Source organism: Pseudomonas sp. Xaverov 83, from assembly GCF_019352905.1.
GTDB classification, from domain to species: domain Bacteria; phylum Pseudomonadota; class Gammaproteobacteria; order Pseudomonadales; family Pseudomonadaceae; genus Aquipseudomonas; species Aquipseudomonas yamanorum.
Window position 1 is genome coordinate 1 of sequence record NZ_JAAAFU010000015.1, and the last position, 94,870, is coordinate 94,870.

At 61.0% G+C, this 94,870-nt stretch carries 98 protein-coding genes, 2 tRNA genes, 1 pseudogene and 1 riboswitch; of the genes and pseudogenes, 54 read left to right on the forward strand and 47 right to left on the reverse strand.

The features are described from left to right. Positions 1-104: 104 nt before the first annotated feature. The gene (locus tag K0H47_RS06570; protein ID WP_219272229.1) at positions 105-1,121 is read right to left on the reverse strand and encodes a DUF4917 family protein; all 1,017 of its coding nucleotides are present in this window, start codon (positions 1,119-1,121) and stop codon (positions 105-107) included. A gap of 127 nt (positions 1,122-1,248) precedes the next feature. Here K0H47_RS06570 and yiaY point away from each other — a divergent pair, with 127 nt between their 5' ends. Beyond that, positions 1,249-2,397, forward strand: a complete 1,149-nt coding sequence (gene yiaY, locus K0H47_RS06575) for an L-threonine dehydrogenase (protein WP_093200850.1) — start codon at positions 1,249-1,251, stop codon at positions 2,395-2,397. Here the strand turns inward: yiaY and K0H47_RS06580 are convergent. Next, positions 2,364-3,551, reverse strand: coding sequence for an MFS transporter (locus K0H47_RS06580; RefSeq protein ID WP_177027177.1), 1,188 nt, complete (start codon positions 3,549-3,551; stop codon positions 2,364-2,366). The two genes, yiaY and K0H47_RS06580, sit on opposite strands and share 34 nt — an antisense overlap. A 115-nt stretch (positions 3,552-3,666) precedes the next feature. Between K0H47_RS06580 and K0H47_RS06585 the strand changes: the two genes are divergently transcribed. The 6 genes from K0H47_RS06585 (at position 3,667) to K0H47_RS06610 (ending at position 9,748) form a co-directional block, all read left to right on the forward strand. After that, on the forward strand, positions 3,667-4,341 hold the full coding sequence (locus K0H47_RS06585; protein WP_177070750.1) for an NAD(P)H-binding protein: 675 nt from the start codon (positions 3,667-3,669) through the stop codon (positions 4,339-4,341). After that, entirely contained in the window at positions 4,342-5,253 is a 912-nt protein-coding gene (locus K0H47_RS06590; RefSeq protein WP_219272231.1) for a LysR substrate-binding domain-containing protein, read from the forward strand. It abuts the gene before it with no gap. Between the two features lie 235 nt (positions 5,254-5,488). After that, positions 5,489-6,682, forward strand: a complete 1,194-nt coding sequence (locus tag K0H47_RS06595) for a CaiB/BaiF CoA-transferase family protein (RefSeq protein WP_201141194.1) — start codon at positions 5,489-5,491, stop codon at positions 6,680-6,682. After that, complete coding sequence (locus K0H47_RS06600; RefSeq protein ID WP_177070748.1) at positions 6,679-7,617, forward strand: hydroxymethylglutaryl-CoA lyase; 939 nt, start codon at positions 6,679-6,681, stop codon at positions 7,615-7,617. The genes K0H47_RS06595 and K0H47_RS06600 overlap by 4 nt, the downstream gene beginning before the upstream one ends. A 59-nt stretch (positions 7,618-7,676) precedes the next feature. After that, positions 7,677-9,008 (forward strand): MFS transporter, encoded by a 1,332-nt coding sequence (locus tag K0H47_RS06605; RefSeq protein WP_219272232.1) that lies wholly within the window; start codon positions 7,677-7,679, stop codon positions 9,006-9,008. A 212-nt stretch (positions 9,009-9,220) separates the two neighbouring features. Next, the gene (locus tag K0H47_RS06610; RefSeq protein ID WP_177027174.1) at positions 9,221-9,748 is read left to right on the forward strand and encodes a DUF4142 domain-containing protein; all 528 of its coding nucleotides are present in this window, start codon (positions 9,221-9,223) and stop codon (positions 9,746-9,748) included. A gap of 55 nt (positions 9,749-9,803) precedes the next feature. Here the strand turns inward: K0H47_RS06610 and K0H47_RS06615 are convergent, their stop codons facing one another. From K0H47_RS06615 to K0H47_RS06630, 4 genes are all read right to left on the reverse strand, one after another. After that, positions 9,804-10,229 carry a low affinity iron permease family protein gene (locus K0H47_RS06615; protein WP_201141219.1) on the reverse strand — a complete coding sequence of 142 codons (426 nt, stop codon included), beginning with the start codon at positions 10,227-10,229 and terminating at the stop codon, positions 9,804-9,806. 109 nt (positions 10,230-10,338) lie between these two features. Further along, the gene (locus tag K0H47_RS06620; RefSeq protein WP_093200822.1) at positions 10,339-10,821 is read right to left on the reverse strand and encodes a methylated-DNA--[protein]-cysteine S-methyltransferase; all 483 of its coding nucleotides are present in this window, start codon (positions 10,819-10,821) and stop codon (positions 10,339-10,341) included. 89 nt (positions 10,822-10,910) lie between these two features. Beyond that, positions 10,911-11,243 carry a hypothetical protein gene (locus tag K0H47_RS06625; protein ID WP_063032687.1) on the reverse strand — a complete coding sequence of 111 codons (333 nt, stop codon included), beginning with the start codon at positions 11,241-11,243 and terminating at the stop codon, positions 10,911-10,913. Positions 11,244-11,331: 88 nt separating this feature from the next. Beyond that, entirely contained in the window at positions 11,332-12,231 is a 900-nt protein-coding gene (locus tag K0H47_RS06630) for a LysR family transcriptional regulator (protein WP_063032685.1), read from the reverse strand. Between the two features lie 95 nt (positions 12,232-12,326). Here K0H47_RS06630 and K0H47_RS06635 point away from each other — a divergent pair, with 95 nt between their 5' ends. The 4 genes from K0H47_RS06635 (at position 12,327) to K0H47_RS06650 (ending at position 16,057) form a co-directional block, all read left to right on the forward strand. After that, positions 12,327-13,490 (forward strand): MFS transporter, encoded by a 1,164-nt coding sequence (locus tag K0H47_RS06635; RefSeq protein WP_093200812.1) that lies wholly within the window; start codon positions 12,327-12,329, stop codon positions 13,488-13,490. Further along, positions 13,487-14,680: an MFS transporter gene (locus K0H47_RS06640; RefSeq protein ID WP_219272234.1), complete on the forward strand. Its 1,194-nt coding sequence runs from the start codon at positions 13,487-13,489 to the stop codon at positions 14,678-14,680. The genes K0H47_RS06635 and K0H47_RS06640 overlap by 4 nt, the downstream gene beginning before the upstream one ends. 607 nt (positions 14,681-15,287) lie before the next feature. Then, positions 15,288-15,527, forward strand: coding sequence for a DUF6124 family protein (locus K0H47_RS06645; RefSeq protein WP_177027170.1), 240 nt, complete (start codon positions 15,288-15,290; stop codon positions 15,525-15,527). An 80-nt stretch (positions 15,528-15,607) separates the two neighbouring features. Further along, a complete protein-coding gene (locus tag K0H47_RS06650) occupies positions 15,608-16,057 on the forward strand; it encodes a GNAT family N-acetyltransferase (protein ID WP_177070743.1) in 450 nt (149 codons plus the stop codon). Between the two features lie 105 nt (positions 16,058-16,162). Here the strand turns inward: K0H47_RS06650 and K0H47_RS06655 are convergent. The 10 genes from K0H47_RS06655 to K0H47_RS06700 all read right to left on the reverse strand — a co-directional run bounded on the left by K0H47_RS06655 (position 16,163) and on the right by K0H47_RS06700 (position 26,616). Further along, positions 16,163-16,236, reverse strand: a tRNA-Gly gene (locus tag K0H47_RS06655). A gap of 138 nt (positions 16,237-16,374) precedes the next feature. Further along, the gene (locus tag K0H47_RS06660; RefSeq protein WP_063032674.1) at positions 16,375-17,259 is read right to left on the reverse strand and encodes an alpha/beta fold hydrolase; all 885 of its coding nucleotides are present in this window, start codon (positions 17,257-17,259) and stop codon (positions 16,375-16,377) included. A 305-nt stretch (positions 17,260-17,564) separates the two neighbouring features. After that, positions 17,565-18,257, reverse strand: a complete 693-nt coding sequence (locus K0H47_RS06665) for a pseudouridine synthase (RefSeq protein ID WP_063032672.1) — start codon at positions 18,255-18,257, stop codon at positions 17,565-17,567. Further along, a complete protein-coding gene (locus tag K0H47_RS06670; RefSeq protein ID WP_063032670.1) occupies positions 18,257-18,469 on the reverse strand; it encodes a cysteine-rich CWC family protein in 213 nt (70 codons plus the stop codon). The genes K0H47_RS06665 and K0H47_RS06670 overlap by 1 nt, the downstream gene beginning before the upstream one ends. Before the next feature lie 73 nt (positions 18,470-18,542). Continuing rightward, the gene (locus tag K0H47_RS06675; protein WP_219272235.1) at positions 18,543-22,304 is read right to left on the reverse strand and encodes a 5-oxoprolinase/urea amidolyase family protein; all 3,762 of its coding nucleotides are present in this window, start codon (positions 22,302-22,304) and stop codon (positions 18,543-18,545) included. Between the two features lie 291 nt (positions 22,305-22,595). Then, a complete protein-coding gene (locus K0H47_RS06680) occupies positions 22,596-23,228 on the reverse strand; it encodes an urea amidolyase associated protein UAAP2 (RefSeq protein ID WP_093200786.1) in 633 nt (210 codons plus the stop codon). A 9-nt stretch (positions 23,229-23,237) separates the two neighbouring features. Next, on the reverse strand, positions 23,238-23,963 hold the full coding sequence (locus K0H47_RS06685) for an urea amidolyase associated protein UAAP1 (protein WP_219272237.1): 726 nt from the start codon (positions 23,961-23,963) through the stop codon (positions 23,238-23,240). Next, positions 23,960-24,724 carry an ABC transporter ATP-binding protein gene (locus tag K0H47_RS06690; RefSeq protein WP_063032664.1) on the reverse strand — a complete coding sequence of 255 codons (765 nt, stop codon included), beginning with the start codon at positions 24,722-24,724 and terminating at the stop codon, positions 23,960-23,962. The genes K0H47_RS06685 and K0H47_RS06690 overlap by 4 nt, the downstream gene beginning before the upstream one ends. Further along, positions 24,721-25,536, reverse strand: coding sequence for an ABC transporter permease (locus K0H47_RS06695; protein WP_219272238.1), 816 nt, complete (start codon positions 25,534-25,536; stop codon positions 24,721-24,723). Before K0H47_RS06695 ends, K0H47_RS06690 begins: the two co-directional genes overlap by 4 nt. A 12-nt stretch (positions 25,537-25,548) precedes the next feature. Next, on the reverse strand, positions 25,549-26,616 hold the full coding sequence (locus K0H47_RS06700; protein WP_063032660.1) for a putative urea ABC transporter substrate-binding protein: 1,068 nt from the start codon (positions 26,614-26,616) through the stop codon (positions 25,549-25,551). A 61-nt stretch (positions 26,617-26,677) separates the two neighbouring features. Beyond that, positions 26,678-26,778: riboswitch (guanidine-I (ykkC/yxkD leader) on the reverse strand. A 302-nt stretch (positions 26,779-27,080) separates the two neighbouring features. On the opposite strand from K0H47_RS06700, the gene K0H47_RS06705 reads away from it, so the two are divergent. Together K0H47_RS06705 and K0H47_RS06710 are read left to right on the forward strand one after the other, a co-directional pair. Further along, complete coding sequence (locus K0H47_RS06705; RefSeq protein ID WP_177027163.1) at positions 27,081-27,440, forward strand: hypothetical protein; 360 nt, start codon at positions 27,081-27,083, stop codon at positions 27,438-27,440. 159 nt (positions 27,441-27,599) lie between these two features. Next, positions 27,600-28,034, forward strand: a complete 435-nt coding sequence (locus tag K0H47_RS06710; RefSeq protein ID WP_177070738.1) for a DUF3757 domain-containing protein — start codon at positions 27,600-27,602, stop codon at positions 28,032-28,034. A gap of 7 nt (positions 28,035-28,041) precedes the next feature. Here the strand turns inward: K0H47_RS06710 and K0H47_RS06715 are convergent, their stop codons facing one another. Beyond that, complete coding sequence (locus K0H47_RS06715) at positions 28,042-29,154, reverse strand: enoyl-CoA hydratase/isomerase family protein (protein WP_177070737.1); 1,113 nt, start codon at positions 29,152-29,154, stop codon at positions 28,042-28,044. A 132-nt stretch (positions 29,155-29,286) separates the two neighbouring features. On the opposite strand from K0H47_RS06715, the gene ung reads away from it, so the two are divergent. Further along, positions 29,287-29,979 carry a uracil-DNA glycosylase gene (ung, locus tag K0H47_RS06720; protein WP_017479266.1) on the forward strand — a complete coding sequence of 231 codons (693 nt, stop codon included), beginning with the start codon at positions 29,287-29,289 and terminating at the stop codon, positions 29,977-29,979. Positions 29,980-30,118: 139 nt separating this feature from the next. Here the strand turns inward: ung and K0H47_RS06725 are convergent, their stop codons facing one another. From K0H47_RS06725 to K0H47_RS06745, 5 genes are all read right to left on the reverse strand, one after another. Next, positions 30,119-31,156, reverse strand: a complete 1,038-nt coding sequence (locus K0H47_RS06725) for an AbrB family transcriptional regulator (RefSeq protein WP_177027161.1) — start codon at positions 31,154-31,156, stop codon at positions 30,119-30,121. Next, the gene (locus K0H47_RS06730; RefSeq protein WP_063032650.1) at positions 31,149-32,663 is read right to left on the reverse strand and encodes a tripartite tricarboxylate transporter permease; all 1,515 of its coding nucleotides are present in this window, start codon (positions 32,661-32,663) and stop codon (positions 31,149-31,151) included. The genes K0H47_RS06725 and K0H47_RS06730 overlap by 8 nt, the downstream gene beginning before the upstream one ends. A gap of 1 nt (position 32,664) precedes the next feature. After that, complete coding sequence (locus K0H47_RS06735; RefSeq protein ID WP_093200767.1) at positions 32,665-33,123, reverse strand: tripartite tricarboxylate transporter TctB family protein; 459 nt, start codon at positions 33,121-33,123, stop codon at positions 32,665-32,667. Between the two features lie 130 nt (positions 33,124-33,253). Continuing rightward, on the reverse strand, positions 33,254-34,240 hold the full coding sequence (locus tag K0H47_RS06740; RefSeq protein ID WP_166742143.1) for a tripartite tricarboxylate transporter substrate binding protein: 987 nt from the start codon (positions 34,238-34,240) through the stop codon (positions 33,254-33,256). Between the two features lie 28 nt (positions 34,241-34,268). Further along, positions 34,269-35,549, reverse strand: coding sequence for an OprD family porin (locus K0H47_RS06745; protein WP_093200760.1), 1,281 nt, complete (start codon positions 35,547-35,549; stop codon positions 34,269-34,271). 237 nt (positions 35,550-35,786) lie between these two features. Here K0H47_RS06745 and K0H47_RS06750 point away from each other — a divergent pair, with 237 nt between their 5' ends. Together K0H47_RS06750 and K0H47_RS06755 are read left to right on the forward strand one after the other, a co-directional pair. Continuing rightward, positions 35,787-36,458, forward strand: a complete 672-nt coding sequence (locus K0H47_RS06750; RefSeq protein WP_003212008.1) for a response regulator — start codon at positions 35,787-35,789, stop codon at positions 36,456-36,458. Further along, positions 36,451-37,836 (forward strand): sensor histidine kinase, encoded by a 1,386-nt coding sequence (locus K0H47_RS06755; RefSeq protein ID WP_063032642.1) that lies wholly within the window; start codon positions 36,451-36,453, stop codon positions 37,834-37,836. Before K0H47_RS06750 ends, K0H47_RS06755 begins: the two co-directional genes overlap by 8 nt. Here the strand turns inward: K0H47_RS06755 and K0H47_RS06760 are convergent, their stop codons facing one another. After that, on the reverse strand, positions 37,837-38,658 hold the full coding sequence (locus K0H47_RS06760) for an HDOD domain-containing protein (protein WP_219272240.1): 822 nt from the start codon (positions 38,656-38,658) through the stop codon (positions 37,837-37,839). Between the two features lie 36 nt (positions 38,659-38,694). Next, positions 38,695-39,636 (reverse strand): folate-binding protein YgfZ, encoded by a 942-nt coding sequence (locus K0H47_RS06765; protein ID WP_177027160.1) that lies wholly within the window; start codon positions 39,634-39,636, stop codon positions 38,695-38,697. A gap of 139 nt (positions 39,637-39,775) precedes the next feature. Here K0H47_RS06765 and K0H47_RS06770 point away from each other — a divergent pair, with 139 nt between their 5' ends. After that, entirely contained in the window at positions 39,776-40,030 is a 255-nt protein-coding gene (locus K0H47_RS06770; protein ID WP_003212000.1) for a succinate dehydrogenase assembly factor 2, read from the forward strand. Continuing rightward, on the forward strand, positions 40,014-40,466 hold the full coding sequence (locus tag K0H47_RS06775; protein ID WP_177070732.1) for a protein YgfX: 453 nt from the start codon (positions 40,014-40,016) through the stop codon (positions 40,464-40,466). The genes K0H47_RS06770 and K0H47_RS06775 overlap by 17 nt, the downstream gene beginning before the upstream one ends. On the opposite strand, the gene nadB is transcribed toward K0H47_RS06775, so the two are convergent. Continuing rightward, positions 40,435-42,051 carry an L-aspartate oxidase gene (gene nadB / locus K0H47_RS06780; protein ID WP_063032633.1) on the reverse strand — a complete coding sequence of 539 codons (1,617 nt, stop codon included), beginning with the start codon at positions 42,049-42,051 and terminating at the stop codon, positions 40,435-40,437. The genes K0H47_RS06775 and nadB overlap by 32 nt on opposite strands. Positions 42,052-42,518: 467 nt before the next feature. Here nadB and rpoE point away from each other — a divergent pair, with 467 nt between their 5' ends. The 4 genes from rpoE to K0H47_RS06800 all read left to right on the forward strand — a co-directional run bounded on the left by rpoE (position 42,519) and on the right by K0H47_RS06800 (position 46,375). Further along, positions 42,519-43,100, forward strand: coding sequence for an RNA polymerase sigma factor RpoE (gene rpoE, locus K0H47_RS06785; RefSeq protein ID WP_003172477.1), 582 nt, complete (start codon positions 42,519-42,521; stop codon positions 43,098-43,100). A 31-nt stretch (positions 43,101-43,131) separates the two neighbouring features. Next, positions 43,132-43,719, forward strand: coding sequence for a sigma-E factor negative regulatory protein (locus K0H47_RS06790; protein WP_003172479.1), 588 nt, complete (start codon positions 43,132-43,134; stop codon positions 43,717-43,719). Positions 43,720-43,735: 16 nt separating this feature from the next. After that, the gene (locus K0H47_RS06795) at positions 43,736-44,692 is read left to right on the forward strand and encodes a MucB/RseB C-terminal domain-containing protein (protein ID WP_093200750.1); all 957 of its coding nucleotides are present in this window, start codon (positions 43,736-43,738) and stop codon (positions 44,690-44,692) included. 246 nt (positions 44,693-44,938) lie between these two features. Further along, the gene (locus tag K0H47_RS06800) at positions 44,939-46,375 is read left to right on the forward strand and encodes a DegQ family serine endoprotease (RefSeq protein WP_026078208.1); all 1,437 of its coding nucleotides are present in this window, start codon (positions 44,939-44,941) and stop codon (positions 46,373-46,375) included. A 67-nt stretch (positions 46,376-46,442) separates the two neighbouring features. Here the strand turns inward: K0H47_RS06800 and K0H47_RS06805 are convergent, their stop codons facing one another. Beyond that, a complete protein-coding gene (locus K0H47_RS06805) occupies positions 46,443-47,876 on the reverse strand; it encodes a M48 family metalloprotease (RefSeq protein ID WP_218263672.1) in 1,434 nt (477 codons plus the stop codon). A 95-nt stretch (positions 47,877-47,971) separates the two neighbouring features. On the opposite strand from K0H47_RS06805, the gene K0H47_RS06810 reads away from it, so the two are divergent. Continuing rightward, positions 47,972-48,211 (forward strand): sulfurtransferase TusA family protein, encoded by a 240-nt coding sequence (locus tag K0H47_RS06810; protein WP_003211989.1) that lies wholly within the window; start codon positions 47,972-47,974, stop codon positions 48,209-48,211. 40 nt (positions 48,212-48,251) lie between these two features. Further along, on the forward strand, positions 48,252-49,322 hold the full coding sequence (locus K0H47_RS06815; RefSeq protein WP_003211986.1) for an AI-2E family transporter: 1,071 nt from the start codon (positions 48,252-48,254) through the stop codon (positions 49,320-49,322). Positions 49,323-49,454: 132 nt separating this feature from the next. On the opposite strand, the gene K0H47_RS06820 is transcribed toward K0H47_RS06815, so the two are convergent. Next, complete coding sequence (locus tag K0H47_RS06820) at positions 49,455-49,928, reverse strand: peroxiredoxin (protein WP_219272241.1); 474 nt, start codon at positions 49,926-49,928, stop codon at positions 49,455-49,457. Positions 49,929-49,938: 10 nt separating this feature from the next. Beyond that, positions 49,939-50,499 carry a glycine cleavage system protein R gene (locus tag K0H47_RS06825; protein ID WP_003172487.1) on the reverse strand — a complete coding sequence of 187 codons (561 nt, stop codon included), beginning with the start codon at positions 50,497-50,499 and terminating at the stop codon, positions 49,939-49,941. Between the two features lie 261 nt (positions 50,500-50,760). Here K0H47_RS06825 and dapA point away from each other — a divergent pair, with 261 nt between their 5' ends. The 5 genes from dapA to K0H47_RS06850 all read left to right on the forward strand — a co-directional run bounded on the left by dapA (position 50,761) and on the right by K0H47_RS06850 (position 54,450). After that, positions 50,761-51,639, forward strand: coding sequence for a 4-hydroxy-tetrahydrodipicolinate synthase (dapA, locus tag K0H47_RS06830; protein WP_063032623.1), 879 nt, complete (start codon positions 50,761-50,763; stop codon positions 51,637-51,639). A gap of 17 nt (positions 51,640-51,656) precedes the next feature. Then, positions 51,657-52,772, forward strand: a complete 1,116-nt coding sequence (gene bamC, locus K0H47_RS06835; protein WP_017479250.1) for an outer membrane protein assembly factor BamC — start codon at positions 51,657-51,659, stop codon at positions 52,770-52,772. Positions 52,773-52,776: 4 nt separating this feature from the next. After that, positions 52,777-53,535: an MBL fold metallo-hydrolase gene (locus tag K0H47_RS06840; RefSeq protein WP_201142870.1), complete on the forward strand. Its 759-nt coding sequence runs from the start codon at positions 52,777-52,779 to the stop codon at positions 53,533-53,535. 28 nt (positions 53,536-53,563) lie between these two features. Continuing rightward, on the forward strand, positions 53,564-54,277 hold the full coding sequence (purC, locus tag K0H47_RS06845; protein ID WP_003211975.1) for a phosphoribosylaminoimidazolesuccinocarboxamide synthase: 714 nt from the start codon (positions 53,564-53,566) through the stop codon (positions 54,275-54,277). Between the two features lie 83 nt (positions 54,278-54,360). Then, positions 54,361-54,450: transfer RNA gene (locus tag K0H47_RS06850), tRNA-Ser, on the forward strand. A gap of 56 nt (positions 54,451-54,506) precedes the next feature. Here K0H47_RS06850 and K0H47_RS06855 read toward each other — a convergent pair. Both K0H47_RS06855 and K0H47_RS06860 read right to left on the reverse strand, forming a co-directional pair. Continuing rightward, complete coding sequence (locus K0H47_RS06855) at positions 54,507-54,878, reverse strand: type II toxin-antitoxin system HigA family antitoxin (RefSeq protein ID WP_063032619.1); 372 nt, start codon at positions 54,876-54,878, stop codon at positions 54,507-54,509. A 3-nt stretch (positions 54,879-54,881) separates the two neighbouring features. Further along, complete coding sequence (locus tag K0H47_RS06860; RefSeq protein WP_063032617.1) at positions 54,882-55,184, reverse strand: type II toxin-antitoxin system HigB family toxin; 303 nt, start codon at positions 55,182-55,184, stop codon at positions 54,882-54,884. A gap of 237 nt (positions 55,185-55,421) precedes the next feature. Between K0H47_RS06860 and K0H47_RS06865 the strand changes: the two genes are divergently transcribed. The 4 genes from K0H47_RS06865 to K0H47_RS06880 are packed head-to-tail and all read left to right on the forward strand — an operon-like array spanning position 55,422 to position 57,895. Next, positions 55,422-55,979 (forward strand): cytochrome b, encoded by a 558-nt coding sequence (locus K0H47_RS06865; protein ID WP_063032615.1) that lies wholly within the window; start codon positions 55,422-55,424, stop codon positions 55,977-55,979. A gap of 43 nt (positions 55,980-56,022) precedes the next feature. Continuing rightward, a complete protein-coding gene (locus K0H47_RS06870) occupies positions 56,023-56,574 on the forward strand; it encodes a tetratricopeptide repeat protein (RefSeq protein WP_017479232.1) in 552 nt (183 codons plus the stop codon). A 59-nt stretch (positions 56,575-56,633) separates the two neighbouring features. Next, entirely contained in the window at positions 56,634-57,131 is a 498-nt protein-coding gene (locus K0H47_RS06875) for an RNA polymerase sigma factor (RefSeq protein WP_050555085.1), read from the forward strand. After that, on the forward strand, positions 57,128-57,895 hold the full coding sequence (locus tag K0H47_RS06880) for an anti-sigma factor (RefSeq protein ID WP_219272243.1): 768 nt from the start codon (positions 57,128-57,130) through the stop codon (positions 57,893-57,895). Before K0H47_RS06875 ends, K0H47_RS06880 begins: the two co-directional genes overlap by 4 nt. Before the next feature lie 2 nt (positions 57,896-57,897). Here the strand turns inward: K0H47_RS06880 and K0H47_RS06885 are convergent, their stop codons facing one another. The 3 genes from K0H47_RS06885 to K0H47_RS06895 form a co-directional block, all read right to left on the reverse strand. Then, on the reverse strand, positions 57,898-58,926 hold the full coding sequence (locus tag K0H47_RS06885; RefSeq protein WP_219272244.1) for an AraC family transcriptional regulator: 1,029 nt from the start codon (positions 58,924-58,926) through the stop codon (positions 57,898-57,900). 26 nt (positions 58,927-58,952) lie between these two features. After that, a complete protein-coding gene (locus K0H47_RS06890) occupies positions 58,953-59,774 on the reverse strand; it encodes an SDR family NAD(P)-dependent oxidoreductase (RefSeq protein WP_063032609.1) in 822 nt (273 codons plus the stop codon). Between the two features lie 112 nt (positions 59,775-59,886). Then, positions 59,887-60,828: a LysR family transcriptional regulator gene (locus K0H47_RS06895; protein ID WP_063032607.1), complete on the reverse strand. Its 942-nt coding sequence runs from the start codon at positions 60,826-60,828 to the stop codon at positions 59,887-59,889. A 159-nt stretch (positions 60,829-60,987) separates the two neighbouring features. On the opposite strand from K0H47_RS06895, the gene K0H47_RS06900 reads away from it, so the two are divergent. The 5 genes and pseudogenes from K0H47_RS06900 to K0H47_RS31375 all read left to right on the forward strand — a co-directional run bounded on the left by K0H47_RS06900 (position 60,988) and on the right by K0H47_RS31375 (position 66,392). Then, a complete protein-coding gene (locus K0H47_RS06900) occupies positions 60,988-62,298 on the forward strand; it encodes an MFS transporter (protein ID WP_201142866.1) in 1,311 nt (436 codons plus the stop codon). 22 nt (positions 62,299-62,320) lie between these two features. Next, on the forward strand, positions 62,321-63,550 hold the full coding sequence (locus K0H47_RS06905; protein ID WP_219272246.1) for a Zn-dependent hydrolase: 1,230 nt from the start codon (positions 62,321-62,323) through the stop codon (positions 63,548-63,550). Between the two features lie 11 nt (positions 63,551-63,561). Continuing rightward, positions 63,562-64,587: a histone deacetylase family protein gene (locus tag K0H47_RS06910; protein WP_219272248.1), complete on the forward strand. Its 1,026-nt coding sequence runs from the start codon at positions 63,562-63,564 to the stop codon at positions 64,585-64,587. Positions 64,588-64,766: 179 nt separating this feature from the next. Then, positions 64,767-65,534 (forward strand): annotated as a pseudogene (locus K0H47_RS31370) (MCP four helix bundle domain-containing protein); the annotation flags it as partial. Between the two features lie 48 nt (positions 65,535-65,582). Then, complete coding sequence (locus K0H47_RS31375) at positions 65,583-66,392, forward strand: methyl-accepting chemotaxis protein (protein ID WP_374106749.1); 810 nt, start codon at positions 65,583-65,585, stop codon at positions 66,390-66,392. On the opposite strand, the gene K0H47_RS06920 is transcribed toward K0H47_RS31375, so the two are convergent. From K0H47_RS06920 to K0H47_RS06930, 3 genes are all read right to left on the reverse strand, one after another. Next, the gene (locus K0H47_RS06920) at positions 66,361-67,212 is read right to left on the reverse strand and encodes a hypothetical protein (RefSeq protein ID WP_219272251.1); all 852 of its coding nucleotides are present in this window, start codon (positions 67,210-67,212) and stop codon (positions 66,361-66,363) included. The two genes, K0H47_RS31375 and K0H47_RS06920, sit on opposite strands and share 32 nt — an antisense overlap. A 127-nt stretch (positions 67,213-67,339) precedes the next feature. Further along, complete coding sequence (locus K0H47_RS06925) at positions 67,340-67,660, reverse strand: type II toxin-antitoxin system RelE/ParE family toxin (protein ID WP_177027148.1); 321 nt, start codon at positions 67,658-67,660, stop codon at positions 67,340-67,342. Further along, a complete protein-coding gene (locus tag K0H47_RS06930; RefSeq protein WP_219272252.1) occupies positions 67,657-67,938 on the reverse strand; it encodes a type II toxin-antitoxin system ParD family antitoxin in 282 nt (93 codons plus the stop codon). The genes K0H47_RS06925 and K0H47_RS06930 overlap by 4 nt, the downstream gene beginning before the upstream one ends. Before the next feature lie 382 nt (positions 67,939-68,320). Here K0H47_RS06930 and K0H47_RS06935 point away from each other — a divergent pair, with 382 nt between their 5' ends. Next, positions 68,321-69,223, forward strand: a complete 903-nt coding sequence (locus K0H47_RS06935; RefSeq protein WP_177027147.1) for a LysR family transcriptional regulator — start codon at positions 68,321-68,323, stop codon at positions 69,221-69,223. Here K0H47_RS06935 and K0H47_RS06940 read toward each other — a convergent pair. Then, positions 69,215-69,973, reverse strand: a complete 759-nt coding sequence (locus K0H47_RS06940) for a substrate-binding domain-containing protein (RefSeq protein WP_177027146.1) — start codon at positions 69,971-69,973, stop codon at positions 69,215-69,217. The two genes, K0H47_RS06935 and K0H47_RS06940, sit on opposite strands and share 9 nt — an antisense overlap. A 12-nt stretch (positions 69,974-69,985) precedes the next feature. Then, positions 69,986-71,278: an MFS transporter gene (locus tag K0H47_RS06945; protein WP_010176562.1), complete on the reverse strand. Its 1,293-nt coding sequence runs from the start codon at positions 71,276-71,278 to the stop codon at positions 69,986-69,988. A gap of 198 nt (positions 71,279-71,476) precedes the next feature. Here K0H47_RS06945 and K0H47_RS06950 point away from each other — a divergent pair, with 198 nt between their 5' ends. Continuing rightward, entirely contained in the window at positions 71,477-71,623 is a 147-nt protein-coding gene (locus tag K0H47_RS06950) for a hypothetical protein (RefSeq protein WP_003211914.1), read from the forward strand. Positions 71,624-71,738: 115 nt separating this feature from the next. Here K0H47_RS06950 and K0H47_RS06955 read toward each other — a convergent pair whose 3' ends face one another. Further along, positions 71,739-72,128, reverse strand: coding sequence for a VOC family protein (locus K0H47_RS06955; protein ID WP_093200734.1), 390 nt, complete (start codon positions 72,126-72,128; stop codon positions 71,739-71,741). A gap of 134 nt (positions 72,129-72,262) precedes the next feature. On the opposite strand from K0H47_RS06955, the gene K0H47_RS06960 reads away from it, so the two are divergent. From K0H47_RS06960 to K0H47_RS06985, 6 genes are all read left to right on the forward strand, one after another. After that, complete coding sequence (locus K0H47_RS06960) at positions 72,263-72,985, forward strand: GntR family transcriptional regulator (RefSeq protein WP_177027145.1); 723 nt, start codon at positions 72,263-72,265, stop codon at positions 72,983-72,985. Continuing rightward, complete coding sequence (locus tag K0H47_RS06965; RefSeq protein WP_010176559.1) at positions 72,982-73,770, forward strand: SDR family oxidoreductase; 789 nt, start codon at positions 72,982-72,984, stop codon at positions 73,768-73,770. Before K0H47_RS06960 ends, K0H47_RS06965 begins: the two co-directional genes overlap by 4 nt. Positions 73,771-73,852: 82 nt before the next feature. After that, positions 73,853-74,785 carry a 3-keto-5-aminohexanoate cleavage protein gene (locus K0H47_RS06970; RefSeq protein WP_010176558.1) on the forward strand — a complete coding sequence of 311 codons (933 nt, stop codon included), beginning with the start codon at positions 73,853-73,855 and terminating at the stop codon, positions 74,783-74,785. A 69-nt stretch (positions 74,786-74,854) separates the two neighbouring features. Further along, positions 74,855-75,733 carry an SMP-30/gluconolactonase/LRE family protein gene (locus K0H47_RS06975; protein ID WP_219272262.1) on the forward strand — a complete coding sequence of 293 codons (879 nt, stop codon included), beginning with the start codon at positions 74,855-74,857 and terminating at the stop codon, positions 75,731-75,733. 74 nt (positions 75,734-75,807) lie between these two features. Next, the gene (locus K0H47_RS06980) at positions 75,808-77,130 is read left to right on the forward strand and encodes an MFS transporter (protein WP_063032588.1); all 1,323 of its coding nucleotides are present in this window, start codon (positions 75,808-75,810) and stop codon (positions 77,128-77,130) included. A gap of 59 nt (positions 77,131-77,189) precedes the next feature. Next, positions 77,190-78,515: an MFS transporter gene (locus tag K0H47_RS06985; RefSeq protein ID WP_063032586.1), complete on the forward strand. Its 1,326-nt coding sequence runs from the start codon at positions 77,190-77,192 to the stop codon at positions 78,513-78,515. Here the strand turns inward: K0H47_RS06985 and K0H47_RS06990 are convergent. Next, on the reverse strand, positions 78,470-78,715 hold the full coding sequence (locus K0H47_RS06990) for a hypothetical protein (protein WP_177027135.1): 246 nt from the start codon (positions 78,713-78,715) through the stop codon (positions 78,470-78,472). The two genes, K0H47_RS06985 and K0H47_RS06990, sit on opposite strands and share 46 nt — an antisense overlap. A gap of 61 nt (positions 78,716-78,776) precedes the next feature. On the opposite strand from K0H47_RS06990, the gene K0H47_RS06995 reads away from it, so the two are divergent. The 3 genes from K0H47_RS06995 (at position 78,777) to K0H47_RS07005 (ending at position 81,359) form a co-directional block, all read left to right on the forward strand. Continuing rightward, entirely contained in the window at positions 78,777-79,712 is a 936-nt protein-coding gene (locus K0H47_RS06995; protein ID WP_063032584.1) for a LysR substrate-binding domain-containing protein, read from the forward strand. A 26-nt stretch (positions 79,713-79,738) separates the two neighbouring features. Beyond that, positions 79,739-80,926 (forward strand): low temperature requirement protein A, encoded by a 1,188-nt coding sequence (locus K0H47_RS07000; RefSeq protein WP_201142858.1) that lies wholly within the window; start codon positions 79,739-79,741, stop codon positions 80,924-80,926. Positions 80,927-80,996: 70 nt separating this feature from the next. Further along, on the forward strand, positions 80,997-81,359 hold the full coding sequence (locus K0H47_RS07005) for a 5-carboxymethyl-2-hydroxymuconate Delta-isomerase (RefSeq protein ID WP_063032580.1): 363 nt from the start codon (positions 80,997-80,999) through the stop codon (positions 81,357-81,359). A gap of 47 nt (positions 81,360-81,406) precedes the next feature. Here K0H47_RS07005 and K0H47_RS07010 read toward each other — a convergent pair whose 3' ends face one another. The 4 genes from K0H47_RS07010 to K0H47_RS07025 all read right to left on the reverse strand — a co-directional run bounded on the left by K0H47_RS07010 (position 81,407) and on the right by K0H47_RS07025 (position 86,960). Next, positions 81,407-82,342: a LysR family transcriptional regulator gene (locus K0H47_RS07010; RefSeq protein ID WP_063032578.1), complete on the reverse strand. Its 936-nt coding sequence runs from the start codon at positions 82,340-82,342 to the stop codon at positions 81,407-81,409. Positions 82,343-82,479: 137 nt separating this feature from the next. Then, positions 82,480-83,667 (reverse strand): cyanate transporter, encoded by a 1,188-nt coding sequence (locus K0H47_RS07015; RefSeq protein WP_177027143.1) that lies wholly within the window; start codon positions 83,665-83,667, stop codon positions 82,480-82,482. Between the two features lie 228 nt (positions 83,668-83,895). Beyond that, entirely contained in the window at positions 83,896-85,338 is a 1,443-nt protein-coding gene (locus K0H47_RS07020; RefSeq protein WP_219272254.1) for an aldehyde dehydrogenase family protein, read from the reverse strand. Then, positions 85,335-86,960 carry a 5-guanidino-2-oxopentanoate decarboxylase gene (locus K0H47_RS07025; RefSeq protein ID WP_219272256.1) on the reverse strand — a complete coding sequence of 542 codons (1,626 nt, stop codon included), beginning with the start codon at positions 86,958-86,960 and terminating at the stop codon, positions 85,335-85,337. The genes K0H47_RS07020 and K0H47_RS07025 overlap by 4 nt, the downstream gene beginning before the upstream one ends. A gap of 111 nt (positions 86,961-87,071) precedes the next feature. Here K0H47_RS07025 and K0H47_RS07030 point away from each other — a divergent pair, with 111 nt between their 5' ends. After that, positions 87,072-87,950 (forward strand): LysR substrate-binding domain-containing protein, encoded by an 879-nt coding sequence (locus K0H47_RS07030; RefSeq protein ID WP_218263658.1) that lies wholly within the window; start codon positions 87,072-87,074, stop codon positions 87,948-87,950. A gap of 117 nt (positions 87,951-88,067) precedes the next feature. Here the strand turns inward: K0H47_RS07030 and K0H47_RS07035 are convergent, their stop codons facing one another. Further along, on the reverse strand, positions 88,068-88,682 hold the full coding sequence (locus K0H47_RS07035) for an NAD(P)-dependent oxidoreductase (RefSeq protein WP_219272258.1): 615 nt from the start codon (positions 88,680-88,682) through the stop codon (positions 88,068-88,070). Positions 88,683-88,716: 34 nt separating this feature from the next. Then, entirely contained in the window at positions 88,717-89,589 is an 873-nt protein-coding gene (locus K0H47_RS07040; RefSeq protein ID WP_093200707.1) for an MBL fold metallo-hydrolase, read from the reverse strand. Between the two features lie 104 nt (positions 89,590-89,693). Here K0H47_RS07040 and K0H47_RS07045 point away from each other — a divergent pair, with 104 nt between their 5' ends. Together K0H47_RS07045 and K0H47_RS07050 are read left to right on the forward strand one after the other, a co-directional pair. Then, positions 89,694-90,599: a LysR family transcriptional regulator gene (locus K0H47_RS07045; protein WP_219272260.1), complete on the forward strand. Its 906-nt coding sequence runs from the start codon at positions 89,694-89,696 to the stop codon at positions 90,597-90,599. 19 nt (positions 90,600-90,618) lie between these two features. After that, positions 90,619-90,876, forward strand: a complete 258-nt coding sequence (locus K0H47_RS07050; RefSeq protein ID WP_063032562.1) for a hypothetical protein — start codon at positions 90,619-90,621, stop codon at positions 90,874-90,876. Here K0H47_RS07050 and K0H47_RS07055 read toward each other — a convergent pair. Then, on the reverse strand, positions 90,860-91,756 hold the full coding sequence (locus K0H47_RS07055) for a helix-turn-helix domain-containing protein (RefSeq protein WP_063032560.1): 897 nt from the start codon (positions 91,754-91,756) through the stop codon (positions 90,860-90,862). The two genes, K0H47_RS07050 and K0H47_RS07055, sit on opposite strands and share 17 nt — an antisense overlap. 189 nt (positions 91,757-91,945) lie before the next feature. On the opposite strand from K0H47_RS07055, the gene pobA reads away from it, so the two are divergent. Both pobA and K0H47_RS07065 read left to right on the forward strand, forming a co-directional pair. Next, complete coding sequence (gene pobA, locus K0H47_RS07060) at positions 91,946-93,130, forward strand: 4-hydroxybenzoate 3-monooxygenase (RefSeq protein ID WP_219272263.1); 1,185 nt, start codon at positions 91,946-91,948, stop codon at positions 93,128-93,130. A gap of 73 nt (positions 93,131-93,203) precedes the next feature. Further along, positions 93,204-94,715: an MDR family MFS transporter gene (locus K0H47_RS07065; protein WP_063032556.1), complete on the forward strand. Its 1,512-nt coding sequence runs from the start codon at positions 93,204-93,206 to the stop codon at positions 94,713-94,715. Positions 94,716-94,870: the final 155 nt, after the last annotated feature.

The following is a 94,870-nucleotide window of genomic DNA, read 5'->3' on the forward strand; positions in this document are numbered from 1 at the left end:
TTTGGTTACTTTTGGGGCGTTTGCCAAAAGTGACCCGCTGTAAGAGCGGAACCATAAGCCGCCGTTACCGCAGCAACGGATATGTACACCCCACCCCACCCCCATCACCGCTCCACGGGCACCGAAAGCCCCGAATTCCCAAGCGCATGACTACGCGCATCAAAAAACCGCAACTCCACATCCACCCCCTCAAACAACGCCGCAAAACGTCGCTTCTGCTGCTGAATAAACCCCGCACTGCGCCCAAACACCGAAATCGCCAACATCGTGACCTTCGCCTGCCGAATCGCCTGCACCAGATGCACATCCTGCGCCCCGAGGTGATGCCCGAAAATGCAAAGCGCGCCCTCATGACTCAACAACTGCTCATAACAGAACGACAAATAGTCAGAACTGCGAATGGTCTTCAGCTTCTCCTCAACCTTCCCCTCGCTGACAAACAACGGCACATCATCCAACGTCTTGATCGTGTTGTTGATCGCAAAACTGCTAAGCAACGTACTGTCAGTGGTCGGCAATTTACGCGCCGTACCGTCAAGGTTACGCACCAGGTGCAAACCACCATGCAAATACAAAATGCGCGTGCCGTCGGTGACGGTATTGCGCAGGTCAAAGCTCGCATCCGCACTGCGAAACAGATCATCGATGCCCGGCGCCTGCAGGATCGCCCAGTAGTTGAGCAAGTCGTAATTGCTGGTGAATACCGTCGGATAACTCGCCAACTCCTGATGAATCGTCGCCAGCGTCGAAGGCTTCACCAGGCGCCACGGAATGTGCACGCTGTGGATCGTATTGATCAGCGCTTCCTTGATCGCGTAGTAGCGATTACGCGGCGCCGCCGAGCTGACCGCCAAGGCCTTGTTGACCCGGCTGGTGGTTTTCAGCGCGCCCAGCACCTGTTCGAAACTGCGGGTCTGCATCGCGTCAAACACGCTGAGCTCGGACTGGCTCAGGGGTTTTTCTTCCACGGTGCGGGCGTTTTCGAACAGTGAGTCGTAGGCAAAGTCTTCCCACACTGCGCGGCTGGCGCCGTTGCCGATCAGGATCCCGCTGAAGGCGGTACTGCTGCGCAAGGCGTTCCAGTCTTCAAGGTGGGCGTCAAAATCCTGGGAATCCTTCATTGCGGCGGGTCTACTCAAAATCGGCTGGGCGGTGACTTTATCACGAGCGGGCGTTGATCCTGGTCAAGATGCCGCAGGCAATCGAGGTCGATGCTGTAGGCATAACGACTTTCGAGGATTTGCCACCATGAGCAGCACCTTCTTCATTCCATCCGTCAACATCATGGGCATCGACTGCCTCGACGAAGCCATGACTGCGATTCGCAACTACGGTTTTCGCAAGGCGCTGATCGTCACTGACGCCGGGATGGCCAAGGCAGGTGTCGCCAGCATGATCGCCGAGAAACTCGCGATGCAGGACATCGACTCGGTGATCTACGACGGCGCCAAGCCCAACCCGAACGTCGAGAACGTCGAAAAAGGCCTGGCGTTGTTGAAACAGAGCGCTTGCGATTTCGTGGTGTCCCTCGGCGGCGGCTCACCCCATGACTGCGCCAAGGGCATTGCCCTGTGTGCGACCAACGGCGGGCACATCGGCGATTACGAAGGTGTCGACCAGTCGGCCAAACCGCAACTGCCGCTGGTGGCCATCAACACTACCGCTGGCACTGCCAGCGAAATGACCCGCTTCTGCATCATCACCGACGAAACCCGTCACGTGAAAATGGCCATCGTCGACCGCAACGTCACGCCGCTGCTGTCGGTCAACGACCCGGCGCTGATGGTCGGCATGCCCAAGGGCCTGACTGCCGCCACCGGCATGGACGCACTCACCCACGCGATCGAAGCCTACGTGTCCACCGCCGCCAACCCGATCACCGATGCCTGTGCGATCAAGGCCATCGAACTGATCAGCGCCAACCTGCGGATTGCGGTGCGCGACGGCCAAGACATGGCGGCCCGGGAGAACATGGCGTATGCGCAGTTCCTTGCCGGCATGGCCTTCAACAATGCGTCCCTGGGGTTCGTACACGCCATGGCGCACCAGTTGGGCGGGCTCTATGACCTGCCCCACGGCGTGTGCAATGCGGTGCTGTTGCCCCATGTGCAAAGTTTCAACGCCAGCGTCAGCGCCGAACGCCTGAGCCATGTGGCACGGGCCCTTGGCGCAGACATCAAAGGGACGTCGGTTGAAGAGGGCGCTCAGGCGGCCATCGCGGCGATTCGCAGCCTGTCCCAGGATGTGGAAATTCCTGCCGGGCTGCGGGAGCTGGGCGCCAAGTTGCAGGACATCCCGCTGCTGGCGTCCAACGCCCTGAAGGACGCCTGCGGCCTGACCAACCCACGGCGCGCGGATCAGCGTCAGATTGAAGAGATCTTTCGCAGCGCGTTCTGATCAGCCCTGGCCATGGCGACGCACAGCAGTGCGCCGCCCGCCAGCGCCACGCATAACACCGCCAACGGCCAGGCCTGCTGACTCGCCAACAGGCTGGCCACCCCGCCGATCGCCGCCGCCATCAACTGATGCATGAAACCGCTCAAGGCCATGGCGTAGGAGCCGCTCACCGGCGACTCATCATTGGCCAGCGACAGGCTGATGGGATAACTCATCGACTGCCCGAACACCGCCAGGCAATACGGCAGCCACAACAGGATCGCCAGCCCGTTGGCAAACAGGCTGCCCAGCAACATCGTCGCGCTGCCGCACATCACCAACGCTACGCCCCAACTCATCATCGATAGGCGCCCGGTACGGGCGACCAGGCGATTGACCATCAATGCGCCCGCCAGATACGCCCCGCTGATCGGCCAGCCGAGCCAGCCATATTGCGCGGCGCTCCACTGGAAATGGCCCTGCAAGATCAACGGTGCGCAGGTGTTGAAGGCGATGATCACCCCATAACCCAAACCGCCCGCCAGCGCAGGCCGCAGGAACGCCGGATGGCGCAGGATCGTGGCGTAGATGTGCCAGGCCGAGACGTGCCCGGCGGCTTTTTCCAAAGTCGGAAACACCACCCGTTGCAGCGTAATCATCAAACCGACAGCCGCCATCGACAGCCCGTAAAAGATCGCCTCCCAGCCAAATGCCACTTGCAACAGCGAGCCCACAAACTGCCCGATGCCCAGGGCGATCACGAATGTCATCCCCAGCCACGACAAGCCTTTAGCCAACAGGGCACCGCTGAAACTGTCGCGAACCAACACCCGCGCCATCACCGACACACCGCCCGCGCCGAGGCCTTGAACCAGCCGCAGGCCGAGGAACGATTCGAGGCTGTAGGCGGACGGAATCGCCGCACTGGCCAGCGCGTACAGCGTCAACGCGGCCAGGAGCACCGGCTTTCTGCCCAGGCGCTCACCGAGGCTGCCCCAGAGCAGCATCGGCAACGCCATACCGATCAAATACACCGCCAGGGCCAGGGCCACCTGATCCTCGGCGGCTGGCAATGCGTGGGCAATTGCCGGTACGGCGGGTAGGTAACTGCTGATGCCAACCTGGGACAGAAAGGCCGCGCTGCAGGCGATGGCGAGGGTCGTGGTGCTTTTCAAGGGGCAAAAGATCCTGTTGGGCAGTAAGCTGCAAGCCGCAAGCTACAAGCTGCTAATGTGTTTGTCTCTACCTGGCAGCTTGAAGCTAACCGCTTGTCGCTTAGGAACCAACCTTATGAGAGTTCTATTATTCGGCGCCACCGGCATGGTCGGCCAGGGCGTGTTGCGCGAGTGCCTGCTGGCCAGTGACGTGCAGGAAGTGGTCGCCGTCGGCCGTACCGCACTGGCCCAGGAACACGGCAAGCTGCACCAGGTGCTGCATGCCGATATGTTCGATTTCCAGCCCCTGGAGCATCTGCTGCAAGGCTTCGATGCCTGCTTCTTTTGCCTGGGCGTTTCCTCGGTGGGCATGGACGAAGTCAAGTACACCCACCTGACCTACGACCTGACCCTGGTGGCCGCCAGCACCCTGGCGCGGCTCAACCCACAGATGACCTTTATCTACGTTTCCGGCGCCGGGACTGACAGCAGCGAAACCGGCAAAACCATGTGGGCGAGGATCAAGGGCAAGACCGAGAACGCGTTGCTGCGCCTGCCGTTCAAAGCGGTGTACCTGTTCCGTCCCGGGGTGATTCAGCCGTTGCACGGCGTGCGCTCGAAAACCCCGCTCTACCAGTCCATCTACACCGTGGTCGGCCCGTTGTTGTCGCTGCTGCGCCATGTGCGGCCGGCCTGGGTAGTGAGCACTGAAACCGTTGGCCGCGCGATGCTCTCGGCCGTCCGGCACGGCGCACCTCTGCCGGTGGTGGAGCAGGCCGATATCAATCGCTTGGCCACCGAGCGCGCCTAGATGCTGCACAAAAGCCTGGTCCGTCGCCTTGACCTGATCACCCTGCAATTGTTTGTGGCGGTGCATGAAGAAGGCACGCTGACCCGCGCCGCCGCCCGCGAAGCCATTGCGGTCTCGGCCGCCAGCAAGCGTTTGATGGAGCTGGAACAGGTGCTGGGCGTGAGCCTGTTTGTGCGCCAGGCCAAGGGCATGCAGCTCACGGCCGCCGGCGAGACCTTGCTGCACCATGCGCGGCAGATGCTGTTCAACGTCGAGAAGATGGGCCTGGAGCTGGGCGAACACAGCCACGGCGTGCGCGGTTATGTGCGGATGCTGGCGAACCTCTCGGCGATCATTCAGTTCCTTCCGGAAGACTTGCGCGACTTTTCCGCGCTGCACCCACAGGTGAAGGCCGATCTGGAAGAGCGGCCCAGTAATGGTGTGGTCCAGGGTGTGATTGACGGCGTTGCGGACCTGGGCATCTGCTCCAGCGACACCGATACCAAAGGCCTGCCCGGCGTGACCTATCGCCGGGACAAACTGGTGGTGCTGATGCCGGCAGATCACCCGTTGGCGTCGCGCAAGACCCTGGCGTTCGTCGAGACGCTGGACAGCGACTACGTGGGGCTGCATTCCGCCAGTTCGATCAATATGCGCACCCATGCGGCGGCGCGGGAGGCGGGCAAGGTGTTGCGCCTGCGGATCCATGTGCCGGGCTTTGATGCCATGTGCCGAATGGTCCAGGCCAACATGGGCATCGGCATCCTGCCGCAAAAGGCCTACGAGTTGTTTGGCCGGGCACTTGGGCTGCACGCGGTACCGCTGACGGATGCCTGGTCGGATCGCAGCCTGATCCTGGTGGTGCGTGACGAGGCGCAGCTGTCGCCGGTGAGCCGGCTGTTGTTCGATTATTTGCGTCGGGAGCAGGGCTGAGCGAAACACTGCAGGCCTCATCGCGGGCAAGCCCGGCTCCCACAGTTGACCGAGTTGTTTGGGGAAAAATCGATCCCCTGTGGGAGCCGGGCTTGCCCGCGATAGCGATTTAAAGAGCGCCCAAAATCCCCGACCCTTCGCATTTCGCGAACGCTCGTTGCCAACTGACGGTTGGATTTCTACTGCCTGCGTCCTCTAGCCTTGGACCACATTCCAAGAACAAGAGGTACACCCCATGACGGCTCCCCTGAGCGGTATCAAGGTGATCGAGATCGGCACCCTGATTGCCGCGCCCTTCGCCGCCCGGCTGATGGCCGAGTTTGGCGCCGAGGTGATCAAGATCGAAGCCATGGGGCAGGGCGATCCGCTTCGCAAATGGCGAAAGCTGCATGAAGGCACGTCGCTGTGGTGGTACCTGCAATCGCGCAACAAGAAGTCCCTGGCCCTGGACCTTAAGTCGGCAGAAGGCCTGGACCTGGTCAAACAATTGCTGGGCGACGCCGACGTGCTGATCGAAAACCTGCGCCCCGGCGGCCTGGAAAAACTCGGCCTGGGCTGGGACGTGCTGCATGCCCTCAATCCCAAGCTGACCTTGGTACGTATCTCTGGCTACGGCCAGACCGGCCCTTACCGCGACCGCCCGGGCTTCGGGGCCATCGGCGAGGCGATGGGCGGGATTCGCTACACCACCGGCAACCCGGATTCTCCACCGGCGCGGGTGGGCGTGAGCCTCGGTGATTCCCTGGCGTCACTGCACGGCGTGATCGGCGCGCTGATGTCGCTGCTGCGGGTCAAAACCGGCCAGGGCGACGGCCAGATTGTCGACGTGTCCCTGGCCGAAAGTGTGTTCAACCTGATGGAAAGCCTGGTACCGGAATACGACATGCTCGGCCATGTGCGCGAACGCAGCGGCGGCGCCTTGCCCGGCATCGCACCCTCCAACACTTACCTGACCGCCGACGGCGCCTACGTGGTGATCGCCGGCAACAGCGACCCGATCTACAAGCGCCTGATGCTCGCCATCGGCCGCGCCGACCTGGCCGAAGCGCCGGAGTTTGCCCACAACGATGGCCGCGCCGCCAAGAGCGGCCTGCTCGACGCCGCCATCACCCACTGGACCAGCAGCCTGCCCATCGACCAGGTGCTCAGCGCCCTGGAAGCCGCCGAAGTACCGGCAGGGCGCATCTATTCAGTGGCCGATATCGTCGCCGACCCACACTACCAGGCCCGCGATATGTTGCTTAGCGCCGACCTGCCCGGCGGCCTCACGGTGAAGATGCCCGGCATTGTGCCCAAGCTGTCGGAAACCCCCGGCGCGGTGAACTGGCAGGGCCCAAGCCTTGGCCAGCACACCGATGCAATCCTCGGCGACCTGGGCTTGAGCGGGGCCGATATTCAACGTCTGAAAACCTCGGGAGTGGTGCAATGAAAAGCTATTCCGATGCCCTGATCGTGCAGGAAGTCTCGCCCCGGGATGGGCTGCAAATCGAGCCGACCTGGGTCGAGACCGTCGATAAGATCGCGTTGATCGACCAACTGTCCCTGGCGGGTTTTTCCCGGATCGAAGCCGGTTCGTTTGTTTCACCCAAGGCCATTCCCGCGTTGCGCGATGGCGAGCAAGTGTTCCAGGGCATCACCCGTCGCCCCGGGATTATCTACGTGGCCTTGATCCCCAATCTCAAGGGCGCCCAGCGCGCCGTCGAGTCCCGGGCTGATGAGTTGAACCTGGTGATGTCTGCCAGCCAGACCCACAACCTGGCGAATATGCGCATGCGTTGCGAAGCCTCGTTGGCGGCGTTCGGCGACATCGTGAGTTTTGCTGCCGACTATCCGGTGCGCCTCAACGGCAGCATCGCCACCACTTTCGGCTGCCCGTTCGAGGGCAAGATTGATGAAGACCGTGTGCTGCAATGGGTCGACGCCTACCGCGAGTTGGGCATCCAGGGCATCAGCCTGGCGGACACCACCGGCATGGCCAACCCGCGTCAGGTCGAACGCCTGGTCACGCGTGTGCTGGAGCGTATTCCGGCGAGCGACCTGACCCTGCATTTCCACAACACCCGCGGCCTGGGTTTGTGCAACGTGCTGGCCGCCTACGAGGCCGGAGCGCGAAGGTTTGATGCGGCGTTGGGCGGTCTCGGCGGCTGCCCGTTTGCACCGGGCGCGTCGGGCAATATCTGCACCGAAGACCTGGTCAACCTGTGCGACGAAGTCGGGATTCACACCGGCATCGATCTGCCGCACTTGCTGAAAATGTCGCGACAACTGCCGGCCCTGCTCGGCCATGAACTCCCGGGCCAGGTGGCCAAGGCCGGGCGCAATTGCGACCTGCATCCGCCACCGGCCTACATCGCCACCTTGTAAGCCGCCACCAGACAACAAAAACAATCGGACGCCTGCGAGCAGTCCGCTGGAGAGAAACAATGAGCCTTAATACGTTGGAGGCCGGCGTGCGCCCGGCCGCTGAACACGATGCGGAAAAAGCCCTGGTCAGCAAGGTCGCCTGGCGCCTGATGCCGCTGATCATGGTCTGCTACCTGTTTGCGTTTTTTGACCGCATCAACATCAGCTTCGCCAAGTTCCAGCTGCAGACCGACCTGAGTTTGAGCGACACCGCCTACGGCCTCGGCGCCGGGCTGTTTGTGGTCGGCTATGTGATCTTCGAAGTGCCGAGCAACATGATGCTGTACAAGGTCGGCGCTCGCCGCTGGATCGCGCGCATCATGATGTCGTGGGGGCTGGCGACGGCCGCCATGGTGTTCGTCACGGCCGAATGGCAGTTCTACGGCCTACGTTTCATCATCGGTGCGATGGAGGCAGGGTTCGCGCCGGGCGTGTTGTATTACCTGACCTTGTGGTTCCCGCAGCACTACCGTGGGCGCATCACGTCGATGCTGTTCCTGGCGTCGGCGTTTGCCGGGCTGGTGGGCGCGCCGTTCTCCGGGCTGGTGCTGGAACACCTCGATGGCGTGCTGCAAATGCGCGGCTGGCATTGGTTGTTCTTGCTCGGTGGTTTGCCTTGCGTTGGCCTGGGTTTCCTGGTGCTCAAGTTGCTCAAGGACCGCATCGAGGATGCCCACTGGTTGACCTCGGCGGAGAAGACGTTGCTGGCCAGCCGCATTGCCGTGCATGAACCCCACAAGAGTGGCGGCTCATTGCTGGCAGCACTCAGGATTCCCGGCTTCCTGATGCTGGGCTTTATCTACTTCCTGATCCAGGTGGCGTCCTACGGCCTGAACTTCTGGGCGCCGCAATTGATCCGCAGCGCCGGCACCCAGAGCCCGGTGATGATCGGCCTGCTGACGGCGATTCCCTACGTCTGCGGCGCTATCAGCATGGTGGTGATCGGACGCTTGTCGGACGCTACCGGCGAACGCCGCAAGTTCGTCAGCGGCCTGGTGGCGCTGGGGGCGGTGGGGTTCTTTTGTGCGGGGATCTTTGCGGATCACACCACGTTCCTGATCGTCGCCCTGAGCTTGCTGGGCGCGGGCATCATCGCCTCGATCCCGACCTTCTGGACCTTGCCGCCTAAGCTGTTGGCCGGTGCTGGCGCGGGCGCGGCAGGCGGGATTGCGGTGATCAACACCCTGGGCCAGTTCGGCGGCATCGTCAGCCCGGTGATGGTCGGCCGGATCAAGGACCTGACCGGCAGCACTACGCCGGCGCTGTATGTCATCGGCGTGTGTGCGTTGTTGGCGGCGGCGCTGTTGCTGTGGGGCTTGCCGCAGAAGCTGCGCACCCTCGACAAGCGCTGATCAGCCGGCAGTGAGCCACGCCGGGTGGAGACCCGGCGTTGAAGTGGCTGAATGGGCAGGTGCAGGGAGTATTGTCGGGCCTGTTTGGCAGCAGGATTTGACGACCGTTCGTCGCACTGGCAAGTTTTTTCTAAACCTTTACCGCCCTGAAAATTCAGATTCAGAGCGGGGCTCATTTCCCTGCACCTGTTTATTACCTGGAGGAACCCATCATGAGCCGCATGGCTATCCGGTTACGCACCGCCAGTTTCGCGATGCTGCTGGGCCTCGGCGCCAGCAGTGCTTTCGCCCAGTCGCCTGCCGATTTCATCGAGCAGGCTTCGGCCAAGGGCATGGCCGATATCGAGACCAGCCGCATGGCACACGCCAAGACGTCGTCCCAGGAAATCAAGGACTACACCATCGAAGTCATCAATGAACGCACCCTGGCCAATCAGCACCTGGCGGCCATTGCCAAGAAGCTCGACTTGCCGGTGGCCCCACGGGACAAGATCGTCGACAAGGCCGAATCGCTGATGCCCGAGCTCAAGGACGGCGATTCGTTTGACGCCGCCTACACCGCCGAGCAGGTCAAGGCCAATGAAGACGCGATCGCGCTGTTCAAGCAGGAAGGTGCCGAGTCTGACATTCCTGAAATAAAGGCCCTGGTGGATGAGACCCTGCCCAAGTTGGAAGAACGCCTGGAGAAAGCCCGGGCGTTGGCGTCGACTTACGGTAAAGGTCACCAAGGCGACGGTTGATTGCGTTGAGTACTTCATAAAAAACGGCGGCTGGATCACTCCAGCCGCCGTTTTTTTATGCCTGGTTAAAGTCCGTCTTGGGGCGGTCACCGTCAGTCGGTGTTTCGGTCACCAGTGTGGTGACGGTGATGGTTTCGCTATCCCCAATGGTCTTGTATTCCTTGCGTAATTTCTCCAGTTCCTTGCGGTCCATGCCGTCCAGGCTCAACACGGCGTTTTGTGCGTCCTTGGTGGCGCGTAGCAACTCGTCGATCTTGATATGCAAAATATCGTTGTCGCGGTTTTGCGTGTTCTGGATCAGGAACACCATCAGAAAGGTGATGATGGTGGTGGAGGTGTTGATGATCAGCTGCCACGTGTCGTTGTAGTGGAAATAAGGCCCGCTCAAACTCCACAGGAGGATCAACCCCACCGCCGCGTAGAACGTGCGGGCGCTGCCTGCCCAGCGGGACAGGGATTGAGAGATGGCGGAGAATTTCATAACCGTTTTCCTTAAAGGGTGGGTGATGAAAATACTGACCGCAGGCGTGCGCTGAAATTTCTTTTTACAATTGAGGGATTGAACAAAGTTATACAGTTTTTGCCGGGATTCAGGCGTGCTCCTCCAGCTCCAGCAGATACTGCTTGGCCTCAAGCCCACCGGCGAACCCGGTCAGCCCGCCCGAGGCACCAATCACCCGATGGCACGGTGCGACAATCGAAATCGGATTGCGCCCGTTGGCTGCGCCGACGGCACGCACTGCCTTGGGGTTACCGATCTGTGCGGCAATCTGGCTGTAGCTGCGGGTTTCCCCGAACGGGATGGTCAACAGCGCCTGCCAGACTTTCTTCTGGAAGTCGGTGCCGGCAAAGTCCAGTTCCAGCTCGAAACGGTTGCGGGTACCGGCGAAATATTCCTTCAACTGCCGCTCGGTTTCCTGCAACACCGGGCTGTTATTGGCCTCTTGCAGGGCACCCAGGCGAACACGGTTGGGGCGTTCTTTTTCCCAGAGGATGGCGGTGAGTTTTCCGCCACGGGCCACGAGGGTCAGTTGGCCGACGGGGGAGGGCATGTATTTGTATTCATAGGACATGGTCGGGCTCCTTGAGTGGGTATGGCTCTACTGTAGATAGGCCGGCCCATGGTGGAACTACGTTTCTTGCGGTCGAATTCGCGAACGACTTAGAGGTTCCAGTAAACCCAATCGGCGTAATACGGATACCCGTAAAGCCACGAGAACCAGTACAGCGCCTTGAGTACCGATGCCGTACCAATGACAAAAAATGAAGCGATGTTGAACAGCGTGATGATCACGGCAAATACGGTTACACGTCGGCTGGCATGCAGTTGGGCAAAACGGGCGCCATAAACGGAGGCCGTGATGGACGCCAGCACCAACACAAGTCCCAGCGGAAAGGGCAGCCTGAGAAACGAGAGCAGCAGAGGCGCGATCAGCACCCAGCCCAGTACTTTGCGCAGTACGGGTTTTGGAGTGCGTTGTGCGGGAGGGAGCATGCCGGTTCCTGATTCAGAGGTGACGGGTGAGCATCATCGTGGCCTTGGTTCGGTGTGGCATTCGGAGTTTGCTTAATCGTGAAAGTGCCTATCGGATATACAAAAGTTCATCAATCACCTTCATGAATGCTTCAACCATCAAGCTTCGCCCTTCGGCTCGGGTGAGAACCAACAGCTGCGCATACGCATCCAGATCCACCAACGGCCGATACGTCACGCCCTTATTCATCAAACTCTGAGTACATTCCGGTACCAGCGCCACACCTTGTCCCGCCGCCACCAGTGCAATGATCGAGGTAATTTGCCGCCCCGACGGCCCGGCCCGCAGTGGCAAACCCTTATGCCGATATAGCTGTTCAATGGACTGGTTAAGCCCCGAGCCATAATCGGCTGGAAACAGAATCAACGGATACCCACTCAACTGCGCCAGGCTGACCTCGGCCTGGTTGGCCAACGGGCTGTCGCTGGACACCGCCGCCACCAGCCGCTCCTCACCCAACGACAACGCTTGCACCTCAGTCTGACCTTCCTGGGGCAGTAACCGGCTCAAGCCGATATCCAGGCGCCCATCAGCCACCTGTGCGCCCAGGCTGCCGGAGGCGCATTCCACCAGCGTCAATTGCACATCGGGAAAGCGTTGGGCGAAGGCTTGAATCGCCTGGCTGAACAAGTCCGACAGGGCAATCGAACTGACGTAACCCAGCGCCAACTGCCCGGCGGCGCCTGCGGCCAGTTTGTCGGCGATGACCTCGGCGAGGTCGACCTGCTCCAGCACCGCCCGTGCGTAGGGCAGGAACGAGCGGCCCTGAGGCGTGAGCGAAACCGTGCGACTGGTGCGGTCGAACAGGCGAAACCCCAGCTCAGCCTCCAGCGCGGAAATCTGCCGGGTCAACGGCGGCTGGGCCAGGTGCAGGCGCAGGGCGGCGCGGCCGAAGTGCAATTCTTCGGCGACGGTCAGAAAGTAACGCAGCTTGCGTAGGTCGAGCATCCTGGCCCCAGGGTATTGATCGGTTCGAAATCGGTATTGGTCTCGGGTGTGCGGGTCATTCTATAAAGGCCGCAGATAATAAAACGAGAGGTTTCATGAAACCGCGCCTGCATTGTGCCCGTCTTGCCCTGTTCCTGTGTGGCTGCGCGGCGTTTCTCAACCTCTACGCCACCCAGAGCATTTTGCAGACGCTTGCCGCCAACTTTGAGGTGAGCGCCAAGGCTGCCGGTTGGAGCATTACCGTCACCACCTTGGCGGTGGCGCTGACCGCGCCGTTTGTCAGCCGCCTGACCGGGCGGTTTGAGCAACGCACCGTGATCTCGGTGGCCGCGCTGTTGCTGGCGGTGCCGGCGCTGATGACTGCCTATGCCAGCAGCTTTGCCGAACTGCTGGTGTGGCGCTTTATCGAAGGGATGCTGATTCCGGTAGTGTTTGCCACCAGCGTGGCTTATATCGGTGATCGTTGGCGCGGCGGCACCGTGACCGAGGTCACCAGCCTCTACGTGGCCGGCACCGTGCTCGGCGGGTTTGCCGGGCGCTTCGTCACCGGGGTGATGACCGAGTATGTCGGCTGGCGTGAAGCCTTTGAGCTGTTGGCGGTGTTGAGCCTGATGGTGGGCGGGTTTATCCAGTTCCTGCTGCCGGGCAATCCACCCCGAGCTGCGCGACCGTCAACCACCTGGGCTGACGTGCTCGGCACGCCGCTGCTGGCTGCCTACGCTGTAGGGTTTTGCGTGCTGTTCTCCCAAGTGGCGACGTTTACCTACGCTGGCCTTTACCTCAGCCAAGCCCCGTTCGACCTTGGTCCGGCGGCGCTGGGCACGATCTACATGGTGTTCCTGCTGGCCCTCGTAGTCATTCCCGTTGCCGGGCGCCTGAGCAAATCCCGCCCGCAATCCGAACTGCTGACCGCCGCTGCGGCACTTGGCGTCTGCGGCTCGGCCCTGACCTTAGTGCCGTCCCTGTGGTGCATCGTACTGGGCCTGGCCCTCAGTTCCACCGGCGTATTCCTCGCCCAGGCCGCCGCCAGCGCCTTCACCACCGCCACCGCCCGCCACAACAAGGCCGGCGCCGTGGGCCTGTACCTCACCTGCTATTACCTCGGCGGCAGCTTTGGCGCCATCGTCCCGGCGCTGATCTGGGGGCGCTGGGGCTGGACGGGATGCGTAGCGCTGATCATCGGTTTCCAGTTGCTGTCACTGCTGATCGCCCTGACGGGCTGGAAGCCCCTCCAACCTGAACTGAGCAAGACCTCATGAGCGACGCCGTTGCCGTGCCCGTACCCGAGACTTCCGCCCGTCGCCGCTCGTTGATCGCCGGCTGCAGCGCCCATGCGATTCACGATGGCCTGACGGATGTGATCTACGTGCTGCTGCCGATCTGGCAAGCGCAGTTCGGCATGACCTACGCCCAGATCGGCCTGCTGCGTGGCGCTTACTCCGGGATGATGGCGGTGTTCCAACTGATGGCCAGTCGCGCCGCCAAACGTTGGGGGCGTATGCCAATGCTGGTGGGCGGCACGGCGCTTGCCGGTGTTGCCTATCTGTTGGCGGGGCAGGCGACCGGGTTGGGCATGTTGTTGCTGGCGCTGTTGTTGGGCGGGCTGGGGGCGAGTACCCAGCATCCGCTGGCTTCTTCGATGATCACCGATACCTACGAGAACGGTGGTGGGGTCAAGGAAGCGCTGTCTCAATACAACTTCTCCGGAGACATTGGCAAAACCCTGGTTCCCGGGTTGGTGGGGCTGTTGCTGACGGTCATCAGCTGGCGCTCCAGCGTCACGTTGTTGGGCCTGCTGGGATTGGCGGCAGCGGGGTTGCTGTGGTGGCTAATACCCACGCAGGCGGCGTCATTGACTTCCGGAAAGTCCGCCAAGACTTTGATCGGAAGTGGCTCGGTCAGCGGTCTGCGTGCGCTGATCGTCACGGGCACACTCGACAGTGCTGTGCGCATGGGCTTTCTCACGTTTTTGCCCTTTCTTCTGCAAGCTAAAGGCGCTGGTACTGCGGGCATCGGTCTCGCGCTGACCATGCTGTTTATCGGCGGCGCCTTCGGCAAGTTGCTTTGCGGCTACCTCGGCGCACGCATCGGCATGATGAAAACCGTGTGGCTGACGGAGACCAGCACCGCGCTGTTGATCGTTGCGGCGGTGTACCTGCCGTTGACCGGTTTGATGGTGATGTTGCCGGTGTTGGGGCTGGCGCTGAACGGCACGTCGTCGGTGCTGTACGGCGCCGTGCCGGACCTGGCGGGCGCGGGGAAACGGGAACAGGCATTTGCGGTGTTCTACACCGGCACCATCGGCGGTGGCGCGTTGGCGCCGGTGCTGTTTGGCGGGCTGGGGGACTCGATGGGCGTGCCGATGGCGGTGATGGTGTTGGCGGGGATGTTGCTGCTGACATTGCCGTTGGCGTGGGTGGTGCAGCGGGGTGTGGTGCTCGAGAGATAGCCGTCTTTTCTGATGGTGAATTCAGTTCGTTGTGGGAGCTGTCGAGCCCTGGCGAGGCTGCGATGGGATCGCTGCGGTGTACCTGACAGACCGCGCCGCCTGCATCGCGGGCAAGCCCGGCTCCCACAGGGAGTGCATTCCAGATTTGGGAGCGACACCGCTCTAATGTGGGAGTTGTCGAGCTTTGGCGAGGCTGCTATGGCCTTGCCTGAGTGCCACGAAAAATCACTGCCCATCCAGAGGAATAAGCGGTTCATGATCAATCTTGTTGCCAGAGATTGCCGGCTTATTTGGGCGAGCAAGCAGTGATGAATCTTGCGGCTTTGCCCACACAACCATCAGAATCGTCCCGGTTGTGCGCCTTAGGCGACCTCTTTAAGGTTCGTCAGCCGCTGCCCATCAGCGGTCGGGTTTAGTAGCCCGATTTGATCAACGGCGTATCGCTGTGCCATTTCTCAGATGTTTCGGTGTCTGGTCTTGATGGTGGCTGTACGCGGGGCGCCCTTGGGCGCGCCGGTTTCGTTGATCAACCGGTCTACTAACCCGCGTATAGCCGCCACCCTTTGTTTAGTAGCTCTGGAAGGTGGTCCTAACCGAGGATCAACAGATGTGTACTGACTCGTATAACTCAGCCGTAAGAATCTTCAGCGTACGTCCCGAAATCGGCACCGATGCATTACTCGCCAACGCCTACGAAACCATTGCCGGCGCTGGAGCAATGACCAACGAATTTGCAGATAACCTGCCAGATGAGCATCGCTGTCTGGCATTGGCAATTCAGCAAATGATTGAGCTGGGGCTTTTACTGGTAGAAACCGTGCAGGACCGAGTGGATCGGGTTTCTTGATTCTATAAAACGCTTTCCCTTCCAGGCCGCACATACCAAGGGAAGGGCAGCCGATTTTGACGTGTTGGGAGTCAGTACCGATGACCCGGAACAGCGAGACAAGCACAGCCCCGTCGGCCCGAGAGGCAACATTTGAAGACGTGAGTGCAATGGTTGAACTCGACGCTTACGCGAAATCGAATGTCAGCCGCGGCGAGCTTATTCGCGAGGCCGTTGAGAGGCGTCAATGCCTGGTTGCAGTAGAGTCCGGCAGCGTCGTCGGCTATCTCGTACTTACCCATGATTTTTTCGGGAATGGCTTTGTTTCACTGGTGGTTGTCTCTCCTGAACACCAGCGCAAAGGCATCGCACTTCTGCTGCTTGTTGCCGCCGAATCCCTATGTAAGACGGATAAGCTCTTCACCTCCACGAACAGCTCAAACGTTGCTTCACAGCAACTCATATCCAAGGCTGGATTCTTGCGCAGTGGCGTTATTGAGAATCTGGATGAGGGTGATCCGGAGCTTGTCTATTTCAAGTTTGTTCGGTGATTGGCAGCCTTCTCAAATTTCGAGCATAAAAAAACCGGTCACCAAGGACCGGTTTTTTTACACATCCCCCGTCAAAACCATCCTGACGCAGGACCAAAATCTGAGTGGAGCGGGTAGAGGGAATCGAACCCTCATCTAAAGCTTGGGAAGCTTTCGTTCTACCACTAAACTATACCCGCTCAGAGCGGCTGACTTTGTACCAGATGTGCTCGCGGATTTGAAGTTTTTCTTCGAAAATTCTGTGTTTTACGTGCCAACGGTCGGTCGTGGGCAGGCGGACCCCCTATGGAAATCCAGCCCACCCACAATTCCACCGCTCATACGGCAAACGCATGCTGTGGCTGGGACGCGTGGTATCGCAGCCGACTTGGCTGCTGCTCCGGCCTCAGAAACCCCATCAACGCCTCTCGGCTATCCCGGCACGCGGCCTTGTGCTCCATATCCAGAAAATGCCCGGTCGCCTGAATCGTGCCGAAGCTGCTTTTCGCAATATGCTGCCCAAACAGCTTCGCATCCTGGGCACTGGTGTACTCGTCCCATTCGCCGTTCAAGAACAACACCGGTATATCAATCTGCTTCGCCGCCTTGAGGTAGCACAGCCGGTCGCTGTTGAGCACGTGGCTGATGTGAAAGTGCATCTGCCCATACTCATGCTCGGCCAGGCTGCTCACGTGTTTGTAGTTGAAGCGTTTGAACAGCGACGGCAGGTGTTTGCCGATGGTGCTGTTGACCAGGTGGCCCACGCGGTCACGGTCGAGGTTGCCGAGGTAGTCGACGCCGCGCTCCAGGTAGTCGCGCATCGGGGCGTTGATCACCGGGGAGAACGAGCTGATCACGGCCTTTTCCACACGACGCGGGCGGTGGGCGAGGGCGACGAGGGTCGCGGCGCCGCCCCAGGAAAAGGACAGCACGTGTTCGGCGGCGAAGTGGTCGATGAGTTCCAGAAGGATCTGGCCCTCGACTTCTTTCGTCAGCATATGCTCGTGGCGGTTATGGATTTTTGAGCGACCGGCGTAGGGCTGGTCGTACAAAACCACGTTGAACGTCGGGTGCAGGCTTTTCACGGTCTGGGCGAAAGACGCAGTGGTGGCCATTGAGCCGTTGACCAGGATGATGGTCTTGGCAGCTGCGTCCGCGCGATAGAACTCCGTGTAAACCCGATACTGACCCTGTATATCCAGCACAGCGATTTCTGGCCTCATGTCGTAAGACTCCTGGCAAGCGGGTAATGCGCGCAGATCACTCTGCACGAGCTTTGTGACAGGTAGGCATACGCCTGGAAGTGAGGGCCCATGTCGATCCGGTACTGGCTGGCCGACGGGTGTTGTTATGGCGGGCAATTTGCCGTGAGGTGCCCGCAGATCAAGCGTGCGGACGGGCAAAGTGTTTCTTGTAGGTAGGGGTGACTCGCCAGTCAGATTGCGGCTGGCTGGGTTGATTCAAGCATCAGGGATGCCAGTTCGCCAGTCGAAGGCGTGGGTTTTTGCCATCATCGGCTGAACGGTCATCAGACCTGTTGGATTTCAGCGTCTGTAAGCGCCCGGTACTGGCCTGGCGCAAGGGCTGAGTCCAATTCCAGCGGCCCCATGCGCTCACGGTGCAGGCGGGTCACTTTGTTGTCGAAGTGCCCGAACATGCGCTTCACCTGGTGATAACGCCCTTCAATGATGCTCAGGCGCGCCGTTCTGGGGCTCAATAGCTCCAGTTCTGCCGGTTGCGTGGTGAGGTCTTCAAACGCGAAGTACAGGCCGGCGGCAAAGGTGGCGGCGTACTCCGGGCCGATGTCCTGCTCGGTCTCAACGTAGTACACCTTGGGCAGTTTGGTTTGCGGCTGGGTCAGGCGGCGCGACCACTGGCCGTCGTTGGTGATCAGCATCAGGCCGGTGGTGTTGAAATCCAGACGACCGGCGATATGCAGCTCGTGCTTGTCCGGTTCATCCAGCAGGTCGAGCACAGTGGGGTGTTGCGGGTCGGACGTGGCGCTGACGCAGCCCTGGGGTTTGTGCAGCATGAAGTAGCGCGCGGGTTTGCCGGCTTGCAGCACTTCGTCATCCAGTAGCACACGGCTGAACTCGCTCACCGGGTGATGCGGATCGCTGACGAATTGGCCATCGACGGTAATCCGCCGTTCCACCAGCAACAGGCGCACTTGCTTGCGGTTGAATCGGGGCAGGTTGCTGAGGAAACGGTCTACACGCATTACGACCGCTCGTTCCCGCGCAGTTGCTCGTCCACCTGGGCGCAGCGTGGGCACAGGCAGGCTTTGTTGCGCAGTTCCGGCGGCAAGGCTTCAAGCACGGCAGGGTCGATGCTGACGCTGTAGCACCAGCACGCCTGGTCGGCAGTGCGCGGGTCGGCCAAGGCGCAATCGTTGCGGGCGCCGCAGGCGGGGCAGAGGGTTGGCGTGGTCATCGGTCGGTTCAGGCTGTATCGGACAAGGTCCCGGTGAAACCCGGTGTGCCTTGCACGATACAGCCCCGAGGCGTTATTGCAAATCACGCTCCAGCACGACCACCCGTTGCCCGGCGCCAATGCCGCTGCCTGGTTGCACGGGAATTTCCCGCACGGTGCCGGCGAACGGCGCGAGTACCGGGATTTCCATTTTCATCGACTCCAGGATCACCAGTACATCACCCGCCGCCACGCGTTCACCCGCGCTCACCTGCACTTGCCAGAGATTGCCCGCGATGTGGCTGTCGATGCTGTATTCGTTGGCCTGCAACGGCGTGTCTTCGCCCAATGGCGCCGCGAGTTCCTCACTGTCGAAATGCGCCTGGCCGCTGGCGATCCAGCGTTCGCGTTCGGCGTTGAACGCACGCTGTTGTTGCCCGCGAAACGCGCCAATGCTCTCGGCTTCCTGCGCGAGAAAGGCCTGGTAGTCCGTCAGGTTCAACTGGCTGTGTTCGATGCCCAGTTCAAACCGCCCAAGGGGAAAATCCCGGCGTATCTGCACCAGCTCATCGGCGCTCACCGGGTAAAAGCGGATCTGGTCGAAGAAGCGCAGCAACCACGGTTTGCCATCGAACGCCGCGACTTCCCGGTAGCGGTTCCACATCTGCAAGGTGCGCCCGACGAACTGATAACCGCCGGGGCCTTCCATGCCGTACACGCACAGGTAGGCGCCACCGATGCCCACGGAGTTTTCGGCGGTCCAGGTGCGTGCCGGGTTGTACTTGGTGGTGACCAGGCGGTGGCGCGGGTCCAGCGGCGTGGCCACGGGCGCGCCGAGGTAGACGTCGCCCAGGCCCATCACCAGGTAGCTCGCGTCGAATACGGTGTGGCGCACTTCGTCGAGGTTGGCCAGGTCGTTGATGCGGCGGATGAACTCCAGATTGCTCGGGCACCACGGGGCATCCTTGCGCACGGTGGTCATGTATTTTTCGATGGCCAGTTGGCAGGCAGGATCGTCCCAGGAGAGTGGCAGGTGGACGATGCGCGACGGCACTTGCAGGTTTTGGCTGGCGCAGACGGCGTGCCATTCGCGGGTGATCAACGCCAGGAGGTCGGCGAGGGGCAGTTGTTCGGGCTGGTAGTGGATTTGCAGGGAACGGATGCCGGGTGTCAGGTCGATGACGCCGTGCAGGGCTCGGGTTTCGAAGGCTTGCATCAGGGCGTGGGCGCGAAAGCGCAGCACCAGGTCGAGTTCAGGGGCGCCGATTTCCAGGAGCAGGTGGGTGTCGCCGGCGAGGCGGGCGACCAGGCGCGTGTCGGCCTGGCCGATGTCCAGAACAACAGGCGAACTGATCGTTCCCACGCTCTGCGTGGGAATGCATCCTGTGACGCTCTGCGTCATTGCGTCGACAGCGGGACGCGGAGCGTCCCAGGCGGCATTCCCACGCAGAGCGTGGGAACGATCACACACCACAGGCGACTCAATCGAATGTGGGAGCGGGCTTGCTCGCGAAAGCATCGCCTCGGTTTGCCTGTCGGACCGAGTTGCCTGCATCGCGGGCAAGCCCGGCTCCCACACCTGATCCCATTCCAAGGCGAGTGTGCGGGCGGTCTTTAGGTCGACTGGAGTGAACTGAATCTTGTCGCCAGCCTTGAGCTGGCCCAACTGCCACAAGTCCGCCTCGATCACCGTCACCGGGCATACAAAACCGCCCAGGCTCGGGCCGTCGGGGCCGAGGATCACCGGCATGTCTCCGGTAAAATCCACCGCACCGATGGCATAAGGATTGTCGTGAATGTTGGACGGATGCAGTCCCGCCTCACCCCCATCGGTACGCGCCCATAATGGCTTCGGCCCGATCAACCTCACACCGGTGCGGCTGGAGTTGAAATGCACTTCCCATTGGGTGGCAAAGAACGTCTCGATGTACTCAGGCTTGAAGTATTCCGGCGCGCCGTGAGGGCCGTAGATCACCCGCAATGTTCGCACTTCGGCAAGCGGTTCAGGCACTAACGTGTTGCCGCAACTGACGTCTACCAACGGCAGCAAGTGCAACACGTCACCCGCCCGCAGAGCCCGTCCGCCATGCCCACCAAACTGCCCTAACGTGAAGGTACTTTTGCTACCCAGATAATCCGGAACCTGCAGCCCGCCGCGCAGGCAAAGGTAGCTGCGCGCACCGGCCCCGGCGATGGTGCCCAGGCTCAATGTCGCACCTGCCGGCACCAGCAGGGCGGTGTTCATCGGCACCGCTTCATCATTCAACCGTAGTGCAATGTCCGCCCCGGTCACCGCCACCACTGCCGCACAGTTGAAGCGCAGCATTGGCCCGCTCATGGTGATTTCCAGTGCGGCAGTACCCTCGGCATTGCCCAGCAGGCGGTTACCCAGACGCAATGCGCGGCTGTCCATCGGCCCCGACGGCGGCACGCCAACGGCCCAGTAACCGAGGCGCCCCGGATAGTCCTGGACACTGGTTTGGGTCCCGGCGCTCAGCACTTCGAACGTGTCGGCGTGGTACACCAAACCTTCAAGGCAGCGTGTCCACGGCTGGCCGCTGGCGAACGGTGCGGCCATCAGAATCTGCCGCAGGTAATCGCGGTTGGTTTCCACGCCGTACAGATGGCTCCTGGTCAGGGCTTGATGCAGATCCAGCCGCGCCTGTTCGCGGGTCGGTGCCCAAGCGATGAGCTTGGCGATCATCGGGTCGAAGTAGGGCGGGATCTCGCAACCGGCCTCCACCCAGGTGTCGACGCGCAGGCCTTCAGCGACCGGGAAATCCACATATGTCAAAAGCCCCGGGCTTGGCTGAAAATCCCGGCCCGGATCTTCGGCGTACAGGCGCGCCTGAATCGCGTGGCCGTTTGGCTTCAGGTCCAGTTCCCGCAGCGGCGGCATTTCTCCGGCGGCCAATTGAACCATCCAGCGCACCAGGTCCACGCCCCACACTTGCTCGGTGACGCCATGTTCCACCTGCAACCGGGTGTTCACTTCCAGAAAATAGAAGCGGCCGTCGGCGCTATCAAAGATAAATTCCACGGTACCGGCGCTGCGGTAATTCACGGCCTTGGCCAGGGTGATTGCGGCGTGGCACAGCTCATCCGCCATCCCGTCGGGCAGGTTCGGCGCCGGGGTTTCCTCGAGCACTTTTTGGTTGCGCCGCTGCACTGAACAGTCGCGCACACCGAGGGCAATCACCTCGCCACACCCATCACCAAATACCTGCACTTCCAGGTGGCGGGCGTGCTGGATGTATTTTTCGATAAACACACCGGCGTCGCTGAAATTATTCTGGCCGAGGCGTTTGACTGCCTCGAAACAGTCGCGCAATTCATCGGCGCTGTTGCACACGCGCATGCCGATACCGCCGCCGCCCGCTGTGCTTTTGAGCATGATCGGATAGCCCACGCTTTCGCCGGCCAGCAGCGCGGCGTCAAGGCTATTGAGCAACTCGGTGCCTTCCAGCAATGGGATGTTGTGCTGCTTGGCCAACGCCCGCGCGGTGTGCTTGAGGCCGAACACCCGCAGCTGTTCCGGCGTCGGGCCGACGAAGGCGATACCGGCTGCTTCGCAGGCTTCGGCGAACGCGGCGTTTTCCGAGAGAAAGCCATAGCCCGGATGAATCGCCGTGGCGCCACAGGCTTTGGCCGTGGCGAGTATTTTCTCCACCGACAAATAGGTGCCGGCCGCCGCGCCTTCGCCCAGGCTGCAGGCTTCGTCGGCCTGCTGGATATGCAGGCTGGCGGCATCGGCTTCGGAATACACCGCCACGCCCTTGACCGAAAGCTCGCGCAAGGTGCGCAGGATGCGGCAGGCGATGGCGCCACGGTTGGCGATCAACAGTTTTTCGAACATGGCAAAACCCCGCAGGCCGATGCATGTCCGGCCTTGTCCTGGGATGCGGGCCGTCCCGCAAATGTGGATGGCGCTGCGGTCGTCCGGAGCGCAAATTTCAACACCAATGGAGATCAACTGTGGGAGCCGGGCTTGCCCGCGATAGCGGTGGGTCAGCCATCCTATAGGCCGATTGATCCACCGCTATCGCAGGCAAGCCAGCTCCCACATTTGATCTTCAGCGTTTTCGGAGGCACTGCCCGGCTCGAGCCTGGCACAGGGCGAACAACCACTGACGCAACCGCTTCATTTTCAGTTCCATACCAGTAACTCCGCCGGGGTGGGGTTGTAGCCGTTGCACGGGTTGTTCAGTTGCGGGCAGTTGGAGATCAGCACGATCACGTCCATCTCGGCCCGCAGGTCGACGTATTTGCCGGGGGCGGAAATGCCGTCTTCAAACGTCAGTCCGCCATCGGCGGTCACCGGCACGTTCATGAAGAAATTGATGTTCGGCCCGATGTCGCTTTTACCCAGCCTTCCATCGTGGGCGCAGGCCCGCAGATAGTTGTCGCGGCAGCTGTGCATGTAGCGTTTTTCCAGGGCGTAGCGCACGGTGTTGCTCTCTTGGGCGCAGGCGCCGCCGAGGGTGTCATGGCGCCCGCAGGTGTCGTCGACGATGGTCAGCATCGGCTGGCCAAGGTTGGAATACAGCACGCTGCCGATGCTCAGGTACACCCTGTTTTGCCGGCGCAACGTGCGCTGCACGTCGTAGCGTTCCTTGGGGTTTTTCAGGCTGTAGAACAGCGTGTCGACGGCCTGGTTGCCCTCAAGGTCGAGGATGCGCAGCGTCTGGCCGGCCTTGACTTCCATCAGCCAGGGTTCGCCGGCGGGGATGGTCGCGCGGTACACGGCCGCGTCCGGTTGGTTGGCGAGTGCGATAGACATGGCAGGTCCTCAGGCGAACAGACGGTCAGTGTTGATAAAGCCGCGCTCGTTTTCCGGGCGCGAGGTGCGGCAGTGTTCGGCGACGCTTGGGTCGGCGTTCATCCAGCTGAGTTTCAGCGGCTGCGGCGCGTATTCGGGGTTAGGGTCCATCGGGTGTTGCAGGGCGGTGAGCACCACCAGCGTGTCCATCGGTGCGTAGAGTTCGATGTAGTCGCCGGCCTTGGAATGGCCTTCGGCGAAGTGCAGCGTGCCGGCGTCATCCACGGTGATTTTGCTGAACAGGTTGAGGGTCATCAGCAGGTCGGACAGCCCCAGGCCCCACTTGCCCAACTCCACCAGCAGGTTGTCGGTGCCGTTGCGGTAGAAGCCGTTGCGCAGCTCTTGATAGCGGCCCTTGCCGTATTTTTCCGCGACTTCGGAGGCGCATAACACGCCGCCGATGCTGTCACTCCAGCCGCAGGTGTCGGCGGTGATGGCGGCCAATACGCGGCCCATGTCCGAGTACAGGCAATGGCCACTGGTGAGCTTGGCGGTGTGTTGGCATTTGAGGCTGTCGGGCAGGTTAAGGCGCTCGGTTTTTTCATTGGCATTGAGCAGGGTCAGGCTGACGTTGGCGCCGCCGCGAATGTCGGTGAGGCGCAGCAGTTGGCCGCGCTTGAGCACGAAGGAGCGGTGGCCGCCGCCGGGGAGCATTTCCTCGGCGAAGGGTGGGAACAATTGAGTCGAGTCGGTCATTTGGAAGTGGCTCCAAGTTCGGCGGCGATCGCCTTGCGGCGTTCGCTGTTCAAAGGGATGTCGTAGGTGATGCGGGCGCCATAAGCGCCGGGGGCGTGCGGGTCGAGGCGCACCTTGTCGAATACCAGCAGGCGGGTGCCGAGGCTGAAGCCTTCGCTCAGGTCGTGGGTGACCATGAACACCGTCAGCCTGGTTTCGCGCCACAGCTCCAGCAACAGCAGGTGCATGTCTTTGCGAATGCCCGGGTCGAGAGCGCCGAAGGGTTCGTCCAGCAGCAGCACGCGGGGCTTCATGATCAGCGCCTGGGCGATGGCCAGCCGCTGTTGCATGCCGCCGGAAAGCTGTGCCGGGTACTTGTCCAGGGCGTGGCCCAAACCGACTTTATGCAGCAGTGCTGCTGCCTGTTCCCGTGCCTGTTTTTTCGCGTTGCCGAACAGGCGACCGAGCAACGGCGAGCGCGGCAATTCAAGGCCGAGTGCAACGTTGTTCAGCACCGTCAGGTGCGGGAACACCGAGTAGCGCTGGAACACCACGCCACGGCTGGCGTCGGGTTCGGCGGCCAGAGGTTTACCGTCCAGCAGGATCTCGCCATGGCTGGCGCTTTCCTGCCCCAGCAACAGGCGCAGGAAGGTCGATTTGCCGCAACCCGAGGTGCCGACCAACGTGCAGAATTCGCCTTCGGCCACGTGCAGGTTCAGGCGCTCCAACACCACCTGATCGCCATAGCGCTGCCACACATTGTTGACGATGATAAAGCTCATGCCCGCGCTCCTTCGTACCAGGGGAACGCACGCCGGGTCAGGGCATTTAGGCCCCAGTCCATCAGCCAGGCGAGGAGGGTGATCCACACCACGTAGGGCAGGATCACGTCCATCGCCAGGTAGCGGCGCACCAGGAAGATCCGGTAACCCAAACCGTCGGTGGAGGCGATGGCTTCGGCCGCAATCAGGAACAGCCACGCCGAGCCCAGCATCAAGCGCAGGGAGATCAGCAAGCGTGGCAGCAATTGCGGCAGCACCACCCGCAGCATCAGGGTCCATGTGGAGGCGCCGAGGGTCTGCGCCTTCACCAGCAACTCGACGGGAATTTCCCGCGCCCGCTGTTCCAGGTCCCGCGCCAGGGCCGGGGTGATGCCGATCACGATCAGCATCACTTTCGACAATTCTCCCAGCCCGAACACGATGAACAGGATCGGCAGGATCGCCAGCGGCGGCACCATCGACAGCACCGTCAGTAACGGCGACAACGGTGCGCCAAACAGCGGCAAGGTCCCGGCAGCGATGCCCAGGCACAGGCCGGCGAGGGCGCTGATGCCGAGACCGATCGCCAGGCGACGCAGGCTCGATGCGCTGTCTTGCCACAGCACATATTCACCGGTGCGAGCGTCCGCGTTGAAGGCCAGGCGTTTCACCGCGTCGCCCATTTGTGCGGCGCTGGGCAGCAGCTTGTCGTTGGGGTTGTCTGCCAGGCGCTCGGCCGAGCCCACGAAGTAGGCGAACAGCAGCAGGGCGAAGGGCAGCAGCACCAACAGCAGGCGACTGGAGCGTTCCGGGTGACGGTTGATCAGGCGCATGGCCGGGTCCTCTTACAGCGTGCCGTCGGCGGCCATCTGCACGTAGCTGGGGTCGAAATGCAGCTTGAGGTTGGCGGTGTCGCCGCGGGTCACGCCGTTGGCGAAGCTCATGCCCACGGCGTTGGTGTCCTTGGCACCTTCACCCAGCAGGCCGTGTTTAAACGAGAACTCGGCGACCTTGCCCATGGTGGCGGGCAACTGCGCGCTGGTGGCGAAGGCCAGGGCTTCCTTGGGCGTGGCGAACAGCTTGGTGGTGTCCAGTTGCGACTGGAAGCCCTTGAGGTCGGTGCCGGAGGCCTTGGCCATGTGTTCCAGGGCGTCAGTGCTGGCGGCGTTTTTTGCGTTCATCAAGGCGACCACTTCAAACCAGGCACCGGTCAGCGCCTTGCCCAGCTTGGGGTTGTCTTTGAGGGTCTGGGTGTTGACCACCATCATGTCCATGATTTCGCCGGGCACTTTGCTGGAGTCGAACACTTCGGTGACGCCGGGCTTGGCCTTGATCTCCGAGAGCATCGGGTTCCAGGTGGTGACGGCCTTGACCTGGTCGGTGTTGAAGGCGGCGGCGATGTCGGCGTCGGAGGTGTTGACCACTTTCAGGTCTTTTTCGGTGAGGCCGGCTGACTCCAGGGCGCGGGCCAGCAGGTAGTGGGACACCGAGAGTTCCACCAGGTTGACGTTCATGCCCTTGAGGTCGGCGACGGTCTTACCGATGCCCTTGATGACCACGCCATCGTTGCCGTTGGAGAAGTCGCTGACCACCAGCGCGGTGCTGTCCACGCCACCGGCGGCGGGGATGGTCAGGGCGTCCATGTTGGTCATGGTGCAGCCGTCGAACTGGCCGGCGGTGTACTGGTTGATGGATTCGACGTAGTCGTTGAGCTGCACCATGTCGATCTTGATGCCGTACTTCTTGGCCCACTTGTCGAGGATGCCTTGGCTGCCGGCGTACTCCCACGGCATCCAGCCGGCATAAATCGTCCAGCACACGCTGAAATGGTCTTTGGGGGCGGCCTGGGCGGAAAAACTCACCACGGCGGCAAAGGCGGCGGCGAGCAGGGCGGGTAGACGTATCGAGGGCATGGATGCTTCTCCAGTTGATCAAGGGCGAGCAGGAGCAACGCGGCACCGTGAACGGTGGCTTGTCTCCCGGGCTTTTATCCCGCCGTGTAACCTCAACTGGAGGTCGCCAACTCTCGGACCAGCCACTCGCCTTAGCGAGCCGGAACCCTAGTCAGCCATTGCAAATTGTGGTGCCGCGAACCTGTGATGACTCTTGCACGGGAGAGGTAAAGCGAGAGTCGTGCCAAGTGGCATGGGCGCAGTAACGGCGTGGGTTGGCGCGAGGTGGAGGGCGAAACGTGCAGTGAATATGCGTTGTGGTGGTGCGGGGTTGCACTGCAATGAGGCGACCAGCAGATGTATCAATCTATGTCTAAATCGCACCAGATTCCGTTTTTGATGTCAGATATTTCGTCAGGCAGTGAAAGCTGTTTGCCGCCCCCCAGCGTCGCTGGGTGTGCTCTTCCGCGGTCCAGGAGGCCGCCATGTATCGTCGACTGCTTCTCATCGCTTTGCTCGGTTTGACCCTGTCTGCGTGTGCGCCCTATTACGATGGCGGCGGGGCCTACTACGGTTCCGAGGTCTACACGGCGCCCGCGCCGGCGTACTACTACGGCGGCGGTCCTTATTATCATTACCGCCAGGGTTACTACCCGCCACCGCAGCGTTACTACCCGTCGCCGCGTTATTACCAGCCGGCGCCTCGCTATTACCCTGCAGGGCCGCGAGCCGGTTACCGGCCTTACCCCAACCAGGGTTGGGGCAACGGTCATTGGGGCAATGGCGGCGGGCGTGGTCAGGGCGGCCAAGGTGGCCACGGGGGAGGCCGTGGCGGGCATCGCTGATCGTACTAATTGGAAAAACGGCGCTTAGGCGCCGTTTTTGCTGACCGCTGGTCGGTACTGTCATATTTGACAGCTATTCTATGGGCTACGACTGTAGTTAATTGGGTGCGGACGCTAGCTGGCGTGTCGTTTCCTGTATCGACTGACGGAGCCCGTACCATGCGAGTCAGCCCGCTTTACTTATTCTTTTTTATTCTTTCAGGCTTCAGCACATTGGCGGCGGCGCAAGGCTGCCCTTACCCGAGTACCGTGCGCTATGTTGATGGCCATTTTCAGGGAGCTGATAAAGAGTCCCCCTGGATAAGCCAGACAATGAGCGGCCAGGACCTCGTGGAGACCTTTGTGGGGGCGATTTTTATCCCGCGGGAGTCGGGTGAGCGCAAGCGTGGCTACCTGGAAAAGTGCATCTATAAAACCGTCCGAGGTAACACGGTTGCCTTGAGGTTCGGCCCGGCCCGGGGCGGGGGCACGATGTCGCTGGCAGAGACCACGCACTGGCAACCGGGTACCGATGTTTTCGGGCAACCCACATTCCAGTGCGAAGACCGTCAACCCGATAATTGTGCCTTCACGTTCGAGGCGGCAAAGCGCTGACGGGCGCTCAATAGTCCGACAAGTCCGCCAGCGGATGCCGCCCTTCCCACACCTTGTGGAAGTGTGCCTGCACCACGGCCTCAGGGATCAAATTGATATCCGGCCAATGCCAGTGGGGCCGTTGGTCCTTGTCGATCAACCGCGCCCGCACCCCTTCGCTGAATTCCGGGTGACGGCAGCAGTTCAGGCTCAAGGTGTATTCCATCTGGAACACCTGGGCCAGGGAGAGGTGCCGCGCCCGCTGAATCTGCTCCCAGACCAGGTGCGCGGTCAGCGGGCAGCCTTCGCTCAAGGTCTTGCCGGCGCGGCTGAACAGCGGGTCGGTGTGGTCGCGCAACAGGCTCAAGGCGCGCCACGCGCAGCGCACATCGCCTACATCCAGCCACTCGTCGATCTGCCCGCGGCGCGGCAGCCATTGGGCTTCGGGCAACTGACCGATGGCTTCCTGGGCCAGGGCCTTGAGCAGGCTGTTGAGTTGCATGTCGGTCTGTTCCTGCCAGTTCAGTTGCAGCAGGCCTTCGAGCAGCTCGTCTTGTTGTTCATCCAGCAGAAAGCGGTCGGCCAGGCCCAGGTCCAGGGCGTCCCGGCCATTCATGTGGGCGCCGGTCAGGCCGAGGAACAAACCCAACTTGCCGGGCAGGCGTGACAGGAACCAACTGGCGCCCACGTCCGGGTACAGACCGATGCTGATTTCCGGCATGGCCAAGCGGCTGCTCGGGGTGACGATGCGCACAGCGGCACTTTGCAGCAAGCCCATGCCGCCGCCCAGCACATAGCCGTGGCCCCAGCAGATCAGCGGTTTTGGATAGGTGTGCAGGCGGTAGTCGAGACGGTATTCAGCGGCGAAAAATTGCGCGGCCAGTGCCGGGACTTCGCCGGGATGCTCACGGCAGGCCTGGGCCAGGCTACGTACTTCGCCACCGGCGCAAAAGGCCTTGGGGCCATTGCCGCGCAGCAGCACGCAGACGATTTGCGGGTCCTTGGCCCAGGCGTCCAGGCGTTCGCTCAGGGCCAGGATCATCGGCAAGGACAGGGCGTTGAGGGATTTTTCCGCGTCCAGGCTGGCGATGCCAATGCGGGCGCCGCCGGTGCCAATCAGCTCTTCGAAGTGCAGGTTCATCATGACCTCAATCGAGAAAGTGAAGGTTCAGTATGATCGCTTCACAGGAAAGTGCCGGTTCTGCGTCAGATCAATTGACAAGCAGGGTGGGCTTTCCTAGGGTTCGCACCATTGTTTTTTCTGGATGCAACCATGACCTCCGACGACCGTATCAAACTCGAACCCAGCTGGAAACACGCCCTGCGTGACGAGTTCGACCAGCCGTACATGGCCCAGTTGCGGGAATTCCTGCGCCAGGAGCACGCGGCCGGCAAGGAAATCTACCCGCCGGGGCCGATGATCTTCAACGCGCTCAACTCGACGCCGTTGGACAAGGTCAAGGTGGTGATCCTCGGCCAGGACCCGTATCACGGCCCGGGCCAGGCCCACGGCTTGTGCTTCTCGGTACAGCCGGGCGTGCCGGCGCCGCCGTCGCTGGTCAATATCTATAAAGAACTCAAGCGCGACCTGAACATCGACATCCCCAACCACGGCTACCTGCAAAGCTGGGCTGACCAGGGCGTGCTGATGATCAACACCACCATGACCGTGGAGCGTGCGAATGCCAACGCCCATGCGGGCAAGGGCTGGCAGTTCTTTACCGATCGGATTATTGAAGTGGTGAGCGAGCATCAGCCGCACCTGGTGTTCTTGCTCTGGGGTGCCCATGCGCAGGGCAAGCAGAAGTTGATCGACGCCACCAAGCATCTGGTGCTGACGTCGGTGCATCCGTCGCCGCTGTCGGCGTATCGAGGGTTTATTGGCTGCGGGCATTTCAGCCGCGCCAACAAGTTTCTTGAGCAGAATGGCGAGACGCCGATTGAGTGGCGATTGCCGCCGGTTTGACGTAGATCCAATGTAGGAGCTGTCGAGCTTTAGCGAGGCTGCGAAGGCGGCGGCACAGTCAGCATCAATGCTGCCTGACCCACCGCTATCGCAGCCTCGCTGGGGCTCGACAGCTCCCACAATTGAACGTCGCGAGGCGTTAGATTTTGTCTGGCTGTCGGTTCCAGTGCCGAAACAACGGCTCCGCCAGAAACAACACAAACAACAAGCGCATCACCTGCATCGCCGTTACCAACGGCACCGACAGTTGCAGGGTTTCTGCCGTCAGGCTCATCTCGGCAATCCCCCCGGGCATCATGCCCAGTGTCAGTGAACGCAGATCCAGATGCGTCAGCGCGCTCAAACCTACCGCCGCCAGTGTCGCGATCAACATGGTCAACACTGTACCGATCAAGGTACGCCCCATGAACAATGGCGCGCGCCGGAAGAACTGCCGGTTGAAGTGGCAACCCAGGCCGCTGCCAATCAGCCACTGGCCGATCTGGCTGCCACCGTCTGGCAGGCCGATGTGCAAGTCCCAGGTGATACTGACGATGGCGCTGACCAGTAGCGGCCCGAACAGCCAAGGATTCGGCTGACGCAAGCGCTGCCAACCCCAGGCTACCAACGCGCCGACGGGGAACAGCACCGCTAGCCATGCCCAATCGACGGTCGCCGGATGAAACTGCGGAGCACCTTCCCCCAGCAAATACTTGAACGCCGCCGGTACACACAGCACCACCACCAACACCCGCAAACTCTGGCCTGCGGCAACGCGGCTGAGTACCGCGCCATTGCGTGCACCGAGGTTGACCATCTCCCCCGACCCGCCCGGCATGCTCGAGAAAAACGCCGTGGCGCGGTCTTCACCGCTACGGCGCATCAACCACACGCCCACAATGCTGGAGAGGCTGGTGACCAGCGCGCCAAAGAAGATCAGGCCGAAGTGGCTCATCACCTGTTCCATCACCACCGGGGTGAAGTGCAGGCCGATACCGATGCCTACCACCCATTGGCCGCATTTGCGGCCGCCGGGAATTTCCGCCAGCTGCCAGGGTGTGAGGCAGCGCACGAGGATGATCGCCAACAACGAGCCGACCATGTACGGCAGTGGCCAGCCGATCTGGCTGGCGAGGTACCCGCCCAGCAGACCGACCAGCGGTGTTGCCCACCAGTTTTTAAACGTGGCCTCAGACATCGGCCACGGCACGGCGCTGCAGGGAACGCTTGCGCCAGATGCGCACCAGCGGGAACAACAACATCAAGGCCGTCAGTACCCATACGCCAAAGGTGATCGGGCTCGACCAGAGGATCTGCAGTTCACCGTTGGAAATCGACAGCGCACGACGCAGGTTCTGTTCCATCAAACCACCGAGGATAAAGCCCAGCAGCACCGGCGACAGCGGGAAATCCAGCTTGCGCAGGATGTAGCCGAAGATGCCGATGCCGACCATCAGGAACAGGTCGAAGGTGGTGGCGTGAACCGCGTACACACCGATCGCGGTGATGATGGCGATCACCGGCACCAGCGCCCAGTTCGGCACGGCAAGGATGCGGGTGAAGATGCGGATCATCGGGATGTTGAGGATCACCAGCATGATGTTGGCGATAAACAACGAGGCGATCAGGCCCCAGACGATGTCGGGCTGCTGTTGGAACAGCAGCGGGCCGGGGGTGATGTTGTACAGCGACAGCGCGCCGATCATCACGGCGGTGGTACCCGAGCCGGGTACACCGAGGGTCAGCATCGGCACCAGGGCGCCGCAGGCGGAAGCACCGATCGCAGTTTCCGGCGCCGCCAGGCCGCGCATGTCGCCCTGGCCGAATTTACCGCTGGCTCCGGCCAGACGCTTTTCGGTCATGTAGGCCACGGCGGAGGCGAGTGTTGCACCCGCGCCCGGCAGCACGCCCATGATGAAACCCAACAGGCCGCAGCGAATATTTACGACGAATACTGCGGAAGCTTCCTTCAGGTTAAACATCATCCGTCCGGTGGCTTTCACGGCCTCCTGGCCACGGTGGGTTTTTTCCAGCAGCAACAGGATTTCGCTGATGGAGAACAGGCCCAGCACCAGCACCACGAATTGGATGCCGTCGGTCAGGTGGATGTTATCGCCGGTGAAGCGGTACACACCGCTGTTGGCATCGATACCCACCGCTGACAGAAACAGGCCGATCAACGCCGCGACAAAGGTCTTCAGCGGTTTGTCACCGGCCATGCCGCCCAGGCAGACGATGGCAAACACCATCAGTACGAAATATTCCGCCGGTCCGAAGGCAATCGCCCATTTGGCCAGCAGCGGGGCGAACAGCACCATGCCGCAGGTGGCGATAAACGCACCGATGAACGAACTCCATGCCGACAGCGACAATGCCACGCCCGCTAGGCCTTTGCGGGCCATTGGGTAGCCATCGAGGGTGGTCATCACGGTGGAGGCTTCACCCGGGATGTTCAACAGGATCGAGCTGATACGCCCGCCGTATTCGCAGCCCAGGTACACGGCGGCCAACAGGATCAATGCCGACTCAGGCGGCAGCCCGAGGGCGAACGCGATGGGGATCAACAGCGCTACGCCGTTGATCGGCCCAAGGCCCGGCAACAGGCCGACGACGGTGCCGATCAAGGTCCCGCACAGCGCGGTGATCAGGTTGTAAGGGGTCAGTGCAACGCCGAAGCCCTGGCCCAAATAGCTGAACGTATCCATATCAGTTCTCCAGAACTTCAAGCAGGCCGAGCGGCAGCGGTACATCCATGGCTTTGTCGAACAGCAGGTAAAGACCGATGCTCATCAAGGTCACGATTACCACGCTGGGCATCCATCGGCCGCCATACAGGCGGGCCATCGGAATGCCGATCAGCATGCTGCTGAGGATGAAACCCAGGGGTTCGAAGGTGCCGGCGAAAATGATCAACAGCGTCACGCAGGCAGCGATCTTGACCAGTGTCTCGCGGTCCAGCGCGGGCTCTTCTTCAGTGTGCTTGGTGGGTTGTGGGCGAAACAGCATGTAGAGCAAACCCAGGCCCATCAGCCCGAGCATCAGCAGCGGGTAGGCCCGAGGTCCTACCGGCTCATAGGAAAACGAAGCCTGATACGGCCAGGCCATCAGTGCGAGGCCGGCGCAGACCAACAACATCACTGAGGCGAAAATGCGTTGTAAGAGCATGGGAAACTCCTTGGAGACTCTTGTAGGCGCGAGCTTGCTCACGAAGAACGCCAGGACGTCGCGTTTATACAGGCAGCACGCGTCATCGTTGAAGTTTTTCGCGAGCAAGCCCGCTCCCACAGAGGGGCGATTACTGGATCAGGCCGAACTCTTTGGCCAGCACTTTGTAGTCAGCCACCTGTTTCTTCACATAGGTGTCCAGTTCCGGGCCGGTCATGGCGAACGGGAACAGCTCGCGCTGGTCACGCAGCTTGGCGAACTCTTCGGAAGCCAGCAGTTTGTCGAAGGCGTCTTTCCACCAGGCGTAGTCTTCGTCGCTGACTTTTGGCCCGAGGTAGAAGCCGCGTACTACCGGCCAGACGATGTCGTAGCCTTGTTCCTTGGCGGTCGGAATGTTCTTCATTTCCGGCTCATCCAGGCGCTCGTCGGAGAACACCGCCAGCAGGCGCATGTCGCCGCTGAGGATGTGCGGCATGGAGTCGGAGATGTCGGTGCTGCCCACCTGGATGTGGCCGCCGAGCAGGGCGGTGGCGATTTCGCCGCCGCCTTCCAGTGCCACGTAGCGCAGGTCACGCGGATTGATCCCGGCGGCCTTGGCGATCAATGCGGTTTGCATCCAGTCCTGGCTGCCGACGGTGCCGCCGGAACCGATGACCACGCTGCCCGGATCTTTCTTCAGGGCCTTGACCAGATCGTCGAGGTTTTTGTAGGGCGAATCGTTTTTCACCGCGATGGCACCGTAGCTGGTACCGACGGCCGCGAGCCAGCGCACGGCGCTTTCATCGAAGCGGCCAAACTTGCCTTGGGCCAGGTTCAGCAGCGAGCCGCTGGACCACGCCACCAGCGTGCCGGCGTCTGCCGGACGCTGCGCCACGACGGCGTTGTAGGCCACCGCACCCACGCCGCCGGGCATGTAGGTCACGCGCATCGGCTTGCTCAGCAGCTTCTCGTTGACCAACGCGCTCTGCGCCAGTTTGCAGGTCAGGTCAAAACCACCGCCCGGGGACGCCGGGGCGATGCATTCCGGGCGCTTGGGCTCGGCGGCCAGCAATTGGCTGGCGAACAGCATGCAGCTGGCCGTCAGGGCAAATTTACGCAGTGAAAGGGTCATGTTCATCTCCATCATTGTTGTTATGAGGTTGCTGTTACCAGAGTGCGACGCTGTAGCTCACCAGCAGGCGCACTTCATCCGCATCACGGGCCGAATAGTTGGAACGGTAAGTGGCATTACGCAGGCGCACGGCCACGTCCTTGAAGGTGCCGCTTTGCACCACGTACTTGATCTCGCTGTTGCGTTCCCACTCCTTGCCGGTCTCGCCGTTCTTGAGCTTGATGTTGTCACCCGACAGGTAACGGCTCATGAAACTCAGGCCGGGAATCCCCAGCTTGGCGAAGTCGTAGTCGTAGCGTGCCTGCCAGGAGCGTTCTTCGGCGCCGGCAAAGTCGTTGATCTGCACGAAGTTGACAAGGTAAGGATCGCTACCGTCCACGTAGGGAAAGGCGCTATCGCCCGACATGTGTTGATAGCCGGCGCTGAGCTTATGGCCATTGAGGGCATAGCTGAAGAGACCGTTGAGGGAGGTGTTGTCGATCTTGCCGCCGCGGGCGGCCCCGGTGTCATCACTGACGGCCAGGCGCAGGTCGGCGCCGAAGGTGCCGGGGCCCATCGGCCGTGAGGCGACCAGGCCGAGGAAATGCTGGCGGTACACGTCGTCGAGTTGGGCAAAGTGGTAGCTGCCGGTGATCTTGTCGGCGAACTTGTAGTCCACGCCGCCGAAATCGAAATGCTTGCCGGTGGCACCGCTGAGGAAGCGGCTGTTCTTGTTATTGAGGCCGATGTCTTCGTAGTTAGTGTCGTCGCGGTCTTTGGCCTTGTTCAGGCGGCCGCCGGTGAACACCAGGTTCTTGAACTCCTTGGAACTCAACAGGCCGCCTTCAAACGTCTGCGGCAGGATGCGCCCGTCGTTGGGCTTGAGGATCGGCAGCTCGGGGATCAGCGCGCCGATCTTCAGCTCGGTGGCGGAGATCTTCACTTTGCCGGTCAGGCCGAGTTTGGAATATTCGTTGGCGGCGCGACCGTCATCGTGGGTGGGCAGCAGGCCGGTGCCGGTGCGGTCGGGGCTGGAGTCGAGCTTGACCCCGAGCATGCCCAGGGCATCCACGCCAAAGCCGACGGTGCCGTCGGTGTAGCCCGATTGCAGGTTGAGCATGAAGCCCTGGGCCCACTCGTCGCGCTTGGATTGTTGTGCGCTGGTGCCATCGCGAAAGTCGCGATTGAAGTACATGTTGCGGGTTTCGAGGGTGGCGGTGCTGTCCTCGAAAAAGGCGGCTTGGCCTACAGGCGAAAAGCCGGCAAAGGCGGCAGCACTGGCAAGGGCGGTCTGGGTGAAACGAGAAGAACGAGCAGGCGGCTGTGTGCGCAGCATCGTGGGTGTACTCCGTTTATTGTTCTTATTTTGGCGAAAACGCTTCGAGGCGTTTTTCGGGCGCTATGGGTGAAATAGCTCGGCAGGCGAAATCCACCGTGGCTGGATGCTAAAGGGCGAAGCTTTCACTAACCTTTCAGTCGTCTTTCAATGTTTTCGGGCTTCACAGCACAGGTTGCGCCTGTAAACTCCCCGGCAAAGCGTGGCGCCGACCACCCCCGAACGAGGTAAAAACCCATGCGTGTCCTTCTGGTCGAAGACCATTTGCAGCTAGCCGAAAGTGTCGCCCAAGCGCTCAAGAGCACGGGTTTGACCGTCGACGTGTTGCACGATGGGGTGGCGGCGGACCTGGCCTTGAGCAGCGAGGAATACGCGGTGGCGATCCTTGATGTGGGCCTGCCGCGCATGGACGGTTTTGAGGTGTTGGCGCGGTTGCGGGCCCGCGGTAAAAATCTGCCGGTGCTGATGTTGACCGCTCGCAGTGATGTGAAAGACCGGGTGCACGGCCTCAACCTGGGGGCGGATGACTACCTGGCCAAGCCGTTCGAACTGACGGAACTGGAAGCCCGAGTCAAAGCCCTGCTGCGCCGTAGCGTGTTGGGCGGTGAGCGGCAGCAGGCGTGTGGCGTGCTGATTTACGACCTGGATACGCGGCGCTTCACCCTGGGTGGCGAACTGCTGACCCTGACCTCCCGCGAGCAGGCGGTGCTTGAGGCGCTGATTGCGCGTCCAGGCCGGGTGATGAGCAAGGAGCAACTGGCCTCCCAGGTGTTCGGCCTGGATGAAGAGGCCAGCCCCGACGCCATCGAAATCTACGTGCATCGCCTGCGCAAGAAACTCGATGGCCAGCCGGTGGCCATCGTCACCTTCCGTGGCCTGGGGTACTTGCTGGAAGCTCGCGATGCATAAGCCCAGCAGCCTGCGCTGGCGCCTGCTGTGGAACCTGGCGCTGTTGCTGGTGGTGTTGATGCTCGCCAGCGGCTTGAGCGCTTACTGGAATGGGCGCGAGGCGGCCGACACGGCTTACGACCGCACGCTGCTGGCCTCGGCACGGACCATTGCGGCCGGCCTGTCCCATCGCGACGGGACCTTGAGTGCCGACGTGCCGTACGTGGCCCTGGATACGTTCGCCTACGACAGCGCCGGACGGATTTACTACCAGGTCAACGATATTCACCAGAAGCTGATTTCCGGCTACGAGAACCTGCCGGGCCCGCCGCCGGGCACGCCGCGCACCGATGACTATCCGGCGCTGGCGCGCTTTTATAACGCCAAGTATCAGGGCCAGAACGTGCGAGTGGTCAGCCTGCTCAAGGCCGTCTCCGAACCGAACATGAATGGCATGGCGGAGATACGTGTGGCCGAAACCGATGAGGCGCGGGTCGCCATGGCTCGCAGCCTGATGGCCGATACTTTGCTGCGCCTGGGGATGTTGGCTGTCGGCGCGTTGTTGTTGGTGTGGTTTGCCGTGAGTGCAGCGTTGCGGCCATTGGAGCGTTTGCGCACGGCCGTGGAAGAGCGCCAGCCCGATGACCTTCGGCCATTGCCGCTGGTGGAAGTGCAGCATGAGTTGGGTCCGCTGGTTCGGGCGCTCAACCATTTCACTGAACGCCTGCGCGGGCAGTTCGAGCGCCAGGCACAGTTTATTGCCGACGCCGCCCATGAGCTGCGCACACCCCTGGCGGCGCTCAAGGCGCGCCTGGAGCTCGGCCTGCGGGCCGAAGACCCGGCCACCTGGCGCACCACCCTGGAAACCGCCGCCCAGGGCACTGATCGGCTGACTCACCTGGCCAATCAATTACTGTCGCTGGCTCGCATCGAAAACGGTGCCCGGGCGATTGCCGAAGGCGGGGCCCAGTTGCTGGACTTGAGCCAGCTGGCTCGCGAACTGGGCATGGCCATGGCGCCGCTGGCCCATGCACGTGGCGTAGCCCTGGCCCTGGAAGCCGATGAGCCAGTGTGGCTGCGAGGCGAGCCGACCTTGTTGAACGAGTTGTTGAGCAACCTGGTGGACAACGCCTTGGCCCACACGCCGCCGGGTGGCAACGTGATCCTGCGGGTGACGGCGCCGGCGGTGCTTGAGGTGGAAGACGACGGCCCGGGAATCCCGCTGGATGAGCGGGATCGGGTATTCGAGCGGTTCTATCGGCGCAGTCAGCAGGGCTTGGGTTCGGGCTTGGGGCTGGCGATTGTCGGTGAGATCTGTCGGGCACATCTGGCGCAGATCAGCTTGCATGATGGTGAGTTGGCGGGGTTGAAGGTGCGGGTAAGTTTTATTGCGGGGTAATCAGTAAAACATCGACCGCGCTTCATCCAGATCGGCACGCAAGGCGTCGCTGTGCGGGTCGAGGCGCAGTTTCTTGATTGCAGGCAGCGTCGATAGCGGCACGCTGGCGAGCGGATGGTCGGTGTTGCGGTGGCAATACAGCACGGCGACCTGCACCAGGTCGATATAGTCCAGGCGCTCGGAGTCGCGCTCCAGGTCGAGGTATTGCCCTGGCAGGTTCACCAGCATTTCCGGGAAGTCCCAACGTCGCAGCAGTTTGTCCCCCAGCAGCGGGTGGATGCTTTCAATCACGTGGTTGAGGCTGACGGGGTCAGCCAGCAGCTCATAGTGATCTTCGGCGTAGGTCAGGATCGGCAGCACGCCAATCTGGTGCACCAAGCCGCCGAGGGCTGCCTGGTCAGGCTTCAACTGGCTGTGGTTGCGGCACAGCGCGTAGCTCACGCCGGCCACTTCCAGGCTGCGTCGCCACACGTCGCGCATCTTCTGTTCGACCACGTCGGAACGGGCGTGGAAGATCTGTTCCATCACCAGCCCGATCGACAGGTTACTGCTGTAGTTGGTGCCCAACCGGGTGATGGCGGTGTGCAGGTCAGTGACTTCCTGGGTCGCGCGCAACAGCGGGCTGTTGACCACTTTGATCAGCCGCGCCGACAAGGCGGTATCGCGGCTGATCACTTTGCTTAGATGGCTGATACTGATGTCCGGGTCTTCGGCGGCCTGACGAATCTTCAGGGCTACTTCCGGCAACGTTGGCAGAACCAGGTCATCGTTATCGATGGCCACAACCAACGCCTGTTGGACTTTTTCCGCCAGCATGTTCATTCATGATCTCAAGGGTGTTGCAAAAAGGTACGACGATCAGCGCTGGATCTCGCGATCACGGTCCAGTTGGTAGGGCAGGTCGAGCAACTGAAGGCCCGGGCCTTCCAGCGTGCCTACATGCACATCGCCACTCTCTGCTGCTTCGGCTTGCAGCACCGCTAGAAGTTCAATCCCTTGGTCGGCACGGGCGGCAATGACCACCTCGCCGATGGCACTGTTGTGAGTCGGGGAAAACAGTGGGGTGCCTGGCTCCGGCAGTTCACTGGCAGCCAGGCTCAGGCGGTACAGGCGGCGCTTGAGTTTGCCCAGGTACTGCATGCGCGCGACGATTTCCTGGCCGGTGTAGCAGCCTTTCTTGAAGCTGACGCCGCCGATGGCTTGCAGGTTGAGCATTTGCGGGATGAACAGTTCGCGGGTCTGAGGCATGACCTGGCCGATGCCGGCCCGGATCTGGCCCAGCAACCACTGGTTCAGTTCACCTTCGTTCAATTGCCCGGCGAGTTGGCTGTGCAGCGTTTCAGCCTGGGCGGCGGGGGCCCAGAGTTCGGCGCGGCCCGGCGATACGCGGATGGCGATCAAGTCGTCACTGCGCACCACGCTGTCGGTCTCGGCGGGTAGCTCGAGGCCGAGGCTGGCCAGTACCTGATCCGCATCCGATACACCGAAGCGCACCCAGGCGGCGCTTTCGTCGGTAAGTTTGGATTTGGAGAACACGGCGTACTTTTTCAGGTCCGCCAGTTGCGGCTCCAGCAGTTCGGTCGCCATGGCCAGCAGCACGCCATCGCCTTGCAGCAGAATGCGGAAGCTCGACTGCATGCGCCCCTTTTGGGTGCAGCGTGCGCCCAGGCTGGCCTGGGTGTCACTCAGGTAGTTGAGGTTGCAGGTCAGTTGTCCCTGGAGGAACTTGGCAGCGTCGGAGCCGCGGACGGCAAGAACGCCTTCGTGGGACAGGGGACAGAAGAAAGCAGAGTCAGCCATGGGTCATCGCAGGTTAAAAAGTCATGAGTGCATCATAGAGGGGCGCCCGGCAAATGGATAGTTTCCGTATGGCCGACCAAAGCCGACTGTTCCAGGCAGCGTCGGCCTGTATACTTGCGCTCTATTTGAGGAGCGCTCCATGGTCGAAGATGTAGAACTCAATCGCCTCTACTGGCACAGCCGCCGCGGCATGCTTGAGCTGGATGTGTTGCTGGTACCGTTCGTCAGGGAGGTCTATCCGCACCTCAACGACGTCGACCGCGACTGCTACCGCAAGCTGCTGGAATGCGAAGATCAGGACATGTTCGGCTGGTTCATGGAACGCGCCGAATCGGAAGACCCGGAGCTGCAGCGCATGGTTCGGATGATTCTGGATCGTGTCCAGCCCAAGTAATACGTTCGAATGCCGCTGGCATGCCTCCGGGCAGTTGCTGGCGGTTTATCTTTTCGCCCAGGCGTTCGCATTGGGTGCGTTGTGGTTTCTCGATGTATCCCCGTGGGTTGCTGCCTTTGGCGCCTCGTTGTGCCTGGCCCATGCCGGTTGGGTGGTGCCGCGTCATCTCCTGCTGACTCACCGTTCGTCGATTTGTGGCCTGCGTCGCGATGAGGAGGGCTGGCAGCTGTGGAGCGCCGCACGTGGCTGGCACCGCGTGCAATTGCGCCCCGACAGCCTGGCGTTGCCGTTGATCGTGGTACTGCGCTTTCGGGTGCAGGGTGACTGGCAGGTACGTTCGATCTGCGTGCCGCGGGATTCGCAGGCCACCGATGTGCATCGGCGCCTGCGGGTGCGCTTGAAGTTCAGCCGCCGTAGGTGGTTGGCACCAGAATAGTGTCGCGCGCTTCGGGCAGCATTTGCGGGTAGTCGAGGGTGTAATGCAGGCCCCGGCTCTCCTTGCGTTCCATGGCCGAGCGGATCATCAGTTCCGCCACCTGGGCCAGGTTGCGCAGCTCGATCAGGTCGCGGCTGACTTTATAGTTGCTGTAGAATTCGTCGATCTCATCTAGCAGCAGCCGAACCCGGTGTTGCGCCCGCGCCAGGCGTTTGTTGGTGCGCACGATCCCCACGTAGTCCCACATGAAGCGCCGCAGCTCGTCCCAGTTGTGAGCGATGATCACGTCTTCGTCCGAATCGGTGACCTGGCTGGCGTCCCAGCGGGGCAGGGCAGCCGGCACCGGGATGCGCGGCAGTTGTTCAAGGATGTCGGCAGCGGCGGAGCGGGCGTATACGAAACATTCCAGCAGCGAGTTGCTGGCCATGCGGTTGGCACCGTGCAGGCCGGTGAAGCTGGTTTCGCCGATGGCATACAGGCCGGGCACGTCGGTGCGCCCGTGCTGGTCGACCATCACGCCGCCGCAGGTGTAGTGCGCCGCCGGGACGACCGGGATCGGGCCTTTGGTGATGTCGATGTTGAACGCCAGGCAGCGCTCGTAGACCGTCGGGAAGTGAGTCTTGATGAACGCTTCGGGCTTGTGGCTGATGTCCAGGTAGACGCAGTCGATGCCCAGGCGCTTCATTTCATGGTCGATGGCCCGGGCGACGATGTCTCGTGGGGCCAGCTCGGCTCGTGGGTCGAAGCGCTGCATGAAGCGTTCGCCGTTGGGCAGTTTCAGGTGCGCGCCTTCGCCGCGCAGGGCTTCGGTGATCAGGAAACTCTTGGCTTGCGGGTGATACAGGCAGGTGGGGTGGAACTGGTTGAATTCCAGGTTCGCCACCCGGCAGCCGGAACGCCAGGCCATGGCAATGCCATCACCGCAGGCGCCGTCGGGGTTGCTGGTGTAGAGGTAAACCTTTGCTGCGCCGCCCGAGGCGAGAATCGTGAAGCGGGCGCCGTAGGTGTCGACTTCGCCGCTGGCGCGGTTGAGCACGTAGGCGCCGAGGCAGCGTTCGCCCGACAGGCCCAGGCGTTTTTCGGTAATCAGGTCGACGGCGACTCGCTGCTCCAGCAATTCGATGTTGGGGCGTTGGCGCGCTTGGTCGAGCAGGGTCTTGAAGATTGCGGCGCCGGTGGCGTCGGCGGCATGGATGATGCGCCGATGGCTGTGGCCGCCCTCGCGGGTCAGGTGGAACTCGAAGCCGCCGTCGTCGGTGCCTGAATGTTCATCACGGGTGAAGGGCACGCCTTGGTCGATCAGCCATTGGATGGCTTCGCGGCTGTGCTCGACGGTAAAGCGCACGGCTTCTTCATTGCACAGGCCTCCGCCGGCATTCAGGGTGTCTTCGACATGGGATTGCACGGTGTCGGTGTCATCCAGCACCGCGGCGACACCGCCTTGGGCCCAGAATGTCGAGCCATTGGCCAGGTCGCCCTTGCTCAGAACGGCTATGCGCAGGTGGCTCGGCAGCGTCAGTGCAAGGCTCAAGCCCGCGGCGCCGCTGCCAATCACCAGGACATCGTGTTGAAACTGTTGGCTCATTTGAAGGATTCCGCAAAAAGCGATCCGAAGGGGGCGCAAACAGGACGCCTGGATCGGCGAATCAAAGGGTCACACGGCCCACTAGTATATAGAGGGGGGGAGCGGCACAATAGCCGGGCATTCGTGGCATTGTGAGACTACGGTCGACGAACTGCACGGCTTTCGTGAAACTGACAGCGATTGGGATGGGAACTTTTTGCATAAGCCCCGACTCAATAGCAGGATGCCCGAAAGCTGGGAACACGCTGGATTTGCTGATCGACGCCTGTGTCAGGCGCGTCAGGAAGCTGGCGACAGATTATTCGCGCAGCCGGCATAGCCCGCGCTGCGTTTTTCGTGTGTGCCAAATCAGTGCGTACCGGAAACTTGCTTGGAGGGGGAGAACTTTTGCGAAAAGCCCGAGTCTATGTTTGCAAGCCTGATCGATTAGTTATGCAAGCCTCCTTCAAGTACAACGAGGAGTGTTCATGCTAACCCAGGAAGAGGATCAGCAGCTGGTCGAGCGCGTTCAACGCGGTGACAAGCGGGCATTTGATCTGCTAGTGCTGAAATACCAGCACAAAATTCTCGGGTTGATCGTGCGGTTTGTGCACGACACCCATGAAGCGCAGGACGTTGCACAGGAAGCCTTTATCAAGGCGTACCGTGCACTCGGTAATTTTCGCGGTGATAGTGCGTTTTACACGTGGCTCTACCGCATCGCCATTAACACGGCGAAGAACTATCTGGTTTCTCGCGGTCGCCGCCCGCCGGATAGTGATGTTAGTTCGGAAGATGCTGAATTTTATGATGGTGATCACGGCCTCAAAGATCTCGAGTCGCCGGAGCGTGCATTGCTGCGCGACGAGATCGAAGGAACCGTCCATCGCACTATTCAACAACTGCCAGAAGATTTGCGTACCGCGTTAACTTTACGTGAATTCGATGGTCTGAGTTACGAAGACATTGCGAGCGTCATGCAATGTCCGGTGGGTACCGTACGTTCCCGGATTTTCCGGGCTCGGGAAGCCATCGATAAAGCCCTGCAGCCGTTGTTGCAGGAAAACTGAGACAGCGGCGACAGCCAAGAGAGGAACCGCCATGAGTCGTGATGCCCTGCAGGAATCGCTGTCCGCAGTGATGGATAACGAAGCGGATGAACTGGAACTTCGTCGAGTGCTTAATGCATTTGATGATGCCGAAACCCGTGATACCTGGTCTCGTTACCAAGTCGCTCGGGCGGTGATGCACAAGGATCTTCTAATCCCTCGTCTGGATATTGCTGCGGCCGTTTCTGCTGCGTTGGCTGATGAAGCCGTTCCGGCAAAAGCTGCTCGCGGTCCTTGGCGTAGCCTTGGCCGTCTGGCAGTCGCTGCTTCGGTGACCGTCGCTGTTCTGGCAGGTGTTCGCCTGTACAACCAGGACGAAATCGCCGGTGCCGAACTGGCCCAGCAGACCCAGCAACCGGTCATGGCCGGTCCGCAGGTCAAGGGTCCAGCCGTACTGGCCGGCTACAAGGAAAGCTCCGATACCACCGGGCCTATGGCCAACGGTGTACTTCAAGGGCAATCCGGCTGGCAAGATCAGCGTCTTCCTGGCTACCTGCGCCAACACGCACAGGAATCGGCCTTGAAAGGCACTGAAAGCGCTCTGCCATACGCTCGTGCTGCAAGCCTGGAAAACCGCTAGTCCGCCAAGGAGCTTTATGCGCGCCATACCGCTCCTTGCGCTTTTGCTCAGTGGCTGGTTTGTAGTCCCCGCCTATGCCGACGAAGCCCAAGACTGGCTGACGCGGCTTGGGCGGGCGGAGCAGCAACAAAGCTTTCAAGGCACCTTCATCTACGAGCGTAACGGTAGTTTTTCTACCCATGACATCTGGCACCGTGTCCAGGATGGTCAGGTCCGTGAGCGGCTTCTGCAGCTCGATGGTTCTGCCCAGGAAGTTCTGCGCGTTGATGGCCGTACCCAATGCGTGAGCGGCACGCTGGTTGCCGGGCTCGGGGGCTCCCCCAACGCCACAGCACGCACCCTTGATCCGCAAAAACTCAAAGCGTTCTACGACCTTGCCGTCATCGGCAAATCGCGTGTGGCCGGTCGAAATGCGGTGATCGTCTCAGTGACTCCTCGCGATCAATACCGCTATGGTTTTGAGCTGCATCTGGATCGCGAAACCGCGCTGCCACTGAAGTCATTGTTGCTTAATGATCAGGGCCAGCTGCTGGAGCGATTCCAGTTCACCCGGCTCAATACATCGGTGCCTGACGATCGTGAATTGCTGCCCAGCGGCGAATGTACGCCGGTCGCTGTGACCAGCGCCAAGGCCCCGGAGGTCGAGATTCCTCAGGATTGGCGCCTCGATTGGTTGCCGCCAGGCTTTCAGTTAGTCAACAGCAGCGCTCATAAAGACTCCCACACCAAGGTCACTGTCAGCAGCTTGATGTATGACGATGGCCTCGCGCGTTTTTCGGTATTCCTGGAGCCGCTTAACGGCGCAACCGTGACCGAGACGCGCACCCAGTTGGGCCCGACAGTTGCCGTATCACGGCGTCTGAATACCCTGGAAGGCGAGGTGATGGTGACCGTCGTCGGCGAAATCCCGATTGGCACCGCCGAGCGAATTGCGCTGTCTTTACGCAGCGGCACCACGCCCGCCAAGCCGTGAGTTGTTAATCCTATGTTCATCCTGATATTTCAATGTTGCGCAGGAGAGCGTCGATGTCTGCCTCTACCGAGAGACATGAAATGTCTGGATCATTTTTTTCACTTGCTAAAATCTCCTATGTTTTTTATAGGTCAGGGCTTCTCGGCCCTGGCCTTGTTTTGTTCGCGGAACAAAAATGTCGGTCGCAGTTATTTCGGCGTTTATTGAACCCTGTCGCTCAACCCTGCTCGTCGTAACGGGAGCTGTATGTCGATACCACGTTTGAAGTCTTACCTATCCATAGTCGCCACGGTGCTGGTGCTGGGTCAGGCCGTTACCGCGCAAGCGGCCGAGCTGCCTGATTTCACCCAACTGGTGGAGCAGGCGTCGCCTGCCGTGGTGAACATCAGTACTACGCAAAAGCTGCCGGATCGCAAAGTCTCCAATCAGCAGATGCCTGACCTTGAAGGCCTGCCGCCGATGCTGCGGGAGTTCTTCGAACGCGGTATGCCCCAGCCGCGCACGCCGCGTGGTGGCGGCGGCCAGCGCGAAGCCCAGTCCCTGGGCTCGGGCTTCATCATCTCGCCTGACGGTTACATCCTCACTAATAACCATGTGATTGCCGATGCCGACGAGATTCTGGTGCGCCTGGCTGACCGTAGTGAGCTGAAAGCCAAGCTGGTAGGCACAGACCCACGTTCCGACGTGGCCCTGCTGAAAATCGATGGCAAGGACCTGCCGGTGCTCAAGCTGGGCAAATCCCAGGACCTGAAAGCCGGGCAATGGGTCGTCGCCATCGGTTCGCCGTTTGGTTTTGACCACACCGTGACCCAAGGCATCGTCAGTGCCATCGGTCGCAGCCTGCCGAACGAAAACTACGTGCCGTTCATCCAGACCGACGTGCCGATCAACCCGGGCAACTCCGGCGGTCCGCTGTTCAACCTGGCGGGCGAAGTGGTCGGCATCAACTCGCAGATCTACACCCGCTCCGGTGGTTTCATGGGCGTGTCGTTCGCGATTCCGATCGACGTGGCCATGGACGTTTCCAACCAACTGAAAACCGGTGGCAAAGTCAGCCGCGGCTGGTTGGGTGTTGTGATCCAGGAAGTGAACAAAGACTTGGCTGAATCCTTCGGTCTGGACAAGCCAGCGGGTGCCTTGGTCGCGCAGATCCAGGACGATGGCCCAGCAGCCAAAGGCGGCCTGCAAGTCGGTGACGTGATCCTGAGCATGAACGGCCAGCCGATCGTCATGTCTGCGGACTTGCCACACCTGGTGGGCGCACTTAAGGCCGGCAGCAAGGCCAAGCTGGAAGTGATCCGCGACGGCAAACGCCAGAACGTTGAGCTGACCGTCGGCGCGATTCCGGAAGAAGGCGCGGCGCTTGATGCGTTGGGCAACAGCAAACCGGGTGCCGAACGTAGCAGCAACCGCCTGGGCATTGCCGTCGTCGAGTTGACCGACGAGCAGAAGAAGAGCTTCGACCTCAAGAGCGGTGTAGTGATCAAGGAAGTGCAGGACGGCCCTGCCTCCCTGATCGGCCTGCAACCAGGTGATGTGATTACCCACCTGAACAACCAGGCCATCAACTCCACCAAAGAGTTCACCGACATCGCCAAGGCGCTGCCGAAGAACCGCTCGGTGTCGATGCGCGTCCTGCGTCAGGGTCGTGCCAGCTTCATTACCTTCAAGCTGGCCGAGTAATCCGCTAGTCCAATAAAAAGCCCCGCTCTCGATATACGAGAGCGGGGCTTTTTTGTGGCTGTAAGGTTTAGCCCATCATGTCTTTGATCATGCGTTCCTGGTCGATCAGTTCACGCTGTCGTGCATCGATGCGTGATGAGAGCGGGAAGTTGCTGCCGGCGCGACGCTTGGCGAAGTCCAGTTGCTGGATGGCCTGCTTGAAATCTCCCACCAGGGCGAAGTACTCGGCGCGGGCCTGGTGCAGGCCGATGATATTGCCCGACAAGCCACGGGTTTCTGCGACCTGGTACCAGACATCCGGATCGTCTGTGCGTGATTTAAGCAGGCCTTCCAGGGCTTTTTCCGCGTCAGCGGTACGGTTCTGCTTGAGCAGCAGGTCCACCCGCACTTGGTTCAGTGGGTAGTTGCCTGGATATTGCGTCAACATCCGGTCCGTGCGCTGCTGGGCATCCGAAAGACGATTGTTGGTCATGTCCAACTCGATCTGCGCCAGGTTGTAGGTGATGTCGTTGGGTGCCTTGGCCAGCAGCGGCTTGAGGTTTTCCCGGGCCAGGTTGAACTGCGCGCCTTTGATCTGGGCGATGGCCAAGCCATAGCGCGCCACATCATTTTTCGGGTTTTCATCCAGCTGAGCCTGGAAGCGCTTGGCTGCCAGGCCTGGAGTGTCTTCGTAATACAACTGCACGCGCGCGCGGATCAGTTGGTAGCGCAGGCTGTCTTCAATGCCGCCCGGCTTGGCTTGCTCCGCGCGGTTGCGGGTATCGGCGATCCGCGATTCGGTGACCGGGTGAGTCAGGAGGAATTCTGGTGGCTTGGCGTCAAAGCGGTACTGGCGCATCAAGCGCTCGAACATGGTCGGCATGGAGCGCGGGTCGTAACCAGCCTTCTCCAGGTTGAGAATGCCGATACGGTCAGCCTCTTGCTCGTTTTGCCGGGAAAAGCGGCGTTGCTCCTGGATGGCGGCGGCCTGGCTGCCGGCAATTGCGGCAATGCCCGCATCACCTGCACCCGCGGCGGCGGCGATGATGCCGCCGAGCAGCGCTGCCATCATCGGGATCTGCATGCGCTGCTGCGCTTCCACGCCTCGGGCGAAGTGGCGTTGGGACAAGTGAGCCAATTCGTGGGCCAGCACCGAGGCATATTCGCCTTCGGTCTGGGCATTGAGGAACAAGCCGCCATTGACCCCGACGATGCCGCCAGGTGCGGCAAAGGCGTTCAACTGCGGGCTGTTGATCAGAATGAATTCCAGGCGCCGGTCATTGACCTGGCTGGTCTCCACCAGTTTGTACACGCTGGTTTCGACGTAGTCCTTGAGTTGCGGGTCGTTGAGCTGCGAGACCTGGCCACGCAGGTAGGCCAGCCATGCCCGGCCCAAATCGTATTCCTGTTTTGGCGAGACAATGGCAGAACTGGCGTCGCCAAGTGACGGCAGGTCGTCAGCGAAGCCTGGAGAGGCCAGCAGGCAAGCCAGCGTCAGCAGGGTAGGGCGCAAAAAAGTCATGCACAAAGCCTTTCGACAAAGACCTTACTGTAGCCGGACACTGAGCTTCGGACCAGATATTCTAAGCGCCCCCGATGCCCACCCGGAGCAAAACCATGACCGACGCTGTAGCCTTCGATGCCGAACTGGATGCCAGTGGCCTTAACTGCCCGCTGCCATTGCTCAAGGCCAAGCTGGAACTCAATCGGCTGGCAAGTGGCGCGGTGCTCAAGGTGATCGCCACGGACGCGGGTTCCCAGCGGGATTTCCGTACGTTTGCCAAGTTGGCCGGTCACACCCTGTTGCATGAAGAAGACGAAGCGGGCGTCTATCGTTATTGGTTGCGCAAGGCCTGAATCGCTTGAATATGCTGTCCTTATCGCCTGAGGTTTATTGATGTTCAAAGTGTTACGTGACTGGATTCAGCGCTACTTTTCCGATGAAGAAGCCGTGGTGCTGGCCGTCCTGCTGTTTCTTGCCTTTACGGCCGTGCTCACCTTGGGCGGCATGCTGGCGCCGGTATTGGCAGGGATGGTGCTGGCGTACCTGATGCAAGGCCTGGTCTCCATCCTGGAGCGTTTGCGATTGCCGGGCGGGGCTGCGGTGGGCTTGGTGTTTGCCTTGTTCATGGGGCTGTTGCTGGTGTTTATCGTGATCGTGGTGCCCTTGTTGTGGCATCAGTTGATTACCTTGTTCAACGAGCTACCGGGCATGCTCGCCAAGTGGCAGTCATTGCTGCTGCTGTTGCCCGAGCGTTATCCGCATCTGGTGTCGGACGAGCAGGTATTGCAGGCCATTGAAGTGGCCCGCGGTGAAATCGGAAAGTTCGGACAATGGGCGCTGACCTTTTCTCTTTCGAGCTTGCCGTTGCTGGTCAACATCATGATCTACCTGGTACTGGTGCCGATCCTGGTGTTTTTCTTCCTCAAGGACCGCGAGATGATCGGTCGTTGGGTGCGAGGCTACCTGCCCCGTGAGCGCGCGCTGATTACCCGGGTCGCCGAAGAAATGAATCGGCAGATAGCCAACTACATCCGTGGCAAGGTCATCGAAATCTTTATCTGCGGTGGCGTCACCTACATCGGCTTTGTCGCACTGGGGCTGAACTATGCTGCCCTGTTGGCGCTGCTGGTAGGTGTTTCAGTGGTGGTGCCATACGTCGGTGCGGTGGTGGTGACAGTGCCGGTGATGTTGATCGCGCTGTTCCAGTGGGGCTGGAGTGATCAGTTCATCTACCTGATGGCGGTGTACGGCATTATCCAGGTGCTGGACGGCAACGTGCTGGTGCCGCTGCTGTTCTCCGAGGCGGTGAACCTGCATCCGGTGGCGATCATCTGTGCGGTGTTGTTGTTTGGCGGGTTGTGGGGCTTCTGGGGGGTGTTCTTTGCGATCCCCCTGGCGACATTGTTCAAGGCGGTGCTGGATGCCTGGCCTCGGCAGGAGCCTGTTGTAGCGCCGTTACTCTGATATTCGTGGTGCCGGTGCAGGCCTCATCGCGGGCAAGCCCGGCTCCCACATTGACTGAGTTGTCCTGTTGAACAACGATCACATGTGGGAGCTGGCTTGCCTGCGATAGCTATTTCAAAGCCGGCAAGTGAATCAAGCCTTGTTCAGCGCCTGCACCGCTGCCAGCACAGCATCCACATGGCCTGGCACTTTCACACCACGCCATTCCTGACGCAGCACGCCATTCTTGTCGATCAGGAAGGTGCTGCGATCAACACCCAGGTATTCCTTGCCATACAGCTTCTTCAGCTTGATCACATCAAACAGCTGGCAAACCGCTTCGTCCTTGTCGCTGATCAGCTCAAAGGGGAATTCCTGCTTGGCCTTGAAGTTCTCGTGGGACTTCACGCTGTCCCGGGACACGCCAAACACTTCGGTGTTGGCCGCCCTGAACGCTGCGTGCTGGTCACGAAAGCCCTGGCCTTCAGTGGTGCAGCCCGGAGTGCTGTCTTTCGGGTAAAAGTAGATCACCACTTGCTTGCCCTTGAGCCCGGCAAGGCTGAAGGTCTGCCCGCTGGTGGCCTGGGCTTCGAAGTCGGCTACCGGTTTGTCGATGACTACTGCCATGAAAACTTCCTTACATTGGGTTCTGTGGGCGCCAAGGCTCGATCAGTGCGTCGAGGTTCAGGGCATCGGCGAAATCCAGGAACTGGTCGCGCAGCCAGCTGATCTGCACGCCGGCCGGCAAGGTCACGGTAAAGGTGGCGTTGAGCATGGTGCCGCCGGTCTGTGGAGCCTGATAGGTGTCGCAGGTCAGGTTTTCCAGTTCGACGTTATGGTCGATAAAGAACTGGCACAGCTCGTTGACGATGTCCGAGCGGTAGGCCGAACTGACATAGGCAACATAAGGCAGGGCCTGGGGACGGTTTTCCAGGGCGGCGCTACGCACCACGTTGACGGTGAAATCATGCTTCTTGGCCAGGCCCGGCAGGCCGGTTTCAAGGCGAGCCAGGGCATCCCAGGTCCCGGAAATCTGCAGGACCAGCGCGCTGCACTCGCCATGGCGGGTCAGGCGGGAGGTCACGACGGCGCAGCGGTTTTCATGGCTGGCGCGGCACAGGACGTTAGTCAGCTCCATGGGGTTGGCGCCAAGGGCACTGATGACAAGGAATTGTTCGCGGACTGTGGGGGTGGACATGCAGCCTTCCTAAAGCGATGAGCGGTCGATACGATGAAAGCGGTATCAATCAAAGGATGAAGGGTAGCGAAAACCATCGCCAAGGGCTAGGAGGTGGCGTTTTCATTACGTAATCAGCTTCATCAAACCCCGCTTTGGCCGAATGATGGCGTTGCTGCGAACTAAGTTGATCCAGAACGCATCCTCAGGCGGTACTTCGCTTGTACAAGCATCTTGGCGCCAGTACCATTACCGCTCTCTTTTTCCGGCAGGAGCGGTTGCATGATTGCGGGCAGTATGGTGGCACTGGTCACACCCATGGATGCACAAGGTAATCTCGACTGGGACAGCCTGGGCAAACTGGTGGACTTCCACCTGCAAGAGGGCACCAACGCCATCGTGGCGGTCGGCACCACGGGTGAGTCGGCCACACTGGATGTGGAAGAACACATCGAAGTGATCGAATTCGTGGTCAAGCGTGTTGCAGGGCGTATTGCCGTCATCGCCGGCACGGGCGCCAATTCGACCCGCGAAGCGATCGAATTGACCAGCAACGCCAAGAAAGCCGGCGCCGATGCCTGCCTGCTGGTGACCCCGTACTACAACAAGCCGACCCAGGAAGGCCTGTACCTGCACTTCCGCGCTATCGCCGAAGCGGTCGACATCCCGCAGATCCTCTACAACGTGCCAGGTCGCACCGCCTGCGACATGAAGGCCGAGACCGTGATCCGCCTGTCCACCGTACCGAACATCATTGGTATCAAGGAAGCCACCGGTGACCTGCAACGCGCCAAGGACATCCTGGCCGGCGTCAGCAGTGACTTCCTGGTGTATTCCGGTGACGACGCCACTGCCGTCGAACTGATCCTGCTGGGCGGCAAAGGCAACATCTCGGTGACTGCCAACGTCGCACCGCGCGCCATGAGCGAGCTGTGTGCCGCAGCCATTGCCGGTGATGCGGTCAAGGCCCGGGCGATCCACGAACAACTGGCACCGCTCAACAAAACCCTGTTTATCGAATCCAACCCTATCCCCGTGAAATGGGCGCTGCATGAGATGGGCCTGATGCCGGACGGTATCCGTCTGCCGCTCACCTGGCTCAGCGAAGCCTGTCACGAACCGCTGCGACAGGCCCTGCGCCAGTCCGGCGTCCTGGTTTAATTGAGGAAGCACTACGCATGAAGCGATTGGCCGGACTTTCCGCACTTGCCTTGATTATCTCCAGCACCAGTGGCTGCGGTTGGATCTGGGGCCCGGAAGGCTACTTCCGCGACCGCGGTAGCGATTACCTGGAAGCCCAACAAACCGCCCCGATGAAATTGCCGCCGGACGTCAATGTCGCCAAGCGCCTTGACCCGTTGCTGCCGATTCCGCGCAACGTGGCCGACGACACCTTCAAGGGTGAATACGAAGTGCCGCGTCCACAGCCGCTGTCGGCCGTGGCCGAGGCCAGCGACTACAGCCTGCAGAAGAGCGGCGACACCCGTTGGGTCATGGCCCAGCGCCCACCTGCCGAAGTCTGGCCGGTGGCCGTGCAGTTCTTCCAGGACAACGGTTTCCGCATTGACGAACAACGCCCGCAGACCGGTGAGTTCACCACCGCGTGGCAGCACACCAGCGAGCTGTCGGCGTCCATGGCCAAGCGCCTGCAGGCCGGCGGCGTAGCCAATGACAGCGAAGCCCGCATCCGCGTGCGTATCGAGCCAGGCGTGCAACGCAACACCAGTGAAGTCTATGTGGTGAGCGCCGAGCGTCCTGCCGGTAGCACCGCCAACGTCGACTTCACTCCACGTTCGGTCAACACCGGCGTGGACGCTGCACTGGTCGACGAAATGCTCGCCAGCATGAGCCGTATCTCCGAGAAGGGCGGTTCCGTCTCCCTGCTCGCCGCCGGTAGCTTTGACACACCTAGCCGCGTCAGCCTCAGCGAAGACGGCAGCGGTAACGTTGTGCTCAACCTGGGTGAAGACCTGGATCGCGCCTGGTCGAGTGTCGGCCGCGCGCTGGAGCACGGTGAATGGCGCGTTGAAGACATCAACCGCAGTCTGGGCCTGTACTACATCAACTTGGCCGAAAAAGCCGAGAAGAAAGACGACGAGCCAGGTTTCTTCGGCAAGCTGTTCGGCAGCAAGCCGACCAAGGAAGAGGTCGAGACTCGCGCCGAGCGTTATCAGGTTCGTTTGAGCAAGGTAGGCGAAAGCGTGCAAGTCACCGTCGAGAAGAACATCAACACCGTGGCGCCGGCAGAAGTGGCGCGCAAAGTGTTGGGCGTGATTCAGGACAACCTGGGCTGATCCGATGCGTTTTGCCGTTCTCGGCAGCGGTAGCCAAGGGAACGGCACGCTTGTAGCCCACGACGACACGTACGTCCTGGTGGATTGTGGTTTCTCCCTGCGGGAAACCGAGCGGCGCCTGCTGCGCCTGGGGGTTCACCCCGCGCAGCTGAGCGCGATTCTGGTGACCCACGAACATGCCGACCACGTGCATGGCGTGGGTTTGCTGTCTCGGCGCTACAATCTTCCGGTGTACCTGAGTCGCGGTACCTTGCGCGGGATGCGCAAACCGATCGAACCCGCAGGTTTGCTGGCCGGTGGTGAGCAATTGCAGATCGGTGCCTTGAGCATCGATGTGATTGAAGTGGCCCACGATGCCCAGGAACCGACGCAATACGTATTCAGTGACGGTGAACGGCGCTTCGGCCTGCTCACCGACCTGGGTTCCTACTGCGCCAAGGTGCTGGACGGTTATCGCGACCTCGACGCATTGATGATCGAGTCAAACCACTGCCGTGACCTGCTTGCACGGGGTCACTACCCGGCCTTTCTCAAGCAGCGGGTCGGCGGGCAGTTTGGACATTTGAACAACCACCAGGCGGCGTACCTGGTGTATGAGTTGGGCTGGCAAGACCTGCAACACCTGGTCCTGGCCCACCTGAGCAGCAAGAACAACCTGCCGCAGCTGGCCCGGCAATGTTTTGTCGATACCCTTGGGTGCGACCTGGACTGGCTGCAACTGGCCGATCAAGATTCAGGGCTCGACTGGCGACACATCGCCTAGCCCACCTACTTAGCAAGCGGAGCCCATCATGGAAAAACGTGAAGAACTCTACCGCGGCAAAGCCAAATCGGTTTACAAGACCGACGACGCCAACCGCTTGATCCTGCTGTTTCGTAACGACACCTCGGCGTTCGACGGCAAGCGCATCGAACAGCTCGACCGCAAAGGCATGGTGAACAACAAGTTCAACGCCTTCATCATGCAGAAACTCGAAGCGGCCGGCATTCCGACCCAATTCGACAAACTGCTGGGCGACAACGAATGCCTGGTGAAAAAACTCGACATGATCCCGGTCGAGTGCGTCGTGCGTAACTACGCGGCCGGTAGCCTGGTGAAGCGTTTGGGCGTGGAAGAGGGCCTCAAGCTCAATCCTTACACCTTCGAACTGTTCCTGAAAGACGACGCCAAGGGCGACCCGTTCATCAACGAATCCCACGTCGTGGCATTCGGTTGGGGCACCGCTGAACAACTGGCGCGCATGAAAGAACTGTCGCTGAAGGTCAACGACGTCCTGAGCAAACTGTTCGACGACGCCGGCCTGCTGCTGGTGGACTTCAAACTGGAATTCGGTGTGTTCCACGACGGCTCCATCGTCCTGGGCGATGAATTCAGCCCGGACGGCTGCCGCCTGTGGGACAAAGACACTCGCAAGAAGATGGACAAAGACCGCTTCCGCCAGGGCCTCGGTGACGTCATCGAAGCTTACGAAGAAGTCGCCAACCGTCTCGGCGTACCGCTGTAATCGACGCAAGCATCTGATAGCACGGAAAAAAATCGCTTTGGCGCTTTGCTTCCAGGAAACAGGCTGTTATGATGCGCGCCGTTGGAGAGATGCCAGAGTGGCCGAATGGGACGGATTCGAAATCCGTTGTACCTTCACCGGTACCTAGGGTTCGAATCCCTATCTCTCCGCCATTACATAGATAAAGCCCCGCAGTTGAATAAACTACGGGGCTTTTTCGTTTCTGATCTCAGGCAATCTTTACCGGTTTTATCAGGCTTTCTGCCGGAATCCCAAACATCTGATGCAGCTTCCAAATCATCGGCAGCGTAAGCGCCCGCTTTCCATTCAGTACCTCATAAACCCGATTCTGTCGGCCAATAGCAGGGACCAGATCAGCCGCTGATAGCCCCGACTGCTCCATTCTGAAACGAATGGCATCCACCGGGTTGGGTAAGTCCACCGGGAAGTGCTTCGCTTCGTACACTTCAATGAGTGTAATCATCACATCCAGATAGTCGCCTTCAGGCGTCCCGGGTTCCGGCTCGTTGTCGAACAATGGCGATACAGCCTTCAGCGCGTCCCGGTAGTCTTGCTCGGTGTGTATAGGGCGAATATTCATGGCTTACTCCATTTCAACGGTATCGGCATCAATGACGTCGTACTGCTTATGCGTACCGACGAATTTGATATAGAGGGCGCCGTAGCGATAAGCCACGGCGACCACGAGCCGATAGTCGTTACCTCTGATGTTGAACACGACCCTGCGGCTTTTGAGAACGCTGGCGTGACGAAACTGAGCCTTGATATCAGCTGGAGTTTTCCAGTCTGCTTTTTTGACCTCATCAATCCAGGCGAGGAATGATTGCTCTGCATCCGGGTGTCTTTGCCAAAAGGTCTTTAGGTGGCTGACAGCTACGATTCTCATTAAAGATCCTAGTCCCATGGTGGGACTTTTTCAAGTGCGGTTCATCCGATGGGTGATGTTCAGATAAGCCGTAAGTCTCATAAAACGCGAAGTGGTAGGCGAGGCATTTGGTTTCTGGGTGTTTTCCTCCCAGCCTCAAAAGCGTTTTATCCGGTGGTACTCACATAAACTTTCACTCACGACTGAATAACTCCCCCCACTGCGGTGTTCACCACACAGACCACCCAGGAAACGCCCATGAACATCCCCGCCGACCGCTACGACCGCTTGACCCGCACCTTCCACTGGCTGACCGCCGCGTTGGTGATCTTCATGTTCGCCAGCGCCCATATCTGGGAAAACCTGGAAAAAGGCACTCCTTTGCGCAAGGGCCTGCAATCCGTCCATATCTCCCTGGGCATCGCCATGGCAGTGCTGATCGCTGCACGTATCCTCTGGCGGCTGTTCGGTGGTAATCATCCAAAGGCCGATAACCACCCTGCGCTTAACCTGGCCGCCAAGATCGCCCACGGCTGTCTATACCTGTTACTACTGACGCAGGTGATTCTGGGCTTCCTGTTCCGCTGGGCCCAGGGCGAGCCCTTCAACTTTTTCGGACTGTTCCCGATGCCAGCGCCTTTTGTGATTGATCACGAATTGCGCGGCACCCTGGGTGGCCTGCACAACAACGTCGCGTGGGCGATCATCGTGCTGGCGGGCCTGCATGCGTGCGCCGCGCTGTGGCATCACTACATCCAGCGCGACAGCACGCTACGCCGCATGCTGCCCGGCCCTCGGGGCGATCTTCAACACTGAGTTTGCTGCTGTACTTTCCCTATCGTTACGGAGCATGAATGCCATGAAGAATCGTCCCGAACACGCCGTTGGTTACCGCACCGCTTTGTTCTTCGGCGCCTGTATGGCCGCCGCGCTCTTGGCCGGCCAGGCCCATGCCTCCGGTGACGAATCGGCGCCGCCCAAGCCCAACTGCCCCAAAGGCCAGGTCTGGGATACCAAGACCGGTAAATGCGTGCTGCAAACCAGCAAGGCCACGTCGGACGCCGACCGCACCGACTACGCCTATCGCCTGGCCAAAGATGGGCGTTACGAAGAAGCCCTGTCACTGCTCGACACCCTGCAAAACCCGAACACCGCCAAGGCCCTGAACTACCGCGGCTACGCCACCCGCAAACTGGGGCGCACCGATGAAGGCATCAGCTACTACCTGAAGTCCGTGGCACTGGATCCCAACTACGCACAAGTCCGTGAGTACCTGGGGGAGGCCTACGTCATCAAGGGCCGTGTGGACCTGGCCCAGGAGCAACTGGTGAAGATCAAGGCGTTGTGCAGCACCACCTGCGAAGAGTACGAAGACCTGGCAGAAGCCATCGCCGCCGCGCCTCAGGCTTGAAGCTGTGAGCGAACAGTCGGGAGATCACCATCACCACAGACGCTGAGTTGCGCCGTGAGTTGAGCCAGCTATTGCCACGTTTATGGCGATACGGGTTGGTGCTGTCGCGACAAAAGCATGTGGCGGATGACCTGGTGCAAGCCACTTGCGTGCGGGCACTGGAGCGTGCAGGCCAGTTCATGGTCGGCACGCGACTGGACCGCTGGTTGCTGACGATCATGCATTCGATCTGGCTCAACGAATTGCGCTCGCAACGGGTACGGCAAGGGCAGGGGTTTGTCGATGCCGAGCAGGAGTTGTCATTCGACGGCGAAACCCTGGCTCAGGATCAAGTGCTGGCCGCGCAGGTGATCAGGCGCGTTAACGCATTACCTGAGGCCCAGCGGGAGACGGTGTTTTTGGCCTACGTTGAAGGGCTTTCATACAAGGAAATTGCCGAAGTCCTGCATATTCCCGTGGGTACGGTGATGAGCCGGCTGGCCGCTGCGCGCTTGAAACTGGCTGAAACGGCGCACTCAAGCGGCTTGTTGGATAAATCGAGCGGAGAACGACGATGACTCAAAATACACCACCGTCGGATGAACTGCTGGTGGCTTATCTGGACGGCGAGTTGGACCCTCAGCAGCGCCAGCTTATCGATAACCTGCTGGGCATCGATCCCATCGTGACCGCCCGCTTGGAGCAGCTCAAGCGTGGCGAGTTACCGTTCAAATCCGCCTTTGATTCGGTTCTCGATCAAGCCCCTGCCGAACGTTTGCAGGCGATGCTCGATGCCTTGCCGCCAGCACAAACACCCACCCTGAGTCGGCGCAGGTTTCTCGCGGTTGCGGCAAGCTTTGCGGTGGCCGGCGTGGTCGCTGATCGACTGTTCATGACCTGGCCCCGACCAGAGCCCGGTTCGGGCTGGCGTGCCTCGGTCGCTGAATACATGGCGCTCTACACGCCCCAGACCCTGGAAAACCTCAGCACTGACGCCGACTCCCATATCGCCCAACTCAGTTCGGTCGGGAGCCAACTCGGCCTGCCGTTGAGCCCGGATGCAGTGCACCTGCCCGGCGCCGAATTTCGCCGCGCACAAATCCTTAATTATGACGGCGTACTGATCGGCCAACTGACTTATCTCGACGCGCGGCACGGCCCGTTGGCGCTGTGCATTACGGCGGCGAAAAAAGGTGCGGTGGCCATGGCCACCGAACAGCGCCGGGGCATGAACGTGGTGTTTTGGTCCAGCCCGTCTCACGCGTTCATGTTGATTGGCAGAAACCCGTTCGAGGATTTGCAGATCATGGCGCGCAGTGCCGAGAAGGCTTTGTCGGCATAGCTTCAATGAGACGATGAGGGCGTCTGCAACGCCCGCCACCGAGCCGGCGTCGTCCCCTCCCACGAACGAAACGCACGATAAAACGAGTTGGTATCTTCATAGCCCACCAGGCACGCGATCTCGTCTATCTCAATCGATGGCTCGGTGAGCAGATGCCGCACCACTTCCTGGCGGGTTTCCAGCATCAGTTGCCGAAAACTGGTGCCGGCCTCGGTAATGCGCCGTTGCAACGTGCGTTCGCTCATGCCCAGCTCCCGCGCTACCTCGACCATCTCGGGGCGGCCACTGGCCAGGAAGCGCTTGAGGGTGATCTTGACCTGATGGCTGATGCTGGCCGGTGTCGCTGCTTCGGCCAGTGCCGCCACCAGGCCGGGGTTCAGCATTTCCAGCATTTCGGGGTTGTACCCCGGAAAAGGCCGGTCCAGATCCGCGGCATCCAGCACCAGTGCATTACGCTCGGCACCAAACCGCACCGGGCAACCAAAAAACTCGGCCAATACGTTGCTGCCGTCCCCTGCGCGTGCCAGTTCGACCTTCAGAGGAACAATCGGCGTACGGGAACCCCGACGACCCAACTCGACAAACGTGGCAAACGCCGCATCCACCAGCAACGCAGGCGGCGCCTCTGGTGTGTGCAACCAGTCGATGGTCACCGTGCAGGTACGCCCATCCTCGGCAACCAGCAGGCGCTCAGGCGTGCACAGTTGTTTGAAACGGGCGAGGCGGTGCAGGCCATCGCGGTAATCCCGGGCGATAAACGCGGCAAAGCTGGAGGGCGGGAGTGCGGCGATATCCAGCCCCGTCACCAGCAAGATTCCGACCGCCGGATCAGGGTTAAGCGTGCGCACTGCCTCCCAAAGGCGAAAGAACTCCAGCGTCGTCACCTGCCGCCGGTCTCGGCGCTCGCGCAGATGCAGGGTCATGGGCAAGCGTGCCTGACGCAACACCGCCGAAGGCTCCAGGCCGAGGCTTTTCAGCGCCTGCCAAAACACGTCGGGTATGTTGAAACGGGGTTGGGTCGCGTCAGGCATTGAGCACCTTTTTCCAAACTGTGAGATTAATCCGAGGCCGACACGCTGAGGTCATGCCACTTCTTATCCGACTCGGCCAAATCTGCGGCTGCACGGGCGGCGTACTGCACGGCATCGCTGCCGATCAGCAAGCGTAGTGGGGCGTCTTTATTCAGCGCCAGCTCCAGCACGATTTCGGCAACCCGGTCCGGACCGGTGGGCAGGATGCCCGGGGAGTTGAGCAACTCAACCAGGGCGCCGACCGTTTGCTGGTAGGGCTCACTGATGGCGGGAATGGTCATGGAGCTGCCCGACCAATCCGTGCGCATGCCGCCCGGCTCCAGCACGGTGACCTGGATGCCCAGCGGGGTGACTTCCTGTGCCAGCACCGTGGAAAAACCACCGACGGCCCATTTTGCGCTTTGGTACGCGGCCAGGCCTGCCATGCCGATACGTCCACCCAGCGACGACACCTGAAAGATATGCCCATTGCCTTGGGCCCGCAGCACCGGCACCACCGCCTTGCTCACGTGCACCACACCGTAGAAGTTGGTGTCGATCTGCGCCGAAAAATCCTTCAGGGTCACGTCCTCCACCGAAGCCAGATCACCGTAGCCGGCGTTATTGACCACCACATCCAGGCGGCCAAAATGTTTCACCGCAGCGTCTACCGCTTCCAGCACCTGCTGGTTGTGGGTGACATCCAGCGCGACGGGATAAACCGCATCACCGTATTCGGCCACCAGGTCATCCAGTTGCTTGGGATTGCGCGCGGTGGCAACCACACGATCACCGGCGCGCAGCGCGGCGACGGTAATCGAGCGGCCGAGGCCGCGGGAACTGCCGGTGATAAACCATATTCTGGACATTCGGACACCTCTTCGTTTGAGACTGTGGGAGCAACCTGTGAACGAATGATGGTGGACGGGCGCTTCTCATACACTAGCAAGAGGGCGCCAAGTGACTTGCGAATCACGCCATTTATTCGGCAGCCAATCGCGCCGACAGACTCTCAATAAACACCGCCTCCGCCCGGCTCATTTTCTGCTCACGGTTCCACAGCAGGTGGATATCCACGTCGGTAATCCCTTCGTCCGGCGGCAAGCGCCAGAGCAGTCCATTCTTCACATCCTCGGCCACCACATGAATCGGCAGGCAGCCCAGGCCAAACCCGGCAATCACCAACCGCCGAACTTCCTCCAGGCTGGAGGAGGACGCCACGATGCGCCCGCTGAAGCCCTGCTGGTCACGAAAGATCGTCAACGGCGAGAGCATCCCGCCGATCTGGTCGCTGGTGAAACTCACGAAGTTCTCCGACTGCAAATCTCCCTCCGCCAGCCCGGTGCGTCCGAACAACGGGTGATGCCGCCCGCAAAAAAACGCATAACGCTGACGAAGGAACAGATGCTGCTCCAGCCGTGGCTGCGGCCGTCGATTAAGGCTTAGGCCCAACGTCGCGGTTTTCTCCAGCAGGGCAGCAACGATGTCAGAGCTGCGCATCACCTCAACGTCCAGGTCGACCCTGGGATGCTGGCGATGGAAGTCCGCCAGAAACTCATCAAAGGTGTCCGAGTTGATCCGGCTGATCATCAGCAATCGCACTTTGCCGAGCACCTCGTCGCCAGGCTTTTGCAGGGCGTTGCTCATCTGTGAGACCTGGCCATACATCTCGCCGGCGATCGCGAAGATTTGCTCGCCAGCTTCGGTCAGCACGAAACGTGGCCCGCGACGAGCGATCAGTTGGCAGTCGAGCTGCTCTTCCAGACGCTTGAGCGCCTGGCTGATGGCCGGTTGGGTCAGGTGCAGGCGCGCGGCGGCGCGGCTGATGCTCAATTCCTGGCCGATCACCCGGAAGGTGCGCAGCAGGTTCCAGTCCAGGCGGTCATTGAGCAGCGGGTGAATATCGCGGCGGTTTTCTGACATGGCGACAGCTCGATAATAAGCAGGATTTATAATCGGAATAATAAATAGAAAATTGACTAATCATAGCGCCGAGACGAAAAATCCCCCTCAACCAGCGCCATCAGAGCGCGAGCGCCAGACCTTTCTCCTGCCAAAAAAATAACCAAAGGAGCCAGCCCCATGAAGCCATCCGCTTCGCCGCAGCCTCGCCGTGCCGCGGCCGCCGCTTTCATCGGCACCATGATCGAGTGGTACGACTTTTACATCTACGCCACCGCCGCCGCGCTGGTGTTCGGTCAACTATTTTTTCCTTCCGACGACAAACTGTTCAGCACCATGGCCGCGTTCGGCACGTTTGCCGTGGGCTTCTTCGCCCGGCCGTTGGGCGGCATTGTGTTTGGGCATATCGGCGACCGTATCGGCCGCAAGAAATCCCTGGTGATCACCTTGGTGATGATGGGCGTGGTCACCGTATGCATCGGCCTGTTGCCGACCTATGCGCAGATCGGCGTCGCGGCGCCGGTGTTGCTGGTGCTGCTGCGCATCGTGCAGGGCATCGCCGTTGGCGGCGAGTGGGGCGGGGCGGTGCTGATGGCCGGTGAACATGCACCCAAAGGCCGTCGCAACTTCTTTGCCTCCTTTGCCCAGTTGGGCAGCCCGGCGGGGTTGATCCTGTCGTTGCTGGCCTTCAGTGCGGTAACCCGTTTGCCGGAAGCCGACCTGCTCAGTTGGGGCTGGCGCGTGCCGTTTCTGGCCAGTGCCTTGTTGTTGATCGTCGGCCTGGCGATCCGCCTGGGCGTCAACGAATCCCCCGAGTTCCTCGAAGACAAAGCCAAGGCCGAAAAAGCCCGGGCCATCACCCAGGATCAGGCGCCGGTGATCGAAGTGCTGAAGACGGCCTGGCGCCCGCTGCTGCTGTGCATCGGCGCCAACACCTTGGGGATTGCCGGGGTGTATTTCACCAACACCTTCATGATTGCCTACACCACCCAGCAACTTAACCTGCCGCGCTCGTTGATTCTGGAGTGCCTGTTTGTCGTGGCCATCATCCAGTTCTGCGTCCAGCCGCTAGCGGCCTGGGTGGCGGAGAAGGTCGGTGCCACACGCTTTCTGTGTGCAATGACGGTGCTCGCGATGGCCTCGCCTTATCCGATGTTTGTGCTCGTCAGCAGCGGCCAGGCGCCGTTGATCATCCTTGGCATCGCCTTGGCCGTGGTGTGCATGGCCTCGTTTTATGCCGTGATCGCCGGCTTCGTCAGCGGCCTGTTCGAAACCCGCGTGCGCTACACCGCCATCTCCCTGGCCTACCAAGTGTGTGGCGCGCTGGCCGGTGGCCTAACGCCGTTGATCGGCACCTGGCTGGCCCATGAATACCAAGGCCAGTGGTGGCCGATGGCAGTGTTCTACAGCGCGATCGCGGCGGTTTCGCTGGTGTGCGTACTCGCGTTGTCCCGCCGTCACGCCACCGCCCACCGCCTTGAAATGGCTTGAAGCGTTTGATTGGAGAGTGTCTATGTTGAAGATTAATGGCGAGCGTCTGTGGGCCAGCCTGATGGCCATGGCCGAGATCGGCGCCACGGCCCGTGGTGGCAGCTGCCGCCTGGCGTTGAGCGCCGAAGACCATGCCGGCCGGGCGCTGTTCAGCCGCTGGTGTGAAGACGCCGGGCTGACCTTGAGCGTCGACGCCATCGGCAACCTGTTTGCCCGCCGGGCTGGCACCGACCCTGAAGCTGCGCCGGTGATGATGGGCAGCCATCTCGACACCCAGCCGGAAGGCGGGCGCTTTGATGGTGTCTATGGTGTGCTGGCCGGACTGGAAGTGATCCGCAGCCTCGACGACCACGGCATCAAGACCCGCAAACCACTGGAAATCGCGGTGTGGACCAACGAGGAGGGCGCCCGTTTTACTCCGGCGATGCTCGGCTCGGCGGTGTTCACCGGCACCTTGGCGTTGGACAAGGCGCTGGCCACTCAGGATGTCGACGGTATCAGCGTCGCGGATGCGTTGCGCAACACCGGCTACAACGGCGAGCGCCCTCTGGGTGGTGCGGTGGATGCGTATTTTGAAGCGCACATCGAGCAAGGTCCTATCCTGGAAGACAACGCCAAGAGCATCGGTGTGGTCACTGGTGGCCAGGCGATTCGCTGGCTGGACGTGCGTGTAGAAGGCATGGCTGCCCATGCCGGCACCACACCGATGCCGCTGCGCAAGGACGCCTTGTACGGCGCCGCGCAGATGATTCAAGCGCTGGAAAACCTGTCGGCTGATTTTGCGCCTGAAGGCCTGACCACCGTGGGCGAATTGAGCATCGCCAAGTCGTCGCGCAACACCATTCCCGGCTTGCTGAATTTTACCGTCGACCTGCGCCATCACCGCGACACCGACATCGAAGCCATGGAGCAACAGGTGCGCACCCGCTTGCAGGATATCGCTGCCCAACGTGGTCTGAGCGTCACCGTCAGCCCGCACTGGATCAGCCCGGCGACACCGTTTGACGCCGAGTGTGTCGCCTGTGTGCAGTCTGCTGTGGATGCGTTGGGTTATGCCCAGCAATCGATAGTCAGCGGTGCTGGCCACGACGCCATCCACCTGGCGCGGTTCTGCCCGACGGCGATGGTCTTTATCCCGTGTGTGGGCGGCTTGAGTCATAACGAAGCGGAAGACGTGCTGCCCGAGGACGTTCGCCAAGGCACCGATGTATTGCTCAATGCCGTGTTGAAACGTGCCGGCCAGGTTCAGTAAGGAGAAATCCCATGCGTACTTTTTTCCACCCCGAACAACTCCTGCACCATCCTCGCAGCTACTACTCCCGAGGCCAGATGCGTACCCCGCAGGAAGTACCGGAGCGCGCCCGCAATCTGCTGCTGGCTGCCCAAACCCTGGGCTTAGAGATCCAGCAACCGCACGACCATGGCCTCGATCCACTGTTGGCTGTACACGGCGCCGCCTACCTGACCTTCCTCCAGGAAGCCCACCAGCGCTGGAAAGAAATCCCTGGAGACTGGGGCGACGAAGTCATGTCCAACATCTTCGTGCGCGAGCCCAACGCCCTGCGCGGCATCCTCGCCCAGGCGGCGCGCTATCTTGCCGATGGCAGTTGCCCGATTGGCGAACTGACCTGGCGTTCAGCCTATTGGTCCGCTCAAAGCGCCGTCGCTGCCGCTAAAGACATCCTCGATGGCGCGCCGGCAGCCTATGCGTTGTGCCGCCCGCCAGGTCATCACGCCCGCTTCGATGCTGCCGGCGGGTTCTGCTACATCAACAATGCGGCGGTGGCGGCGCAGGCGTTGCGCGATGGCTTCGAGCGCGTCGCCGTACTCGATACCGACATGCACCACGGGCAGGGCATCCAGGAGATTTTCTACGACCGCGATGATGTGCTGTACGTGTCGATTCATGGCGACCCGACCAACTTCTATCCGGGGGTTGCAGGCTTTGCTGAAGAGCGCGGCGCAGCCAAGGGGGAAGGCTTCAATCTCAACCTGCCGATGGCGCATGGTGCCAGTGAAGCGGTGTTCTTTGAAAAGCTGGAGCTGGCCTTAAAGGCGGTGAAGGACTTCTCGGCGGACGTGCTGGTGTTGTCGCTGGGGTTCGATATTTACGAGCTGGACCCACAGAGCAAAGTGGCAGTGACGCGGGAAGGGTTTGCGCGGTTGGGTGAGTGTATTCGTGGGTTGGGGCTGCCGTGCGTAATCGTGCAAGAAGGCGGCTATCACCTGGAAACGCTGGACAGTAATGCGCAGGCGTTTTTTGAAAGTGCGCAGGCGTGGTCTATCTGACCTGCTGAATAAAGAGTCTCGGACTGCCTTGGAAATACCTCCGAGGCGTGTCTGTTCCGTAGGGCTTTCAGGTAGGTAATTTATATCCGCTAACTTCTGGTCAATACCCCTCAAGTCCTATCCTGGCTGGCCGAAACTCTGTCATACGATGTCGTATGCCAATAATGAGAACAATCGCCATGTCGCTTCGCAGCCTGTCCATCGCCCGCCGCGCGGGTCTCGGTTTTGCCTTGATTGCCTTGCTCGTGGCGCTGCTCGGGTTCTTTGCGCTCTCGAACATGGCGAGTATCCGTGAAAGTGCCGTGCAGGTTGAAAGTGGCCTGGTGCCGAAGATGCGCCTGGTCTCGGACATTCGCGAAATCATGCTGCGCATCCGCACCATTTCCCTGCGCATGGCCCTTGATCCCAACCCGGCGAGCCTCTCGCAATACCGTAGCCAGATGGACACCCGCAGCCAGGATCTGACGAAGAAACTGGCCGACCTGAATACGGTGATTGATACCCCCGAGGTACGCAATCTTTATGATCAGTTCCAGGTCTCCCTGCGTCAGTATCAGCAAGGTCTCACTCAGTCATTCATCCTCGCCGACAAGCAGCAGACCACCGAGCTGAACAAGTTGCTGCTGGTGGACATGAAAACCGTGGTCGACGGTTCCGGCAATCAGCTCAATGCCCTGGCCGACTACTACAACGCCCAGATAAACCTGCAGGGCCAGACGGCGCAGGCGCAGTACAGCCGCTCGCGTACGATGGTCTTCGGCTTCGTGCTGCTGGCGGCGTTGAGCACGGTGGCCTTGGCGTGGTTGCTGACGCGTAGCATTGTGGGGCCCCTGAGCCACGCGGTGCGTGCCGCGGAAAACGTCGCTCGGGGCGACCTGACCCAGACCGTTGAAGTCACCGGCGACGACGAAGTGACGCGCCTGCTCGTGGCACTGCAGAGTATGCAAGGCAACCTGCGCGGTACCTTGCAGTTGATTCGCCAGTCGGCCGGGCAGATGGCGGCCTCGGCCACCGACCTCAACGGCATCACCGACCAGAGCAGCCGCAGCCTGCAAAAGCAGACCGCTGAAATCGAGCAAGCCGCCACCGCGGTCAATGAGATGACTTCGGCCGCCGATGAGGTGGCACGCAATGCCGTTTCCACCTCCGAATCCACCCGACTCTCCAATGAAACGGCCCGCGACGGCCAGCAGCGCGTCGGTGAAACGGTCAGCGCGATTCAGGCGCTGAGCACCAACATCGGCGAAACCTCGAGCCTGGTGCAAAACCTCGCCGATCAGTCGCGGGACATCGGCAAGGTGCTGGACGTGATTCGCTCTATTGCCGAGCAGACCAATTTGCTGGCGCTGAACGCCGCCATCGAGGCGGCGCGTGCCGGTGAGTCCGGGCGTGGCTTTGCAGTGGTGGCCGACGAAGTGCGTGCGCTGGCCCATCGCACCCAGCAATCGACCCTGGAAATCGACCAGATGGTGACCGCGATGCGCAGTGGCTCCAGCGAGGCACTGACCTCAATGCAATCGAGCACCCAGCGGGCCAGTGAAACCTTGATCCTGGCCGAAGGCGCCGGTGGCGCACTGAGCCAGATCACCGACTCCATCGACCAGATTCACCAGCGCAACCTGGTCATCGCCAGCGCCGCCGAGGAGCAGGCCCAGGTGGCGAAGGAAGTGGACCGCAACATCGTCAATATTCGTGACCTGTCTGCGCAGTCGTCCTCGGGCGCGGGACAGATCAATGGGTCGAGCCATGAGCTGGCGCGGTTGGCGGTGTCGCTCAATGAGGCGGTGGCGCGGTTTCAGCTGTAACGGGGTCTACCCGTGCCACGGACGGCACCAATTCCAGGATACGGTCACGGCCACCTTCGGCCACCAGGTACGTTCCCTTCGTCGTACGCACAATCGACTGTGGCGCCTTCAGGAAAGACAGAATCGTCTGCTGGCGTCCTTGCTTGTTGATCAACAACAAACGCGCGCGGTGTGTGGAATCCTCGTTGATCCATAACCCGCGTTCATCGCACATCAGGAAGGTGGGTTTGTTCAGTTGGCTCAGTACCACCGGGTCGCTACCATGGTTGGTCAGCTCTCGGACCACGCCCTTCTTCTTTTCCGTATAGAGCATGCGCCCATCCGTGCAGCGAACAATCGACTCGCCTTCGCTGAGTTGGTCACGCACGACGCTCAGTGTCTTGTCGCTCCAGCGATAGCGCAGGATACGGGCAGCTACCTTGCGGTCTTCGATGGCGTAGAGGTACTCACCGTCGTCCCACAGCCCTTGCACGCTGTCTCCTCTGAACAGCTCAGTGACGACGCCGTCCTTGAGGAAACTGACTGGCGCGCCATCCACTTCCTGGCTGAACACCCAGCCGCCCTGAGTGGCGACCATGCCATCGGGCTTGGATAGTTTTCCTACAACCAGCTCGCGTTTTCCGTCGGGCAAGATGCGTACGATACTGCCAAGCCCATCGCTCAATTCCTGGCTCACCATCAGCGAACCGTCGGGCATCGGCATCAGTGATGCGGCCTTTGCTACGTCGCGGTGGACGACATGAACACTCCAGTCTTCGGCTGCGCTGACCGGGTAGAAGCTTTGCCAGGCGAAGAAGCCCAAAGCTGCAAGGCAGAGCAAACCCAGGAGCCACAAACCCGGTCGAAGCGCGCGATAGAGAGGCGCAGGGCTGGAAGTCCTTTTTATTGTTTCATCCATTGATTGCGTTCCCGGTAGCTATTCGTGAATAGAACGATTGGAGCCGAAGTTAACCGTTGTCCTCGTCCTGCAAGAGGGCTGCGTAATCTTGCCCTCCGTAGAACACCCCTAGAATCGATACCGTTTCAGTGTCGGCATCTACTGTAAAAGCGATGATGGTGGTGTGCCGATAGTGAGTGGTACGTAGAGTGGGTAACACGTCTTCACGGCTGATGCCGCGCAGAGGAAACAGAGACAGGTTTTCGCAGTAAGTGATGATGGCATCTACATAGCGCGCAGCGATGACGGGTGAGCCGGCCTGGGTGATGTAGTCTTCAAGTTCTTCGAGTTGCGTTACTGCCTTGGGTGAAAAAGCTACCGTGTAGGTCACGACTTACGGTTGCCTTTCTGTTGGCGTTTGGCTGCCATGTGTTCGCGGACCTGAGCGGCAGACAGCGCGCTGTCTGGATCGGCCTTGAGGGCGATGGCTGCTGGAATCACTTGATCTTGAAGCCAGTTTTCCATTGCTCGGTCACGTGCCAGCAAGATTCGCAGCCCGTCGCGTATGACTTCACTTTCACTGGCATATTCGCCAGTGCTCACTTTGGCTTTGACGAGTGCGGCCATCTCAATCGGCAAGGTGATGCTCATTTGCTGGGTTGAGCGCATGGTAGCGTCCGCTTTTGCTGGGTAGGATTTAATCCTACTCAACGCTGGGCGTGTTGCAAGCGGTAACTGACCAGTGTGAGTCGCTAGAGTCTCCTGAAGTGACCAGCGTGCTGTCTGTTTCGTGCAGATACTGATGGGGTAATCCATCGTCAAAGACTTTTCCATAGTGGGCCTAAAAGTGAGAGCTGGATTTGAGGCTGTCAGTATTGACGCTTTTCAGAAGTCTCGTTTCCAACCCACGCAAATTCCCTGCTGATATGTATGACCGCATATTTTCCGTAGGGTTATTGGCTGATCCTGAGTATGTGGCCCGCGCCAATAGCATCCCGCCAGCCCCCATACGATAATGCCCGCCACATCTGCTCAACCAATGGCTGCCCCCGTGATCATCAACTTCGACCTAAACGACCTCCAAGCCTTCCGCGCCGTCGTAGACAAGGGCAGTTTCCGTGCGGCGGCCGAAGCTATCCGTATCTCCCAGCCGGCCCTCAGCCGGCGCATCGAAAAGCTCGAATCCGCCCTCGACGTCAAACTCTTTGAACGCACCACGCGCCGGGTCAGCCTGACCATGGTTGGCCGTGCCTTCCTGCCGCAGGTCGAGCGCATGCTCGATGACCTGGACATCGCCCTGATGGGCATCAGTAACGTGGCTTCAACCCGTATGGGCAATGTCACCATCGCCTGTGTGCCGTCTACGGCGTACTACTTCATGCCCCACGTGATCTCCGAATTCCACAAGCTCTATCCGAAGATTCGTCTGCGGGTATTGGACGCGAGTGCGGGCGAGGTGTGTGCGGCGGTGGAAAGTGGCGAGGCGGATTTCGGCGTGAGTTTCAGCGGCAGCCTGGCGGACGGCGTGGAGTTCGAGTTGTTGTTGCAGGAGCGATATGTGCTGGCCTGTCGCCGGGATCATCCACTGGCGGACCGTGCCAGTGTGACGTGGGTCGAGGCGTACGAGCACGACTACATCACTGTGGACAAGACCTCAGGCAATCGCTTCTTGCTCGACCAGGCCCTGCGCGGGGTGCGGGTGAAGAAGCCAAGCATCTGCGAGACCCATCACGTCACTACGATGATCGGGCTGGTGGAGGCGGGGTTGGGGGTGGCGATGGTCCCGTCGATTGCGATGCCAAGCGGCAAGCATCCGATTCTGACGAGTGTGCCGCTGGTGGAGCCGGAGGTGGTGCGCAACGTGGGGTTGATCAAGCGCCGCGGGCGTACGTTGACGCCGGCGGCACTGGAACTGGAGCGGTTGACGCGGGAGATGCCGTTCCGGTCAGTGTGAGACCGAATCCAGGCCGGTGGATTGCACCACCGGTTGTGCCTGGGGCGAGGCGAGGAATTGCAGGAGTTTTTTCGCCTGCTCGGGGTGTTCGGCATTCACTGGAATGCCTGCAGCAAAACGGGTGACGGACTGCACGTCTTCCGGGATTTTTCCGACGTAAGTCACGCCCGGAATCGGCAGCAGTTCGGACACTTGTTGCAAGCCTACTTCGTAATCACCCTTGGCCACCTGTGAGGCCACCGGGATGCGTTCGATCATGGTGCCTTTGGACGGCATGCCGAGCTTCTTGAACAGTTCCTTTTCGACGTAGACGCCGCTGGCGCTGTCCGAGTACGCGACGGACTTGGCGTTGGTCAGTACCGCCTTCAGCTCGGCATCGGTGGCAATCGAAGGCTTGGCCGCGCCTTCCTTGACCACCAGGCCGATGCGCGAATCCGCCAGTTCAACGCGGGAGGCCTTGTCGACCTTGCCTTGCTTGATCAGCTCATCCAACGCGTAGCCGACCATGATCACCACGTCGGCATGTTCGCCACGGGCCAGGCGGTTGGGAATCGCTTCCGGCGCCTTGCCCATCGACGGGCCGAGGATGGTGTCGAGGGTATCGCCGCTCTGGGTGGCGTACTGCGCACCCAGCAACTTGTAGGCGGCGGTGAAGCCGCCGGAGGTCATGACTTTCAGCTCTTCAGCGTGGGCGACCATCCCCAGTGAACCGATCGCCAGTGCCGCCAGTGTTTTCAATAAGGGGTTCATCAGCGTGACTCCTCAGGCAACTTGCAGACGGGCGCTGGCACGGCGATACAGTGCGAACGTCGCGCACAGGGCGCACAGTGCGGCGAACATCAGCCAGTAGGCCGGCGATGCCTTGTCGCCCGTCTCGTGGATAAACCAGGTGGAAATCGCCGGGGTAAAACCACCGAAAATGGCGGTCGCCAAGCTGTAGGCCAGGGAGAAGCCCGCCACACGCACTTCCACCGGCATGATTTCGGTCAGGGCCGGGATCATGGCGCCGTTGTACATGCCGTAGAGGAAGGAGAACCACAGCAGGGTTTCCAGCATGTGCGCGAAGCTTGGCGCGTTGACCACGTAGGAAAGTGCCGGGTAGGCGGTCAGCACGGTCAGGGTAGTCATGGCAATCAGCACCGGCTTACGGCCAAAACGGTCACTGAGGGTGCCGCCGATGGGCAGCCAGATGAAGTTCGACACGGCCACCAGCAAGGTCACCAAGAGGGCGTCGGAGGTGGTCAGGTTAAGCACGGTCTTGCCGAAGGTCGGCGCATACACGGTGATCAGGTAGAAGGCAGTGGTGGTCATCGCCACCATCATCATGCCGCCGATGACGATGGTCCAGTTCTTCACCAGGGTGGCCAGCACTTCGCGCATGGTGGGGCGGTGCTTGCGGTTGGCGAACTCTTCGGTTTCCTGCAGGTTGCGGCGCAGGACGAAGATGAACGGGATGATCACGCAGCCGATGGCGAACGGAATGCGCCAGCCCCAATCGGCAACCACGGCCGGTTCCATCCACTGGTTCAGGCCATAACCCAGGGCGGCCGCGACCACGATGGAGATCTGCTGGCTACCCGATTGCCAACTGGTGTAGAAGCCCTTGCGGCCCGGTGTGGCCATTTCGGCCAGGTACACCGACACACCGCCCAGTTCGGCACCGGCCGAGAAACCTTGCAACAAGCGGCCCATCAACACCAGCAGCGGTGCCCACAAACCAATGGTGTGATAGCCCGGCACCAGCACGATCAGCAGGGTGCCGCTGGCCATGATCGCCAGGGTCACGATCAAGCCTTTGCGACGGCCCACATCATCGATGTATGCGCCGAGGATGATTGCGCCCAGCGGACGCATCAAAAAGCCCGCGCCGAACACGGCGAAGGTCATCATTAATGACGCAAATTCATTAGCGGCAGGGAAGAAGGCGGCGGCGATATAGGTGGCATAGAAACCGAACAGAAAGAAGTCGAACTGTTCGAGAAAGTTGCCGGAGGTGACGCGAAAGACCGCGCCGACTTTGGAGCGGGCAGAGTCAGGCCGAGAAGGGTTTTGCATTTTTTTGTGTCTCCAGCGTTCTTTTTAAAGTGCTTGTTTCGCTTAAGACCGCGGATAGTGGCTGACACATTTGGAAATGATAAGTGAGTTGTTTACATGTATTGATGCGCCGTGGTTATCAATTGCCGGATGCACACAAAACCGCTCCCTCATCTATGCTTCCCCAGTGTGTCCAATTCTTACGGACGGGAGGTGGGTATGAGTAACGAGCAGAAGCAGCGCGAAGAGTTGGAGCAGGAGCGGGCGAGGAAGCTTCGCGAGGAAGAAAAACCGCAGACTTGGAAGCATCCGGACGATGGCACGGAGCTTTCCGAGCGCGATCAGGAGCGCCCGCTCAGGCCTTGATGCAGGCATTTCAGTGTGGCGAGGGAGCTTGCTCCCGTTGGGCTGTGAAGCAGACCGCATATCCAGGGAGTGCTCCGCACTCCAGCGGGAGCAAGCTCCGTCGCCACATTACGATTCACTGAATCGGCGTACACAACTCCACCAGCGTGCCATCCGGGCAACGCACATAAGACACCACCTGACCCCAAGGCTTGGTGCTCGGCTCCGAGAGTTCTGTCGCACCCTCGGCCAGCGCTCTGGCGTGGGCCTTTGGCACATCCTCAGTTACGAATCCCAACTCCATCCCCAGCGGCTGGCGTGAAGCATGCGCCTCCACATGCCCGCCCTTGAAGTTCATCTCGCCCAACTCATGCGCTGCAAAAGAGAGGGTGGTATCACCGGTATCCAACTCGCCATAGGTCCCCGATTCATGCAGGAAACGGCGACTGAAGCCGAAGGCTTTTTCGAAGAATTGCAGGGATGCAGCGACGTCCGGGACGTAGACGATGGTGTAGGCAAATTTCATGGTTCAGCGGTCCTTGCTGGAGAAAGAGCTCATTAGAGTCAGCGTCGTCGATACCGTCAACGGGAAACTATTTGACATATTTGATTTGTGATCACATATTGGAGCCATAAGAACGACAACACAGGTTTTGACTCATGACAGATGGCCCGCTCCTCCTTCCCACCTTGCGCCAGGTTTCCCGCGATACCTTGCAAGACCAGGTCTATCGCCAGATCCGCGAAGCCTTGATGAGTGGTCGTTTCCAGCCCGGCCAGAAACTCACCATCCGCGGCCTCGCCGAAGCCCTCGGTTCCAGCCCCATGCCGGTGCGCGAAGCCCTCCAGCGCCTCAGCGCCGAAAACGCCTTTGAAGTCACCGAAACTTCTCGTCTGCGGGTCCGCATGATGACGGTCGAACGGCTGCGCGAGATTCGCGATGCACGGGTCGCCCTGGAAGGTTTGCTGGCAGAAAAAGCCGTGTTGCTCCTGAAAAAAGCCGACCTCGACGAAATCTCCGACCTCTGCCAACAGATGCAACAGGCCGCCGACGAAGTCGACGTTTCCCGCTACCTGTGGACCAACTTCGCCTTTCACCGTCGGATTTATGCCGTGGCCCAAGCCGAATTGACCATGGCCGCCGTGGAAAACTTCTGGCTGCACATGGGCCCGTGTTTTGCCCTGGTCGCTCCCGACAAAGCTCACTTGCAGCGCTCGATGGAGGCGCATACGCGCATCGTCGAAGCCCTGGCCGCCCGCGATGGTGCCGGTGCCCGCGCTGCCGTGACCGATGACATCATGCAGGCCGCCGATTCCCTGGCGCGCCTGCTCGTCAAGAACGACCGTTCGCGGTCGTCTGTTTCAGGAGGTAAACGTGCATGAGTGTCCTACAACGGCTGCAGCCTTATCCTGGGTTACGTGTGTTGATTTCCGGCGGGGCTGCCGGCATCGGTGAAGTGTTGGCGGCGGCCTATCTGGAGGCGGGTGCCAAGGTGCATGTGTGTGATGTCAGCGAACCGGCCCTGGCGGCGTTTCGCGACAAGTACCCAGGCACTGTTGCCACCCGTGCCGACGTGAGTGATGCCGCGCAGATCGAGGCGGTGTTCCAGGTGCAGCGCGAGCAATTTGGCGGGCTGGATGTGTTGGTCAATAACGCCGGGATTGCCGGTCCCACCGGCGGCATCGACGCCATCAGCGATGCCGAGTGGCAAGCCACGATCAACATCAACCTGACGGCGCAATACCGCTTTGCCCATCACGCAGTGCCGATGCTCAAGGAATCGTCCCACGGCCATCTGCTGCATATCGCCTCGGTTGCGGGCCGTCTTGGCTACGCCTGGCGCACGCCGTATGCCGCGACCAAATGGGCCATCGTCGGCCTGATGAAATCCTTGGCCTCGGAGCTGGGCGAAAGCGACATCCGCGTCAACGCCTTGCTGCCCGGCATCGTCGAAGGCCCGCGCATGGACGGCGTGATCCGCGCCCGTGCCGAGCAGGTCGGCGTACCGGAAGCCGAGATGCGCCAGGAATACCTCAACAAGATCTCCCTCAAGCGCATGGTCACCGCCGAAGACGTCGCGGCCATGGCCTTGTTTCTCTGCTCGCCCGCCGCCCGCAATGTCACCGGCCAAGCGATCAGTGTCGACGGTAACGTCGAGTACCTGTAGGCCGCGTCAGCGTTTAGCCAAGGAAGAACACACAAGCCACACCCGGGATTTTTTTCATAAGAATAAAAGTCGGAGAATCGTCATGTCCAAAAATCGTCCTGTCATCATCACCTGTGCCGTCACCGGTGCCATCCATACGCCGTCGATGTCGCCGCATTTGCCGATCACCGCGCAGGAAATTGCCGACGCCGCCATCGGTGCCGCCGAAGCCGGCGCCGCGATTGTCCACCTGCATGCCCGTGATCCCATCGATGGCCGTCCCAGCCAGGACCCTGCGCTGTTCGCCGAATTTTTGCCGCAGATCAAAGCCGCCAGCGACGTGGTGATCAACATCACCACTGGCGGCGCGCCGACCATGGGCGTCGAAGAGCGCCTGCAACCGGTGATGCAGTTCAAACCGGAACTGGCCTCGCTGAACATGGGCTCGATGAACTTCGGCCTGTACGAAATGCTCAACCGCTTCACCGAGTTCAAGCACGATTGGGAGCGTCCGTACCTGGAAGAAAGTGACGACCGGATCTTTCGCAACACCTTCCGCGACATTACCCACATCCTCAATTCCTGCGCCGAAAACCGCACACGTTTTGAAATCGAGTGCTACGACATTGGCCACCTGTACACCGCCGCCCATTTCCTGGAGCGCGGCCTGCTCAAGCCGCCGCTGTTTATCCAGTCGGTGTTCGGTTTACGCGGCGGCATCGGCGGCCACCCGGAAGACCTGGCCCATATGCGCCGTACCGCCGACCGGCTGTTTGGCGACGACTACGTGTGGTCGATCCTCGGCGCCGGCCGTGGGCAAATTCCGCTGGCCACCATGGGCCTGTCCATGGGCAGCAACGCCCGGGTCGGCCTGGAAGATTCGCTGTGGGATGGCCCGGGCAAACTGGCCGCGTCCAACGCCGACCAGGTACGGCGCATTCGCACCGTGATTGAAGCCCTCGGCCACCGGGTCGCCACGCCGGATGAAGCGCGGGAAATCCTCGGGCTGAAAGGGCGCGACCAGGTCAACTTCTAAGCGATAAACCGGCCGCGTCACGGCGCGGCCATGTCCATCCCGCACAACAACAAAAAAGGGGATAACACCATGCGTATCGAAGTGCTTGTGGACGTGAAGACCACCCTGGGCGAAGGCCCGGTGTGGGACGTCGAGCAACAACGGTTGTACTGGATCGACAGCGCCGACGGCCGGATCCTGCGCTGCACCGATGATGGCCGCGAACTGCGCGCCTGGGACGTGGGCCAGAAAATCGGCTCCATGGCCCTGCGGCATAGCGGCGAGCAAGCCATCGTCGCCCTGCAAAACGGCGTGCACCTCCTCGACCTGAACAGCGGCGAACTGAAGCGGGTCATCGACCCGGAACCGGAACTGCCCAATAACCGCCTCAATGACGGCAAGGTCGACCGCCAAGGGCGGTTCGTCTTCGGCTCCATGGACACCCTGGAAGACAGCGCCAGCGCCAAACTCTACCGCCTCGACGCGGACCTGAGCCTGCACACCCTGGACGAAGGCATCATCGTGTCCAACGGCCCGTGCTGGAGCCCATCGGGTGACACCTTCTACTTTTGCGACACCTGGTCCGGCGAGATCTGGGCCTATGACTACGACCTCGCCACGGGGGCGGTGAGCAATCGACGCACCTTCGCCATGGTCGACACCAGCAGCGGTGGCGCCGCCGACGGCTGCACCGTCGATGCCGAAGGCTGCCTGTGGCAGGCACTGGTCTACGCCGGAAAACTGGTGCGCTACACACCTGATGGCCAGGTCGACCGAATCATCCAGATGCCGGTGAAAAAGGTCACCAGCCTGACCTTTGGCGGGCCGAACCTGGACACCCTGTTTGTCACCTCCATGGCCAAGCCACCGTTGCCGCGTTTCCCGGGCGATGGTCAGCAGCGCGGGGCGCTTTTTGCGATCACCGGGCTGGGCGTGCAAGGAATAGCCGAGCGACGGTTCGCCAGCTAGCGCGTTTTTTTAACAAGGCACTTTCCTTTCGCAACCTTGTGTCAGTGCGCGCCCTCGCGCGCCTGGAGAAACCCATGGCAACCTTGAAAAAAGCCTCGCTGCGCAGTATTCACCGGCACTCCTGGGTGTCGCTGCTGGTGTGCTGGATGATCTGGATCCTCAACGCCTACGACCGTGAGATCGTGTTGCGCCTGGGGCCGACCATCTCCAAGCATTTCGATTTGTCCGCCGACCAGTGGGGCACCATGGCCACGGTGATCATGCTGGCCCTGGCCTTGCTGGATATTCCCGGCTCGATGTGGAGTGACCGCTACGGCGGTGGCTGGAAGCGCGCGCGGTTCCAGGTGCCGCTGGTGCTGGGCTACACGGCGATTTCGTTTCTCTCCGGGTTCAAGGCCCTGAGCGGCAACCTCGCGACCTTTATTGCACTGCGGGTTGGCGTCAACCTCGGGGCAGGCTGGGGCGAGCCGGTGGGCGTGAGCAACACCGCCGAATGGTGGCCGGTGGAGCGTCGTGGTTTTGCCCTTGGCGCGCACCATACGGGTTACCCGATTGGCGCCATGCTCAGTGGCATCGTCGCCAGCTTTGTCATCAGCACCTTTGGTGAAGACAACTGGCGCTACGTGTTCTTCTTCGCGTTTGTGGTGGCGTTGCCGCTGATGATTTTCTGGGCGCGTTACTCCACCGCCGAACGCATCACCGCGCTGTACGTCGACATTGCCGCCAAGGGCATGACCCCGCCGGACAACGCACCCGCCAGCCAAGTGAAGGGCCATGCCTGGCGCACCTTTATCGCCACGTTGCGCAATCGCAATATCGCCCTGACGGCGGGTAATACGATGCTGACCCAGGTGGTGTACATGGGCGTCAACATCGTGTTGCCGGCCTACCTGTACAACATCGCCGGGCTGTCCCTGGCCGAGTCGGCGGGGATGAGCGTGGTGTTCACCTTGACCGGGATTCTCGGGCAGCTGGTGTGGCCGTCGCTGTCGGACATCATTGGCCGACGCGTCACCCTGATCATCTGCGGGGTGTGGATGGCCGCCAGTGTCGGTGCGTTCTACTTCGCCAACACCCTGTCCCTGATCATCGTCGTGCAACTGCTGTTCGGCCTGGTGGCCAACGCGGTGTGGCCGATCTACTACGCGGTGGCCTGCGACTCGGCCGAGCCGTCGGCGACCTCCACCGCCAACGGCATCATCACCACCGCGATGTTTATCGGCGGCGGCCTGGCCCCGGTGCTGATGGGCAGCCTGATTGCCATGGGCGGCGGCTGGACCACCTTGCACGGCTACACGGTGTGCTTCTTCGTGATGGCCGGCTGTGCCCTGGGCGGGGCGCTGCTGCAACTGTTTTCCCATCGCCCGCCGGCGCTGGTTGCGCAACTCGAACTCTAGAACAACACCGATGCGTCCCCCAGCCGTTGCGCTGGCGGGGCGCCAAGAGGAAGTGCCCGATGAAGACTGCCAACACTGCCCGTGAACCACGGGAGTTGAACAAACTGATGTTCGTCAAGTTGATGCCCTTGCTGATCATCGCCTACGTGCTGAGCTTTCTGGACCGCACCAACATCGCCCTGGCCAAGCACCATCTGGACGTTGACCTGGGGATTTCAGCAGCGGCCTATGGCCTGGGCGCAGGGCTGTTTTTCCTGACTTATGCGCTGTCGGAAATCCCCAGCAACCTGATCATGCACAAGGTCGGCGCGCGGTTCTGGATTGCCCGGATCATGGTGACCTGGGGCCTGATTTCGGCGGCCATGGCGTTCGTCCAGGGCGAGACCTCGTTCTATATCCTGCGCCTGCTGCTGGGCATTGCCGAAGCCGGCCTGTTTCCCGGGGTGATGCTGTACCTCACCTACTGGTTCAACCGCGAGCAACGGGCGCGGGCCACCGGGTATTTCCTGCTCGGCGTGTGTTTTGCCAACATCATCGGCGGCCCGGTGGGCGCGGCGTTGATGCGCATGGACGGCATCCTCGGCTGGCACGGCTGGCAGTGGATGTTCCTGCTCGAAGGCTTGCCGGCAGTAGCATTTGCCTGGGTGGTGTGGCGCAAGTTGCCGGACCGTCCGAGCAAGGCGCCGTGGCTCTCGGCCGAAGAGGCGCGCGGGATTGAACAGCGCATCGCGATGGAGACCGAAGAGGGCGCAGGCGAGGGCGGGCATTCCCTGAAGAACTGGCTGACCCCGCAGATCCTGCTGGCGATCTTTGTGTATTTTTGCCATCAGATCACCATCTACACCGTGATCTTTTTCCTGCCGAGTATCATCAGCAAATACGGTGAATTGAGCACCATGAGTGTCGGCTTGCTGACCTCATTGCCGTGGATTGCCGCAGCGGCCGGGGCGGTGTTGCTGCCGCGTTTTGCGACCACGCCCACCCGTGCCCGGCGGCTGTTGATTACCGGATTGCTGACCATGGCGTTGGGGTTGGGGATTGCCTCGGTGTCGGGGCCGGTGTTCAGCCTGCTGGGCTTCTGTGTGTCGGCGGTGATGTTCTTTGTGGTGCAGTCGATCATCTTTCTCTACCCGGCTTCGCGCCTCAAGGGCGTGGCGCTGGCGGGCGGGCTGGGCTTCGTCAACGCCTGCGGATTGCTCGGCGGGTTTGTCGGGCCGTCGGTGATGGGCGCGATCGAAATGAGCACTGGTAACGCCATGAATGGTTTGAAAGTGATTGCCGTGGTGCTGGTGGTGGCCGCGTTGGCCGCCTTGCGTTTGCGCCAGGGACAGGAGCCCGATCACACCAGCAATGAGGTCGGAAACCCGGAAGCCAGCACCAGGTAAGCCACGACGGCCGCCAGGCATAAACCGACAAATACCCGTAACAGTGTCCTGGCGGTGGGATGAGCGATGAATTTGATAGCCCAGAGCAAAATCCCGGCAACCAGGACGCTCAAGGCAGAAATGACCAGCACGATGGTGTTCTCGCAAGCCTTGGAAGCTGCTTTATAGTCCCAAAGGCCCGCGTTGAACAGTGTGCGCATAGACGCAGGGCCCCGGGTGTTTCTAAACTGCGGCTTATCCAGGGCAGTGGGGCGAGCGCCGATGAATCGCAATGAATTACGCAAGGCCGACATCAACTTGATGGTGGTCTTTGAAACCTTGATGCTCGAGCGCAATGTGACCCGGGTGGCGGAGAAGCTGTTTCTCGGCCAACCCACCATCAGTTCGGCCCTCAACCGCCTGCGCACGTTGTTCAATGACCCGTTGTTTATTCGCGTCGGCCACCGCATGGAGCCCACCGCGCGGGCCGAGGAAATCATCAAGCACCTGTCGCCGGCTCTCGATTCCTTGTCGTCGGCCCTGAGCCTGACCCACGATTTTGACCCGTCCATCAGCACCATGACCTTTCGCATCGGCCTGTCCGATGACGTCGAGTTCGGCCTGCTGCCGCCACTGCTGCGGGCCTTGCGCCAGGAAGCGCCGCTGGTGGTGTTCGTGGTGCAGCATGTGGATTACTGGCGCATCCCGGACCTGCTGGCCTCCGGCGATATCACCGTCGGCATCACCCAGACCCGCGGCCTGCCGGCGAATGCCAAGCGCAAGCTGTTGCGGCATATCCGCCCCTGTTTGCTGCGGGCGGATGCCTCGGACAAACCCCTGACCCTCGACGAATATTGCGCACGGCCCCATGTGCTGGTGTCCCACACTGCCAACGTGTCCGGGTTTGCCGATGAGTGGCTGGCGGAAATCGGTCGCAAGCGCCACGTGGTGCTCTCGGTGCCGCAATACAGCGCATTGCCGGCGCTGCTCGCCGGCACCGACATGATCGCCAGCCTGCCGGACTACACCGCCCAGGCCATGGCCGCCGGGGGCAATCTGTTCTGTGAGCCGTTCCCGTTCGAAACCCCGACCCTGGATTTGTCCATGGTCTGGCTCAGCCACGTGGACACCGACCCGGCGGAACGCTGGATGCGTTCGCGGCTGGAGGCGTTCATGAGCGAGCGGGACATGCTGCCGGTAGTCGCCCCCAAATCTTGAGATAGGCCTTTCAGGGAGATCCACCCATGACCCCATCCCGATCCTTGCTGCGTGGGCGCGGCAGTCATGACAGCGGCAAGGTTGGCATGGTCGAGCTGTTTTTCGACCTGGTGTTCGTGTTCGCTGTGACCCAGTTGTCCCATTCGCTGCTCGCCCACTTGTCCATCGGCGGCGCGGTGCAGGTGGCGCTGATGATGGTCGCGGTGTGGTGGGTGTGGATCTTCACTTCGTGGGTCACCAACTGGCTGGACCCGGAAAAAATCCCGATCCGTATCGGCCTGTTCGGCTTGATGGTGGCGGGCCTGCTGTTGTCCTCGTCGATTCCCAAGGCGTTTACCGACCGTGGTCTGTTGTTCGCCGGTGCCTACGTGTTCATGCAGGTAGGACGCACGCTGTTTGCCCTGTGGGCGGTGCGCGGCGAGCCCCTGAACATGACCCGCAATTTCCAGCGGATCCTGGCGTGGATGCTGTTTTCCGGGGTGTTCTGGATCACCGGCGCGCTGCTCGAAGGCGAGCAGCGTTTAGCCTTCTGGGCCCTGGCGCTGTTGATCGAATTGATTTCTCCGTCGGTGTATTTCTGGGTGCCGGGGCTTGGGCCCTCGACGCTTGCGGACTGGAATGTGGAAGGCAACCACATGGCCGAACGCTGCGGCCTGTTTGTGATCATCGCCTTGGGTGAGTCGTTGCTGGTGACTGGCGCGACCTTCGCTGAATTGCCCTGGAGCCTGGATGGGCTGGCGGCCTTCCTGGTGGCGGTAGTGGGCAGCATCGCCCTGTGGTGGATCTATTTCGACAGCGGCGCCGAGCGCGCCCACCATCGCATCGCCAGCTCTGCCGACCCGGGCCGTCAGGCGCGGATTGCCTACACCTACCTGCATGTATTGATTGTCGCCGGGATTATCGTCAGCGCCGTGGCCGATGAACTGGTGCTGGTGCACCCGGGGCATGCCAGTCAGGCGGGCGTGGTGGCGATCATCGCCGGCCCGTGGTTGTTCCTGCTGGGCAGTGCGCTGTTCAAGTGGGTGATGAGCGACCGTCCGTTGCCACCGTTTTCGCACCTGGGCGGCTTGCTGATGTTGCTGGTGTTGCTGCCGCTGGGATTGCAGCAGGTGTTTTCGGCGTTGGTACTGGGGGCGTTGACGTCGGCGGTGTTGGTGATCGTGGCGATCTGGGAAAACCGCTCGTTGCGCAGCTTGACCGAAGTTTCACATTGAAAGCGGTCTGATTCGGCTCGGCCTCGTGCTATATGTATGACTCTTTTCCTACAACAACTCGGAGCCTTTCATGCCGCATCTGCATCTGGAATACACCGCCAACCTCACAGACCTGGCCGTTGAGAAAACCTTGTTGCGGCTCAACAACGTACTGATGGCGTCCGGGCAGTTCGGTTCCGAGTTTGATATCAAAAGCCGGGCGCTGAAGGTGGAGACATTCCAGGTTGGCACGTCCATCAGCCCGCGCGCTTTTATCGCGGTGAAGCTGTCGCTGCTCAGCGGGCGTTCACCCCAGGTCAAGAAACAGTTGTCGGAAAGCCTGCTGGCAGCGCTGCAGGACCTGGGCGATTGGCCTGCAGACCTGCAGGTGCAGCTCAGTGTCTTGCTGGTCGATATGGATCGCGAGTCCTACAGCAAAGTCACCATCGGCTGAGGGGCAATACTCTGTGGCGAGGGAGCAAGCTCCCTCGCCACAGGGGGTCATAATAACCCCTGATCCGCACATACCTTCACCACTTGTTCCCTGAACCACGTGTTGGCGCTGTCCTGCGCGCTGTGTTCATTCCACTGCATATCCAGGGTAAACCCCGGCAAACCGTTCGGCGCTTCGCAATGGCCGAACACGTTCGTGTCTGCCAGCAGCTTCAGCACTCGACGGGGCAAGGTGACGATAAAGTCGGTGCCGGTGATCATCTTCAGCGCCGCGCTGTAGCTGTTGGCCCGGGCGATCACCTGGCGTTTGTGAGCCTGGCGCGCCAGCCAGCCATCGATCATGTTGGTGTCGGAACTCCAGGGCGTGGGGAACACATGGCGCCGGGCGACGAAGGATTGCAGGCTGAACGCGGGTTCCCGGGGCGCCGACTGTTTGTCGAACACGCACACCAGATCGTCTTCCAGCAGCATCTGGGTCTTGATGTCCTTGTGCTCGCGATGAAAGTGCGGCCCGAAGCAGATCACCAAGTCCAGGCGCCCGTCGCGCAAGGCGTCGGCCGGGATCTCGGTTTCGAGCTTCTGCACATTGACGATCACCGGCAGGTCGGCGTGATCGAAGTTTTTCAGCAGGCGCGGCAGGATCAGTTGTTCGAAGTATTCGGGGGCGCAGACGTTGAAGGTCACGGCCTTCTGGGTGGGGTCGAAAGCCTGGCTGCCGGCATGGCAGAGGTTGATGCTTTCGAGGATTTTCTGCACATGCCCGTACATGGTGGCGGCTTTGTACGTAGGACGCATGCCCGCCCGGGTGTTGATAAACAATTCGTCTTCGAAGCTGGTGCGCAGCTTCTTCAGGCTGTAGCTCACAGTGGACTGGCTGACGAACAGGGTTTCGGAGACGTCGGTCACGCTGCTTTGGTCGTAAACAGCGACAAACACCATCAGGTCCTGCATATCGAGCTTTCTAAGCAAGTTGCTGTTTAGCATCCGTTCCGTCCGCAAGCGCTTTGTACCGAACTTGGTACAAGACAATACAAAATGTTAACGGAACGCTCGTACCAATAGAAAGCTCTGTCGGACCTTTCTCTGTTTGAGGTGAGACAAATAATGTTTACAACACGACCTCAGCGAATATGCCGAGCGTAATGCCGGGGGTCGAAACGCAGCACGATCAGCAGCATCACCACCACCACGGCCGTCAGTGACCACCAGGCCCATTCGAAGCTGCCCAGTTGGTCGCGGATCATCCCGGCAATCAGCGGCGAAAGACCGGCGATCAGGTAGCCGATGCCCTGCACAAAGGCCGTCAGGCCACCGGCGCGGCGCGGGTTGTCGAGGTGGTCGAGGGACAGGATCAGGCTCATTGGAAACAAGCCGCCAATCCCCAGGCCCAGCAGGCACGGCCACAGCAGGCTCAGGTGCTGCGGGCTGAGGATCAGGCCGCAGAAGCCGGCGATGATCAGCACCAGCAGCACCGCGACCACACCGCGCTTGTCCCTGCGCCGGTTGGCGATGGCTGGGGTGATCAAGCCAGAGACCACTTCCATGGCCGTCAAAAAGCCCAGCAACAGGCCGGCGTTCTGCTCGCTCCAGCCTTGTTCCACGTAGTACGGCGCGAGCCAGGCCAGCACGCAGGTGTAGGACGCGGTGCCGAGCCCGAAAAAGATCGCCAGCAGCCAGGCCCGGCGATTGCCAAAGAACGACTCCTGTTGGCCCACGCCGGCTTGGGGCAGTGGCGGCAACACTGAGCGTTGGGCGTACCAGAACACCAGCGCCAATACGGCGAGAACCGCCCAGATCGCCAGGCCGATACGCCAGCTGCCGGTTTGCACCTGGATAAACGGTGAGAACGAAGCGGCCAGGGCCGCGCCGCCCATGATCGCGGTGACGTACAGGCCCATGAACAGGGAAACGTTGTCGCTGAAGCGCGACTTGATCAACGCGGGCATCAGCGCCTGGATCATCGCGATGCCTACGCCGGCGGCGATGGCGCTGAGGATCAGCTCAACCGCCGAGTCCAGGAACAATCGCGACACCGTGGCCAGGCCGATCACCACCAGCGACAGCACAATGCTGCGATGCTCGCCGAACCGCTTGGCCACGCCCATGCCAAAAAACATCGCCAGGCCCATGGCCATGACCGGCAGCATGGTCAACAGGGAGGCGGTGCTGAAACTCAGGGCCACATCGGCGCGAATCGACGACAACAACGGGCCGACGGCGGCCATCGACGGGCGCAGGTTGAGAGCGACCAGCACGACGCTGATCATCAGCCAAAGGGCGGTGGCGGGTGTTGCGCGGACGTTTTCCATGGGCGAGCCTTGAACTGACAAGCGCAGTATTAGGCCGGGCGAGGGGGAGGGGGGGCAAATGAGAAAGTCGTTGGGGCTATTGAAAAAATGCATCTGCTGACACGGCACAAATCAACAGGTAGGAGCTGGCTTGCCTGCGATAGCGGTGGGTCAGGCAACACATCTGTGTCTGATAGACCGCAATCGCAGGCAAGCCCACACAGGGAACAGTGGTGCTCTTGAGTGTTTCTACACCGCCCGAATCACATGCTTGATCTCCTGAAACACCTGCAACCCCCACGGCCCCAGTTCTCGGCCGATGCTGCTCTGCTTGTAACCACCCCAGGCCGTTTGCGGGAAGATCACCTGCGGCGCGTTGATCCACACCAGGCCCACCTGCAACGCATTGGCCACCCGCTCAGCCGCTTCCGGGTTGCCGCTCAGCACGCTGGCCACCAGGCCAAACTCGCTGTCATTGGCCAGCGCCACCGCCTCGGCTTCACTGGTAAAGCTGCGCACGCACAGCACCGGGCCGAAGATTTCTTCGTTCCATAACGCGCTGTCCAGCGGCACTTCGGTAAACACCGTCGGGCGAATGAAATACCCGTGAGGCAAATCCACCGGGCGCCCGCCACCACACAGCAACTTCGCGCCGGCTTGCACCCCCCGCTCGATATGCCCCAGCACCCGCTGGTACTGCGCACGGTTGACCAGCGCGCCCATTTCCACGTCTTCGGCAAACGGGTCCGCCACGCGAATACTCTCGGCCCTGGCCTGCAAACGGGTCAGAAATTCGTCCGCCAATTCGTCGGCTACCAACACCCGGCTGGTAGCGGAACACATCTGCCCGGCGTTGAAGAAACCACCGGCGCAGGCCAGTTCCACGGCCAGGTCGAGGTCGGCGTCCGCCAACACCAGCAACGAGGATTTGCCGCCCAACTCCAGGCTCACACCCTTGACCGTCTCCGCAGCGCGCTGCATCACCTGCACGCCCACGGCATTGCTACCGGTAAAGGAGATTTTCGCGATCCGCGGGTCAGCCGCCATCGGGGCGCCCACTGCCAGGCCAGTACCGCAGACCAGGTTGAACACGCCGGCGGGCAGTCCCACCGAAGCGATGATCCTGGCCAGTTCCAGCTCCGCCAACGGTGTCACTTCCGAAGGCTTGAGCACCACGCAGCAACCGGCCGCCAGCGCTGGGGCGAGTTTCCAGGCGGTGGTGACCATCGGGAAATTCCACGGCACGATCAGGCCCACCACGCCGCAGGGTTCACGGCGTACGCGGGCGCTGAAATCCTCAGTGGGCAGTGCCACCGGACGATCTTGGCTGGCATCCATTTCGTCGGCCACACCGGCGTAATACTCAAACGTGGCGATCACGTCGTCCACATCAATCCCGGCCTCAAACAGCGGCTTGCCGTTGTTGCTCGATTGCAGGTGCATCAGGTGTTCACGCTGGGCGCTCACGCCCTCGGCGATCTTGCGCAGCAGTGCCGCGCGGTCGCGCCCGGTGCTTTTCGACCAGTCCGGGAATGCAGCGCTGGCGGCACCGACGGCCTCGCTCACCGCACTTGCATCACCTAGGTTCACTTGAGCCAGCGTGGCCTCGGTCGCCGGGTTGATCACGTCCAGCACGTCATGGCCCGCACGCCAAACACCGTTGATGTACAGCCCGTTCAATACCGCGCTCATACCGCCACCTCCTTCATCCAAAGCCCTTGGTCGATTTCAATCAGCGTCGGGCCTTGGCGATCAGTGGCAGCGCGCAATGCGCTGCGTAATTCCTCAACACCCTGGATGCGCTGGGCAGCAGCGCCAAGGGCCTTGGCCACGCCGATAAAGTCCGGGGTATAGATGTCCACGCCCACCGGCTCGATGGCGCGGTTGACCATGTATTTCTTGATCTCCTCATAACCCTGGTTATTCCACAGCAACACGATCACCGGCGTGCGCGCTTCCACGGCGCTGGCCAGTTCCGGCAAGGTGAATTGCAGGCCGCCGTCGCCGATCAGGCACACCACTGGCGCGCCGTTGCCGCGCCCCAGCCAAGCACCGATGGCCGCCGGCAAGGCGTAGCCGAGGGTGCCGTAGCCGGTGGAGGAGTTGAACCAGCGACGCGGGTGGTCGAGGTTCAGGGTCAGGTTGCCGGTGTACACCGGTTGGGTGGAGTCGCCTACCAGTACGGCGTCGGGCAACTCATCCAATACCGTGTTGAGGAACAGAGTTTGCGCGCGGGTGGCGGCGTCCCAGGTGGGTTCCAGTTCGCTCCATAGGCGCGCGACGCGGTGGGCGCCCCAGTCGCTGTCCCGGGCGGCCAGGGACTTGTTGCCCAGTTCGGCAAGCAATGCCTGCGCAGCGATTTGCGCGTCAGCCACCAGCGCGACCTGCGGCGGGTAATTGCGCACGGTCTGGTCGGAATCGATGTCGATTCGCAGCAGGGCGCCGGGAATTTTGAAACCGCCGGCGAAGGTCACGTCGTAGTCGGTCTCTGCCAGCTCAGTACCGATCGCCAGTACCACGTCCGCCTCGGCCACCAAGGCGCGGGTGGCGATCAGGGTTTGGGTCGAGCCGATCAGCAGTGGATGGTTGGAGGCCAGCATGCCCTTGGCATTAATGGTCAGCGCCACTGGCGCGTCGAGGGCTTCAGCCAGTTGCGTCAACTCGGGCGCTGCGTCGATGGCGCCACCACCGGCGAGAATCAGCGGGCGTTTCGCCGCCGCCAGCAACTGGCTCATCTGCTTGACCGCCGACGGCGCAGCACCGGCGCGGGAAACACTGATGGGCTCGCTGCCGAGCAATGCGTCGGCGTTTTCCACCAGCACATCCAGCGGGATTTCGATATGCACCGGGCGCGGTCGCCCGGCCTGGAACAGCGCAAACGCGCGGGCCAACACACTGGGTAATTCGGCCGCCGACATCAAGGTATGAGAGAACGCCGCCACGCCCGCGATCATCGCGCTCTGGTTCGGCAGCTCATGCAGCTTGCCGCGCCCGCCGCCCAGTTGGCTGCGGGACTGCACGCTGGAAATCACCAGCATCGGGATCGAGTCGGCGTAGGCCTGGCCCATGGCGGTGGTGATATTGGTCATGCCGGGGCCAGTGATGATGAAGCACACGCCAGGCTTGCCACTGGTGCGCGCGTAGCCGTCGGCCATGAAGCCGGCGCCCTGTTCGTGGCGCGGGGTGACGTGGCGGATGCTTGAACGCGCCAGGCCCCGGTAGAGTTCCACGGTGTGCACGCCGGGGATGCCGAACACCTGATCCACGCCGTAGCCTTCCAGCAGGTTGACCAATACTTCGCCGCAGGTCGCCATTGTCGTCGCTCTTATTGTTGATAAAGGCCCGTATTGGAACGGCTGGCCCGTAGCGGCAACAATCGATAAAAAGTCATACTAGCCATGTCCTCACGTCATGGCTGCGCCCTTATGAAACGCCTTCCGCCCTTGCCGGCCTTGCACACCTTTTGGGTCACGGCCCAGTGCTGCAACTTCACCCGAGCCGCCGAGCAATTGCACATCACCCAGGGGGCGGTGAGCCGGCAGATTGCCGGGCTGGAAAGTCATCTGGGTTATGCGCTGTTCCAGCGCCAGGCCCGTGGCTTGAGCCTGACCGAAGAGGGCCGCGAATGGTCGCTGCGGGCGCAGCAGGTGTTCGGCCTGATCGGCGAGGCGGTGGAACAGATCGGCACCCGCCGCGAGACCTTGCAGCTCAAGGCTTCCACCTGCGTGATGCGCTGGTTGTTACCGCGTCTGATGCAGTGGCAGCAAGAACGTCCGGACGTGCCGGTGGAACTGACCACCACCGTGGCCTACACCGTCGACTTTCGCCGTGAACAGTTCGATGCCGCGGTGATCTACGCGCCGATTGTCGAGCAGTCGGCTCAGGCCCGGCATCTGTTTGATGAGCGTCTGACACCGGTGTGCTCGCCGGCCTTGCTCGGTGGTTTGCACACGCCCGCCGACTTGCAGCAACAGGTGCTGTTGCACCCTACGCGGGATGAACGGGATTGGGCATTGTGGTTGAAGGCAGCGAATACACGCTTGAGCAATCTTGCCCAGGGGCATCATTTTGAAACGCTGGATCTGGCGATGACGGTGGCGTCCCAAGGCTCGGGCGTGGCGATTGGCGACAGCGCGCTGATTGGCGAGGATCTCAAGGCGGGACGACTGGCGACACCGTTTGAACTGCGGGTGTCGACGGGGATGGGGTATTACCTGGTGTACCCGCCGGGGACTGAGCCCTCGGCGGGGTTGGAGCAGCTTATGGATTGGTTGGTGAGCCAGGCGCAGTCGCCGTCACAATGAAGATCAAAATGTGGGAGCGGGCTTGCTCGCGAAGGCGCCGGGTCAGCCAATACATATGTTGACTGACACACCGCATTCGCGAGCAAGCCCGCTCCCACATTTTAGTGTGCGTCAGCCTTAGTAACCGGCCGTAAACCGCTGGCGCGAATGCTTCGGTGTTTCCACTTCATCAATCAAAGCAATCGCAAAGTCGGCAAAGCTGATCCAGCTGCGGCCTTCGCTGCTCACCAGCAATTCATCCTGGCCCAGGCGGAATTTTCCGGTGCGCGCGGTCTCGACGAACTCCGCCGAAGGCGACAGGAAGGTCCAGTCCAGATCTTTTTCCTGGCGCAGGGTGTCGAGGAAGGCACTGCCGGCGCTGGCTTCGGCTTTGTATTCTTCCGGGAAGCCCGGGCTGTCGATCACTCGGCTGCCGCCTGGCAACAGCAGCGAACCGGCACCGCCCACCACCAGCAGGCGCTTCACGCCGGCTTTTTTCACCGGGTTGATCACCGCTTCCGCAGGCAGGGTGGCGAAGTGCGCCGCGCTGATCACCACGTCGTTGCCGCGGATGGCCTGTTCCAGCGCCTGGGCATCCAGTGCATCCACTTGCTTGGCGATGACCCCAGGGCGCACGCCGATTTTGTCGGTATTGCGAGCGATGGCCGTGACGGTGTGCCCGCGACGCAGCGCTTCTTCCAGCAGCTGGCTACCGGCACGACCGGTGGCACCAATGATTGCGATCTTGCTCATGACGTTCTCCAGTACGGTTAAGGGGTGAATCAACTCACCACTGCATTTCGCCCTTGGCGACTTTGGCGCCCAATTCCAGGGTGCTTTCGTCGCCCAGGTTCGGGTAACGCTTTTTCATCGCCGCGATCAGGGCGGCGGAGTCCTTGGCCTTGGCGGTTTCTTCGTCAAACGCCTTGATGTAGTCGGCGGTGAACGCCACGGATTTGAGCGACGGTGTCCCCAGGTAGTGACCCGGAATCACGGTGTGCGGTTTCAAGTCCTGGATACGTTGCAGGGTTGCCAGCCAATCGGTGTGGGACTTCGCGGTCTGCGTATCGGCCATCCACACATGAATGTTCTCGGAGACCACCACACCACCCACCACGGCCTTGATCGACGGGATCCACACAAAGGTGCGGTCCGGCTGCGGCCCGTCCAGACCGATCACTTCCAGTTGCTTGCCTTCGAGGGTCAGGCTGTGGCCTTCAAGTACCTGAGGGATGACGGCTTTGGCTGGCTTATCGGCCCCCAGTTTCGGGCCCCAGAACGCCAGTTTGTGTTCAACGGTGGCCTTGATATGGTCCACCACCGGCTGCGGCGCCACGACTTTGGCCTGGGGGAACGCGGCGGTCAGGGTATCGAGGCCGAAGTAGTAGTCCGGGTCACCGTGGCTGATGTAGATGGTAGTCAGGCGCTTGCCGCTGGCGCGGATTTTTTGCACCAGTTGCTCTGCCTGGGTCTTGCCGAATTGGGCGTCCACCAGGATCGCGTCTTTGTCGCCACTGACCAGGACGGAGGTGACCGGCATCATCGCGGTTTCGCCCGGGTTGTAGGCGTCCAGAGTCAAGTCGGCAGCCGTGGCGTGCGCGGCGAAGGCCAGGGTAGCGGCGGCCAGGGCCACGCGCTTGAGCGGGGAGAATCCAAACATGTGCTGCTCCAGTCATCGGTAAGGTGTGGACAGAGCTTAGTTGCACCAAACGCTACAAAAAATGCGATGCTTGGACATAGTTTGTTTCTAAAAGCGGGCAAATCATGGATCGTCTTCAAGCAATGCGCGTGTTTGTGGCCGTGGTGGACTTGGGCAGCCAGTCTGCAGCGGCCGACCACCTGGACCTTTCTCGTCCGGTGGTGTCGCGCTACCTGGCGGAGCTGGAAGACTGGGTCGGCGCGCGCCTGATGCACCGCACCACCCGCAAGCTCAGCCTGACCGCCGCCGGCAGCGAAACCTTGCCCCGTTGCCGGCAGATGCTGGAATTGTGCAGCGACATGCAGGCCGCCGTCAGCGAACCGGACGAAGCGCCCCGTGGCCTGCTGCGCCTGAGTGTCAGCACGTCCTTCGGCCAGGCGCAGTTGGCCGATGCCATGGCCGAATACGTCAAGCGCTACCCGCTGGTGAGCATCGACATGCAGATGCTCGATCGCACGGTGAACCTGGTGGACGAACGCATCGACCTGGCGATCCGCACCAGCTTTGAACTGGACCCCAACCTGATCGCCCGCCGCCTCACGTTGTGCCGTTCGGTGATCTGCGCTTCGCCCGCTTACCTGCTGGAGCATCCGCAGCCCCGGCGGGTCGAGGACCTGGCTCGGCACAATTGCCTGACCCACTCCTACTTCGGCAAAAGCCTGTGGCACTTCGTGGAAAACGGCGAGCCGGTGTCTGTGCCGGTGCAGGGCAATATCAGTGCGAATGAGGCGAGCACCTTATTGCGAGTGACGCTGGCGGGGGCAGGGGTGTCGCGGCTGCCGAGTTATCAGGCGGGCGACTACATCCGCAGCGGCGAGTTGATCCGCTTGTTGCCCGAGGCCGAGCCGCAGCAGATGAGCATCTACGCGGTGTACGCCTCGCGCAAGCACATGCCTGCGGCGCTGCGCAGCCTGCTGGATTTCTTGGTACTGAGGTTTCCGGAAGAGCCGGTGTGGGACGTCGGTCTCTGAGCCGACATAAACAGGTTGAATGTCGCCCGATAATGGCGACTTGCCTCAGCTGACCTATGCTTATCAAAGCACCTTCTTGATCCGGTCAGAGGTCAGCATCATGTCGATCAAAACAAGAAAGTACCTGATGATTTTCACCCTGTGCGCCGCCGCCACAGCGCTCTATGGCACTGCCGCCTACCGCGTCGAACAGACCCGCATGCAGCCGGGCTTCGCCTCCAGCTGCAATCATGGTCAATGCGTTGGCCACATGGCCGCCTTCAGTTCGCTTCGCTAGCGTCCTGGTCGGTTTTCAATTGCTCCCGAAACGCCTTCGGGGAGAACCCGACGCGTCGGCGAAACAGCCGTGAGAAGTTGGTCGGATCGGAGAAGCCCAAAACCTCCGACATCTCATTGATGGTCATGCTGGTGTAAGTCAGCAGACGCTTGGCTTCCAGCAACTGGCGGTCGTGCATGATCTGCAACGCGGGCTGCCCGCCCAACTCCCGACATGTACCGTTCAGGTGTGAGACCGAGATCCCAAGCTTGTGGGCCAGGTCTTCGATTTTCGGGTGTTCGCGATAGTGCTGCTCCACCAACTGGGTGAACCGACGGAAGTATTCGCGGCCCCTTGGCGCCCGTGGATGCCGGCGCTGAATGGCCTGGCGGCTGATCCACACCAGCAGTACGCTGACCAGCGCGTGCATCATCATGTCCCGCGCCGGTTGATCGCTGGCGTACTCGTCCTGCAAGCGCGCAAAGAGGCTGTTGAGGTAGTCACTGTCGTTGCCGGCGGGATAGCTGCCCAAGGCGTTCAGGCCATCCAGCGCCGCGCCCAGTTGCCCTTGCAAATGCGCCATCAGCGGCGCCGCCAGGGTGACCACAAAGCCTTCGACGTCTTCGGAAAACCGAAACCCATGCACGCATAACGGCGGCAGTACCTGCAGCGTCGATTCGTTCAGGGTGCTGCGCTGGCCTTCGATCTCCAGCTGCGCCTGGCCCTTGTGCACGTACAACAACTGGCACAGGTCCGCGTGCCGGTGGGGCTGGATTTCCCACTGGTACTCACGGCTGCGCCGGGAGATGGTTTCACAGTGCAACAAATCCGGAGTCGGCCATTGCTGGCTTTCACCGTAGAGCTTGAACACTGGAATCGCGGCACTGGCAGTTTTGGTCATGGCTTCATCCGATACTTCGGGAGAGTTGTGCGGTAATCGCCCCAATTGGCGAAAAGCGCAGCTTTGGGCTCAGTTTTCACCTTCTTATGCCGGGCACTCAAGTGAAAAATGCCAGCAACAACATCAATGACAACTCTTTCACCGAATACGTTCGGGTGAAGCTTGCGGGCCATAAAAATAATGAAAACGCTGAAAACCCAAGTCGCCATCATCGGCGCCGGCCCGTCGGGGCTGCTGCTCGGTCAACTGCTGCACAACGCCGGGATTGAAACCCTTATTCTTGAGCGCCAGACGCCGGATTACGTGCAAGGCCGCATCCGTGCCGGGGTGCTGGAACAGGGGATGATCGACCTGTTGCGCCAGGCCGGCGTCAGTGCGCGAATGGACGTCGAAGGCCTGGTGCATGAGGGCTTTGAGCTGGCACTGAACGGACAGCTGACCCACATCGACCTCAAGGCGCTGACCGGCGGCAAGACGGTGATGATCTACGGTCAGACCGAAGTCACACGCGACCTGATGGCCGCGCGCCAGGCCAGCGGTGCCACTACTCTGTACGCAGCCAGCAATGTACAGCTCCATGACTTGAAAAGCGCAGAGCCGTGGCTGAGCTTCGAGCATGCAGGCGAGCAGTACCGGCTGAACTGCGATTACATCGCCGGCTGTGACGGTTTCCACGGTGTGGCGCGTCAGTCGATTCCCTCTGAGGCGCTGAAAATCTTTGAACGGGTGTATCCGTTCGGTTGGCTTGGCATTCTCGCCGACACGCCGCCGATCCACGAGGAACTGGTGTACGCCAAGCACGAGCGCGGCTTTGCCCTGTGCAGCATGCGTTCACCGACCCGCAGCCGCTATTACCTGCAAGTGCCGGCCGATGAGTCGGTCGACGACTGGTCCGACGAGCGCTTCTGGGATGAACTGAAAACCCGTTTGCCTCAGGCACTCACCGAGCAACTGGTGACAGGCCCGTCCATCGAAAAGAGCATCGCGCCACTGCGCAGCTTTGTGGTGGAACCGATGCAATACGGACGCCTGTTCCTGCTGGGGGACGCCGCCCACATCGTGCCGCCCACCGGCGCCAAGGGCTTGAACCTGGCGGCCAGTGATGTCAGCACCTTGTTCAATATCCTGCTCAAGGTGTACCGCGAGGGCCGAGTGGAATTGCTGGAGAAGTACTCGCAGATTTGCCTGCGGCGGATCTGGAAGGCCGAACGGTTTTCCTGGTGGATGACCTCGATGTTGCACCAATTCCCCGAGGCGGACGGCTTCAGCCAGCGCATCGCCCAGAGCGAATTGGAGTACTTCGTCGAATCCGAAGCCGGGCGTAAAACCATTGCAGAAAATTACGTCGGACTTCCTTACGAGACTATCGAATAGCCAGCTATCTAGTACACTGACGAGCATTCCCGCGGGCTTCCTTTTCCCGCGGGCCTTGCTCGCAGGTTCTGCCGTGACCAACCTCAATCAGCCCGCCACACCAGCTGTTCGCAGTGTCCTTGTCGCCTTGATGATGGCGATCTTTCTCGGGGCCCTGGACCAGACCATCGTCGCCGTCTCCATGCCGGCGATTTCCGCCCAGTTCCATGACGTCAACCTGCTGGCCTGGGTGATCTCCGGCTACATGGTGGCGATGACCGTGGCAGTGCCGATCTACGGCAAGCTCGGCGACCTGTACGGGCGCCGGCCGATGATGTTGATCGGCATGGGCTTGTTCACCCTTGCTTCGCTGTTTTGCGGCATGGCCCAGAGCATGGAGCAACTGGTGCTGGCGCGGATCCTCCAGGGCATTGGTGCCGGCGGGATGATTTCGGTCAGCCAGGCGATTATCGGCGACATCATTCCGCCCCGTGAGCGTGGGCGTTATCAGGGTTACTTCAGCAGCATGTACGCGGTAGCGAGCGTGGCCGGCCCGGTGTTGGGCGGTTACATGACCGAGTACCTGTCGTGGCGCTGGGTGTTCCTGATCAACCTTCCATTGGGCGCGGGCGCCTGGTGGGTGGCCCATCGCACATTGGTAGGGCTGCCGGTGCCGCAGCGCAAGCCGGTGATCGACTATCTCGGCACTGTGCTGATGATTGTCGGTTTGACGGCGCTGTTGCTGGGCATCACCGAAATCGGCCAGGGTCATCATTGGCGCGACGATGAAGTGCTGGGCTTGCTGGCCTGCGCTCTGGTGGCGTTGACGGTGTTTGTGTGGCACGAACGCCGGGCGCGGGAGCCGTTGTTGCCGATGCACTTGTTTGCCAACCGCAGTGCGGTGTTGTGCTGGTGCACGATTTTCTTTACCAGTTTCCAGGCGATTTCCCTGACGGTGTTGATGCCGCTGCGCTACCAGACCGTGACCGGTTCCGGTGCCGACAGCGCCGCTTTGCACTTGCTGCCGCTGGCGATGGGCTTGCCGATGGGGGCTTATTTTGCCGGGCGTATGACCTCAGTGACGGGACGCTATAAGCCGATGATTCTGATTGGGGCTTTGCTGAGTCCGATCGCGATTCTCGGTATGGCCCTCAGTGCGCCTCAGGCTGTGGCAGTGACCAGTTTATTTATGTTGCTGTGTGGGATTGCCGCCGGGATGCAGTTTCCGACTTCGCTGGTGGGCACGCAGAACTCGGTGGAGCAGCGGGATATCGGGGTGGCGACCAGCACCACCAACCTGTTCCGTTCCCTGGGCGGTGCGGTTGGGGTGGCATGCATGTCGGCGCTGTTGCTGGCGTTGTTGCAGGACTCCAGTTTTGCGCACCTGGCCAGTGGGGCGCTGGTCGCGGAGGGGAGTTCCGGGAATGTGTTGCTGGATGGGTTGAATGCGGCGCCTGGGCCGGCGCAGGATGCCTTGCGGGGGGAGTTGCTGATTACCTTTCGGCATTTGCTGATGGTCAGCGCCGGGGTTTCGTTGTTGGGGTTGGCGGCGGCGATTGCCATGCCTAATCGGGTGTTGCGGGGGCGGGAAGACAAGGCCCGGTAGTTCTGGGTTTGTTTTGTTTTGTGTACATATCCGTTGCTGCGGTAACGGCGGCTTATGGTTTCGCTCTTACAGCGGGTCACTTTTTGCAAACGCCCCAAAAGTAACCAAAAGGTCTCTGCCCCACCACTCGGTGCCTCGCTTAGGCTCGGCATGCC

Coding starts and splice junctions, on each gene's coding strand:
- K0H47_RS06570 (WP_219272229.1), bottom strand. CDS start 1,121: ATGAAGGATTCCCAGGATTTTGACGCCCACCTTGAAGACTGGAACGCC.
- yiaY (WP_093200850.1), top strand. CDS start 1,249: ATGAGCAGCACCTTCTTCATTCCATCCGTCAACATCATGGGCATCGAC.
- K0H47_RS06585 (WP_177070750.1), top strand. CDS start 3,667: ATGAGAGTTCTATTATTCGGCGCCACCGGCATGGTCGGCCAGGGCGTG.
- K0H47_RS06590 (WP_219272231.1), top strand. CDS start 4,342: ATGCTGCACAAAAGCCTGGTCCGTCGCCTTGACCTGATCACCCTGCAA.
- K0H47_RS06595 (WP_201141194.1), top strand. CDS start 5,489: ATGACGGCTCCCCTGAGCGGTATCAAGGTGATCGAGATCGGCACCCTG.
- K0H47_RS06600 (WP_177070748.1), top strand. CDS start 6,679: ATGAAAAGCTATTCCGATGCCCTGATCGTGCAGGAAGTCTCGCCCCGG.
- K0H47_RS06605 (WP_219272232.1), top strand. CDS start 7,677: ATGAGCCTTAATACGTTGGAGGCCGGCGTGCGCCCGGCCGCTGAACAC.
- K0H47_RS06610 (WP_177027174.1), top strand. CDS start 9,221: ATGAGCCGCATGGCTATCCGGTTACGCACCGCCAGTTTCGCGATGCTG.
- K0H47_RS06615 (WP_201141219.1), bottom strand. CDS start 10,229: ATGAAATTCTCCGCCATCTCTCAATCCCTGTCCCGCTGGGCAGGCAGC.
- K0H47_RS06620 (WP_093200822.1), bottom strand. CDS start 10,821: ATGTCCTATGAATACAAATACATGCCCTCCCCCGTCGGCCAACTGACC.
- K0H47_RS06625 (WP_063032687.1), bottom strand. CDS start 11,243: ATGCTCCCTCCCGCACAACGCACTCCAAAACCCGTACTGCGCAAAGTA.
- K0H47_RS06630 (WP_063032685.1), bottom strand. CDS start 12,231: ATGCTCGACCTACGCAAGCTGCGTTACTTTCTGACCGTCGCCGAAGAA.
- K0H47_RS06635 (WP_093200812.1), top strand. CDS start 12,327: ATGAAACCGCGCCTGCATTGTGCCCGTCTTGCCCTGTTCCTGTGTGGC.
- K0H47_RS06640 (WP_219272234.1), top strand. CDS start 13,487: ATGAGCGACGCCGTTGCCGTGCCCGTACCCGAGACTTCCGCCCGTCGC.
- K0H47_RS06645 (WP_177027170.1), top strand. CDS start 15,288: ATGTGTACTGACTCGTATAACTCAGCCGTAAGAATCTTCAGCGTACGT.
- K0H47_RS06650 (WP_177070743.1), top strand. CDS start 15,608: ATGACCCGGAACAGCGAGACAAGCACAGCCCCGTCGGCCCGAGAGGCA.
- K0H47_RS06660 (WP_063032674.1), bottom strand. CDS start 17,259: ATGAGGCCAGAAATCGCTGTGCTGGATATACAGGGTCAGTATCGGGTT.
- K0H47_RS06665 (WP_063032672.1), bottom strand. CDS start 18,257: ATGCGTGTAGACCGTTTCCTCAGCAACCTGCCCCGATTCAACCGCAAG.
- K0H47_RS06670 (WP_063032670.1), bottom strand. CDS start 18,469: ATGACCACGCCAACCCTCTGCCCCGCCTGCGGCGCCCGCAACGATTGC.
- K0H47_RS06675 (WP_219272235.1), bottom strand. CDS start 22,304: ATGTTCGAAAAACTGTTGATCGCCAACCGTGGCGCCATCGCCTGCCGC.
- K0H47_RS06680 (WP_093200786.1), bottom strand. CDS start 23,228: ATGTCTATCGCACTCGCCAACCAACCGGACGCGGCCGTGTACCGCGCG.
- K0H47_RS06685 (WP_219272237.1), bottom strand. CDS start 23,963: ATGACCGACTCGACTCAATTGTTCCCACCCTTCGCCGAGGAAATGCTC.
- K0H47_RS06690 (WP_063032664.1), bottom strand. CDS start 24,724: ATGAGCTTTATCATCGTCAACAATGTGTGGCAGCGCTATGGCGATCAG.
- K0H47_RS06695 (WP_219272238.1), bottom strand. CDS start 25,536: ATGCGCCTGATCAACCGTCACCCGGAACGCTCCAGTCGCCTGCTGTTG.
- K0H47_RS06700 (WP_063032660.1), bottom strand. CDS start 26,616: ATGCCCTCGATACGTCTACCCGCCCTGCTCGCCGCCGCCTTTGCCGCC.
- K0H47_RS06705 (WP_177027163.1), top strand. CDS start 27,081: ATGTATCGTCGACTGCTTCTCATCGCTTTGCTCGGTTTGACCCTGTCT.
- K0H47_RS06710 (WP_177070738.1), top strand. CDS start 27,600: ATGCGAGTCAGCCCGCTTTACTTATTCTTTTTTATTCTTTCAGGCTTC.
- K0H47_RS06715 (WP_177070737.1), bottom strand. CDS start 29,154: ATGAACCTGCACTTCGAAGAGCTGATTGGCACCGGCGGCGCCCGCATT.
- ung (WP_017479266.1), top strand. CDS start 29,287: ATGACCTCCGACGACCGTATCAAACTCGAACCCAGCTGGAAACACGCC.
- K0H47_RS06725 (WP_177027161.1), bottom strand. CDS start 31,156: ATGTCTGAGGCCACGTTTAAAAACTGGTGGGCAACACCGCTGGTCGGT.
- K0H47_RS06730 (WP_063032650.1), bottom strand. CDS start 32,663: ATGGATACGTTCAGCTATTTGGGCCAGGGCTTCGGCGTTGCACTGACC.
- K0H47_RS06735 (WP_093200767.1), bottom strand. CDS start 33,123: ATGCTCTTACAACGCATTTTCGCCTCAGTGATGTTGTTGGTCTGCGCC.
- K0H47_RS06740 (WP_166742143.1), bottom strand. CDS start 34,240: ATGAACATGACCCTTTCACTGCGTAAATTTGCCCTGACGGCCAGCTGC.
- K0H47_RS06745 (WP_093200760.1), bottom strand. CDS start 35,549: ATGCTGCGCACACAGCCGCCTGCTCGTTCTTCTCGTTTCACCCAGACC.
- K0H47_RS06750 (WP_003212008.1), top strand. CDS start 35,787: ATGCGTGTCCTTCTGGTCGAAGACCATTTGCAGCTAGCCGAAAGTGTC.
- K0H47_RS06755 (WP_063032642.1), top strand. CDS start 36,451: ATGCATAAGCCCAGCAGCCTGCGCTGGCGCCTGCTGTGGAACCTGGCG.
- K0H47_RS06760 (WP_219272240.1), bottom strand. CDS start 38,658: ATGAACATGCTGGCGGAAAAAGTCCAACAGGCGTTGGTTGTGGCCATC.
- K0H47_RS06765 (WP_177027160.1), bottom strand. CDS start 39,636: ATGGCTGACTCTGCTTTCTTCTGTCCCCTGTCCCACGAAGGCGTTCTT.
- K0H47_RS06770 (WP_003212000.1), top strand. CDS start 39,776: ATGGTCGAAGATGTAGAACTCAATCGCCTCTACTGGCACAGCCGCCGC.
- nadB (WP_063032633.1), bottom strand. CDS start 42,051: ATGAGCCAACAGTTTCAACACGATGTCCTGGTGATTGGCAGCGGCGCC.
- rpoE (WP_003172477.1), top strand. CDS start 42,519: ATGCTAACCCAGGAAGAGGATCAGCAGCTGGTCGAGCGCGTTCAACGC.
- K0H47_RS06790 (WP_003172479.1), top strand. CDS start 43,132: ATGAGTCGTGATGCCCTGCAGGAATCGCTGTCCGCAGTGATGGATAAC.
- K0H47_RS06795 (WP_093200750.1), top strand. CDS start 43,736: ATGCGCGCCATACCGCTCCTTGCGCTTTTGCTCAGTGGCTGGTTTGTA.
- K0H47_RS06800 (WP_026078208.1), top strand. CDS start 44,939: ATGTCGATACCACGTTTGAAGTCTTACCTATCCATAGTCGCCACGGTG.
- K0H47_RS06805 (WP_218263672.1), bottom strand. CDS start 47,876: ATGACTTTTTTGCGCCCTACCCTGCTGACGCTGGCTTGCCTGCTGGCC.
- K0H47_RS06810 (WP_003211989.1), top strand. CDS start 47,972: ATGACCGACGCTGTAGCCTTCGATGCCGAACTGGATGCCAGTGGCCTT.
- K0H47_RS06815 (WP_003211986.1), top strand. CDS start 48,252: ATGTTCAAAGTGTTACGTGACTGGATTCAGCGCTACTTTTCCGATGAA.
- K0H47_RS06820 (WP_219272241.1), bottom strand. CDS start 49,928: ATGGCAGTAGTCATCGACAAACCGGTAGCCGACTTCGAAGCCCAGGCC.
- K0H47_RS06825 (WP_003172487.1), bottom strand. CDS start 50,499: ATGTCCACCCCCACAGTCCGCGAACAATTCCTTGTCATCAGTGCCCTT.
- dapA (WP_063032623.1), top strand. CDS start 50,761: ATGATTGCGGGCAGTATGGTGGCACTGGTCACACCCATGGATGCACAA.
- bamC (WP_017479250.1), top strand. CDS start 51,657: ATGAAGCGATTGGCCGGACTTTCCGCACTTGCCTTGATTATCTCCAGC.
- K0H47_RS06840 (WP_201142870.1), top strand. CDS start 52,777: ATGCGTTTTGCCGTTCTCGGCAGCGGTAGCCAAGGGAACGGCACGCTT.
- purC (WP_003211975.1), top strand. CDS start 53,564: ATGGAAAAACGTGAAGAACTCTACCGCGGCAAAGCCAAATCGGTTTAC.
- K0H47_RS06855 (WP_063032619.1), bottom strand. CDS start 54,878: ATGAATATTCGCCCTATACACACCGAGCAAGACTACCGGGACGCGCTG.
- K0H47_RS06860 (WP_063032617.1), bottom strand. CDS start 55,184: ATGAGAATCGTAGCTGTCAGCCACCTAAAGACCTTTTGGCAAAGACAC.
- K0H47_RS06865 (WP_063032615.1), top strand. CDS start 55,422: ATGAACATCCCCGCCGACCGCTACGACCGCTTGACCCGCACCTTCCAC.
- K0H47_RS06870 (WP_017479232.1), top strand. CDS start 56,023: ATGAAGAATCGTCCCGAACACGCCGTTGGTTACCGCACCGCTTTGTTC.
- K0H47_RS06880 (WP_219272243.1), top strand. CDS start 57,128: ATGACTCAAAATACACCACCGTCGGATGAACTGCTGGTGGCTTATCTG.
- K0H47_RS06885 (WP_219272244.1), bottom strand. CDS start 58,926: ATGCCTGACGCGACCCAACCCCGTTTCAACATACCCGACGTGTTTTGG.
- K0H47_RS06890 (WP_063032609.1), bottom strand. CDS start 59,774: ATGTCCAGAATATGGTTTATCACCGGCAGTTCCCGCGGCCTCGGCCGC.
- K0H47_RS06895 (WP_063032607.1), bottom strand. CDS start 60,828: ATGTCAGAAAACCGCCGCGATATTCACCCGCTGCTCAATGACCGCCTG.
- K0H47_RS06900 (WP_201142866.1), top strand. CDS start 60,988: ATGAAGCCATCCGCTTCGCCGCAGCCTCGCCGTGCCGCGGCCGCCGCT.
- K0H47_RS06905 (WP_219272246.1), top strand. CDS start 62,321: ATGTTGAAGATTAATGGCGAGCGTCTGTGGGCCAGCCTGATGGCCATG.
- K0H47_RS06910 (WP_219272248.1), top strand. CDS start 63,562: ATGCGTACTTTTTTCCACCCCGAACAACTCCTGCACCATCCTCGCAGC.
- K0H47_RS31375 (WP_374106749.1), top strand. CDS start 65,583: ATGGCGGCCTCGGCCACCGACCTCAACGGCATCACCGACCAGAGCAGC.
- K0H47_RS06930 (WP_219272252.1), bottom strand. CDS start 67,938: ATGCGCTCAACCCAGCAAATGAGCATCACCTTGCCGATTGAGATGGCC.
- K0H47_RS06940 (WP_177027146.1), bottom strand. CDS start 69,973: ATGAACCCCTTATTGAAAACACTGGCGGCACTGGCGATCGGTTCACTG.
- K0H47_RS06945 (WP_010176562.1), bottom strand. CDS start 71,278: ATGCAAAACCCTTCTCGGCCTGACTCTGCCCGCTCCAAAGTCGGCGCG.
- K0H47_RS06950 (WP_003211914.1), top strand. CDS start 71,477: ATGAGTAACGAGCAGAAGCAGCGCGAAGAGTTGGAGCAGGAGCGGGCG.
- K0H47_RS06955 (WP_093200734.1), bottom strand. CDS start 72,128: ATGAAATTTGCCTACACCATCGTCTACGTCCCGGACGTCGCTGCATCC.
- K0H47_RS06960 (WP_177027145.1), top strand. CDS start 72,263: ATGACAGATGGCCCGCTCCTCCTTCCCACCTTGCGCCAGGTTTCCCGC.
- K0H47_RS06965 (WP_010176559.1), top strand. CDS start 72,982: ATGAGTGTCCTACAACGGCTGCAGCCTTATCCTGGGTTACGTGTGTTG.
- K0H47_RS06970 (WP_010176558.1), top strand. CDS start 73,853: ATGTCCAAAAATCGTCCTGTCATCATCACCTGTGCCGTCACCGGTGCC.
- K0H47_RS06975 (WP_219272262.1), top strand. CDS start 74,855: ATGCGTATCGAAGTGCTTGTGGACGTGAAGACCACCCTGGGCGAAGGC.
- K0H47_RS06980 (WP_063032588.1), top strand. CDS start 75,808: ATGGCAACCTTGAAAAAAGCCTCGCTGCGCAGTATTCACCGGCACTCC.
- K0H47_RS06985 (WP_063032586.1), top strand. CDS start 77,190: ATGAAGACTGCCAACACTGCCCGTGAACCACGGGAGTTGAACAAACTG.
- K0H47_RS06990 (WP_177027135.1), bottom strand. CDS start 78,715: ATGCGCACACTGTTCAACGCGGGCCTTTGGGACTATAAAGCAGCTTCC.
- K0H47_RS06995 (WP_063032584.1), top strand. CDS start 78,777: ATGAATCGCAATGAATTACGCAAGGCCGACATCAACTTGATGGTGGTC.
- K0H47_RS07000 (WP_201142858.1), top strand. CDS start 79,739: ATGACCCCATCCCGATCCTTGCTGCGTGGGCGCGGCAGTCATGACAGC.
- K0H47_RS07005 (WP_063032580.1), top strand. CDS start 80,997: ATGCCGCATCTGCATCTGGAATACACCGCCAACCTCACAGACCTGGCC.
- K0H47_RS07010 (WP_063032578.1), bottom strand. CDS start 82,342: ATGCTAAACAGCAACTTGCTTAGAAAGCTCGATATGCAGGACCTGATG.
- K0H47_RS07015 (WP_177027143.1), bottom strand. CDS start 83,667: ATGGAAAACGTCCGCGCAACACCCGCCACCGCCCTTTGGCTGATGATC.
- K0H47_RS07020 (WP_219272254.1), bottom strand. CDS start 85,338: ATGAGCGCGGTATTGAACGGGCTGTACATCAACGGTGTTTGGCGTGCG.
- K0H47_RS07025 (WP_219272256.1), bottom strand. CDS start 86,960: ATGGCGACCTGCGGCGAAGTATTGGTCAACCTGCTGGAAGGCTACGGC.
- K0H47_RS07030 (WP_218263658.1), top strand. CDS start 87,072: ATGAAACGCCTTCCGCCCTTGCCGGCCTTGCACACCTTTTGGGTCACG.
- K0H47_RS07035 (WP_219272258.1), bottom strand. CDS start 88,682: ATGAGCAAGATCGCAATCATTGGTGCCACCGGTCGTGCCGGTAGCCAG.
- K0H47_RS07040 (WP_093200707.1), bottom strand. CDS start 89,589: ATGTTTGGATTCTCCCCGCTCAAGCGCGTGGCCCTGGCCGCCGCTACC.
- K0H47_RS07045 (WP_219272260.1), top strand. CDS start 89,694: ATGGATCGTCTTCAAGCAATGCGCGTGTTTGTGGCCGTGGTGGACTTG.
- K0H47_RS07050 (WP_063032562.1), top strand. CDS start 90,619: ATGTCGCCCGATAATGGCGACTTGCCTCAGCTGACCTATGCTTATCAA.
- K0H47_RS07055 (WP_063032560.1), bottom strand. CDS start 91,756: ATGACCAAAACTGCCAGTGCCGCGATTCCAGTGTTCAAGCTCTACGGT.